The organism is Hydrogenophaga sp. H7, from assembly GCF_002025745.1.
Taxonomy (GTDB): domain Bacteria; phylum Pseudomonadota; class Gammaproteobacteria; order Burkholderiales; family Burkholderiaceae_C; genus Hydrogenophaga; species Hydrogenophaga pseudoflava.
Window position 1 is genome coordinate 392,514 of record NZ_MCIC01000014.1, and the last position, 91,296, is coordinate 483,809.

The 91,296-nt window shown below is 65.7% G+C and carries 86 protein-coding genes and 1 pseudogene (1 of these 87 cut by a window edge); 52 read left to right on the plus strand and 35 right to left on the minus strand.

The features are described 5' to 3' along the window. The 5 genes from BC358_RS10945 to ligA all read left to right on the plus strand — a co-directional run. A protein-coding gene (locus BC358_RS10945) for an aconitase X catalytic domain-containing protein (protein WP_066160354.1) crosses the window boundary here: on the plus strand, positions 1-271 show its 3' end. The gene continues 1,022 nt to the left of window position 1, outside the view; only the last 271 of its 1,293 coding nucleotides appear in the window; its start codon lies beyond the left edge, outside the window; its stop codon occupies positions 269-271. Continuing rightward, a complete protein-coding gene (locus tag BC358_RS10950) occupies positions 268-723 on the plus strand; it encodes an aconitase X swivel domain-containing protein (RefSeq protein ID WP_066160351.1) in 456 nt (151 codons plus the stop codon). The genes BC358_RS10945 and BC358_RS10950 overlap by 4 nt, the downstream gene beginning before the upstream one ends. 85 nt (positions 724-808) lie before the next feature. Then, positions 809-4,330, plus strand: a complete 3,522-nt coding sequence (gene smc / locus BC358_RS10955) for a chromosome segregation protein SMC (RefSeq protein ID WP_079365823.1) — start codon at positions 809-811, stop codon at positions 4,328-4,330. Between the two features lie 31 nt (positions 4,331-4,361). Next, positions 4,362-5,510: a cell division protein ZipA C-terminal FtsZ-binding domain-containing protein gene (locus tag BC358_RS10960; protein ID WP_079365824.1), complete on the plus strand. Its 1,149-nt coding sequence runs from the start codon at positions 4,362-4,364 to the stop codon at positions 5,508-5,510. Next, positions 5,510-7,636: an NAD-dependent DNA ligase LigA gene (gene ligA, locus BC358_RS10965; RefSeq protein WP_079365825.1), complete on the plus strand. Its 2,127-nt coding sequence runs from the start codon at positions 5,510-5,512 to the stop codon at positions 7,634-7,636. Before BC358_RS10960 ends, ligA begins: the two co-directional genes overlap by 1 nt. On the opposite strand, the gene BC358_RS10970 is transcribed toward ligA, so the two are convergent. Further along, positions 7,629-7,952: a hypothetical protein gene (locus BC358_RS10970; RefSeq protein ID WP_066160341.1), complete on the minus strand. Its 324-nt coding sequence runs from the start codon at positions 7,950-7,952 to the stop codon at positions 7,629-7,631. The genes ligA and BC358_RS10970 overlap by 8 nt on opposite strands. A gap of 113 nt (positions 7,953-8,065) precedes the next feature. On the opposite strand from BC358_RS10970, the gene def reads away from it, so the two are divergent. The 4 genes from def to BC358_RS10990 all read left to right on the plus strand — a co-directional run bounded on the left by def (position 8,066) and on the right by BC358_RS10990 (position 14,454). Beyond that, positions 8,066-8,605: a peptide deformylase gene (def, locus tag BC358_RS10975; RefSeq protein WP_079365826.1), complete on the plus strand. Its 540-nt coding sequence runs from the start codon at positions 8,066-8,068 to the stop codon at positions 8,603-8,605. Between the two features lie 86 nt (positions 8,606-8,691). Next, complete coding sequence (locus BC358_RS10980) at positions 8,692-10,122, plus strand: efflux transporter outer membrane subunit (RefSeq protein WP_179130053.1); 1,431 nt, start codon at positions 8,692-8,694, stop codon at positions 10,120-10,122. After that, positions 10,119-11,270, plus strand: coding sequence for an efflux RND transporter periplasmic adaptor subunit (locus BC358_RS10985; RefSeq protein WP_243721562.1), 1,152 nt, complete (start codon positions 10,119-10,121; stop codon positions 11,268-11,270). Before BC358_RS10980 ends, BC358_RS10985 begins: the two co-directional genes overlap by 4 nt. A gap of 10 nt (positions 11,271-11,280) precedes the next feature. Next, on the plus strand, positions 11,281-14,454 hold the full coding sequence (locus BC358_RS10990; RefSeq protein WP_079365828.1) for an efflux RND transporter permease subunit: 3,174 nt from the start codon (positions 11,281-11,283) through the stop codon (positions 14,452-14,454). 19 nt (positions 14,455-14,473) lie between these two features. Here BC358_RS10990 and BC358_RS10995 read toward each other — a convergent pair whose 3' ends face one another. Continuing rightward, positions 14,474-17,149, minus strand: a complete 2,676-nt coding sequence (locus BC358_RS10995; protein ID WP_079365829.1) for a [protein-PII] uridylyltransferase — start codon at positions 17,147-17,149, stop codon at positions 14,474-14,476. Between the two features lie 15 nt (positions 17,150-17,164). Then, the gene (gene map, locus BC358_RS11000; protein WP_066160326.1) at positions 17,165-17,986 is read right to left on the minus strand and encodes a type I methionyl aminopeptidase; all 822 of its coding nucleotides are present in this window, start codon (positions 17,984-17,986) and stop codon (positions 17,165-17,167) included. A 119-nt stretch (positions 17,987-18,105) separates the two neighbouring features. On the opposite strand from map, the gene BC358_RS11005 reads away from it, so the two are divergent. The 6 genes from BC358_RS11005 to BC358_RS11030 all read left to right on the plus strand — a co-directional run bounded on the left by BC358_RS11005 (position 18,106) and on the right by BC358_RS11030 (position 25,823). After that, on the plus strand, positions 18,106-18,756 hold the full coding sequence (locus BC358_RS11005; RefSeq protein WP_143434271.1) for a hypothetical protein: 651 nt from the start codon (positions 18,106-18,108) through the stop codon (positions 18,754-18,756). 169 nt (positions 18,757-18,925) lie between these two features. Next, a complete protein-coding gene (gene purL, locus BC358_RS11010; RefSeq protein ID WP_079365831.1) occupies positions 18,926-22,933 on the plus strand; it encodes a phosphoribosylformylglycinamidine synthase in 4,008 nt (1,335 codons plus the stop codon). Positions 22,934-22,940: 7 nt separating this feature from the next. Continuing rightward, positions 22,941-23,753: a phytanoyl-CoA dioxygenase family protein gene (locus BC358_RS11015; RefSeq protein ID WP_079365832.1), complete on the plus strand. Its 813-nt coding sequence runs from the start codon at positions 22,941-22,943 to the stop codon at positions 23,751-23,753. A gap of 16 nt (positions 23,754-23,769) precedes the next feature. Then, the gene (locus BC358_RS11020) at positions 23,770-24,735 is read left to right on the plus strand and encodes a DUF808 domain-containing protein (protein WP_079365833.1); all 966 of its coding nucleotides are present in this window, start codon (positions 23,770-23,772) and stop codon (positions 24,733-24,735) included. A 123-nt stretch (positions 24,736-24,858) separates the two neighbouring features. Continuing rightward, positions 24,859-25,392 carry a hemerythrin domain-containing protein gene (locus tag BC358_RS11025; RefSeq protein ID WP_066160315.1) on the plus strand — a complete coding sequence of 178 codons (534 nt, stop codon included), beginning with the start codon at positions 24,859-24,861 and terminating at the stop codon, positions 25,390-25,392. 59 nt (positions 25,393-25,451) lie between these two features. Continuing rightward, entirely contained in the window at positions 25,452-25,823 is a 372-nt protein-coding gene (locus BC358_RS11030) for a hypothetical protein (protein ID WP_079365904.1), read from the plus strand. Positions 25,824-25,827: 4 nt separating this feature from the next. Here BC358_RS11030 and BC358_RS11035 read toward each other — a convergent pair whose 3' ends face one another. Further along, the gene (locus BC358_RS11035) at positions 25,828-27,807 is read right to left on the minus strand and encodes a U32 family peptidase (protein WP_079365834.1); all 1,980 of its coding nucleotides are present in this window, start codon (positions 27,805-27,807) and stop codon (positions 25,828-25,830) included. Between the two features lie 88 nt (positions 27,808-27,895). Here BC358_RS11035 and BC358_RS21845 point away from each other — a divergent pair, with 88 nt between their 5' ends. Both BC358_RS21845 and BC358_RS11040 read left to right on the plus strand, forming a co-directional pair. After that, the gene (locus tag BC358_RS21845; protein ID WP_133156732.1) at positions 27,896-28,651 is read left to right on the plus strand and encodes an alpha/beta fold hydrolase; all 756 of its coding nucleotides are present in this window, start codon (positions 27,896-27,898) and stop codon (positions 28,649-28,651) included. 47 nt (positions 28,652-28,698) lie between these two features. Then, a complete protein-coding gene (locus BC358_RS11040; protein WP_143434282.1) occupies positions 28,699-29,397 on the plus strand; it encodes a heparan-alpha-glucosaminide N-acetyltransferase in 699 nt (232 codons plus the stop codon). A gap of 6 nt (positions 29,398-29,403) precedes the next feature. On the opposite strand, the gene BC358_RS11045 is transcribed toward BC358_RS11040, so the two are convergent. The 6 genes from BC358_RS11045 to BC358_RS11070 form a co-directional block, all read right to left on the minus strand. Continuing rightward, on the minus strand, positions 29,404-30,048 hold the full coding sequence (locus BC358_RS11045; RefSeq protein ID WP_079365835.1) for a GntR family transcriptional regulator: 645 nt from the start codon (positions 30,046-30,048) through the stop codon (positions 29,404-29,406). Then, positions 30,045-31,427: an aspartate aminotransferase family protein gene (locus tag BC358_RS11050; protein WP_079365836.1), complete on the minus strand. Its 1,383-nt coding sequence runs from the start codon at positions 31,425-31,427 to the stop codon at positions 30,045-30,047. Before BC358_RS11050 ends, BC358_RS11045 begins: the two co-directional genes overlap by 4 nt. A 13-nt stretch (positions 31,428-31,440) precedes the next feature. After that, positions 31,441-32,787, minus strand: coding sequence for a glutamine synthetase family protein (locus BC358_RS11055; RefSeq protein WP_066160300.1), 1,347 nt, complete (start codon positions 32,785-32,787; stop codon positions 31,441-31,443). A 158-nt stretch (positions 32,788-32,945) separates the two neighbouring features. Next, positions 32,946-33,725 (minus strand): peptidylprolyl isomerase, encoded by a 780-nt coding sequence (locus BC358_RS11060; protein WP_079365837.1) that lies wholly within the window; start codon positions 33,723-33,725, stop codon positions 32,946-32,948. A gap of 8 nt (positions 33,726-33,733) precedes the next feature. Further along, positions 33,734-34,015: a BolA family transcriptional regulator gene (locus BC358_RS11065; protein ID WP_066160293.1), complete on the minus strand. Its 282-nt coding sequence runs from the start codon at positions 34,013-34,015 to the stop codon at positions 33,734-33,736. After that, positions 34,012-34,560: a septation protein A gene (locus BC358_RS11070; protein WP_079365838.1), complete on the minus strand. Its 549-nt coding sequence runs from the start codon at positions 34,558-34,560 to the stop codon at positions 34,012-34,014. Before BC358_RS11070 ends, BC358_RS11065 begins: the two co-directional genes overlap by 4 nt. Positions 34,561-34,647: 87 nt before the next feature. Here BC358_RS11070 and BC358_RS11075 point away from each other — a divergent pair, with 87 nt between their 5' ends. From BC358_RS11075 to BC358_RS11090, 4 genes are all read left to right on the plus strand, one after another. After that, positions 34,648-35,625: a YcjF family protein gene (locus BC358_RS11075; RefSeq protein WP_079365839.1), complete on the plus strand. Its 978-nt coding sequence runs from the start codon at positions 34,648-34,650 to the stop codon at positions 35,623-35,625. After that, complete coding sequence (locus BC358_RS11080) at positions 35,612-35,992, plus strand: hypothetical protein (protein WP_079365840.1); 381 nt, start codon at positions 35,612-35,614, stop codon at positions 35,990-35,992. Before BC358_RS11075 ends, BC358_RS11080 begins: the two co-directional genes overlap by 14 nt. Beyond that, complete coding sequence (locus BC358_RS11085) at positions 35,989-36,567, plus strand: DedA family protein (protein WP_079365841.1); 579 nt, start codon at positions 35,989-35,991, stop codon at positions 36,565-36,567. Before BC358_RS11080 ends, BC358_RS11085 begins: the two co-directional genes overlap by 4 nt. An 83-nt stretch (positions 36,568-36,650) precedes the next feature. Beyond that, positions 36,651-37,160 carry a hypothetical protein gene (locus tag BC358_RS11090; RefSeq protein WP_079365842.1) on the plus strand — a complete coding sequence of 170 codons (510 nt, stop codon included), beginning with the start codon at positions 36,651-36,653 and terminating at the stop codon, positions 37,158-37,160. 15 nt (positions 37,161-37,175) lie between these two features. On the opposite strand, the gene BC358_RS11095 is transcribed toward BC358_RS11090, so the two are convergent. Continuing rightward, the gene (locus tag BC358_RS11095) at positions 37,176-38,333 is read right to left on the minus strand and encodes an iron-containing alcohol dehydrogenase (RefSeq protein ID WP_079365843.1); all 1,158 of its coding nucleotides are present in this window, start codon (positions 38,331-38,333) and stop codon (positions 37,176-37,178) included. A 113-nt stretch (positions 38,334-38,446) separates the two neighbouring features. On the opposite strand from BC358_RS11095, the gene BC358_RS11100 reads away from it, so the two are divergent. Both BC358_RS11100 and BC358_RS11105 read left to right on the plus strand, forming a co-directional pair. After that, positions 38,447-39,433, plus strand: coding sequence for an alpha/beta hydrolase (locus BC358_RS11100; protein WP_079365844.1), 987 nt, complete (start codon positions 38,447-38,449; stop codon positions 39,431-39,433). Between the two features lies 1 nt (position 39,434). Continuing rightward, positions 39,435-40,304, plus strand: coding sequence for a YbgC/FadM family acyl-CoA thioesterase (locus BC358_RS11105; RefSeq protein ID WP_079365845.1), 870 nt, complete (start codon positions 39,435-39,437; stop codon positions 40,302-40,304). 13 nt (positions 40,305-40,317) lie between these two features. On the opposite strand, the gene BC358_RS11110 is transcribed toward BC358_RS11105, so the two are convergent. Both BC358_RS11110 and BC358_RS11115 read right to left on the minus strand, forming a co-directional pair. Beyond that, positions 40,318-41,145 (minus strand): NRDE family protein, encoded by an 828-nt coding sequence (locus tag BC358_RS11110; protein ID WP_143434272.1) that lies wholly within the window; start codon positions 41,143-41,145, stop codon positions 40,318-40,320. Positions 41,146-41,270: 125 nt separating this feature from the next. Next, a complete protein-coding gene (locus BC358_RS11115) occupies positions 41,271-42,206 on the minus strand; it encodes a folate-binding protein YgfZ (RefSeq protein WP_079365846.1) in 936 nt (311 codons plus the stop codon). A gap of 70 nt (positions 42,207-42,276) precedes the next feature. On the opposite strand from BC358_RS11115, the gene mltG reads away from it, so the two are divergent. The 8 genes from mltG (at position 42,277) to BC358_RS11155 (ending at position 49,100) form a co-directional block, all read left to right on the plus strand. Next, positions 42,277-43,284: an endolytic transglycosylase MltG gene (mltG, locus tag BC358_RS11120; RefSeq protein WP_306292797.1), complete on the plus strand. Its 1,008-nt coding sequence runs from the start codon at positions 42,277-42,279 to the stop codon at positions 43,282-43,284. 6 nt (positions 43,285-43,290) lie between these two features. Continuing rightward, positions 43,291-43,980, plus strand: coding sequence for a dTMP kinase (gene tmk / locus BC358_RS11125; RefSeq protein ID WP_079365848.1), 690 nt, complete (start codon positions 43,291-43,293; stop codon positions 43,978-43,980). Beyond that, positions 43,977-45,008: a DNA polymerase III subunit delta' gene (locus BC358_RS11130; RefSeq protein WP_066160253.1), complete on the plus strand. Its 1,032-nt coding sequence runs from the start codon at positions 43,977-43,979 to the stop codon at positions 45,006-45,008. The genes tmk and BC358_RS11130 overlap by 4 nt, the downstream gene beginning before the upstream one ends. Positions 45,009-45,051: 43 nt before the next feature. Next, a complete protein-coding gene (locus BC358_RS11135; protein ID WP_066160247.1) occupies positions 45,052-45,420 on the plus strand; it encodes a PilZ domain-containing protein in 369 nt (122 codons plus the stop codon). 67 nt (positions 45,421-45,487) lie between these two features. After that, positions 45,488-46,288: a TatD family hydrolase gene (locus tag BC358_RS11140; RefSeq protein ID WP_066160244.1), complete on the plus strand. Its 801-nt coding sequence runs from the start codon at positions 45,488-45,490 to the stop codon at positions 46,286-46,288. Next, a complete protein-coding gene (locus tag BC358_RS11145; RefSeq protein WP_306292794.1) occupies positions 46,289-46,969 on the plus strand; it encodes an ankyrin repeat domain-containing protein in 681 nt (226 codons plus the stop codon). 111 nt (positions 46,970-47,080) lie between these two features. Next, positions 47,081-47,569: a tripartite tricarboxylate transporter TctB family protein gene (locus tag BC358_RS11150; protein ID WP_066160241.1), complete on the plus strand. Its 489-nt coding sequence runs from the start codon at positions 47,081-47,083 to the stop codon at positions 47,567-47,569. Between the two features lie 19 nt (positions 47,570-47,588). Beyond that, positions 47,589-49,100, plus strand: coding sequence for a tripartite tricarboxylate transporter permease (locus BC358_RS11155; protein ID WP_066160238.1), 1,512 nt, complete (start codon positions 47,589-47,591; stop codon positions 49,098-49,100). A 69-nt stretch (positions 49,101-49,169) separates the two neighbouring features. On the opposite strand, the gene BC358_RS22290 is transcribed toward BC358_RS11155, so the two are convergent. Next, entirely contained in the window at positions 49,170-49,298 is a 129-nt protein-coding gene (locus BC358_RS22290; protein ID WP_255284264.1) for a hypothetical protein, read from the minus strand. Between the two features lie 379 nt (positions 49,299-49,677). Between BC358_RS22290 and BC358_RS11160 the strand changes: the two genes are divergently transcribed. The 6 genes from BC358_RS11160 (at position 49,678) to BC358_RS11185 (ending at position 54,812) form a co-directional block, all read left to right on the plus strand. Beyond that, positions 49,678-50,538: a transporter substrate-binding domain-containing protein gene (locus tag BC358_RS11160; protein ID WP_066160235.1), complete on the plus strand. Its 861-nt coding sequence runs from the start codon at positions 49,678-49,680 to the stop codon at positions 50,536-50,538. Between the two features lie 26 nt (positions 50,539-50,564). Then, positions 50,565-51,266 carry an ABC transporter permease gene (locus tag BC358_RS11165; protein ID WP_066260857.1) on the plus strand — a complete coding sequence of 234 codons (702 nt, stop codon included), beginning with the start codon at positions 50,565-50,567 and terminating at the stop codon, positions 51,264-51,266. Further along, entirely contained in the window at positions 51,266-51,982 is a 717-nt protein-coding gene (locus tag BC358_RS11170; protein WP_127806713.1) for an ABC transporter permease, read from the plus strand. The genes BC358_RS11165 and BC358_RS11170 overlap by 1 nt, the downstream gene beginning before the upstream one ends. A gap of 21 nt (positions 51,983-52,003) precedes the next feature. Beyond that, positions 52,004-53,125 (plus strand): M14 family metallopeptidase, encoded by a 1,122-nt coding sequence (locus BC358_RS11175; RefSeq protein WP_079365849.1) that lies wholly within the window; start codon positions 52,004-52,006, stop codon positions 53,123-53,125. A 14-nt stretch (positions 53,126-53,139) separates the two neighbouring features. Beyond that, positions 53,140-53,907, plus strand: a complete 768-nt coding sequence (locus tag BC358_RS11180) for an ABC transporter ATP-binding protein (protein ID WP_079365850.1) — start codon at positions 53,140-53,142, stop codon at positions 53,905-53,907. A gap of 128 nt (positions 53,908-54,035) precedes the next feature. Next, complete coding sequence (locus BC358_RS11185) at positions 54,036-54,812, plus strand: EF-hand domain-containing protein (RefSeq protein ID WP_079365851.1); 777 nt, start codon at positions 54,036-54,038, stop codon at positions 54,810-54,812. A 13-nt stretch (positions 54,813-54,825) separates the two neighbouring features. Here BC358_RS11185 and BC358_RS11190 read toward each other — a convergent pair whose 3' ends face one another. Continuing rightward, positions 54,826-57,309: a penicillin acylase family protein gene (locus BC358_RS11190; RefSeq protein ID WP_079365906.1), complete on the minus strand. Its 2,484-nt coding sequence runs from the start codon at positions 57,307-57,309 to the stop codon at positions 54,826-54,828. A gap of 67 nt (positions 57,310-57,376) precedes the next feature. After that, the gene (locus BC358_RS11195) at positions 57,377-58,321 is read right to left on the minus strand and encodes an adenylate/guanylate cyclase domain-containing protein (protein WP_066160217.1); all 945 of its coding nucleotides are present in this window, start codon (positions 58,319-58,321) and stop codon (positions 57,377-57,379) included. Between the two features lie 382 nt (positions 58,322-58,703). Here BC358_RS11195 and BC358_RS11200 point away from each other — a divergent pair, with 382 nt between their 5' ends. Further along, a complete protein-coding gene (locus BC358_RS11200) occupies positions 58,704-59,036 on the plus strand; it encodes a hypothetical protein (RefSeq protein WP_079365852.1) in 333 nt (110 codons plus the stop codon). Positions 59,037-59,056: 20 nt separating this feature from the next. On the opposite strand, the gene BC358_RS11205 is transcribed toward BC358_RS11200, so the two are convergent. From BC358_RS11205 to BC358_RS22295, 7 genes are all read right to left on the minus strand, one after another. Next, the gene (locus BC358_RS11205; protein WP_079365853.1) at positions 59,057-59,986 is read right to left on the minus strand and encodes an LD-carboxypeptidase; all 930 of its coding nucleotides are present in this window, start codon (positions 59,984-59,986) and stop codon (positions 59,057-59,059) included. After that, positions 59,983-61,380 (minus strand): tRNA adenosine(34) deaminase TadA, encoded by a 1,398-nt coding sequence (tadA, locus tag BC358_RS11210; protein ID WP_079365854.1) that lies wholly within the window; start codon positions 61,378-61,380, stop codon positions 59,983-59,985. Before tadA ends, BC358_RS11205 begins: the two co-directional genes overlap by 4 nt. A gap of 34 nt (positions 61,381-61,414) precedes the next feature. Then, positions 61,415-61,990, minus strand: a complete 576-nt coding sequence (locus tag BC358_RS11215) for a 2'-5' RNA ligase family protein (RefSeq protein ID WP_079365855.1) — start codon at positions 61,988-61,990, stop codon at positions 61,415-61,417. A 422-nt stretch (positions 61,991-62,412) separates the two neighbouring features. Beyond that, the gene (locus tag BC358_RS11220) at positions 62,413-62,934 is read right to left on the minus strand and encodes a hypothetical protein (protein ID WP_079365856.1); all 522 of its coding nucleotides are present in this window, start codon (positions 62,932-62,934) and stop codon (positions 62,413-62,415) included. Beyond that, on the minus strand, positions 62,931-64,502 hold the full coding sequence (locus BC358_RS11225; protein ID WP_079365857.1) for an IS66 family transposase: 1,572 nt from the start codon (positions 64,500-64,502) through the stop codon (positions 62,931-62,933). Before BC358_RS11225 ends, BC358_RS11220 begins: the two co-directional genes overlap by 4 nt. 60 nt (positions 64,503-64,562) lie before the next feature. Next, entirely contained in the window at positions 64,563-64,910 is a 348-nt protein-coding gene (tnpB, locus tag BC358_RS11230) for an IS66 family insertion sequence element accessory protein TnpB (protein WP_079365858.1), read from the minus strand. Then, the gene (locus tag BC358_RS22295) at positions 64,907-65,302 is read right to left on the minus strand and encodes a transposase (RefSeq protein WP_256861472.1); all 396 of its coding nucleotides are present in this window, start codon (positions 65,300-65,302) and stop codon (positions 64,907-64,909) included. Before BC358_RS22295 ends, tnpB begins: the two co-directional genes overlap by 4 nt. A 230-nt stretch (positions 65,303-65,532) precedes the next feature. Here BC358_RS22295 and BC358_RS11240 point away from each other — a divergent pair, with 230 nt between their 5' ends. Next, complete coding sequence (locus tag BC358_RS11240) at positions 65,533-65,697, plus strand: AlpA family phage regulatory protein (protein ID WP_079365859.1); 165 nt, start codon at positions 65,533-65,535, stop codon at positions 65,695-65,697. A gap of 276 nt (positions 65,698-65,973) precedes the next feature. Here BC358_RS11240 and BC358_RS11245 read toward each other — a convergent pair whose 3' ends face one another. Beyond that, entirely contained in the window at positions 65,974-66,204 is a 231-nt protein-coding gene (locus BC358_RS11245) for a hypothetical protein (protein WP_256861473.1), read from the minus strand. 315 nt (positions 66,205-66,519) lie between these two features. Between BC358_RS11245 and BC358_RS11250 the strand changes: the two genes are divergently transcribed. Next, a complete protein-coding gene (locus tag BC358_RS11250) occupies positions 66,520-67,530 on the plus strand; it encodes an HTH-type transcriptional regulator ArgP (protein ID WP_079365861.1) in 1,011 nt (336 codons plus the stop codon). Here BC358_RS11250 and BC358_RS11255 read toward each other — a convergent pair. Together BC358_RS11255 and BC358_RS11260 are read right to left on the minus strand one after the other, a co-directional pair. Then, complete coding sequence (locus BC358_RS11255) at positions 67,456-68,721, minus strand: hypothetical protein (protein ID WP_143434273.1); 1,266 nt, start codon at positions 68,719-68,721, stop codon at positions 67,456-67,458. The two genes, BC358_RS11250 and BC358_RS11255, sit on opposite strands and share 75 nt — an antisense overlap. Continuing rightward, positions 68,718-69,662, minus strand: coding sequence for a fatty acid desaturase family protein (locus tag BC358_RS11260; protein WP_079365862.1), 945 nt, complete (start codon positions 69,660-69,662; stop codon positions 68,718-68,720). The genes BC358_RS11255 and BC358_RS11260 overlap by 4 nt, the downstream gene beginning before the upstream one ends. A gap of 264 nt (positions 69,663-69,926) precedes the next feature. On the opposite strand from BC358_RS11260, the gene BC358_RS11265 reads away from it, so the two are divergent. The 5 genes from BC358_RS11265 (at position 69,927) to BC358_RS11285 (ending at position 73,687) form a co-directional block, all read left to right on the plus strand. After that, entirely contained in the window at positions 69,927-70,340 is a 414-nt protein-coding gene (locus BC358_RS11265) for an ACT domain-containing protein (RefSeq protein WP_079365863.1), read from the plus strand. A gap of 200 nt (positions 70,341-70,540) precedes the next feature. Then, positions 70,541-70,978 carry a hypothetical protein gene (locus BC358_RS11270; protein WP_079365864.1) on the plus strand — a complete coding sequence of 146 codons (438 nt, stop codon included), beginning with the start codon at positions 70,541-70,543 and terminating at the stop codon, positions 70,976-70,978. A 34-nt stretch (positions 70,979-71,012) separates the two neighbouring features. Beyond that, entirely contained in the window at positions 71,013-71,735 is a 723-nt protein-coding gene (locus tag BC358_RS11275) for an autoinducer binding domain-containing protein (protein WP_079365865.1), read from the plus strand. A gap of 500 nt (positions 71,736-72,235) precedes the next feature. Beyond that, positions 72,236-73,222 carry an isopenicillin N synthase family oxygenase gene (locus tag BC358_RS11280; protein ID WP_079365866.1) on the plus strand — a complete coding sequence of 329 codons (987 nt, stop codon included), beginning with the start codon at positions 72,236-72,238 and terminating at the stop codon, positions 73,220-73,222. An 18-nt stretch (positions 73,223-73,240) separates the two neighbouring features. After that, a complete protein-coding gene (locus tag BC358_RS11285; protein ID WP_079365867.1) occupies positions 73,241-73,687 on the plus strand; it encodes a VOC family protein in 447 nt (148 codons plus the stop codon). 72 nt (positions 73,688-73,759) lie between these two features. Here BC358_RS11285 and fghA read toward each other — a convergent pair. The 9 genes and pseudogenes from fghA to BC358_RS11330 all read right to left on the minus strand — a co-directional run bounded on the left by fghA (position 73,760) and on the right by BC358_RS11330 (position 82,211). After that, a pseudogene (gene fghA, locus BC358_RS11290) lies at positions 73,760-74,637 on the minus strand (S-formylglutathione hydrolase). A gap of 16 nt (positions 74,638-74,653) precedes the next feature. Continuing rightward, complete coding sequence (locus BC358_RS11295) at positions 74,654-75,760, minus strand: S-(hydroxymethyl)glutathione dehydrogenase/class III alcohol dehydrogenase (RefSeq protein ID WP_079365868.1); 1,107 nt, start codon at positions 75,758-75,760, stop codon at positions 74,654-74,656. A gap of 50 nt (positions 75,761-75,810) precedes the next feature. Next, positions 75,811-76,833, minus strand: coding sequence for a xylose isomerase (locus BC358_RS11300; protein WP_079365908.1), 1,023 nt, complete (start codon positions 76,831-76,833; stop codon positions 75,811-75,813). 39 nt (positions 76,834-76,872) lie between these two features. Then, entirely contained in the window at positions 76,873-77,922 is a 1,050-nt protein-coding gene (locus BC358_RS11305) for an aromatic ring-hydroxylating dioxygenase subunit alpha (protein WP_079365869.1), read from the minus strand. A gap of 43 nt (positions 77,923-77,965) precedes the next feature. Beyond that, positions 77,966-78,601 (minus strand): glutathione S-transferase family protein, encoded by a 636-nt coding sequence (locus BC358_RS11310; protein WP_079365870.1) that lies wholly within the window; start codon positions 78,599-78,601, stop codon positions 77,966-77,968. Positions 78,602-78,614: 13 nt separating this feature from the next. After that, on the minus strand, positions 78,615-79,586 hold the full coding sequence (locus BC358_RS11315) for a PDR/VanB family oxidoreductase (RefSeq protein WP_079365871.1): 972 nt from the start codon (positions 79,584-79,586) through the stop codon (positions 78,615-78,617). Then, on the minus strand, positions 79,583-80,452 hold the full coding sequence (locus BC358_RS11320) for a (2Fe-2S)-binding protein (RefSeq protein WP_079365872.1): 870 nt from the start codon (positions 80,450-80,452) through the stop codon (positions 79,583-79,585). Before BC358_RS11320 ends, BC358_RS11315 begins: the two co-directional genes overlap by 4 nt. Positions 80,453-80,455: 3 nt before the next feature. Continuing rightward, a complete protein-coding gene (locus BC358_RS11325) occupies positions 80,456-81,127 on the minus strand; it encodes a Rieske (2Fe-2S) protein (RefSeq protein WP_143434275.1) in 672 nt (223 codons plus the stop codon). Positions 81,128-81,140: 13 nt separating this feature from the next. After that, on the minus strand, positions 81,141-82,211 hold the full coding sequence (locus BC358_RS11330) for a BMP family ABC transporter substrate-binding protein (RefSeq protein WP_179130054.1): 1,071 nt from the start codon (positions 82,209-82,211) through the stop codon (positions 81,141-81,143). A 291-nt stretch (positions 82,212-82,502) separates the two neighbouring features. Here BC358_RS11330 and BC358_RS11335 point away from each other — a divergent pair, with 291 nt between their 5' ends. The 7 genes from BC358_RS11335 (at position 82,503) to BC358_RS11365 (ending at position 91,136) form a co-directional block, all read left to right on the plus strand. Further along, positions 82,503-83,450, plus strand: coding sequence for a LysR family transcriptional regulator (locus tag BC358_RS11335; RefSeq protein WP_079365875.1), 948 nt, complete (start codon positions 82,503-82,505; stop codon positions 83,448-83,450). Positions 83,451-83,827: 377 nt separating this feature from the next. Beyond that, complete coding sequence (locus BC358_RS11340; protein ID WP_179130055.1) at positions 83,828-84,634, plus strand: outer membrane protein OmpK; 807 nt, start codon at positions 83,828-83,830, stop codon at positions 84,632-84,634. A 15-nt stretch (positions 84,635-84,649) separates the two neighbouring features. After that, complete coding sequence (locus BC358_RS11345; protein ID WP_079365877.1) at positions 84,650-85,729, plus strand: BMP family ABC transporter substrate-binding protein; 1,080 nt, start codon at positions 84,650-84,652, stop codon at positions 85,727-85,729. Positions 85,730-85,743: 14 nt separating this feature from the next. Then, positions 85,744-87,273, plus strand: a complete 1,530-nt coding sequence (locus BC358_RS11350; protein ID WP_179130056.1) for an ABC transporter ATP-binding protein — start codon at positions 85,744-85,746, stop codon at positions 87,271-87,273. A gap of 76 nt (positions 87,274-87,349) precedes the next feature. Next, positions 87,350-88,414 carry an ABC transporter permease gene (locus BC358_RS11355; protein WP_218669486.1) on the plus strand — a complete coding sequence of 355 codons (1,065 nt, stop codon included), beginning with the start codon at positions 87,350-87,352 and terminating at the stop codon, positions 88,412-88,414. Positions 88,415-88,416: 2 nt separating this feature from the next. Next, entirely contained in the window at positions 88,417-89,355 is a 939-nt protein-coding gene (locus BC358_RS11360) for an ABC transporter permease (protein ID WP_079365880.1), read from the plus strand. A 332-nt stretch (positions 89,356-89,687) separates the two neighbouring features. Continuing rightward, entirely contained in the window at positions 89,688-91,136 is a 1,449-nt protein-coding gene (locus BC358_RS11365) for an IS1182 family transposase (RefSeq protein WP_079364878.1), read from the plus strand. The last annotated feature ends 160 nt before the right edge of the window (positions 91,137-91,296 follow it).

A 91,296-nucleotide genomic window follows, 5' to 3' on the forward strand; every position in this document is an offset into this window, starting at 1 on the left:
GCTTTGGATCTTCACGCCGCGCGCCATCAAGGCGCTGGCCGACCGCAACGGTTACACCAAGATCATCGAAGACGCCGGCGGCATCCTCATGTCCGACAGCTGTTCTGCCATGAGCCGCGCTGTGCCCAAGGGCACCCGGACGGTGGCACTGGACTCGGCCAAGCAGGCGCACTACCTGCCCGCCATCCTCGGCGTGCAGGCCTGGTTCGGCACCACGGCGCAATGCATCGACGCGGCATGCACCGGCCGCTGGCAAGGAGGACTGCAATGAGCACCGAAACACCGTCCCTGGCCCCGCCCAGCGAACCAAAGGTGATCGTCATCCACGGACGCAAAGTGGTGGGTGGCATCAGCGAAGGCGAGGCGCTGGTCACGCGCGACCACATTTCAGGCTGGGGCGGCATCGACCCGCGCACCGGCAGCGTGATCGAAACCCGCCACGAACTGCGGGGACAGAGTTTTGCCGGCAAGGTGCTGGTGTTCCCGGGAGCCAAAGGCTCCTCGGGCTGGTCGGCCATGTTCCACATGACCCGGTTGCTCAAGACCGCGCCGGCGGCGTTCCTGTTCAATGAAATGACCACCAAGATGGCACTGGGCGCCGTGGTGACCCATGCACCGGCCATGACCGGGTTCGATCGAGATCCGCTCGATTGCATCGAGACCGGAGACTGGGTGCGGGTGGACGCCGAAGCCGGCGTGGTGGAAATCACCAAGCGCGGTTGAGGCGGGGCGGGGCGCCGCGCCCTTGGGCGCCAGGGCGGCTGGGGTAACATTTCGGGCCTGTATCCGATCACCGACTGGGGCCCCTTTGCGTCTGAATTCCATCAAGCTGTCCGGCTTCAAATCGTTCGCCGAGCCGACCAATTTCATGCTGCCGGGGCAGCTGGTGGGCGTGGTGGGCCCGAACGGCTGCGGCAAGTCCAACATCATGGACGCGGTGCGCTGGGTGCTGGGCGAGAGCAAAGCGTCGGAATTGCGTGGCGAGTCCATGCAGGACGTGATCTTCAACGGCACCAACAACCGCAAGCCGGCCAGTCGCTCCAGCGTGGAGCTGGTGTTCGACAACAGCGACCACCGCGCCGGCGGCCAGTGGGGCCAGTTCACCGAAATCGCGGTCAAGCGCGTGCTCACGCGCGACGGCACCAGCAGCTACTACATCAACAACCAGCCGGTGCGCCGCCGCGACGTGCAGGATGTGTTCCTGGGCACCGGCCTGGGGCCGCGCGCCTACGCCATCATCGGCCAGGGCACGATCAGCCGCATCATCGAATCCAAGCCCGAGGAACTGCGCCTGTTCCTCGAAGAAGCCGCGGGCGTCTCCAAATACAAGGAGCGCCGGCGCGAAACCGCCAACCGACTGGCCGACACGCGCGAGAACCTGACCCGGGTCGAGGACATCCTGCGCGAGCTCAACGCCAACCTCGACAAGCTGGAAAAGCAGGCCGAGGTGGCGGCGCGCTACCACGAGCTGCAGTCCGGCGCCACGCTCAAGCAGCACCAGCTCTGGTTCCTCAAGCGCGCCGAAGCCGAAGCCGACCAGGTCAAGGTCAAGAACGATGCGGCCCAGGCGGTGAACGATCTGGAGTCGCGCACCGCCGACCTGCGCCGTGTGGAAAGCGAGCTGGAAACCATCCGCCAGGCGCATTACGCCGCGGGCGACCAGGTCAACCAGGCCCAGGGCAAGCTCTACGAGGCCAGCGCCGAGGTGGGCAAGCTCGAAGCCGAGATCCGTTTCGTGGTCGAGGGCCGCCAGCGCGCCGAGCAGCGCCTGACACAGCTCAAGGAGCAGATTGCTTCCTGGTCGACCCGCAGCCAGGACGCCGCCGTCGAGCTGGAGCAGCTGGCGGAAAACATCGTCGCGGCCGAGGAGCGCTCGGTCGAGCTTGCAGCGCAAGGCGAGGAGCAGTCCGGCAGCCTGCCGTCACTGGAAGACGCGCTGCGCGCCGCGCAGAACGCCGCCAACGAGCAGCGCGGCAGCGTCACCCAGGTGCAGCAGCAGATCCAGGTGCTGGCCGCCGAGCAGCGCAACATCGAGGAACAGAGCCGCCAGCTCAACCAGCGGCGCGAGCGGCTGGTGGCCGACCGCAACGCCCTGGCCGCGCCCGATGAGGCCCGACTGGCGCAGTCCCAGGCGGCGTTCCAGCAGGCCGAGCAGGCCGCCGAGCTGGCCGAGGCGGTGCTGCACGAACTGCAGGAGAGCGTGCCCGAGCTGGACGAACAGCGTCGCGCGGCGCAGCTCGCGGTCAACCAGGAGTCGGCTAGGCAGTCCGACCTGTCCGCCCGGCAGGAAGCGCTCAAGGCCTTGCAGGAGAAGGTGCGCACCGACGGCAAGCTCAAGCCCTGGCTGGCCAAGCACGGGCTGGACGGCCTGCAGGGCCTGTGGAGCCGCATTCATATTGAGCCCGGCTGGGAAAACGCCCTCGAATCCGCCCTGCGAGAACGGCTGAGCGCGCTGGAGGTCTCTCGCCTGGAGATGGTGCGCGCCTTCGGCAACGACGCGCCGCCGGCCAAACTGGCGTTTTACAGTCCGCCTGCTGCGGACGTGCCCGCGCCGGCCCGCGCCGGTCTCAAGCCATTGGCCGACTGGCTGCGCCTGAACGACGCCGGGCAGAAGGCCTTGCTGGCCGACTGGCTGCAGGGCTGCTGGACCGCCGCGAGCCTGGACGAGGCCATGGCGCTGCGCAGCCAGCTGCAGGCCGGCGAAGCCCTCTATGTGCCGGCCGGCCATGTGGTCACGGCGCACAGCGTCAGCTTCTACGCGCCCGACAGCGAACAGGCCGGCCTGCTGGCCCGCGCCCAGGAAATCGAGAACCTCGACAAACAGCTCAAGGCCCAGGTGCTGATCGCCGAACAGGCGCGCGCCGCGCTGGCGCGCGCCGAAGCGGCCTACACCGACGCCTCGCAGCGCCTGGTGGCCGCGCGCCGCGAGGGTGCCGAGACCCGCACCCGCGCGCACGAGCTGCAGGTCGAGATGCTGCGCCTGACCCAGCTGGCCGAGCAGACCCGCGCCCGCAGCGAGCAGATCGCCGCCGACCTCGCCGAGGTCGATGGCCAGCTCGACGAGTTGCAGGAGCGCCGCGTCACCGCCGAAGCGCGCTTCGAGGAACTGGACATGCAGCTGGCCGACAGCCAGGAGCGCCACGCCCAGCTGGACGACAAGGTGATCGCTGCCGAACGGGCGCTGAACGATGCGCGCGAACAGCAGCGCGGGCTGGAGCGCCAGGCGCAGGAGGCCACCTTCACGCTGCGCAGTCTTCAGGCGCGCCAGGGCGAGCTGCAGCGCTCGCTGGAGACTGCCGGGACGCAGGAAAAGGCCTTGGCTGACGAGGCCGCGCGCGCCGCCGATGAATTCGCCCGCCTGGACGACGCTGCCGCCCAGGCCGGCCTGCAGTCGGCGCTGGCCATGAAGCTGGAGCGTGAGCAGGCGCTGGGCGCACTGCGCAGCCAGTACGACGACCTCACCGCCAAGCTGCGCGCCAGCGACGAACACCGCCTGAAGCTGGAGCGCGAGCTCGACCCGCTGCGCCAGCGCATCACCGATTTCCAGCTCAAGGAGCAGGCCGCGCGCCTGGGCGTCGAGCAATACAGTCAGTTGCTGGCCGAGGCCCAGGCCGACCTGGCCGCGGTGGCGCAGAGCATCACCGAAGGCAATGTGCGCCTGGCCGGCCTGCAGTCCGAAATCGACCGTTTCCACCGAGAGATCCAGGCCCTGGGCGCGGTCAACCTGGCCGCGCTGGACGAGCTGACCGCCGCGCGCGAGCGCAAGACCTTCCTCGACGCCCAGTCCAAGGACCTGATCGAGGCGATGAACACGCTGGAAGACGCGATCAAGAAGATCGACGCCGAGACCCGCGACCTGCTGGGCAACACCTTCAACACCGTCAACGAGCACTTCGGCCGCATGTTCCCCGAGCTGTTCGGCGGCGGCAACGCCAAGCTGGTGATGACCGGCGAAGAGATCCTGGACGCCGGCGTGCAGGTGCTGGCACAGCCACCGGGCAAGAAGAACCAGACCATCCACCTGCTCTCGGGCGGCGAGAAGGCGCTGACCGCCATCGCCCTGGTGTTCGCCATCTTCCAGCTCAACCCGGCGCCGTTCTGCCTCCTGGACGAGGTGGACGCGCCACTGGACGATGCCAACACCGAACGCTACGCCCGCCTGGTGACCAGCATGAGCAAGCAGGGTACGCAGTTCCTGTTCATTAGCCACAACAAGATCGCCATGGAAATGGCCGAGCAGCTGATCGGCGTGACCATGCAGGAACAGGGGGTCTCGCGCATCGTGGCGGTGGACATGGAATCCGCCGCCGGTATGCTCGAATCCGCCTGAGGCCATCCCCCACCACCGCCGATTTCCACCCATGAGCACCCTGCAAATCAGCCTGGCCATCGTCGGCGGTCTTGTTCTCGCGGGCGTGGTCGCCTACAACGCCTGGGTCACGCGCCGCAGTGCCCCCCGCACCGCCCGGGGCCTGCCCGAGGCCGACCTGTCGCACGATGATGCGGGCGCGGACACCGTGCCGGTGGGCGAGTCCGAACCCGTGGCGGATCGCGCGGTGGGCGACGGCGAGCGCATCGAACCCGTGCTGCGCGACGAGCCGGTGGAAGCGGTGTCGGTGCGCGAAGAAGTGCGGCCCGTGCCCTCGGTGGCGGTCACGCTCAACCACGTCGTCACCACGCCGGACAAGCGGCCCGGGCTGGATGCGCTGATCGACGTCATCGCCCCCCTGCAGCTCGATGGCGAGGTCTCGGGCGATGCCGTGATCGCCGCCCTGCCGGGCACGCGCCGCGTGGGCAGCAAGCCGTTCGCGGTCGAAGGACTGGTCGAAGAGGGCGGCGAGTGGGAGGCGCCCCGGTTGGGGCAGCGCTACAAGGCCCTGCAGGTGGGTGTGCAGCTCGCGAACCGCGCTGGCGCCCTGAACGACATCGAGTTCTCCGAGTTCGTGATGAAGGCCCAGGCCTTTGCCGACGCCATCGGCGCCATGCCGGACTTCCCCGACATGCGGGCCGAGGTGGCGCGGGCCCGCGAGCTGGACGCCTTCGCCAGCGGCCACGACGCGCAGCTGGGTTTCACGCTGCGCGCGCGCCGCGCGGCCTGGAGCCCAGGCTATGTGTCGCAGAACGCCGCGCGCTTCGGTTTTGTGGCGGGCGTGCTGCCCGGCCGCATGGTGCTGCCCGGCAGCGCCGCGGGCCAGGCCCCCATCCTCAGTCTGTCGTTCGATCCGCAGGCGGCCATGGCCGAGGACCCGGAGCAGAGTGCGCTGCGCGAGATCAACCTGTCGCTGGAGGTCACGCACGTGCCCCGCAGCGAGCAGCCTTTTGTGCGCCTGCGCCAGGCCGCCTCGGCATTGGCCGAGGCCATGGACGGTGTGGTCACCGACGACGCCGGCCAGCCACTGGGCGCCGACACCATGGACCAGATTGGCGCCGACCTCGAGTCCCTCTACGACGCGCTCGACAGCCACGACCTCTCCGCCGGCTCACCGCAGGCGCGACGCCTGTTCTCCTGATGACACCTGACCTGTTTGCCGCCGAGCCCACGCCGGCGGAGCGCGCCGCGGACTTGCGCGCGCAACTGCACCACCACGCCCACCGCTACTACGTGCTCGACGCGCCTGAGATCCCCGACGCCGAATACGACCGACTGTTTCAGGAGCTTCAGGCGATCGAGGCCGCGCACCCCGAACTGCTGACCGCTGACTCGCCGACCCAGCGCGTGGGTGGCAAGATTCTGGACGGACTGGTGCCGGTGCGCCATGCGGTGCCCATGCTGTCGATCCAGACCGAGACCGACACCACCGCCGCGGGCGCCGAGGCCTTCGATGCGCGCGTGCGCCGCGAACTGGGTCTGCCCGTGGACGCGTCCGCGGTCGAGTACGCCGCCGAGCTCAAGTTCGACGGCCTGGCGATCAACCTGCGCTACGAGCACGGCGTGCTGGTGCAGGCGGCCACACGTGGCGACGGCGAAACCGGCGAGGACGTGACACAGAACATCCGCACCATCGGGCAGATTCCGTTGATGTTGGCCCCCTCGCTCCCCGCTTCGCGTGGTTCGCTGCCCCCCGAGGGGGCGCGTTTCGCCTTGGGGCGGCCCGGCGGCGAAACCCACGGCGCTATTCCAGAAGTGCTGGAGGTCCGCGGCGAGGTCTACATGCGCCGCGACGATTTCGAGCGGCTGAACGAGCGCCAGCGCGAGAAGGGCGAGAAGACCTACATCAACCCGCGCAACACCGCCGCCGGCGCGGTGCGCCAGCTCGACCCGGCGATCACGGCGCAGCGCCCGCTGTCCTTCTTCGCCTATGGCCTGGGCGAGGTGCGCGGCTGGACCCTGCCGGACACCCACAGCGGCCTGCTCGAAGCCCTGGCCGCCTTCGGTCTGCCGGTGTGCGCCGACCGCTGCGTGGCGCAGGGCGCGGCCGGGCTGGTGGCGTTCCACGCGCAGATCGCCGCGAAGCGCGACGCGCTGCCGTTCGACATCGACGGCGTGGTCTACAAGGTCAATTCGCTCGCGCTGCAGCGCGAGCTGGGCTTCAAGACCCGCGAGCCGCGCTGGGCGGTGGCGCACAAGTACCCGGCGCAGGAGCAGCTGACCACGGTGCTGGCCATCGACGTGCAGGTCGGCCGCACCGGCAAGCTCACCCCCGTGGCCAAGCTGGCCCCCGTGTTCGTCGGCGGCGTGACGGTGACCAACGCCACGCTGCACAACGAGGACGAGGCGCGCCGCAAGGACGTGCGCATCGGCGACACGGTGATCGTGCGCCGCGCGGGCGACGTGATCCCCGAGGTGGTGGCCGTGCTGCCCGAGAAGCGCCCCGAGGGCGCGCTGGTGTTCACCATGCCGCAGGTCTGCCCGGTCTGCGGCAGCGCCGCCGTGCGCGAAGAGGGCGAGGTCGACCACCGCTGTACCGGCGGTCTGTTCTGCGGCGCACAGCGCAAGCAGGCCATCCTGCACTACGCCCAACGCCGTGCGGTGGACATCGAAGGCCTGGGCGACAAGCTGGTGGAGCAGCTGGTGGACGCCGACGTGGTCAAGACCCTGCCGGACCTCTACCGCATGGGCCTGATGGCCCTGGCCAACCTGGACCGAATGGCCGAAAAATCGGCACAGAACGTGCTGGACGCGTTGGAAAAGTCCAAGCACACCACGCTGCCGCGCTTCCTGTTCGGCCTGGGCATCCGCCACGTGGGCGAGGCCACCGCCAAGGACCTGGCGCGCCACTTCGGCAACCTCGACGCGATCATGGACGCCAGCGAGGAACAGCTGCTGGAGGTCAACGATGTCGGCCCGACGGTGGCGCAGAGCCTGCGGACCTTCTTCGACCAGCCGCACAACCGCGAGGTGGTCGAGCAGCTGCGGGCCTGCGGCGTGCACTGGGAAGAAGGGGCACCCGCCGAGCGCGCAGCCCAGCCGCTGGCGGGCAAGACCTTCGTGCTGACCGGCACCTTCCCCACGCTCAGGCGCGAACAGGCCAAAGAGATGCTAGAAGCCGCGGGCGCCAAGGTGGCCGGCTCGGTGAGCAAGAAGACCGACTACGTGGTGGCCGGCGAAGAGGCGGGTAGCAAGTTGGACAAGGCGCGTGAGCTGGGCGTGGCGGTCATCGACGAAGCCGGGATGCTGGCCTTGCTGGCTACTTGAACTTGTAGTGGTCGCGGTTGAGCACCGCGGCCACTGCCGTCACTTCTTCGGGAAACAGGCCCAGGTTCATCTGGGTGTTGCACATCTCGACCATGCCGCGCAGCAGGCCAGCGTTGTTGAACTTGCCTTGCGGCTTGTAGATCGCGCTGCCGTCGCCGCCCACCTTGCTGGCGTGGCACTGCGCGCACTTGTGTTCGGCGATGAGCTTCTCGCCCAGCGCCAGGTCGGCGCCCTTGAATATCTCGGCGCCCTGGGCGAAGACGGCGCCTGAGAACGCCAGGGTGGCCAAAGCGGTGCCAATCGGCGCGAAGTTCATGGGTCCTCCTGACAACGTGGTGGCAGCAATTACAGGGGTGGGTATCTCTGCCCACTCTAGCTGCGCCACAATCGCGCGCCACCCGGGCAAAACCCCAATACCGCCGCTTTCTCATGGCCATTCACACGATCCTCAAGATGGGCGACCCCAGGCTGCTGCGGATCGCCCAGCCCGTGCAGACTTTCGACACCCCCGAGCTGCACCAGCTGGTGGCCGACATGGAAGAGACCATGGCTGCCGCGAACGGTGCCGGCCTGGCGGCACCGCAGATCGGCGTGGACCTGCAGGTGGTGATCTTTGGAACCGGCGCGCCCAACCCGCGCTATCCGGATGCGCCCGTCGTGGCGCGCACGGTGCTGATCAACCCTGTCATCACCCCGCTGGGCGGTGAAGAGGAGGAGGGCTGGGAGGGTTGCCTCTCGGTGCCCGGGCTGCGGGCCGTGGTGCCACGCTGGCGGCGCATCCGCTACCAGGGCTTCGCTGCCGACGGCAGCCGGCTGGAGCGGGAGGTGGAGGGTTTCCATGCCCGGGTGGTGCAGCACGAGTGCGACCACCTGATGGGCACGCTGTATCCGATGCGCGTGCGCGACTTCACCCGCTTCGGTTTCACCGAGGTGGTGGCGCCGGGCGTGGCAGAAAACGAAAAAAACTGAAACAAAAAGTCCTCGGAAGCGGGCTGCGGCTTCGCTATGCTCGATTCTTTTGTTGCGCTGCAACGCGGCGTTTCGTCTGAATGCAAATGAAACCACTTCTTGTTCTGTTGAGTGCGCTGGGTCTGAGCGCCTGTGCCGGCATGGGGCCACCGCCCGAGCGCAGTGTGCAGATGGTGGAGTCCAGCCTGCCCAAGGCCTGGTTCGCACCCGCCGTGCCCCACCAGGGCCAGACCGCCTCGCTGGTCGACTGGTGGTCGCGCCTGGGAGACCCCCGGCTGCCGGAGCTGATCGGCCAGGCCCAGCAGGGCAGCGCCAGCATCATGGCGGCACGGGCCCAGTTGTTTGCGGCGCGTGCGGCACTGGCCGGCGCCGACAGCGCCACGCTGCCCCAGGTGGGATTGACGGCGGGCGCCTACCGCGGCGTAGACGCCAGCGCCCCGCTGGGCACGGGCATGAACGTGGGCCTGCAGGCCTCGTGGGCGATCGACCTCTGGGGCCAGAACGCCTCGTCGGTGCGCCAGGCCTCGGCCCAGGCGAACGCCGCACAGGCCGGCTGGCACGAGGCCCGGGTGCTGATGGCGGCCGAGACGGCGCGGCTGTACCTGGGCTGGCGCTCCTGCCTGGCGCAGAAGGCCGTGATCGACAGCGACCGCGCCTCACGCAGCATCACCGCGCAAAGCGCCGCAGACACCGAGCGCGCCGGTCTGCTCGCGCCGGCCACCGCGGCGCTGGCGCGGGCGGGCCAGGCCGACGCTGAGGCGCGGCTGGCGCAACAGCACCGCCAGTGCGAGCAGCAGTTCAAGGCCATCGTGGCGCTGGTGGGTGCCGACGAGCCGGCTCTGCGCGAGCGCCTGGGGGCCAGCGGCGCCTTGCCCGATCCGACTGCGGCCAGATCGGCACTGGCGGTATCGGCCGTGCCGCTGGAAGTGATCCGCCAGCGGCCCGACGTGGCCCGCGCGCAGCAAGAGCTGGTGGCCGCTGCCGAGGGCGTGGGTGTGGCCCGCGCCGCGCTCTGGCCCAGCCTGAGCCTGAGCAGCAATGTGCTGCGCAACCGCTTCACCACCGGCGGAGAGAGCACCACGTTCAACTCCTGGTCGGTCGGTCCGCTGGCGCTGAACTTGCCGCTGATCGGCCGCGGTGGCCTGAACGCGTCAGCCGACGCCGCCGCTGCGCGCTACGAATCGGCAGCAATCGGCTACGCCAATGTGCTGCGCCGCGCCATCGCCGAGGTCGAGCAGTCGCTGGTGGCGCTGGACACGCTGCGCACCCAGCTGGTGGCCAGCCAGCAGGCCGTGGCGGGCTACACCCGTTCGTTCGAGGCCACCGAGGCGCGCTACCGCGTCGGCCTGGCCAACCTCAACGAGCTGGAGGAGGCCCGCCGGCTCAAGCTCAACGCCGACAGCGGCGCCGTGGCGCTGCAGCTGGACCACCTGAACACCTGGATCGCCCTGTACGTCGCCCTGGGCGGCGGTTTTGACCCCCAGATCGCGCCGGAAGCGGTGCGCCAAGCCTCATGAAGAAGACCATGCGCCACTCGTCTGCCCTGTCCCCGGTCCGCCTCCCGGCCATCCTGCTGCTGTCCTCCGTGCTCGCCGTGGCCTGCGGCGGCAGCGACAAGCCCGCTGAGGGGGCGGCTGCCGCCAGCCAGGCGGCGGCCGCGGCCGATGGCGCCGCACCCGCCGCACCCAAGCCCGCGATGACGGTGAGCACCGCCAAGCCGGAAACCGCCAGCCTGGCCCTGCAGCTGCAGGCCAACGGCAACATCGCCGCCTGGCAGGAGGCCAGCGTCGGCGCCGAGGTGCCGGGCCTGCGCCTGGCGACGGTGAATGTGAACATCGGCGATGTGGTGAAGAAGGGCCAGGTGCTGGCCACCTTCGCCCGCGAGACCACCGAAGCCGAGAGCCTGCAGGGCAAGGCTGCGCTGATGCAGGCCGAGGCCGCGGCCGAGAGCGCCAAGGCCGACGCCGACCGGGCGCGCTCGATCGAGAACACCGGGGCGCTGTCCAAGTCGCAGATCGCCCAGTACCTGACGCAGGAAAAGGTGACGCGGGCGCAGTTCGAAGCCGCCAAGGCCGCCTACGCCGCCAGCCAGGTGCGCCTGGGCAACACCCAGGTGCGCGCGCCGGACGACGGCGTGATCTCGGCCCGCACGGCCACGGTGGGTGCGGTGGCCGGCGCCGGGCAGGAGCTGTTCCGCCTGGTGCGGCAGAGCCGCATGGAGTGGCGCGCCGAGGTGACGCCGGCCGAGGTCGGCCAGGTCAAGGTGGGCCAGAAGGTGGAGGTCACGGCGGCCAGCGGCCTGACCGTGGCGGGCACGGTGCGCGCTATCGCGCCCACGGCCGATCCGCAGACCCGCAACGTGCTGGTGTTCGCCGATCTGCCCAAACACGCCGAGCTCAAGGCTGGCACCTTCGCGCGCGGCCAGTTCCAGATCGGCAGCAGCCAGGCGCTGACCGTGCCGGCGCAGGCCATCGTGGTGCGCGACGGCCACAACTACGTGTTCGTGATCGGTGCCGACAGCAAGGCCGGGCAGCGCAAGGTGGACACCGGGCGCCGCGCGGGTGACCGCGTGGAGGTGCTGCAAGGCCTGAAGGCCGACGAGACGGTGGCGGTGCAGGGTGCCGGCTTCCTCAACGAGGGCGACCTCGTGAAGATCGCGCAGTGAAGGACCGGCCATGAACGTTTCCGCGTGGTCCATCCGCAACCCGATTCCGGCGGCGATGCTGTTCGTCATGCTCACGCTCGCCGGTCTGTTCTCGTTCCAGGCGATGAAGGTGCAGAACTTCCCCGACCTGGACGTGCCCAACATCACCATCGTCGCCAGCCTGCCGGGCGCCGCGCCCAACCAGCTGGAAAACGACGTCGCCCGCAAGATCGAGAACAGCCTGGCGTCGCTGCAGGGCCTCAAGCACATCTACACCAAGGTGCAGGACGGCACGGTCTCGATCACGGCCGAGTTCCGGATCGAGAAACCCACCCAGGAAGCGCTGGACGACGTGCGCTCGGCCGTGGCCAAGGTGCGCGGCGATCTGCCGACCGATCTGCGCGAGCCCATCGTCAACAAGCTGGAGCTGGCCGGTGGTGCCGTGCTGGCTTACACGGTGCGCTCGGACAAGATGGACGACGAGGCCATTTCCTGGTTCGTCGACAACGACGTGGCCAAGCTGCTGCTGTCGGTGCGTGGCGTGGGTGCGATCAACCGCGTGGGCGGCGTCAACCGCGAGGTGCAGATCCTGCTGGACCCGCTGAAGCTGCAGTCGCTGGGTGCCACGGCGGCCGACATCTCGCGCCAGCTGGCCCGGGTGCAGATCGAGAGCGCGGGCGGCCGCGCCGACATCGGCGGCAGCCAGCAACCGCTGCGCACGCTCTCGGCCATGAAGTCGGCCGAGGAACTGGCCGCCCTGGAGCTCTCGCTGTCCGATGGCCGCCGCATCCGGCTGGACCAGATCGCGACCGTGAAGGACACCATCGCCGAGCCGACCGCGGCGGCCTTCCTGGACGGCAAGCCGGTGGTCGGCTTCGAGGTGGCGCGCAGCAAGGGTGCCAGCGAGGTGGAGGTCGGGCAGGGCGTGCGCGCCAGGCTCAAGGAGTTGCAGGCCGCACGTCCGGACCTGCAGATCACCGAGTCGTTCGACTTCGTGACGCCGGTGGAGGAGGAGTTCAACGCCTCCATGACCCTGTTGTACGAGGGCGCCATCCTCGCGGTGCTGGTGGTCTGGCTGTTCCTGCGCGACTTCCGCGCCACCGTGGTCTCGGCCGTGGCCCTGCCGCTGTCGGCCATCCCGGCCTTCATCGGCATGCACTACATGGGCTTCACCATCAACGTGGTCACGCTGCTGGCCATGTCGCTGGTCATCGGCATCCTGGTGGACGACGCCATCGTGGAGGTGGAGAACATCGTGCGCCACATGCGCATGGGCAAGACGCCGTACCAGGCGGCCATGGAAGCGGCGGACGAGATCGGCATGGCCGTGATCGCCACCACCTTCACCCTGATCGCGGTGTTCCTGCCCACAGCCTTCATGGCCGGCATCCCGGGCAAGTTCTTCAAGCAGTTCGGCTGGACGGCCGCGCTGGCGGTGTTCGCCTCGCTGGTGGTGGCGCGTGCGCTCACGCCCATGATGGCGGCCTACATCCTCAAGCCGGTGGTGACCGCCAAGGAACAGCCGGCCTGGGCGCGCAGCAACCGCTTCCTCGGCGGCCTCTGGGCCTGGATGACCAACCAGAACGAACCCGGCTGGCTCGACACCTACCAGCGCTGGGCCGCGGCCTGCATCCGCCACCGCTGGCTGACGCTGGTCGGCTCCATCCTCTTCTTCTTCGGCTCGCTGGCGCTGATCCCGCTGCTACCCCAGGGCTTCATCCCGCCGGACGACAACTCGCAGACCCAGGTCTACCTGGAGCTGCCGCCGGGTGCCACGCTGGCGCAGACCGTGGCCACCGCCGAACGGGCGCGGGTGCTCGTGAACGGGGTGCAGCACGTCAAGTCGGTGTACACCACCATCGGCTCCGGCTCGGCCGGCACCGACCCCTTCGCGCCGCAGGGCGCGCAGGAGTCGCGCAAGGCGGCGCTGACCATCCAGCTCGACCCGCGCGGCCAGCGCCCGCGCAAGCAGGTGATCGAGAACCAGGTCCGCGAAGTGATGTCCGGTCTGCCGGGCGTGCGCTACAAGGTGGGCCTGGGCGGCTCGGGCGAGAAATACATCCTGACGCTCACCGGCAACGACGCCAGCGCGCTGTCGACCGCGGCCCGCGCCATCGAGCGCGACCTGCGCACCATCAACGGCGTGGGCAGCATCCAGTCGTCGGCCGCGCTGGTGCGCACCGAGATCATCGTCACGCCCGACCTGCAGCGCGCCGCCGATCTGGGCGTGACCAGCTCGGCCATCGCCGAGACGCTGCGCATCGCCACCGTGGGCGACTACGACAGTGCGCTGCCCAAGCTGAACCTGCCGCAGCGCCAGGTGCCGATCGTGGTCAAGCTCGACAGCGCCGCGCGCGAGAACCTGGAGGTGCTGGGCCGCCTGTCCGTGCCCGGCGCCAAGGGCCCGGTCATGCTCAGCCAGGTCGCCACGCTGACTTTCGGCGGCGGCCCGGCCGTGATCGACCGCTACGACCGCTCGCGCAACATCAACTTCGAGGTCGAGCTCGCTGGCATCCCGCTGGGCGACATGAAGACCGCGGTGGACGCGCTGCCCAGCATCCAGAACCTGCCGCCGGGCGTGCAGGTGCTGGAGATCGGCGACGCCGAGGTGCAGGGCGAACTGTTCGCCAGCTTCGGCCTGGCCATGCTGACCGGCGTGCTGTGCATCTACATCGTGCTGGTGCTGCTGTTCAAGGCCTTCCTGATGCCGCTGACCATCCTGCCCGCGCTGCTGATGTCCTTCGGGGGCGCCTTCGTGGCCCTGCTGCTGACCAACAAGAGCTTCTCCATGCCCTCGCTGATCGGTCTGGTGATGCTGATGGGGGTGGCGTCGAAGAACTCCATCCTGCTGGTGGAGTACGCCATCGAGGCGCGTCGCCAGCGCGGCCTGCCGAGGCTGGAAGCCATCCTGGATGCCTGCCACAAGCGGGCGCGGCCGATTGTCATGACCACCATTGCCATGGTGGCCGGCATGCTGCCGGTGGCGGTGGGTTCGGGGGCAGCGGACAGCAGCTTCCGCTCGCCGATGGCGGTGGCGGTGATCGGCGGTCTGGTGACCTCGACCCTGCTGAGCCTGCTGGTGGTGCCGGCGGTGTTCACCATCGTCGACGACCTGAGCATCTTCTTCGCCCGCCTGTTCGGCCGCCAGGTGCGCGATGAGCGCGCCCACGAGCGGGACCCGAACGCACTGAGCCACCCCGCCTGAGCGGACAGCTGGAGGGCGCTCAGCCCTCCAGCGTTTCCAGCAACTCGGTCTCGATTTCGATCTGGCGCTTGTTGACCTGCAGCTCGGGTCCGCTGATCAGGAACGTGTCCTCGACCCGCTCGCCCAGGGTGCTGACCTTGGCCAGCTGCACGCTGATGTGGTGCTGGGCCAGCACGCGCGAGATGCAGTAGAGCAGGCCGGCGCGGTCGCTGGCGGAGATGCTCAGCAGCCAGCGCTGGGCTTTTTCGTCCGGCCGCAGGTCCACCCGTGGCGTGATCGGGAAGCTCTTGACCCGGCGCGAGAGCCGCCCCTTGCTGGGCGGCGGCAGCGGGCCGCGCTCGTCGATGGTGCTGGCGAGCTTGTTTTCGACCATCGCGATCAGCTCGCGGTAGTGCTCCGACAGCGTGGGCGCCACCACCTGGAAGGTGTCCAGCGCGTGTCCGGTCATGGTGGTGTGGATGCGGGCGTCGAGGATCGAGAACCCGGCGTTGTCGAAGTAGCCGCAGATGCGGGCGAAGAGGTCGTTCTGGTCCGGCGAGTAGACCAGCACCTGCAGGCCCTCGCCCTCGGGCGAGAGGCGGGCGCGCACGATGGCGGCGTCGGGGGGCACCCCGGTGCTGCTGCGTGCGTTGATGGCCAGCTGGCGCGTGAGCACCCGTGTGTGCCAGGCGATCTCGTCGGCCTGGTGGCGCATGAAATAGCCCACGTCCAGCGTGTCCCACAGGGCCTTGTGCGCCTGGTGGGGCAGGGCGTGCAGCGCCAGCATGGACAGGGCCTCGCGCTTGCGCGCCTCGACCACGGCGTCCGGGTCGGGAGCGCGGCCGCCCAGGGCGCGCAGGGTGTAGCGGTACAGGTCTTCCAGCAGCTTGCCCTTCCAGGCGTTCCACACCTTGGGGCTGGTGCCGCGGATGTCGGCCACCGTGAGCAGGTAGAGCGCCGTGAGGTAGCGCTCGTTGCCCACGCGCTGGGCGAAGGCGGTGATCACGTCCGGGTCGCTCAGGTCTTCCTTTTGCGCGATGCGGCTCATGGTCAGGTGTTCGGACACCAGGAACTCGATCAGCTTGGCGTCTTCGCGCGCGATGCCGTGCTGGCGGCAGAAGCTGCGCACGTCGCGCGCACCCAGCTCGGAGTGGTCGCCGCCGCGGCCCTTGGCGATGTCGTGGAACAGCGCCGCCACGTAGAAGATCCAGGGCTTGTCCCAGCCCGCGGCCAGCTGCGAACAGAACGGGTATTCGTGCGAGTGCTCGGCGATGAAGAAGCGGCGCACGTTGCGCAGGACCATCAGGATGTGCTGGTCCACGGTGTAGACGTGGAACAGGTCGTGCTGCATCTGGCCGACGATGTGGCGAAACACCCAGAGGTAGCGGCCCAGCACCGAGGTCTGGTTCATCAGCCGCATGGCGTGCGTGATGCCCTCGGGCTGCTGCAGGATCTGCAGGAAGGTGGCGTGGTTGACCGGGTCGGCGCGGAAGGCGCCGTTCATGATCGGGCGCGCGTTGTACAGCGCGCGCAGCGTGCGCGCCGACAGGCCCTTGATGCCCACCGTGGTCTGGTAGAGCAGGAAGGTTTCGAGAATGGCGTGCGGCTGCCGGAGGTAGAGGTGGTCGCTGGCCACTTCCAGCATGCCGGCCTTGTCGTAGAAGCGCTCGTTGATCGGGCGCATCTGGTCGGCGCCGCTCTCGTCGCTGTTCAGCCGCTCCTCGATGTTGAGCAGCAGGATCTGGTTGAGCTGGGTCACGGCCTTGGCGGCCCAGTAGTAGCGCCGCATCAGCTCCTCGCTGGCGCGGCGGGCCAGGCGGGCGGTGGGCGCCGGTGGCTGCTCGTGCGGGCCGGCGGAGGCCGGTGCCTGCGCCTTGTAGCCGAAGGACTCGGCCACTGCGGTCTGCAGGTCGAACACCAGCCGGTCTTCGCGCCGGTGGGCCAGCAGGTGCAGCCGCGCGCGGATCAGGCTCAGCAGGGCCTCGTTGGCCTTGATCTGGCGCACCTCCAGCGGCGTGGCCAGGCCCCGGCGTGCCAGCTCGTCCCAGCTGCGCCCCAGGCCGGCGGCCTTGGCCACCCAGAGGATGACCTGCAGGTCGCGCAGGCCGCCCGGCGACTCCTTGCAGTTGGGTTCGAGCGAGTAGGGCGTGTTCTCGTACTTGGTGTGGCGCTGGCGCATTTCCAGCGTCTTGGCCACAAAGAAGGCCTTGGGGTCCATGACCTCGCCCAGGCGCCGCACCAGGCCTGTGAACTGCGCCCGCGAGCCCACAATCAGGCGGCATTCGAGCAGCGAGGTCTGCACCGTCACGTCGCGCACGGCCTCTTCGACGCATTCGGCGGCGGTGCGCACGCTGGAGCCGATTTCCAGCCCCACGTCCCAGCAGGCGCCGATGAAGGACTCCAGACGCGCCTTCAGCGCCTCGTCGCCGTCGGGCGTCGCGCCATCGGGCAACAACACGAGCACATCGACGTCCGAGTTCGGGAACAGCTCGCCCCGGCCATAGCCGCCGACGGCGAGGAGCGAGAACCCGGCACCAAACCCCGCGTTGGTCCAGAGCTGCCGCAGGGTGTCGTCGGTCAGACGCGCCAGTTGCTGCAGGGTGCGGCGCACGCCGCGGGTCGATGAGCCCTGTTCGCCCAGCTGGGTGAACAGGGTGGTCTTGTCCTGGCGGTAGCGCTGGCGCAGCGCGCCGAGGTCGCCTGCGGCTTCAACCATGGGAACGCTCCGGAATCAGCAGGCGGTGGTGGTCACGAACGAGGGCAGGGGCGGGCTGCCGGCCGAGAGCGTGAGCACCTCGTAGCCCGTGGGCGTGACCAGCACGGTGTGTTCCCACTGCGCGGACAGCGAGCGGTCGCGCGTGACGATGGTCCAGCCGTCGCCCATTTCCTTGATGTCGCGCTTGCCGGCGTTGATCATGGGCTCAATGGTGAAGGTCATGCCAGGCTTGAGCTCTTCGAGCGTGCCGGGGCGGCCGTAGTGCAGCACCTGCGGCTCTTCGTGGAAACGCTGACCGATGCCGTGGCCGCAGAACTCGCGCACCACGGAGTAGCCGTTGCCTTCGGCGTAGGTCTGGATCGCATGGCCGATGTCACCCAGGCGCACGCCGGGCTTGACCATCACGATGCCCTTCCACATGGCCTCGAAGGTGACCTGGGTCAGCCGCCGGGCCTGCACGCTGCAGGCGGCCTCGCCACCGATGAGGAACATGCGGCTGTTGTCACCGTACCAGCCCTCCGGCGTGATCACGGTGACGTCGACATTGAGGATGTCACCCTTCTTCAGCGGCTTGTCGTTGGGAATCCCGTGGCAGACGACGTGGTTGATCGAGGTGCAGAGGTGGCCCGGGTAGGGCGGGTAGCCCGGGGGCTGGTAGCCCACGGTGGCCGAGCGCGTGCCCTGCTGCTTCATGTACTCGGCCGAGAGGCGGTCGATCTCCAGGGTGGTCACGCCAGGCTGGATGTGCGGGGTCAGGAAGTCCAGCACTTCGGACGCCAGCCGACAGGCTGTGCGCATGCCGGCGATGCCAGCCTCGTCTTTGTAGGTGATGCTCATGGGACGCAATTATCCCGTGGCGGGCAACGGTTTGAAACGAAGGGTGAAATAGCCACCCGGGCGCTGTCGCCACTCCTATACTCGCCCGCTCCCCAACACCCCCACAGAGAGGCGCTCGAATGAAGAAGCTATTGATCACCGGTTTGTCCCTGATGGCCCTGACGGGCTCTGCGCTGGCGCAGGGCGTGGGCGTATACGGCGTTGTCGGTACAGGTGGTGCAGGGGTGGGGCTGAACCTGCCAGTCGGCCCTGCGCTGGGCATTCGCGGCGAGCTGGCCAGCCTCACCGAATCGGACACCTACACCGAAGACCAGATCACCTACAAGGGCGACCTCAAGCTCAAGGGCAACGGCGTGTTCGTCGACTTCCGCCCCTTCCTGGGCACGTTCCGCCTGGTGGGCGGCGCCACCTTCGGCGGCACCTCGGCCGCGCTGAACGCGCAGGCCACGAACGGCTCGGTCACCATCGACGGCCAGCGCTTCGACGCCACCGGCAACTCGCTGCGCGCCGACATCAAGTACCCGAGCACCATGCCCTACATCGGCGTGGGCTGGGGCCACGGCCGCCACAACGAGCCGGGCTGGACCTTCGGTCTGGACCTGGGCGTGTCCATCGGCAAGCCCAAGGTCCGGCTGACCGGTTCGGGCGGTCTGCTGGCCCAGCCGGGCGCGCAGGCGGCCATCGCCGCGGAAGAACGCAAGGTGCAGGACGACCTGAACAGCGCCAAGGTGCTGCCGGTTGTCAAGGTGAGCGTCGGCTACCAGTTTTAGCCCCCCCGCGCCGCTTCGCGTCCCCCCAGGTGGCGCCAGCTGCGCCCCGGCGGAGCCGGTTCCCCGCTGGCCTGGATGCCGCCTGCGGGGTGATTCGGGTTGAGGGGCAAAGGTAAAATCTCGGGTTTTCACCGACCCCTGCGGTCATCCAGCCCCAAGGCCACCCACCGTGACCCTGCACCTGCGCTTTTTTGACGGCGGCAACGCCATCAGCGACTTCAAAGTCCAGCAACTCCTGCCCCGTCTGCAGGGCATTTCCGACAAGATCACCGGCCTCTCGGCCCGCTTCGTGCACCTGGCGTCCTTCGACGCCGAGCCCGACGCCGCCACGGTGGAGCGCCTGGGCCAGCTGATGACCTACGGCGAGCCGGCCACCGAGGCTTTTGTGGCCGCCGAGAGGGCCGGCGCCCCGGCGTTGTACGTACTGCCCCGCCTGGGCACTGTCTCGCCCTGGGCCTCCAAGGCCACCGACATCGCGCACAACTGCGACCTGGCGCTGCACCGCGTCGAGCGCCTGGTCGAGTTCCGCATCGGCCTCAAGAGCGGCCTGCTGGGCAAGGCCAGCCTGAGCGACGAGCAGCTGCGCGCCGTGGCCGATGCGCTGCACGACCGCATGACCGAGGCCGTGACCACCGAACGCAGCCAGGCCGAGGCGCTGTTCACCGAACTGCACCCGGCGCCCATGGAGCACGTGGATGTGCTGGGTGGCGGGCGCGCCGCGCTGGAAAAGGCCAACACCGACTGGGGCCTGGCCCTGGCCGACGACGAGATCGACTATCTGGTCAACGCCTTTAACGGTCTGAAACGCAACCCGACCGACGTCGAGCTGATGATGTTCGCGCAGGCCAACAGCGAACACTGCCGCCACAAGATCTTCAACGCGCAGTTCACCATCGACGGCGTGGCGCAGGACAAGAGCCTGTTCGGCATGATCCGCCACACGCACCGGACCAGCCCGCAGCACACCATCGTCGCGTACTCGGACAACGCCTCCATCATGGAGGGCCACCAGCTGGAGCGCTTCGTCGCCAAGGCCGGCGGCCACGCCTCGCCCGCCTACCAGGCGGAAGCCGCCACCCACCACATCCTGATGAAGGTGGAAACGCACAACCACCCGACCGCGATTTCCCCCTTCCCCGGCGCCTCCACCGGCGCGGGCGGCGAGATCCGCGACGAGGGCGCGACCGGCCGCGGCTCCAAGCCCAAGGCCGGCCTGACCGGCTTCACCGTGTCCAAGCTCTGGGGCGGCCTGAGCGACCAGCCGGGTGGCAAGCCCGAGCACATCGCCAGCCCGCTGCAGATCATGACCGAGGGCCCGCTCGGCGGCGCAGCCTTCAACAACGAGTTCGGCCGTCCGAACCTGCTGGGCTACTTCCGCGAGTACGAGCAGGACGTGGGCGGCGTGACCCGCGGTTACCACAAGCCCATCATGATCGCGGGCGGCCTGGGCCAGATCGACGCCGGCCAGACGAAGAAGATCGATTTCCCGGCCGGTACGCTGCTGATCCAGCTCGGCGGCCCGGGCATGAAGATCGGCATGGGCGGCGGTGCCGCCAGCTCCATGGCCACCGGCACCAATGCCGCCTCGCTGGACTTTGACAGCGTGCAGCGTGGCAACCCCGAGATCGAGCGCCGGGCGCAGGAGGTCATCAACCACTGCTGGGCGCAGGGTGACAAGAACCCGGTGCTGTTCATCCACGACGTGGGCGCGGGTGGCCTGTCCAACGCCTTCCCCGAGCTGGTGAACGACGCCGGCCGCGGCGCGCGCTTTGATCTGCGCGCCGTGCCGCTGGAAGAGAGCGGTCTGGCGCCCAAGGAAATCTGGTGCAACGAGAGCCAGGAGCGCTACGTGCTGGCCATCGCGCCCGAGTCGCTGGAACAGTTCAAGGCTTTCTGCGAGCGCGAGCGCTGCCCGTTCTCGGTCGTCGGCGTGGCCACCGAAGAGCGCCACCTGTCGCTGCTGGACGAGGGCAAGGAAAGCCCGGTCGACATGCCCATGGACGTGCTGCTGGGCAAGCCGCCCAAGATGCACCGCGACGTGAGAACGGTGCAACGCAGCTTCCAGCCGATGGACCTCACCGGCGTGTCGCTGGAAAAGGCCGTGATCGACGTGCTGAGCCACCCGACCGTGGCGTCCAAGCGCTTCCTGGTCACCATCGGCGACCGCACCGTGGGCGGCCTGTCGCACCGCGACCAGATGGTCGGCCCCTGGCAGGTGCCGGTGGCCGACTGCGCCGTGACCCTGGCCGACTACGCCGGGTTCGCGGGCGAAGCCATGAGCATGGGCGAGCGCACGCCGCTGGCGTCCATCAACGCCGCCGCGTCCGGCCGCATGGCGGTGGCCGAAGCCATCACCAACCTGCTGGCCGCGCCGATTGAGCTGCCCCGAGTCAAGCTGTCGGCCAACTGGATGGCCGCCTGCGGCGAACCCGGTGAAGACGCCGACCTGTACGCCACCGTCAAGGCCATCGGCATGGAGCTGTGCCCGGCGCTGGACGTGTCGGTGCCGGTGGGCAAGGACAGCCTGTCCATGCGCACGCAGTGGACGGCCGATGGCGAAAAGAAGAAGGTCACCTCGCCGGTGAGCCTGATCGTCAGCGCCTTCGCGACGCTGGCCGACGTGCGCGGCACGCTCACGCCGCAGCTCAACCGCGATATCGACGACACCACCCTGGTACTGGTCGACCTGGGCAAAGGCCGCAACCGCCTCGGCGGCAGCGTGCTGGGCCTGACGCTGGGTCAGCCTGGTGACGAGGTGCCCGACCTGGACAGCCCGCAGGACCTGATCAATCTGGTCAACGCCGTCAACGCGCTGCGCGCCAAGGGCCAGATCCTGGCCTACCACGACCGTTCAGACGGCGGCCTGCTGGCCGCGGCGGCCGAGATGGCCTTCGCCGGCCATGTGGGCGTGTCGCTGAACGTGGACATGCTGGTCACCGAGGGCGACGGCATTTCCGACAGCCGCATGGACACTGGCGATGCCAAGAACTGGGCGCAGCAGGTCAGCGTCCGCCGCGAGGAACTCACGCTCAAGGCCCTGTTCAGCGAAGAGCTGGGCGTCGTGCTGCAGGTGAAGACCGAAGACCGCAACGCCGTGATGCAGACCCTGCGCGAGCACGGCCTGTCCAAGCACAGCCACTTCGTCGGCAAGACCCGCCCGGCGTCCTCGTCCATCGACGTGGGCAAGGGCCAGCTGCAGGTCTGGCGCGACACCAAGGCCGTGTTCAGCGCCAGTCTGTACGACCTGCAGCAGGTCTGGGACAGCGTCAGCTGGAAGATCAACCAGCAGCGCGACAACCCGGCCTGCGCCGACAGCGAACACGCCGCCGCCGGTCTTCCGGAAGACCCGGGCATGCACGTGGCCCTGACGTTCGACCCGCTGGACAACGTGGCCGCGCCGTTCCTGAACCTGAGCCGCCCCAAGGTCGCGATCCTGCGCGAGCAGGGCGTGAACTCGCACGTGGAAATGGCGTATGCCTTCACGCAGGCGGGCTTCGAAGCCTACGACGTGCACATGACCGACCTGCAGTCGGGCCGCGCCAAGTTGGCCGACTTCAAGGGCGTGGTCGCCTGCGGTGGTTTCAGCTACGGCGACACCCTGGGCGCCGGCATCGGCTGGGCGCGCAGCATCACCTTCAACCCGGTGCTGTCCGAACAGTTCCGGGGCTTCTTCGGCCGCGCCGACACCTTCGGCTTGGGCGTGTGCAACGGCTGCCAGATGTTCGCCGAGCTGGCCGACATCATCCCCGGTGCCGAGGCCTGGCCGCGCTTCACCACCAACCAGAGCGAGCGTTTCGAGGCGCGTCTGTCGATGGTCGAGGTGCTGGCATCGCCCAGCCTGTTCCTGCAGGGCATGGCCGGCAGCCGCCTGCCGATCGCGGTGGCGCACGGCGAAGGCTTTGCCAACTTCAAGCACCGCGGCAACCCGGCGCAGGCCATCGCCGCCATGCGTTTCGTCGACAACAGCGGCGCCGCCACCGAGCAGTACCCGTTCAACCCGAACGGCAGCCCGGGCGGCCTGACGGCGGTCACCACGGCCGACGGCCGCTTCACGGCCATGATGCCGCACCCCGAGCGCGTGTTCCGCAACATCCAGATGAGCTGGACCAGCGGCAGCGCCAGCGACCTGAGCCCGTGGATGCGCATCTGGCGCAACGCGCGCAGGTGGGTGGGCTGATCGCACGATGAGCCGCTCGCGCCCCCTGCCCGACGACACCATCCAGGCCTACGCCCGCGACGGGGCGGTGGTGCTGCGGGGCGTGCTCAACGCCGACGATCTGCGCACGCTGGAGGCTGGCATCGAGCACAACCTGACGCACCTGAGCCCGCTGGCGCTGGTGGCGAGCGAGCCCGACGACCCCGGCCGCTTCGTCGAGGACTTCTGCACCTGGCAGACCAACCCGGACTACCAGCGCATCCTCAAGGAGTCGGCCCTGCCGCATCTGGCCGCCCAGCTGATGCAGAGCCGCACGGCGCGCCTGTACCACGACCACCTGCTGGTCAAGGAAGCCGGTACCCGCCAGCCGACACCGTGGCACCAGGACCAGCCGTACTACAACGTCGGCGGCAGGCAGAACGTCAGCTTCTGGATACCGGTCGACCCGGTGCCGCTGGCCAGCACGCTGCGCTTCGTCGCCGGCTCGCACGACGGCACCTGGTACATGCCGCGCACCTTCCGCGACCAGCAGGCCAAGTGGTTCCCGGAGGGCACGCTGGCCGAGCTGCCGCCCATCGACGCCGAGCCCGGCACCTACCGGCAACTGGGCTGGGCGCTGGAGCCGGGCGACTGCGTGGCCTTCCACATGCTCAGCCTGCACGCCAGCAGCGGCACCGGTCCGGGCGCGCGGCGGCGCGTTTTTTCGGCCCGCTACCTGGGCGATGATGCGGTCCACGCGCCTCGCCGCTGGCGCACCTCCCCGCCATTCCCTGACCTCGACCAGCGCCTGCCCGACGGCGCACCGATGGACGACCCGCTGTTTCCCCTTGTCTGGTCCTGAAAGTTGAACCACCGCCATGGCCTCCAGCCTCCTCGCACTGCTTGACGACATCGCCACCCTGCTCGACGACGTGGCCACCATGACCAAGGTCGCGGCGCGCCAGAGCGTGTCGGCGGCTGATGACGTGGCGGCCATGACGCAGATGGCCGCGAAAAAAACGGCTGGCGTGCTGGGCGACGACCTTGCGCTCAACGCGCAGCAGGTGACGGGCGTGAACGCCGACCGCGAACTGCCGGTGGTCTGGGCGGTGGCCAAGGGCTCGCTGCTGAACAAGGCCATCCTGGTGCCGGCAGCCCTGGCCATCAGCGCGGTGGCGCCCTGGGCGATCACGCCGCTGCTGATGCTGGGCGGCCTGTTCCTGTGCTTCGAAGGTGCCGAGAAGCTGATGCACAAGTTCTTCCACGCCAAAGACGAGGACGACGCCCACCACGCCGAGCTCGTGAAGGCCGTGAGCGACGAGAAAGTGGACCTGGTCGCGTTCGAGAAGGAGAAGATCAAGGGCGCCGTGCGCACCGACTTCATTCTCTCGGCCGAGATCATCGTCATCACCCTGGGCGCGGTCGCCACGGCACCCTTTGCCCAGCAGGTCGCGGTGCTGGTCGGCATCTCGCTGATCATGACCCTGGGCGTGTACGGCCTGGTCGGCGGCATCGTCAAGCTCGACGACGCGGGCCTGCACCTGAGCCGCAGCGGCTCATCCGCCACGCAAGCCTTCGGCCGAGGTCTGCTGGCCTTTGCGCCCTGGCTGATGAAGGCCCTGTCGGTGCTGGGTACGGCGGCGATGTTCCTGGTGGGCGGCGGCATCCTGCTGCACGGTGTACCGGCGCTGGGCCATGCGGTCGAGCACTGGGCCGGGGGCCTGGGCGCCATCGGTGGCGTGGTCAACAGCCTGGCGGGCGGGGTTTCCGGCCTCATTGCCGGCATCGTCTGCGTGCTGCTGTTCAACGCCTTCAACAAGCTGCGCGGCCAGTCCGCACACTGAATGAACAAGGGCGGGCCTTGACTTGCGTCAAGGCCTCAACAACACGGCGGGCCCAGACTGGCATCCAGATCGTAAGTGTGCTGAAGACCAGCTTCGGTGCACACCAACCCGAGAGGAGCCGCCATGAACACCGCCGTTGACACCGACGCCCCGCTGAACAACTTCTCCAACTGCCACAGCGGCATCCTCAAGCGCCTGAATGCGCTGGACGAGCTGCCCGCGCTGCTGGAACCCGCTGCCCGCGCCCGTCAGATCGCCGAGCAGTCGCTGGAGTTCTTCCGGGAAGCCATCTTCGAACACCATCTGGAAGAAGAGCGCGAGCTGTTCCCAGCAGTGATTGCCAGCGCGAAGCCCGGCGAGGAACTGGAGCGCGTGAAAGCCATGACCAAGCGCCTGACCGAGGAGCACCGCATGGTCGAGGCGCTGTGGAAGCGGCTGGAAAAGGGCCTCAAGCAGGTCGCCAAAGGCCAGAGCACCGATCTGGACATCGGCGAGGTGCAGCGCCTGGTCACCGAGTACACCGCCCATGCCGCCTACGAAGAGGCCGAGTTCCTGCCGCTGTCGGAGGTGATCCTGGGCCGCAACAGCAACCACATGGCTGCGCTGGGTCTGAGCCTGCACATGCGCCACGTCAAGCCGGTGGCGGCCTACATCTGATCCACCTGCAGCGCGCCATGGCCGCGGTCTGAGCGGGCATGCTCTACAGTTCGGGCGACATGAAAAATCGCCCTCGCAACCCTCATGATTCCCGCCCCGAACACTGGCGCGTCCAGAGCGCAGACGGGGTTGCGGTGCTCAACATCCCTGGCCTCAACGGCCGGGCCCGGGTGTTCGACGTGGACGCCGCTCTGCTGGTCGATGTGCCTGCCGACACCGGCGGCGCCTGGCTGGAGCTGACGGTGGAGTTCGATGGCCGGCGCCAGTGGTCGCGCCGCATTCCCGCCCACAACCCCGGCCAGACCGACAGCCTGGACTACCACCAGCGGACGCGGCTCGAGGCCGAGCAGGGCCTGCGCATCCGGGCCATCGCCGCCGTCAAGGGCGTGCGGGTGCGGGAGCTGGTGATCGAGGCGCGCGAGGACGCCTGATGACTCAGGCCGGGGTCGCCGGTCGCGTTCGGTAGAACGTCACCGGGCTTGCCGGCGCGGCGTTCATCACGCTGCGCTTGATCTTGCCGACCACGTGCATCTCGCAGGGCTTGCAGTCGAAGCGCAGGGTCAGCTTCTCCTTGCCGTTGATCAGCTGCATCGGCTCGGCGCGCACCGTGCCCTGCACGCCGGTCACGCCCTTGGCCTGCTTGGGGCAGAGGCTGAGCGAGAAGCGCACGCAGTGCTTGGTGATCATCAGGCTGACTTCGCCTTCTTCCTCGTGGCTCTCGTAGGCAGCGGCGATCACCTTCACACCGTGCTTCGCGTAGAAATCGCGCGCCTTGTGGTTGAACACGTTGGCCAGGTACGTGAGTGTGTCTTCCGGGTAGTTGACGGGCGGCTCGACCGGCTTGGCGCGCGGCAGGCGGTGCCAGGCCGCGGCACGGCCGGCTTCCAGCTGTTCCACCGCATCCCGGCGCAGGGCGTTGAGCTGTGAGGCGGGCACGAAGCGCGGACCGTTCAGGTTCAGCGCCACGTCCAGCGGCTGGAACAGGGTGTCGCCCAGGCGTGAGAGGTTCTCGCGCAGCTTGTCTTCGGCCTGGCTGGGGTCCTTGGCGTCCTGCAGCGGGCCGGGCAGGGTGGCGGTGCCGCTGTGGCCGTCTTCGTCGGTGATGGTCAGCGTCAGGCCGTCGGCGGTTTCGTCCAGGGCCAGCCAGGCACCGATGCGGCGTTCGGCCGACTTCTTCTCCAGCCCGCGCACCCAGTCCATGTCCCGGTTGCGGTTGATCTGCACGCCCTTGCGCAGGTCCTTGAAACCCTCCATCGGGTCTTTGGGGAACACCCGCCACAGGCCCTTCTTGTTGACCGCTTCGGCCCGGTTGATCTGCAGGCCCACCAGTTCCTTCTGCAGGTCTAGGTAACACAGGCCGTCGCCGTTGTGGATGACCGTGTCCTGTTCGTCGGTCTGCAGCTCGACGAAGTTGGGGCCGGTGGCAGTGACGAAACCGATCGGGCGGCCCGGGTTCTTGGGCGTGTCGAAGGCGCCGATGTCTTCCTTGCGGCCCTGCACGAAGTAGTCGGTGAACTCGCGGTTGAAGTTCTGGTTCGGATCGGGCTGGAAGTGGAAAGTGCATTCCCCGCTGCTGGCGCGGGCCAGCTCGGGGCGTTCTTCAAGGATCTCGTCCAGCAGCACCCGGTAGTGCGCGGTGATGTTCTTGACGTAGGCCATGTCCTTGTAGCGGCCTTCGATCTTGAAGCTGCGCACGCCCGCGTCGATGATCTCGCGCAGGTTGTCGCTCTGGTTGTTGTCCTTCATCGAGAGCACGTGCTTGTCGTGCGCCACGATGCGGCCCTGGCTGTCTTTCACCTCATAGGGCAGGCGGCAGGCCTGCGAGCAGTCGCCGCGGTTGGCGCTGCGGCCGGTGTGGGCGTGGCTGATGTAGCACTGGCCGCTGTAGGCCACACAGAGTGCGCCGTGCACGAAGAACTCTAGGATGGCGCGGCCGGGCGCGTCTTTCGGGCCGAGCGCGGCGTCGATGGCGGCGATCTGCTGCAGCGTGAGTTCGCGCGCCAGCACGATCTGGGACAGGCCGGCGTCCTGCAGGAAGCGGGCTTTTTCTGGCGTGCGGATGTCGGTCTGGGTGCTGGCGTGCAGCTGGATCGGCGGCAGGTCGATCTCCAGCAGGCCCATGTCCTGGATGATCAGCGCGTCCACCCCGGCGTCGTAGAGCTGCCAGGCCAGTTTGCGCGCCGGCTCCAGCTCGTCGTCGCGCAGGATGGTGTTCATCGTCACGAAGATGCGGCTGTTGTAGCGGTGCGCGTGCCGCGCGAGGCGGGCGATGTCCTGCACGCTGTTGTCTGCGCTGGTGCGGGCGCCAAAACCGGGACCGCCGATGTAGACCGCGTCGGCCCCGTGGTTCACGGCCTCGATGCCGATGTCGGCGTCGCGGGCGGGGGCAAGCAGTTCGAGCTGGTGGGGCAACATGGTGACGCGAAAAAAGTGGGCAGTGCAGGCAGAATCGGGGCCACTGACGGCCCCGCAAATCAACCCGATATTGTCCCGGAGATCGCCCATGCCTGCATCCCACGACCCTTCCGGCACTGCCATCGTCCTCGTCCACGGCTCCTGGCACGGCGCCTGGTGCTGGAAGCGGGTGCTGCCGCTGCTGCGCGGCGCCGGTGTGGACACCCATGCCGTCACCCTCACCGGCGTGGGCGAACGGGCCCACCTGCTGAGCCCGACGGTCGGCATCAACACCCACATCCAGGACGTGATCGGGCTGATCGAAGCCGAGGAACTGGAGCGCGTGGTGCTGGTCGGCCACAGCTACGCGGGCAACCTGATCACCTGCGTGGCCGACCGCCTGCAGCGCGCGCACCCCGGCCTGCTGCAGCACCTGGTCTATCTGGATGCGGGCGTTCCAGACCCCGGCAACAGCTGGAGCACGCCCCACTCGGCGGAGACCGTGGCCAAGCGGGCCGCCGAGGCGCAGCGCAGCAGCGGCGGGCTGAGCTTTCCGCCGCCGGACGCCAGTGTGTTCGGGCTGGATGGCGCCGACCGCGACTGGGTCAACCGCCGCCAGACGCCGCAGCCCTACCGCCTCTACCACGAGACCCTGCTGTTCGACCCGGCCCTGGTCTGGTCCATACCGCACAGCTTCATCGACTGCACGAACCCGCCGCTGGCCACCATCGACGCCGCCCGCAAGCGGGTGCGCAGCGAACCGGGCTGGACGGTGTACGAACTGGCGACCGGCCACGACCCGATGGTCAGCGCACCGCGCGAGCTGGCGCAGCTGCTGCTGAAGGTGCATTCGAGTTGCCGGTGAAAGCCACCACCCGCCTGGATCGCATCGACATCCTGCGCGCCGCGGCGATGCTCTGGATGACGGCCTTCCATTTCTGCTTCGACCTCAACCACTTCGGCTTCATTCAGCAGGACTTCTACGACGACCCGTTCTGGACCTGGCAGCGCACGTTCATCGTGAGCCTGTTCCTGTTCACCGCCGGGCTGTCGCAGGCGGTGGCGCTGCAGCAGGGGCAGGGCTGGCCGCGGTTCTGGAAGCGCTGGGCGCAGGTGGCGGGTGGGGCGTTGCTGGTGAGCATTGGCTCCTGGCTGATGTTCCCGGACACCTTCATCTACTTTGGCATCCTGCACGGCATTGCGGCCATGCTGGTCCTGGTGCGACTGACAGCGGGCTGGGGCACCTGGCTCTGGCCGCTGGGCGCGCTGGCGATCTCAATGAAATGGATAGCGCCGCTGGTGATCGGTGCGCTGCCGTCGCTGGCGTTCCTGAACCAGCCGGGCTGGAACGCGCTGGGCTTCATCAGCGAGCTGCCGGTGACCGAGGACTACGCTCCGGTGCTGCCCTGGCTGGGCGTGATGTGGTGGGGCGTCGCGGCCGGGCGCTGGACGCTGGCACACCGGCCGCAATGGCTGGGCGCGGGCGACGCGGCGGCCACCGGGCTGCGCCGCTCTCTGGTGATGCTGGGTCGTTGGAGCCTGTCGTATTACCTGCTGCACCAGCCGGTGATGATCGGCCTGCTGGCCGCCTTCGTCTGGTGGCGCGGCTGAGCCGGTTCAGGCGCAGAACGGCCGCAGAAACTGCGCGGCCACGAACAGATCCTTCTCGATCGCGCGCCGCACGCCGGCGCTGTCGCGCAGGCGCAGCGCCATCACCGCGTCGCCGTGGGCGTCGTTGATCACGCGCTGCGAGGCCTCCACCTCGAACAGCCTGTTCGACAGCGGCCCGACCTTGAGCCAGACGGTCTCGATCAGCGAGAGCAGGGTGGGGGAGGCGGCGGCCTGGTACAGGCGCAGGTGGAACAGCTCGTTGGCGTCGAGATAGCCCTTGGCATCACCGGCCTTGAGTGCCTCGCGCATGCGCTGCTCCAGCGCCAGCAGCTCGGCCACACCGGCGGCGTCGAGCCGGTGGGCACCACGCTCGGCCGCTTCGCCTTCCAGCAGCAGCCGGGTCTGCAGCACATCGTCGAACTCGGCCAGCGAGAGTTTGGGCACCTGCATGCCGGCGTGGGGCACGTTGACCAGCGCACCCTCGGCCGCCAGCCGCTGCAGCGCGGCGCGCACCGGCATCACGCCCACGCCCAGCTTCTCGGCGATGGCGTGGATTTTCAGCCGCTCCCCCGGCAGGAACTGGCCCACGGTGACCCACTGGCGCAACCGCGCATAGGTCTCGTCCTGCTGGGTCGGGGCGGGGGTCTTCATGCCTTCTGCGTGATGTGGGTCAGCGCCTCGTCGAGCGCGCCGATCAGCTGCGCGACGTGCTCGTCGGTGGTCTGCGGGCAGACCAGCATCATGTTGTGGAAGGGCGTGATCATGACGCCGCGGTTGAGCAGGCCAAGGTGGATCAGGTGCTCCAGCTCGCCGTCGAGGATGCGGTCGGCCTCGCTGCCGTTCCTGGGCGGGGTCGGGCAGAACTGGAACTCGGTGCGCGCGCCGACCTGGGTCACGCACCAGGGCAGGCCATGCCGCGCGATCACCTCCCGCAGCCCGGCAGCCAGCCGCTGCGCCAGTGCCAGCATGTGCCCGTAGGCGGCCGGGGTCATGACCTCGGTGAGAGCCGCGCGCATCGCGGCCATGGCCAGCATGTTGCCGGTCAGCGTGGTGCCGATGCCGCTGTGGCCCGGTGGGGCCTCGCGCTTGGCCCGTTCGGCGCGGGCCGCCAGTTCGGCGCTCATGCCGTAGACCGCGCAGGGTACGCCGCCGCCCACCGGTTTGCCCAGCACCAGGGCATCGGCTGCGATGCCGTGGGCGTGGGCGTAGCCGCCAGGGCCGGTGCTGATGGTGTGGGTCTCGTCCATCACCAGCAGCGTGCCGTGGCGGCGGATGATCTTCTGGGCTTCGGCCCAGAAGCCGGGCTCGGGCAGCACCATACCGATGTTGGTCATCACCGGCTCGGCCAGCACGCAGGCCACGTCGCCCGCGGCCAGTGCGGCGTCGAGCGCGGCCAGGTCGTTGAACTCGACCACCACCGTGGTGTCCAGCAGGTTGTGCACCTGGCCCAGCAGGCTGTCGCGCTGCACCGGCCGACCATCCACCAGGTCGACGAACACGTCCTCGATGGTGCCGTGGTAGCAGCCGTTGAAGACCAGGATCTTCTGGCGCCCCGTGGCGGCGCGGAGCCAGCGCACGATGTAGCGGTTGGCGTCGGTGGCGCTCATCGCGAACTGCCAGACCGGCAGGCCGAAGCGCTGTGCCAGCTGCTCGCCGACCACGGCAGCGTCCTCGGTGGCCAGCATGGTGGTGAAGCCGCGGGTGGCCTGGCGGGCGACGGCGGCCGCCACCGGGGCGGGCGAATGGCCGAACATGGCGCCCGTGTCGCCCAGGCAGAAGTCGACCAGGGTGTGGCCGTCCACATCGGTGACCTGGGCGCCGCTGGCGTGGTCGACGTGCAGCGCGAACGGCGTGCCCCAGTCGTTCATCCAGTGCAGCGGCACGCCGAACAGCAGGTGTTCGCGGGCGCGCTCGGCCAGCGCGGCCGAGCGCGGGTGGGCTTCGGTGAACCGGGCGCGCTCCTGTGCGAGGAAGGCCTGCGCGCGCGGCCAGTCCAGGCCGGCGCGGGTGGGTCGTTGTTCTTGCGTCATGTGGTGTGTCTCCTCAGACCAGCAGCAGCAGGTGCTCGCGCTCCCAGGAGCTGATCACGCGGTTGTAGGTGGCGTACTCCAGTTCCTTGACCGCGAGGAAGGCGTCGATGAAGGCCCCGCCGAAGACATCGCGCAGCGCTTCGCACTCGCGCATGCGGCGGATCGAGTCCTCCATGTGGCTGGGCAGGTCCTGGTCGCTGTCCCAGGCACTGGTTTTCATCGGCTCGCTGGGCTGGCGCTTCTCCATCAGCCCCAGGTAACCGGCACCCAGCGTCGCAGCCATGGCCAGGTACGGGTTCACGTCCACGCCCGGCACGCGGTTCTCCACCCGGCGGTTGGCGGCGTCGGACTCCGGCACGCGGATGCCGCAGGTGCGGTTGTCGTAGCCCCACTGCACATTGATCGGCGCCGACATGTAGCGCGAGAGGCGCCGGTAGGAGTTGACGTAGGGCGCCAGCATCGGCATCACCTGCGGCACGTAGCGCTGCAGGCCGGCGATGAAGTGGCGGAAATGCGGCGTCACCGCGCCGTCCTCTTCGCTGAAGATGTTGCGGCCGGTGGCGCGGTCCAGGATGCTCTGGTGGATGTGCATCGCGCTGCCCGGCTCGGCCTCCATCGGCTTGGCCATGAAGGTGGCGAAGATGCCGTGGCGCAGCGCCGTTTCCCGCACGGTGCGCTTGAACAGGAACACCCGGTCGGCCAGGTCCATGGCGTCGCCGTGGGTGAAGTTGATCTCCATCTGGCCGGCGCCGGCCTCGTGGATCAGGGTCTCGACGCCCAGGCGGTGCACCTCGCAGAAGCGCGAGAGCTCCAGGAAGAAGGGGTCGAAGTCGTTGACCGCGTCGATGGAATACGACTGCCGGCCGGCCTCGGGCTTGCCGGTGCGGCCCAGCGGCGGCTGCAGCGGTTCGTGCGGATTCTGCTGGCGGGCCACCAGGTAGAACTCCATCTCGGGCGCCACCACCGGCTGCCAGCCCTGTGCGTCGTACAGCGCCAGCACGCGGCGCAGCACGCTGCGGGGCGAGAGGGCTACCGGCGAGCCGTCGAACTCCTCACAGTCGTGGATGATGACCGCGACCTGTTCGGCTGCCCAGGGCACCATGCGCGCGGTCGACAGATCGGGCACGCAGACCATGTCGGGGTCGGTGTCGCCGACGAACTCGGCGTTGTCGGGCTGCTGGCCGTTGACGGTATTGAGCAGCACGCTCTTGGGCAGGCGCATGTGCCCGGAGCTGAGGAACAGATCCTTGGGGAGGATCTTGCCGCGGGCGATCCCGGTCATGTCGGGAATCACGCACTCGACCTCGTGGATGCGGTGCTCGCTCAGGAAGCTGTGGATGTCGGTGGGAGGCGCGTTCATGGTTGGATTTGATCAAATGGATGCCGAATTGTGGCATCCAAACCACCTGGTTCAAATATTTGATCAAATCCAATCCGATCGGCGTGGCCAGATCCACTTCCTCGTGGCCACAAAAAAAGCGCGGACCACGCCGCGCTTTTTTAGGAGAACGCCGATCCTTACTGGATCTTGGCCTTCTCGCGCAGCGAGCGCTGGAAGTCGCCCAGCTTCTGCTGCTGCATCTGCTGCGCGATCTGCGGCTTGAGTTCTTCAAAGGTCGGCAGCTTGGCCTGGCGCACGTCGTCGACACGGATGATGTGGTAACCGAACTGGCTCTTGACCGGCTCCTGGGTCATCTGACCCTTTTCGAGCTTGATCATGGCCTCGGAGAACTCGGTCACGTAGCTGGCGGCATTGGCCCAGTCCAGGTCACCACCGTTGGCACCGGAGCCCGGGTCCTTGGACTTGGCCTTGGCCTGGTCTTCGAACTTGGCGCCACCCTTGATGGCCGCGATGATGGCCTTGGCCTCGTCTTCCTTCTCGACGAGGATGTGGCGCGCGCGGTATTCCTTGCCGCCGTTGGCCGCGGCGAACTTGTCGTACTCGGCCTGCAGGTCGGCGTCGGACACCGGGTTCTTCTTCTGGTAGTCGGCGAACAGGGCGCGGATCATGATGGTCTGGCGGGCCAGTTCCATCTGCTCCTTGTATTCCGGCGTGGCGGCAATACCGCGCTTCTGGGCTTCCTGCATGAAGACTTCGCGCAGGATGACTTCTTCCTTGATCTGGGCGCGGGTGGCCTCGTCGATCGGACGACCTGAGGCTGCAATCTGCTGCTCCAGCGCGGTGACGCGGCTGCTGGGCACGGCCTTGCCGTTGACGATGGCGACGTTCTGGGCCATGGCCAGGGGAGCGGCAACGATCAGGGCCGCGGCGGTCAGGGCCGACAGGGAGAATTTCATGGTGTGGATCAGGTGAGGATTTCGATGGCCAGCGCATGCAGGCCGGCGTCGGTGAAATTGCGCAGCGCATCATACACAAGGCGGTGTTGCGCCACGCGGCTCTTGCCGGTGAAGGCGGGGGCGGCGATGCGCACCCGGAAATGGGTGCCATAGCCCAGGCCGTTGGCGCCGGCGTGCCCGGCGTGGGCCGCGCTTTCGTCGATGACTTCCAGCCGGGTCGGGCTGAGGGCAGCGTCCAGGGCGGCCTGCAGCGCGGCCGCGGTGGGCACGAACAGCTGGTCCGGGATCATGAGCCGGTCCCCGCTTCGGTGTCGCTCTTGAGGTAGCGGGCGATGTACAGACCCTGGCCGACGATGAACACCACCGGGAACACGTAGCCCCAGAGCTTGAAGTTCACCCAGTCCTCGGTGGAGTAGTAGGCCGCGACGTAGGCGTTGATGGCGGCCATGAACAGGAAATAGCCGATCCAGATCACGGTCAGGCGCGACCACACCGGCGCCGGCAGGCTGAGCTGGCTGCCCAGGAGGATCTGCAGGAAGTTCTTCTTCCAGACCCACAGCGCCGCGGCCAGCACAATGGCCATGCTCGCGTAGAGGACAGTGGGCTTCCACTTGATGAAGCGCTCGTCGTGCAGCAGCAGGGTGAGGGCGCCGAACACCAGCACCAGCAGCAGCGTCACTTTCTGCAGCGTCTGCAGCCGCTTGTCGACGGCGTAGATGATGCCGGTCTGCACCACGGTGGCGGCCATGAGCACGCCAGTGGCGGTGTAGATGTCGCCGAACTTGTACGCGGCCACAAACAGTGCGATGGGGAAAAAGTCGATCAGGAAACGCATGCGGGGATTATCGGGGCTGGCACCGGGAACCCGGGCGGCAGGGGTTGCTCTACAGTGCTCCGAGTCATCTACAAAGGAATACGTTCCATGGATCTGAAAGAACAGCAAGCCATCCTCACCATCGCCCTGCTCGCCGCCTTTGCCGACGGCGACAAGGCCGACAGCGAGCGCGAGGCCGTGCGGCGCCTGGCGGAGTCGCTGGGCCGCGAGGCCGGGGGCGCGGCGCTGGCCGGTTTGTATCAGGATGTTCTGCTCAAGCGGGTGACGCTGGCCGACGCCATCGCGGCCCTGGGCGACCCGGCCCATCGCCAGCTGGCCTACGAAATGGCGGTCTGCGTCTGCGATGCCGACGGGCGGCGGAACGAAGCCGAAACGGCCTTCCTCTCGGACCTGAAGTCGCGCCTGGCCCTGGACCCAGGCCGCGCCCAGGCCTTCGAGCAGGAGGCTGATGCGGTGCTCACGGCCGCGGCCGCCGCGGCGCCGGTGAGCGCGCCGGTTCCGGTGCCCACCCAGGCGCTGCAGGGCGCACCCGCCAGCGACCCCGCCCGTGAAGCGGCCCTGGAGAAGACCATCCTGAACGCGGCCCTGCTCAACGGCGCGCTGGAACTGCTGCCGCAGTCCTGGGCCTCGATGGCCATCATCCCGCTGCAGGTGCGCATGGTCTACAACATCGGCCGCGCCCACGGCATCGAACTCGACCAAGGCCACATCAAGGAGTTCATCACCACTGTCGGCGTGGGCCTGACCTCCCAGTACGTGGAGCAGTTCGGCCGCAAGCTCCTGGGCGGCTTGCTGGGCAAGGTGGCCGGTCGCACCATCGGCGGGATCGGCGGCGTGGCCACCGGCATGGCGATGTCGTTTGCCACCACCTATGCGCTCGGCCAGGTGGCCCGGCGTTATTACGCCGGCGGTCGCGTCATGAGCACCGCCCTGCTGCAGCAGACCTTCCAGCAGCTGCTGACCCCGGCCCAGCAGATGCAGACCCAGTACCTGCCCCAGATGAAGGACCTTTCGCGCACGCTGGACATGGGCAAGGTGCTGGGGATGGTGCGTGGCCAAGCCTGACGGCTCACCACGCCTGGTGCGCTGGCCGCGCCGGCTCGCCGTGGCGGCGCTGGTGGTGGGCGTGCTGCTGATGAGCGTGTTTGCCTGGCGCGCCTGGCGCCAACACGACTACCAGACCCGCCTGGCCGCAGGCGAGATCCAGGTCGAGACTCTGCGCGGCTGGATGACCCTTTCTTATATAGAGCGCGTGCACGGCGTGCCCGAGGCGCAGGTGCGCGAGGCGCTGGGCCTGCCGGCTTCGGGCGGCGACGACCTCAGCCTGCACGACTGGTTCGGCGCGCAAGGCATCGACCCGTTGGAGGGGCGCAAGAAGGTCGAGGCGCTGATTCTGGCGCGCCGGTCGGCGCTGCAGGAGCCTGATCGGTGAGCGACCTCAGCGGTGCGCTGCTGACGGCCTTGATCAACCAGGGCCAGTGGCTGCTGGCGGCCGTGCTGTTCCTGGCCGCGTTGGGCGTGCCGCTGCCGGCCACTATGCTGCTGCTGGCCGCCGGCGCCTTTGCCCGTCAGGGTGTGCTCGAACCCGTGACGTCGGCCGCGACCGGTGTGGCCGCCGCGGTGGCGGGGGACATGGGCTGCTATCTCGCAGGCCGGCTGATGGGCCAGCGCCTGCCGCTGTCGTGGCGCACCGGTCCGGTCTGGCTGCGGGCGGCCGACACGTTTACCCGCCAGGGCGCCTGGGCGGTGCTGCTGACCCGCTTCCTGCTGACCCCGCTGGCGCTGCCGGTCAACCTGCTGGCCGGCAGCACCCGTTTTCCCTGGCACAGGTTCTTGCTGCCGGTGATGGTGGGGGAGGTCATCTGGGTGGCGCTGTTCGGAGGACTTGGTTACGTGTTCGCCGATCGCTGGGAATGGGTGAGCGCCTGGGCCGAGGACTCGGTGGGCCTTCTGCTGGGTGGGCTGCTGGCCGCCGCGGGTTTGTGGGGGCTCTGGCGCTGGCGCTGATGTTCCACGCCGCTTGATCGGGCAGAATCTCGTCGCCCGAAGATGCTTCTGGCGCCCCATCACCCAAGAGAAGGATTCCTCCGATGACCAAGCCCCTGCGTTTCCCGCTGATCGCTGCGACCCTGGCCACCTCCGCACTGCTTGCCGCCTGTGGCGGTGGTGACGACGATCCATCGGTGGAGGGAGACAGCTCCGGCGACGTGGTGGCCAAGTACATCGGCACCTGGGAGTCGGACTGCTACGCCGACAGCGGCGCGTCCGCCAAGGTCCGCGCCGACTTCACCAAGGCCTCGGCCACCAGCTTCACCGGCAATGTGGTCGCCTACGGCTACATCGGCAGCTCTTGCTCCGGTCCCAGCGTCAAGGACGAGAAGGTGCTGACCAACCTGTCGATGAACCACGCCGGCACCAAGGCCATCTCCGGTGTGACCGCCGACAAGTTCAATGGCGCCGCCGACCAGGGCAACGGCAAGCTGGTCATGTACACCGACGGCAGCACGCTCCAGTTGGGCGACGTGGACGCCAACAAGGACGCCGAGGGCTACCCCAACAGCTTCTACGAAAGCCGCTACACCCTCAAGCGCCGCAACTGACGCGGCGGGCGGGCCTCACATCGAGGCCCGCAGCATGTCCCGGTAGTCTTCCGCGCTGGCCAGCCGCGGATTGGTCTTGTGGCAGTGGTCCGCCAGCGCACCCTGGATCACCCGGTCGAACAGGTCCTCGGTCAAGCCCAGCGCCGCCAGCCCCGCGGGCAACCTCAGCCGGGCATTCATCGACCGGATCGCCTCGCCCAGCCGCTGCGCCGACGCCGCTGCATCGCCGTCGTCCGGCAGGCCCATGGCGTGGGCCATGCGCTGCAGGCGCCGCTCCTTCTGCACACTCTCGGCGCCAGCGTTGAAGGCGATCACGGCGGGCAGGAAGAGGGCGTTCAGGGTGCCGTGGTGCAGCCGCGGGTTCACGCCACCCAGGCTGTGGCTCAGGCTGTGCACGCAGCCCAGCCCTTTCTGGAAAGCCATCGCGCCCTGCATGGACGCGCTCATCATGTTCAGCCGCGCCTCCCGGTCTTGCCCATCGTTGGTCGCGCGTTCGATGTGTGACCAGCCACGCTGCAGGCCATCGAGCGCAATGCCGTCGGCCGGCGGGTTGAAGGCCGGCGCCATGAAGGTTTCCATGCAGTGTGCGATCGCGTCCATGCCGGTGGCGGCGGTCAGCAGGGGCGGCAGGCCGAGCGTGAGCGACGGGTCGAGAATGGCGGTCTTGGGCACCAGGTGCCAGCTGTGAAAACCCAGCTTGCGGCCATCGTCGACGATGACAATGGCGCCGCGCGCCACCTCGCTGCCGGTGCCGGCCGTGGTCGGCACCGCGATCAGCGGCAGCACGGCCGGGGTGATCTTGGGTGAGCCACCTTCGATGGTGGCGTAGGTCTTGAGCGGGCCTTCGTGGGTGGCGGCGATGGCCACGCCCTTGGCGCAGTCGATCGAGCTGCCACCGCCCAGGGCGATCAGGCCGTCGCAGCCGCCGGCCTTGCAGGCTTCGACGGCGGCGCGCACCGCCGCCTCGTTGGGATTGCCCGGCGTCTGGTCGAACACCGCCACCGGCCAGCCGGGCAGGGCGGCCAGCGCCCGGTCCAGCAGGCCTGCGGCCTTGACGCCCGCGTCCGTCACGATCAGCGGCCGGGTGATGCCCGCCCGGGTGCATTCGGCGGCCAGCTGCGCCAGCGCACCGTCTTCGATCAGGATGTTCGTCACATACAGAATTTGCGCCATGGCCTGTCTCGCTCGTTGTGTGGAATGGCGAAAACTATACGGGTGCAGGACAGTCCAACCAAGGTCGCGCAGTGGGCAGCGGGTCACGCAAAAGACAGCCACAATGCCGGCCCATGTCGCACCACCATCCGAATCCCCGGTCGCTGCTGACCCCCGCCATGCGCGGGCTGATCGACCGCATCGCCCGCGCCGGGCACCCGCCGCTGCATGCCCTGACCCCGGACCAGGCCAAGGCCGCCTACGCCGCCGGTGCCGGCGTGGTGGACATCCCGCCGCACAAGCTGGCGCGGGTCGAGGACCTCGTGATCCCTGCGCGCGATGACTTTGAGCTGCCGGCGCGCCTGTACGCGCCCGCCAGCGAACAGCCCCTGCCGGTGCTGCTGTACCTGCACGGTGGCGGTTTCACCGTCGGCAGCATCGCCACCCACGAGCCACTGTGCCGCCACCTCGCGCATCTGGCGCACTGCGCCGTGGTGTCGCTGGACTACCGGCTGGCGCCCGAATGGAAGTTCCCCACCGCGGTGCACGACGCCTGGGACGCGCTGGCCTGGCTGCGCGAAAGGGCTGCGTCCCTTGGGCTGGACGGCACGCGCATCGCCGTCGGCGGGGACAGCGCAGGCGGCACCCTGGCCGCGGTCACCGCCATCGCCGCGCGCGATGCCGGCTGGCCGCTGGCGCTGCAGCTGCTGTTTTACCCCGGCACCGCCGGCCACCAGAACACGCCCAGCCACAAGACCTTCGCCCACGGCTTCATCCTCGAAGAGCCGCACATCAGCTATTTCTTCGGCCACTACCTGCGCGATCCGCAGGACCGCGACGACTGGCGTTTCGCACCGCTGGACGGGGTCGACGAGACCGGCCAGGTGCGCGATCTCGACGACTTGGCGCCCGCCTGGATCGGCCTGGCCGAATGCGACAGCCTGACCGACGAGGGCGTGTTGTACGCCGACCGGCTGCGCATGGCGGGTGTGCCGGTGGACCTGGAGATCTACGCCGGCGTGGTGCACGGCTTCATCCAGTTCGGCCGCGCGATTCCCACGGCCCTGACCGCCCACAACGACGCCGCCCGAGCGCTGCGCCACGCTTTCGGAGACCACTGAGATGCCACAGCTGACCCGTGCCGACTTCCGCTTCTTCCACCGCCTGCGCGTGCGCTGGGCCGAGGTGGACATGCAGAAGATCGTCTTCAACGCCCACTACCTGATGTACTTCGACACCGCCATCACCGACTACTGGCGGGCGGTGGCGCTGCCCTACGAAGAGGCCATGCACCGGCTCGGCGGTGACCTGTACGTCGTCAAGGCCACGGTGGAGTTCCACGCCTCGGCGCGCATGGACGACCAGATCGATGTGGCCATGAAATGCAGCCGCATCGGCACCTCGTCGCTCACCTTCACCGGCGCGATCTTCCGCGGCGACCAGCACCTGATCTCGGGCGAACTGGTCTATGTGTTCGCAGACCCTGCCACCCAGACATCACGCCCGGTGCCGCAGGCGCTGCGCGACACTCTGATGGGCTACGAGGCCGGCGAGGCGGTGGCGGCGGTCCGCGTGGGCGACTGGGCCACGCTGGGTGCCGACGCACGGGCGGTCCGCACCGAGGTGTTCGTCGACGAACAGCAGATCCCCAAGGACCTGGAGCAGGACGCCGCCGACGCGACCGCGGTGCACGCCGTGGTCCACAACCGCCTGGGCCAGGCGGTCGCCACCGGGCGCCTGATTCCCACCGGCACGCCGGGCGTCTCGCAGGTGGGGCGGCTGGCGGTCAAGCGCGTGTTGCGCGGGGGCTCGCTGGGCCGGCAGGTGCTGCAGGCGCTGACCGAGGCGGCCCGTGCGCGCGGCGACCGCGAGGTGCTGCTGCATGCGCAAAGCAGCGCCATCGGCTTCTACGACCGGCTGGGCTGGCAGCGGCGCGGGCCGGCGTTCGAGGAAGCGGGCATCCCGCACCAGGAGATGTTCCTGCCGCTGTGAGCGGCGCGGCCGCTCAGGCCAGGCGCAGCCGACGCGGCTGGGCGTCGGTCCAGCGGTGCGGGCCGGCCGGCGGCGGCGTGTGGGTCCACTCGGTGAAGTCGGCGCTGAAACCCTGGCCATGGCGCGCCACGTTCAGCAGCAGGCTGCTGCGGGTGCCATAGCCACGGTCGGCCATGTCGACGAAAGGGCTGGACAGCGCGCGCTCCAGCTCGGCGGGAACACCGGTGGCCGGCAGTTCGGACATAGGACGGATGTCGCGGTCGGCCAGCGCGGCCACCAGCGGTGACGTTGCGTCCGGTCCGGTCGTGAGGGCTTCGGCCAGCGCCTGTTTCAGCCGCAGCGTCTTGGGCCAGGGTGTGTCGAGCGCCGCGTTGGACAGGCCGTAGACGCCCGGCGCCAGCCGCCGGTGGTGCAGGCGGTCGGTGTGTTCTTCATGGGGTTGAGCCGGGTCGCGGTTGCTCACCCAGGCCCAGAAACCGCAGGTCAGATCACCCACCACCAGGTTGAAGCCGCCGTAGTCGACTGCGGACACATCGGACAGCAGTGTGTCCCAGGAGCTGCCGGACTGCAGCCAGCGCGTGGTCAGCTCGCCTCGGCTGCGGCGGCCCGGGCCGGGGTTCGCACTGCGCACATTGGTCAGCATGGCGACGCGGCCGACCTCGCTCATGCCCAGCCAGGTGCCGCCGTCCCGCAGGTCGCGACCCGCGACCACGCCGGTGCCGTCGGGCAGGGTCCAGCGGTGCAGCGGCTCAGTGGGCCGCTCAAAGAACTCGTCGCGGTTGGCCGCCAGCAGCAAGGGCCGGGCCGGGTCAGTGCCGATGGCGAAGGCGATCAGGCACATGGCGTCCCGCACAGCGGCGGAGCGTGGGGGAGGGGAATCCGGCGCCGGGCCGCCCCAAGCCGGATTCGCACCCCCTCGGGGGGCAGCGACCCGCGCAGCGGTGGAGCGTGGGGGCCCATGTTCCTTCAAACATCTGCCAGCAGCGGGTAGGGCAGGGGCTGCAGCGTGAGCAACGGACCATCGGCGGCGCCCAGGTGCAGCGCGCCGCCTTCAGCCGCACTGGTCTGCATCGACACCATGGCGCTCCAGCCGCCCGCGGGCGAGGCCGCCGCAGCGACCACGGTGCCACAGGGCTGGGACGGGTCGCTGTCGTGGAACACCTCCTGGCCAGCTGCCATGGGCGCATCCCCGAACACCGGGTAGGCCCGGCGCTTGAGCGTGCCACGGAACTGGCTGCGCGCCACCACCTCCTGGCCGGGGTAGCAACCCTTCTTGAAGTTCACGCCGCCGACCGATTCCATGTTCACCATCTGCGGCACGAAGGCCTCGACCACCGGCTGGCTCAGCAGCGGCACACCGGCCACCACGTCCAGCCAGTCCCAGGCAGCGCCGTCGAGCGCCGGGCCGGCGGGCGGTTCCACCCCGGCCGGCGCAACCCAGAGGGCACGGGCGATGCTGTCGGCGGGATACAGGCGCACCAGCTGCGCACCGTCGGCGTCCAGCTTGCTCCAGGGCGCTGCGGGCAGGGCGGCGGGCACCGCGTCACCGACCAGACCGCGCAACTGGAACTCGGCACTTGCGTCGGTGAGCTTGACCTTGGCGCGCAGCACAAACATGGACAGGCGCTTGAGCGTCGCCGGGAGCAGGTCGGCATGACACACGAGCAGGATCTCGTCGTGCGTGCGCTTGAAGCCGATGAAGCTGGCCAGCAGACGGCCTTTGGCGGTGCAGAACCCGGCCAGCCGGGCTTCGGACAACCCCAGCAGGGAGAAGTCGTTGGTCAGTTGGCCGTGCAGGAACTTGGCGGCCTCTTCGCCCTGGGCGCGGATGACGCCGAGCCGGGGCAGCAAGGCCACGCCGCGCAGGGCGTTGGCGGGGGGGGATTCGGGGGCTTGGGACATGATCGGTCGATTATCATGCGCCGTCCTGCGACCCGCCCCGGCGTCCGCCAAGCCCCCATTTCCTGCTGTGATACGACTGCTCTCCCGGCTCCTGCTGTTGACACTTCTGCTGGCCGGGCTGCTCGCGGGCGCTGCCTGGTGGTGGCTCGGTCAGCCGCTGGTGCTGCCCGCCACCACCACCGCCGAACAACCGCTGGCCGTGGAGATCCCGCCCGGCGCCTCGGCACGGGGCGTGGCCAGCGCGCTGACCGGCGCGGGCGTTCAGGCACCACCGCTGCTGCTGCAAGCCTGGTTCCGCCTGTCGGGCCAGTCGCGCGCCATCAAGGCCGGCATCTATGAAATCCAGCCCGGCGCCACGCCGCGCAGCCTGCTGAGGCAACTGGTGCGGGGTGAGCAGGCGCTGCGCAGCCTGACGCTGCTCGAAGGCTGGAACTTCCGCGAACTGATGGCCGCAGTGCGCGCTTCACCCGACCTGACCCAGGACCTGGAAGGGCTGGATGGCGCGGGCATCATGGCCAAGATCGGCTATCCGGGGCGCCACCCCGAAGGCCGCTTCTTTCCGGATACCTACCGCATGGTCCGCCAGGCCCCTGCGTCCAGCGTGCTGAAACAGGCGGCCCAGGCCATGGAGCAGCGGCTGGCCCAAGCCTGGGAGCAGCGCGACCCGGCGACCCTGCTGCATTCGCCCGACGAGGCGCTGATCCTGGCCAGCATCATCGAGAAAGAGACCGGTGCCGAAGCCGACCGCGCCATGGTCGGTGGCGTGTTCAACAACCGCTTGCGCATCGGCATGCGCCTGCAGACCGACCCGACCGTGATCTATGGCCTGGGCGAACGCTTCGACGGCAACCTGCGCAAGATCGACCTGCAGACCGACACCCCCTACAACAGCTACACCCGTGCCGGCCTGCCGCCGACGCCGATCTCCATGCCCGGCTGGGCCTCGCTGCTGGCGGCGGTCAAACCGGCCGACACCCGGGCCCTGTATTTCGTGGCACGTGGCGACGGCAGCAGCCAGTTCAGCACCAACCTTGACGAACACAACGCGGCCGTGCGCAAGTTCCAGCTGCAGAAGTGAACCACCATGAGTCCTGAAGCAACCGTCTCGCGCGGCCTGTTCATCAGCTTCGAAGGCATCGACGGTGCCGGCAAGTCGACCCACATCGAAGGGCTGGCCAAGGCCTTCCGGGACCAGGGCCGCACCGTCACGCTCACGCGCGAGCCGGGCGGCACGCCGCTGGCCGAAAAGCTGCGGGCCATGGTGCTGGGCGATCCGATGGACCCGCTGACCGAATCGCTGCTGGTGTTCGCGGCGCGGCGCGACCACCTGGTCACGGTGATCGAACCGGCCCTGGCGCGCGGCGAGGTGGTGTTGTGCGACCGCTTCACCGACGCCACCTTCGCCTACCAGGGCGGCGGACGGGGCTTTGACCTGGAGGTGTTGGGCACTCTGGAGCGCTGGGTGCAGACCACATCCGCCTCAGTGAGCGGTCTGCGCCAGCCCGACCTGACGGTCTGGTTCGACCTGCCACCCGAAATCGCCGCCGCCCGCCTGGCCGACGCCCGCATGCCCGACCGCTTCGAAGCCCAGCCGCTCGAGTTCTTCCGGCGCGTGGCGGCCGGATACGCCGCCCGCGCCGAGGCAGAGCCGGCGCGTTTCGCCCGCATCCAGGCCGACCAGACCCGCCACCAGGTCTGGCAGCAACTGACCGCGACCTTCGTGCGCCGCGGCTGGCTGTCCATCATGGTGGCCACCAACAGCGGACCGGCATGACCAACGCCTTGGACGCCCCCTGGCTGCTGAAACAGCGCGAACGCCTGCTGGCGCAGCGCGGCCACGCCTGGCTGCTGCAGGGCCCCAGCGGTCTGGGCCAGTACGCGCTTGGCCTGTCGCTGGCCCAGGCCTGGCTGTGTGAACAACCCACCGCCCACGGCGCTTGTGGGATCTGCGAGAGCTGCCACCTGGTCGGCAGCCGCTCGCATCCCGACTTGGTGGTGCTGATGCCCGAGACCGAGATGCTGGCGCGGGGCTGGCCGCTGTCCGAATCGGCACAGAAAGAAGTCGACGACAAGAAGCGCAAGCCCAGCAAGGAAATCCGCGTCGAGGCCATGCGCGACATGGTGGCCTTCGCGCAGCGCACCAGCGCGCGCGGCCGCGGCACGGCGGTGCTGGTGTACCCGGCCGAGCGCATGAACACGGTCACAGCCAACGCCTTGCTCAAGACCCTGGAAGAGCCGGCCGGCGACACCCGGTTCGTGCTGGCCAGCGAGTCGGCCCATCAGCTGCTGCCTACCATCCGCAGCCGCTGCCAGGCCCACGCCTTGGTCTGGCCCTCGGACGGCGAGGCCATCGCCTGGCTCCAGGCGGGGGCCCAAAAGGCTGGGTTGAAAGAGGTCGGTGAGGCCGAGGCCCGGGCCTGGCTGCAGGCCGCCGGAGGGCGGCCGGAAGATGCCCTGGCCTGGGCGCAGTCCGGACTGACCGCCGCCCGCTGGTCGCAGTTGCCCCAGGCGCTGGCGCGAGGCGACTGGGCGCTGGTGTCGGACTGGTCCGCCCCGCAGCAGCTGGCCATGCTGCAGAAGCTCTGCCACGACCTGATGTCGGTGGCGGCCGGTGCGGCGCCGCGCTTCTTTCCCGCCGACTGCCTGCCGCCGGCGCCTCGGTGGGCTGTGCTGGCACGCTGGTCCAAAGCGCTGACCGAAGCTGCACGCACGGTCGAACACCCCTACAACGCAGGCCTGATGCAGGAAGCCTGGGTGGCGGCCACGCGACAGGTGCTCACGCCCCGCGCTGCGCGCGCCTGACGAGCCGATTGACCCACGCCATTTGCCGCTAAACTTGTCCGCCATGAGCACCAGCCCGAGCCAGCCTGCCTCTTCACGCCCCAGCGTGATCCAGCTCTCCATCAAGGAGAAAGCGGCTCTCTACGCAGCGTACATCCCGCTGTTCACCGACGGGGGCATTTTCATTCCCTCGTCCCGTGACTACCGGATCGGTGACGACGTCTACGTGCTCCTGAGCCTGCCCGACGATCCGCAGCGTTACCCCGTCGCCGGCAAGGTGGCCTGGGTAACGCCGGCCAAGGCGCAAGGTGGCCGCACCCAGGGCGTGGGCATCCGTTTTCCGGCGGACGAAAAATCCCGTCACCTGAAGATCAAGATCGAGGAAATCCTCGGTTCGGCGCTGGCCTCCGAGAAGCCGACACAGACGATGTGACCGTCGCAGGCGCCGGTCCCCCCTTCTGTTTTCCGCCTTGTCCCGGGCACCGCCTGCGGCCACCGCCATGTTCACCGACTCCCACTGCCACCTCAGCTTTCCCGAACTGACCGAGCAACTGCCAGCCATCCTGCAGGCGATGCAGGAGGCACAGGTGGACCGTGCGCTGTGCATCTGCACCACGCTGGAAGAATTCGACTCGGTGCATGCCCTGGCCCGCGACCACCACCAGCTGTGGGCCACGGTCGGCGTGCATCCCGACAACGAGGGCGTGCAGGAGCCCACACTGGACGACCTGCTGGCGGGCGCGGCACGCAAGAAGGTGGTGGGCATTGGCGAGACGGGGCTGGACTACTACCGGCTCAACGGCCGCAGCGTGGCCGAAATGGAATGGCAGCGCGAGCGGTTCCGGGTCCACATCCGCGCCGCGCGGCAGACCGGGTTGCCGCTGGTGATCCACACCCGCAGCGCGTCGGACGACACCCTGGCCATCCTGCGCGAGGAGGGCGGCTTCGCAGGCAGCGCATCCAGTCCGGTGTCGCGGGGAGTGTTCCACTGCTTCACCGAGACGGCGGAAGTGGCGCGGGCCGCCCTGGATCTGGGTTTCTACATTTCCTTCTCCGGCATCCTGACCTTCCGCAACGCGGCCGACCTGCGGGAGGTCGCGCGCTTTGTCCCGATCGACCGTATTCTCATCGAGACCGACAGCCCCTACCTGGCACCGGTGCCGCACCGCGGCAAGACCAACAACCCGTCGTATGTGCCGCATGTGGCCCGCCAGATCGCCGAGATCAAGGGGCTGGAGGTCGAGGCTGTGGCCGAAACGACGAGCCGGAACTTCGAGCAGTTGTTTGACCGGGCGGTCTGAATGCTGATGCTGAACATGAGGAAATTTAAAAAGTACATTGTTTTCAATGTATTTTTCATGTTTTTCAGTTTAGGATTTGCAGGCTCATTCGAAGACTTCTTCAAAGCAGCCGAGCTGGACAACGAGTCGGCGGTGGTGGCGCTGGCGTTGCGCGGCTTCGATCTCAACAGCCAGAACGAAAAAGGCGATTCAGGCCTTCATGTCGGAGCGCGCGAAGGCTCGCTGAAGGTGGTGAGCTTCCTGCTGACCCAGCGTGCTGTCCGTGTGGAGCTGCACAACCGCCAGGGAGAAAGCCCCCTGATGATTGCCGCCATCAAGGGGCATCTGGACATCGCCCGCCAGCTGATCCGGCGCGGTGCCGAAGTCAACAAGCCCGGATGGACGCCGCTGCACTACGCGGCGTCGCGGGCCGAGCCCGACAGCGCCGACATGGTTCGGTTACTGCTGGAACACCACGCCTACATCGACGCGGAGTCGCCCAACCGTTCCACTCCGCTCATGCTGGCTGCGATGTACGGCAACCGCGATCTGGTGCCCTTGCTGCTGGAGGAGGGGGCCGACCCGTCGTTGCGCAACGACCAGGGACTCACCGCCGTCGACTTCGCCCGCCGCGCCGAGCGCGATGACCTGGCCGAGCTGATCGCCCAGAGACTGCGGCAGCGCCGCGCTCCGGGCCGGTGAAATACCGCCAGTCGCATCAGCGACTGCCGCCTCATCCGTAGGTGTAACCCACATGGGGATCGGGACGAATGCCCCCCAGAATCGCCATGTTCTTATTCCGAGGAGACAGCCGTGGCGATAGCCAGTCAAAAAGACTTTGTTTCGGGACTCATGTTCATGACCGTGGGCGGTTCATTCGCCTGGGGTGCGGTGGACTACGAAATCGGAGAAGCCGCACGCATGGGACCGGGGTACTTCCCCTTCATGCTCGGCCTCCTCCTGGTGTTGCTGGGTGCACTGGTCACCTTCAACTCGTTCAAGTCCGGCCCTCCGGGAGGCGACAAGATCGGCGCCATCGCCTGGAGACCTCTGGCCTTCATTCTGGGTGCCAACCTGCTGTTCGGCGCTTTGCTGGTGGGGCTGCCCTCGCTCGGCATTCCGGCATTCGGCCTGATCGTGGCCATCTATGGTCTGGTCATCATGGCCGGCTATGCCCGCGAAGGCGCCAAGCTCAAGGAGTCGGTGATTCTCGCCACCATCCTCGCCATCGGTAGCTACCTGGCCTTCGTGAAGATGCTGAACCTGCAGTTCCCCGTGCTGCCCTGGTTCCTGGCCAACTGAACCCGAGGAGAACAACAACATGGATCTGATCAACAACCTCGCTCTGGGCTTTGGCGTTGCCTTCACCTTCCAGAACCTGATCTACGCTTTCATCGGCTGCCTGCTGGGCACGCTGATCGGCGTGCTGCCCGGCATCGGCCCGTTGGCCACCATCGCCATGCTGCTGCCGGCCACCTATGGTCTGCCGCCGGTGGCCGCACTCATCATGCTGGCCGGCATCTACTACGGTGCGCAGTACGGTGGCTCGACCACGGCCATCCTGGTGAACCTGCCAGGTGAGTCGTCGTCCGTGGTGACTGTGATCGACGGCTACCAGATGGCCCGCAAGGGCAGGGCAGGCCCTGCACTGGCCGCGGCCGGTCTGGGTTCCTTCTTTGCCGGCTGCGTGGGCACGCTGATCCTGGCGGGTTTTGCTGCGCCGCTGACCGAGCTCGCTCTGGAGTTTGGTCCTGCCGAGTACTTCGCGCTCATGATCGTGGGCCTGATCGGCGCGGTCGTGCTGGCGTCGGGCTCTCTGGTCAAGGCTCTGGCGATGATCGTGCTGGGGCTGCTGCTCGGCCTGGTCGGCACCGACGTGAACTCTGGCGTGGCCCGTTACAGCTTCGACATTCCGGAGCTGACCGACGGCATCAGCTTCCTGGCGATCGCCATGGGCGTGTTCGGCTACGGCGAAATCATCCAGAACCTGTCGCACCCGGACGAAAAGCGCGAGGTGTTCACCGGCAAGGTGCAGGGCATCATGCCCACGGCCGAAGACTTCAAGAACATGTTCCCCGCCGTGCTGCGCGGAACCGCGCTCGGGTCGGCCCTGGGCATCCTGCCCGGCGGTGGTGCGCTGCTCTCGGCCTTCACCGCCTATACCATCGAAAAGAAGACCAAGCTCAAGCCCGGAGAAGTGCCGTTCGGCCAGGGCAACATCCGCGGCGTGGCCGCGCCGGAGTCGGCCAACAACGCCGGTTCGCAGACCTCCTTCATTCCGCTGCTGACGCTGGGCATCCCCCCCAACGCCGTGATGGCGCTGATGGTGGGCGCCATGACCATCCACAACATCCAGCCCGGCCCGCAGGTGATGACCAGCAACCCCGAGCTGTTCTGGGGCCTGATCGCCTCGATGTGGATCGGCAACGCCATGCTGGTGATCCTGAACCTCCCGCTGATCGGTATCTGGATCAAGCTGCTGACCGTGCCTTACAAGTGGCTGTTTCCCGCCATCGTGCTGTTCTGCGCGATCGGTGTGTACTCGACCAACAACAACAGCTTCGACATCTGGATGGTGGCGCTGTTCGGTCTGATCGGCTACGGCTTCATCAAGCTCGGCTGCGAGCCGGCGCCGCTGCTGCTGGGTCTGATCCTGGGCCCGATGATGGAGGAATACCTGCGGCGCGCGCTGCTGATCTCGCGCGGCGACTGGTCGGTGTTCGTGACCCGCCCGCTGTCGGCCAGCCTGCTGGTGGTGGCGGCCATCCTGCTGATCGTGGTGCTGATGCCGTCGGTGAAGAAGAAGCGCGAAGAAGCGTTTGTTGAAGACTGATACAGCTCCACTCGTTGGAGCAGGAACCCCGGTCAGAAGCCTGGCCGGGGTTTTTTTCTTGGGACCGGATCAGCCTGGTAGCTGGCGCCCAGCCCAGGCCAGCACCTGCCAGAACGCCACGACCGGCGAAAGGACGCAGGCCCAGAACACCAGGAACTCGAGGGCCATGGCAACGTAGTGCTCAAACGTGGACAGCATGATGTTTCCTTGCGGGCGTTGAATTCAGGTGGACCAGGGTTCCTGCCGAGATGTGAGATCCGTCACAAATCTGCTGATGACTCCAGTGCGGTTGCCCAACGGCAGACTTGAGGCCGTTCGCGTGGCGCAACGTAACAAGTGTTTCTAGATGCAATGATCTTCCAGTGTTCTACGATGTATATTATGTTAAGTTATTGAACCATCAAATCCCTGATTCAAGGTTCGGCCCAAATGTTGCTCCTGCCCTCGTGAGCAGCCCCATGCATCCGGGGAAACACCAGCTTGGTGCGCCGGCTAATTGGACTGCCCACACCTACAATGTCGCCCACCGGCAGGAGTCCAATCCGGCCAGTTCCATTCAACCCTCTCAAGGACGTTCATGAAGCATCTGTTTCTGACCCTCAGCATGATCGGCGCCGCCACCCTGGTGGGCTGTGGCAAGACCGAAGCCCCCGCGCCGGCCGCTCCGGCGCCAGCGCCCACCGCCGAAGCACCGGCACCCGCTCCCGCCAGCCAGTGGCCAGAACTGCGCGTGGCCATCGACCCCACCTACAAGCCCTTCACCTACAAGACCGACGCGGGCGAGCCCGCTGGTTTCGACGTGGACGTGGCCAAGGCCCTTTGCGACGAACTCAAGAGCAAGTGCGTGTTCGTCGAGCAGGCCTGGGACGGCATGATTCCCGGTCTGCTGGCCAAGAAGTACGACGCCATCATTTCCTCGATGTCGATCACCGAAGAGCGCAAGCAGTCGGTTGATTTCACGGGCAAGTACTACAACACGCCGTCCTGCGTGGTCGTCAAGACCGCACTGAACCTGGGCGCCGAAGCCGCGGGTTTCAAGGGCAAGAAGCTGGGCGTGCTGAAGGCTTCCACCCAGGAAAAGTACGCCATGGGTGAGCTCAAGCCCGCAGGGGCGACCGTCGTGCCTTACGACGCCCAGGATCAGGTCTATCTGGACATCAAGTCCGGCCGTCTGGACGGTACCGTGGCCGACGTGGTCGAAGTCCAGGGTGGCTTCCTGTCCACACCGGACGGCAAGGACTACAGCTGCGCCGGTGGCCGCATTCCGGTCGAGTTCGACGCCAAGTACTTCGGCGCTGGCGCGGGCGTGGCCATCCGCAAGGAAGACACCGCCCTGCGCGACGCGCTGGACGCGGGCATCAAGGCCATTCGCGACAACGGCAAGTGGAAGGAACTGTCCGAGAAGCACGTCCCTGGCGTGGACATCTGGGGTTCCTGATCCACTGAGCTGAACCGCGAGCGCCGATGACGACCTATTTCATCCAGATCCTCCAGGGCCTGCTGGTCACACTCGGCGTCTCGCTGGGCGCGCTGGTTGTCGCCGCCGTGCTCGGCCTGGCCGGCGCGGCGGCCAAACTCTCGCCTTACCGCTGGCTCAACTGGGTCGGCGACATCTATTCCACCGTGATCCGGGGTGTCCCGGATCTGGTGTGGATGCTGCTGCTGTACTTCGGCGGGCAGATCCTGATCAACGACATATTTGAAGCCATGGGCTACCGCAGTGGCCCGCAGATCAACCCCTTTGTGGCAGGGGTGCTGACCATCGGTTTCGTCTACGGCGCCTACATGACGGAAACCTTCCGGGGCGCCATCATGAGCGTGCCCAAGGGACAGTCGGAGGCAGGCTGGGCCTACGGCATGAGCCGGTTCTACACCTTCCGCCGCATGGTGCTGCCGCAGATGGTGCGGTTCGCACTGCCCAGTTTCACGAACAACTGGCTGGTGCTGCTCAAGGCCACCGCCCTCGTCTCGGTGATCGGACTGGCCGACATCACCAACCTCGCCAAGCAGGCCGGCGCGGCCGCTCGCGGCGACATCCCCGGTGCCGCCATCATCTTCATGGCCTTCGCCGGTTTTCTCTACCTCCTGATCTCCACCATCAGCCTGATCCTGCTGCGCAAGGCCGAGGCCCGCTACTCCGTGGGCGTGAAGCGGGGTGAGTTCTGATGGACAAGTTTGCGATCATCTTCCAGCCGCAGAACCTGGCCCTCTACTGGACGGGGTTCCTGGCGACCATGGAGTTGCTGGCCATCAGTCTGCTGGCCGGTGGGCTGCTGACGTTGCCACTGACGCTGATGCGGGTCTCGCGCAACCGCTGGGTCTCCACGCCGGTCTGGCTGTTCACCTATGTGGTGCGCGGCACACCGCTGCTGATCCAGGTCTATTTCATCTATTACGGCATCGCCCAGCTGGAGTGGGTGCAGGCGATGTGGGACACGGTCTGGCCCTGGACGATGTTCAAGGACCCGTTTTTCTGCGCTGTGGCGGCGTTTTCGCTCAACACCTGCGCCTACACGGTCGAGATGCTGGCGGGCGCCATCAAGGAAACGCCCGCTGGTGAAATCGAGGCCGCACAGGCCGCCGGCTACAGCAAATGGAACATGATGTTCCGTCTGGTGCTGCCCAGTGCGCTGCGCCGCACCCTTCCCGGCTACTCGAACGAAGTCGTGATGATGCTGCACGCCACCTCGCTGGCCAGCGTGGTACCGGCGCTGTACGACCTGACCAACGCCGCCTACGCGATCTACAAGACCTACTACTTGGCCTTCCAGCCGTTCATCGTGGTCGCGGTGCTGTATTTCATACTGACCTTCGCCCTGGTCTACGTGTTCCGGCTGCTGGAAAAGCGCTTCCTGGCCTATCTGCGCCCACGCACTCACTGATCCCGTTTTCTCTTCCTCCGGATGCGACAGCTCCAACACCCCCTGCTCTCTCCGTCGCTTGGCACCCAACGCCAGGTCACCAGCCTGCACTTTGGTCAGGCCACCAATGGCCGTAAGGCCTACATCCAGTCCAGCCTGCACGCCGACGAGCTGCCCGGCATGCTCACCGCGCACAAGCTGCGGGGCCTTCTGGCCGCGGCCGAGGCGGCCGGCGAGATCCCCGGCGAGGTCGTGCTGGTGCCGGTGTGCAACCCGATCGGGCTGGACCAGAGCCTGATGCACCACCAGGTCGGCCGCTTCGAGCTGCTGACCATGGAGAACTTCAACCGGAACTACCCGGACTTCTTCAACCTGGTGAAAGACCGGATCGCGCCGAAGCTCACGCAGGATGCGGAGACAAACAAAGGCATCGTGCGGGCCGCCATGCACGAGGTGCTGCAGGAACAGCCGGTGACCACCGAGCTGGAGAGCCTTCGCCGGGTGCTGATGGGCCTTGCCTGCGACGCCGACGTGGTGCTGGACCTGCACTGCGACTTCGAGGCCATTCTTCATATGTACGTCGAGCAGCCCATGCTCGACCAGATGGCGCCGCTGGCGCGACTGCTTGGCGCCAAGGCGCTGCTGTGGGCGCGGGGCTCGGGTCCTTCGATCTCGTTCGACGAGGCGCTGTCCGGCCCATGGTGGCGTTTGCGCGATCACTTCGCCGACCAGGCGCCGATCCCCCTGGGCTGCGCCAGCACCACCGTCGAGCTGCGCAGCCAGACGGATGTGTCGGACGCCCTGGCCAGCCAGGATGCCCAGGCCATCGTCGGTTACCTGCGCCATGTCGGCGTGATGGCTGGCCCCACCCCTGCCCTGCCCGATCCGCAGTGCGAGCCGACACCGCTGGCCGGCACGGAAGCCTCCCACGCGCCGCATCCGGGCGTGATCGACTTCGTGGCCCAGGTGGGTGAGCGTGTGGCCGCCGGGCAGTTGCTCGCGCGGGTGATCGATCCGCTGACACCGCGCGAAACCGACATCCGCAGCAGCATCGATGGCATCGTCTACGCCCGCCACAGCCTGCGCTGGGCCACGGCGGGCATGGAGCTTTGCCGTGTCGCCGGCCGAACACCGATCCGCTCCGGCAACCTGCTGAGCCCCTGACAGACCCACGCACCATGACCACCAAACTCGAAGCGATCGACATCCGTAAGAGCTACGGCTCGCACGAGGTGCTCAAGGGCATTTCCCTGACGGCCAAGGCCGGCGACGTGATCAGCATCATCGGCTCGTCCGGTTCCGGCAAATCCACCTTCCTGCGCTGCATGAACCTGCTGGAACGGCCGCAGCAGGGCCGCATCGTCGTGGCCGGCGAAGAGCTCAAGCTGGTCACCGCCAAGGACGGCATGCTCAAGGCGGCCGACGAAAAACAGCTGCAGCGCCTGCGTGCCAAGCTGGCCATGGTGTTCCAGCACTTCAATCTCTGGTCGCACCTGACGGTGCTGGAAAACGTGATCGAGGCGCCCATGCACGTGCTCGGCAAGGGCAAGGACGAAGCCATTGCCACCGCCCGCAAGTACCTTGAGAAGGTCGGCCTGCGCGACGTCGAGGGCAAATACCCGGCCCACATGTCGGGCGGTCAGCAGCAGCGCGTGGCGATCGCCCGTGCGCTGGCGATGGAGCCCGAGGTGATGCTGTTCGACGAGCCGACCAGCGCGCTCGACCCCGAACTCGTCACCGAGGTGCTGCGCGTGATGCGCACCTTGGCCGAAGAAGGCCGCACCATGGTGGTGGTGACCCACGAGATGGGTTTTGCGCGCGAGGTCAGCAACCATGTGCTGTTCCTGCACCAGGGCCGCATCGAGGAACAGGGCAATCCGCGCGAAGTGCTGGTCAACCCCAAGTCCGAGCGGCTGTCCCAGTTCCTCTCGGGCAAGCTCAAGTAAGTCGGCGGCGAGGTTCGCCAATCGGCCGAACAGCGGGGTTTCCGTCCCGCTGTTGGCGGGTTTCTGTGGGGTCCGGATGGGAGAGCATTGCTCCATCCCGGAACCACCCGCCAGAAAGGAACCTCTCCATGAGCACCGTCGACACCAGCAACTCCAGCGCCTGGTCCCAGACCCTGTCGTCCCTGAGTGGCGCCATGTCCAGCTACCTGCAGGACAAGATGCACAAGAAGATGGACGCCGACGGCGATGGTGGCGTCAGCCAGAGCGAGTTCCAGGCGGCGCTTGAAAAGGTCGCTGGCAAGCTGGGCGTCGAAGTCGGCCAGGGCGCCTCGGAGCTGTATGCCTCGCTCGATGCCAACAAGGATGGCGCGCTGAATGGCGCCGAGGTGGGCACCCTGCTGCAGAACCTGTTTTCGTCCGCCTCAAACACCCAGGCGTTTGTCCAGCAGCGCGGCGATGAGGCCCGGTTCGCCGAGCTCGATGCCGACAACGATGGCCAGATCTCGATGGCCGAGTTCGGCATCACACCCGCCATCGAAACCACGGTGGTGCAGACCACGACCGTGATCACGACCACACAGGAAGTGATGTCCGGGGGGGCCGGCTCGCTCGTTGGCGCCACCAACCCCACGGCACCGGCGACCAAGGCTCCCGTGCATGCGGTCACCACGCCGGAAGAAGGCCCGGAGTTCGCCAAAACCGAAGAGGCGACTGCCGAGACCGAGGACGCTTCCTTGCAGGCCCTCATGCAGACCGTCGACACCGATGGCAGCGGCGACATTTCGGGCGCCGAGCTGAATGCCTACGTGGCCAAGCTGAGCGCCCAGGCCGAAGCCGCCAGCAAGCGCTACAACGACACCACCCTCGCCTCGCTGAGCGGCGGCAGCCTCCACGAATCCGCCTGACGCCTGGCGGCGATCAGGGCTTGAGCTCCAGGCGGCTGCGCCACTGCGTGGGCGCCATTTGCAGCGGCCGGTATTCCACGGCAGCCCAGGCGTCGCTCATGTCGCGGTAACGGCTGGAAAGCGCGTTGCCGCTCTGCCCCGTCTGGTAGATGAACAGCGAGTTCTCCGGCTCCGCCAGGTCGTAGATGGCGCGCAGGCTGGCGGCATGCCGGTTGGCAAACGGCGCATCGGCCTTGTCCAGGTGGTACTGGCCGACGTTCACGGTGAATGGGTCACCGCCCGTTTCCTTTCGCACCTCGAACATGGGTGCCAGCGCACCGACGTTGCTGAACGGACGGTGCACGGAAATCGCCGGGTGGGCCGTGCCCCAGCGCCAGCGCGACACATCCCTTCCCTGCTGCGCACTGATGCGGTCCAGTGCCCGGTCCAGCGCCGCCGTGCTGGCCGCAGCGCAGCCCTGCGGGCCGCACCAGTCGTGGTCGTCGCGCTCCAGAATCCCCTCGACCGCGTTGCGGAACAGGCGCTTGCCATAGAGCTTTTCGAACCGCTCCACGCCCAGGCGCTGGCCCACCACACCGCGCGTGAACTCGTCGATCCAGACGCTGTAGACCAGCGGCGCAGCCGCATCGGCAGACATGCCGCCGGTGAAGTCCTTGAGCGAAGCCAGTGCCGCAGCGGCGAGCGGGTGGCTGGACGCGGTCTTGCTCAGGTGGGGCAGCAGGCGCAGCGTCGCCTCCGAATGCAGATCGCCGTGCATGGCGCGGAAGCTGGCCGCGTCGTGCTTCTCCGTCTGAGCCAGCAGGACCTCGATGCGTTCCTGGCGGTACGGCGCCGCCCAGTCCTGGGTCAGGAAATGCGGGTAGTCGGCCGCATGGATGCGCTGATTGGCGGTGGCAATCCAGCCCTTGGCGCCGTCGTCCTGCGGGGTGTCTTCGTAAGGCAGGTAGCCCGTCCAGTCGTAGCGGGCGTCCCAGCCCGGCGAGGGAGCCACACCGCGGATGCGGTTGTCCGGCGACCGCAGGGGCACCTTGCCCACCGCCTTGAACAGGATGCGGCCACTGCGGTCGGCCATCACCGCGTTCTGCATCGGTGCGTGAAAGTGGCGGTACGCCTCCAGCAAATCGTCAACCGAGCGCGCGCGGTTGGAGGCCAGGGTGGCCTCCACATTGCGGTTGTCCGCCTCCAGCGCGGTCCAGCGCAGCGACAGCGCGAAGCGCCCGGTGTCGATGAGGTCACGCGCACGACCCGGTGCATCGCTGAGCACGGGGCCGTGTCGGCTGCTGCGCACCGTGTGCACCACGTCGGGCTCGCCCTTGACGCGGATGGTTTCGACGCGCTCGTCAAAGCGCGCCCAGGCTTCCTGCCCCGCGGGTGCCGGGAGGCGATAGCGGGTCGGGTCGCTGGGGTCCAGCTGCTCCAGGTACAGGTCTTGCACATCGGGGCCGGTGTTGGTGAAGCCCCAGGCCACGTCGGGTGTGCGCCCGAGCACCACGAACGGTGTGCCCGGCAGGGTCGCCCCGATCACATCCATGCCCTTGAGTCCGGGCACGTCGGGCGACTGCAGGCGGGCGAAGTACCAGATTGCCGGCGCGCTCAGGCCCAGGTGCGGGTCGTTGGCCAGCAGCGGCTTGCCGCTGGCGCTGCGCGCGCCCGACACCACCCAGTTGTTCGAGCCCTTGCCCTCCACTTCTCCAAGGGAGCGGGTCCACTCGATCACCCCCTGTGCCAGGGCATCCACACCAGGACTGCTCTCGGTGGCGCGCGACTGTCTGCCTTCAGCAGACGGAAACACGCGCATGGCACGGTACAGCTCTGCCAGATCGGCCGAGGCCGCGGGCGCCTCGCCCGGATACGGCGGAAACAGCTGCCACAGGGACGGGGTGTCCAGCACCTGCAGCGCGGACAGCCGGGCCAGCTCGTTGCCCCAGTTGCCGCCCAGGTCCAGCGCCATCATCAGGGCCCAGCCAGCGCTGTCCTCGGGCTCCCAGTAGCGGCCGGCGGCCGCTTCGTCCCGTGGGTCGATGCGCAGGATCTGGAACTCGGGCGACAGCGCTTGCTGGCGGCCAGCAAAGAATGCGTTCACGCCGTCGCTGTAGGCCTTCAGCGCTGCACGCCCCTCTTCGCTCATGCCGGCAAGTTGCGCCTGGGCCGCCTGCCGGATGCCCAGCGTGCGCATGAGCAGGTCGGTCTCCAGCGTGGAGCGGCCAAACACCTCGGACAGCTGTCCTCGCATCAGGCGGCGGTTGAACTCCAGCTGCCATCCGCGTTCCTGCGCGTGCACAAAACCCATCGCCATCCAGGCGTCCCGCGGGTCGGTGGCCAGAATGTGCGCCACATCGCTGCCGTCGCGTTGCACCTGCACGGCACCGCGCAACCCAGGCAGGCTCAGATCCCCATCCGTCTGGGGCTGGCTGCGCCAGGCATAGATCGACAACGCCACTGCTCCGAGCAGGATCAGCAGCAGCAACAGAAAGAAAAAACGGGTCAACCAGCGCATCAGCACCTCCAAGGCTGGAGCGATGGTAGCGGCGTCGTGCCGCTCGTGCATCGGACGTGCGACTGGCTCAGACGCGCGTGCGACCGTGCCCGAGCACCATCTGGCCATCCACCAGGCGGAAACTCACCGTGGGTGCACTGATGTCCGTGAAGGGTGCACCCATCGAGAACTCGCCATCGCTGTGCAGCAGGCACTCCTGCCGCCTCAATGCAATGGCATTGTCCGTGCCGGCAAAACGAACCCAGGTGCCGTAGCTGCTGGTGTCTTCAAGAAGGTAGTTGCCCGAGCGGATGTCGATGGAAGCATGCATCCGGGAGACCCGCGGATCGTTCACCACAAAATCGGCCTCGGGCACCCGGCCGATCTTCAACGGTAAGTCCGTGAGATTGAAAGACTGGCTGGTGTCCAGCCAGCCCAGCTCGATGCCCCCGAACACCGATTCGGTGCTTTTTCTCAGGGCGTGCAGGTCGGCCGGAAGCGTCAGGAACTCCGACAGCATCTCGGTCTGCCACTCGATGCGGAAGACCTCTGTTGGCTCCACGCGCCCCTTGATCCGGATTGGCCCGAGGCTGCGGCTGCGCACGTTATGCCCCTTGCCCAGCTTGCGAATCACCAGGTCGTTGACCAGGATCTGCTCCGGCCCTGCCAGATCGCTCAGACGCGACGCCACGTTGACCGCATCGCCGAAGCAATCGCCGTCGACCTGCACCACCTGCCCGCGCGCCATGCCGATCTGCATCATCAGCTTGAGCCGGTTGGGCCACTGGGCCACCCGTTGAGAGTGCTCCTGCTGAATGGTGCTCATGCACTCGACAGCAAGCCGGTTGTTGGTGAACGAGAGCAGAACGCCGTCGCCCAGCATCTTGACGACCTTGCCGTTGTGTTCCAGACCCATGGCCCCGATCCACTGGGTCAGCTTGGTCACCGCCTTGGCGGCGCGGTCGTTGCCCAGTGTTTCAAACACGGAGACGCTGCCGGTCAGGTCCACGAAGGCAATCGTCAGTTCGGCCATGAAAAATAGTAGAAATCGGCCTGGGCGAGGCCGGGTGCTGGTGGTGTCAACCGAAGCAATGACAAGCTGGTGGATGGTAACAAGGTGTGTGGTTTATCACACATCTAGTCATTTGAGCACCAGAAATGACGTGACCCAGGACCGCTGTTGGACGTTTCCACATGGCTGAGCCCAAAGGACCTAAACGAACCGGCCGTCATTGAACACTTTCCGGGGCAATTACTGGCATCGTCACCAGACCTGTACACGCAATATCTTAAACAGTCTTTCTAACCGCTTGATTTGGCTGTTGTTTTCTTGACTTTCCTCAAGCTCAAGGCCTTGCCCGAGGGGCTCCCCGGACGTATCCTGCCCCCATAACTTCATATCGTTGGGATCGCAAATGCGCTGGATCAAACCCACCATTCGCCACAGCATCTCCGCTTTGCTGGGCACCGAGGTGCGCAAGCATGCACCGGAGTCGCTGGAGCCGGTCCGTCAGGCCATGCTGTCCGTTCTGGGAGAGGAAGGTGCTCAGGCCAATCCCAGGCTCAAACATCGCCTCATGTATGTGCACGATGTACAAGCGCTCTGGTATGCCCGGGCCGAGATGGTGGCCGTACTCAGCCGTCTTCATGGAGAGGCGCGGGCTGTCGATCTGGTCCGCAGCGTGACCCCGGTGTTCAATGGCCTCCTGCCCAAAGGCCTCCTGGAATCAACCCGCTCGGCACGCTGAGACGTTTGCGAGCACCAAGCTCATCCCCAGAACATCAAGGCCTCACGCCCCTGCACCATCACCTCCACGTCCCGGCCCACCGGCAACAACACCTTGGTGGGAAGGTGCCCGAACGGCAGGCCCGTCAGCACAGGCGTCCGGGTCTGACTCCGAAGCCAGTCGACCACCGTCTGCAGCTTGAACCCGCGGTCGTGTGGAACCGTCTTGAAGCGGTTGAAACTGCCCAGCACGATCAGCTTCTGACGTCCCAGGATGCCCGCATGCAACAGTTGCGTCAGCTGTCGTTCGATGCGGTAGGGGTGCTCGTTGACATCCTCCAGAAACAGCACGCCGCCCTTCACATCGGGCAACCAGGGCGTGCCGACCAATGAACACAGCACCGACAGGTTGCCGCCCCACAGCTGGGCCTTGTGCAGATGCAACGACGGGGCTTCTTGCCTGGCGGTCGTGGGCAGACAAGGCAGGTCCTTTTTGGGCAGCACCCAGCCCGCGCCCTCGCCGTGCCCGTCGAGCAGGTCGTCAAAGCAGGCTTCCATGATGTCGTCAGGCTCTTCGGCGCCAAAGTCCTCCCCCAGTGCCGGGCCCGCCCAGGTCATGGCGCCCGTCTTGGCCAGCAGCGCGCATTGCAAGGCGGTGAAGTCGCTCAGGCCCACGAACTGCGTGCCCTTGCCGATGGCCTTCGCAAGCTGTTTGTAGGGCAGTTCGGGCAGAAGGCGCGTGAGGCCATACCCACCACGTGAAATCAGCGCCACGTCGGCGCCGCTGGCCGCTGCACGGCCGATGGCCGCGATGCGGGTGGCGTCGTCGCCCGCAAACCGCATGTGACTGCTGAGCGCAGCCTCGTCGATCTCGACCTCGTGGCCTAGTTGCTGCAGCCGTTTCACCCCGCGCCGGAAGGCGGCCTTGTCGCGCACGGCGCTGGAAGGGGAGTAGATGTAGATGTGGCTCATGGCTCGTTGAAAAAAACGGGATCGGTGGAAAAGTGTTGACAGGCCGCGCGTGCAATCTGCTCGCCCTGCTCGGGAACGAAGTGCCCAGCGTCGGAAATCAGCCAAGGTGGCGGGCAGCCCCGGATGTTACGTGCCAGGGCTTGCATGACAGGTTCTCCCAGCACCGGGTCGCGTGCTCCGACCACCATCAGCGTCCGGCCCTGCCAGCGCTCGCGCCAGAACAGCAGGGCCTCGCGGGATGTGGCTGCGCCTTCGTCTTCGGCGTGCTCCGGCACCAGATTCGGAAAGGCGCGCAGTGCGGCGCGATGGCCCGCGTCGGGAAACGGCGCGTTGTACGCCTCGCATTCGGCGGCATCCAGGTGCGGGTTGCCCCGCGCGAGCAGGCGACCGACGTCGTACAGCGGCTTCTCTGCGCACATCTTGCGCCACGCCAAGAACCCCGGAGACAGTGTCTCGCCGCCAGTGGCCAGCAGGGTGTTCATGACGAGCAGGCCGGCGTAGCGCCCCGGTGAGGCCATCGGCAAGGTCAACCCGAGCAGCCCACCCCAGTCCTGCACCACCAGCACCACGTTGCCCAGGTCCAGCCGATCAACGAACTCGAGCAGCACGTTGCGGTGCCAGTTGAAACGGTGGAACGCGTCCTTCTTGGGTTTATCGCTCTTGCCAAAGCCGATCAGGTCGGGCGCCACCACACGATCTCCCGCCTCGGTGAAGACGGGAATCATTTTGCGATAGAGATAGCTCCACGCCGGGTTGCCGTGCAGGCACAGCCAGGTGCGCGGCGCGTCCGACGGCCCTTCGTCCAGGTAGTGCAGGCGAAGGCCGCCCAGCGACGGGAGATCGCTCAGGTAGTGCGGCGACCAGGGGTATCCCGGCAAACCGTCGAAACGGCGTTCGGGCGTGCGCAGCGCGTCGTCTCGCAGAGGCTGGCCCTCGCGACGCTGCTGGTCACGGCGGGACCTGAAGAAATCGCTGAGCATGCTGCCGCACTCGTCGGCCCGCACACCGCCCAAGACCTGGGTGTGGTGGTTCAGCTGAGCCTGACCGAACAGGTCCACCACCGAGCCGGCTGCACCGGTCTTCGGATCATGTGCACCGAAGACCACCCGCCGCAGGCGCGAATGCAGCAGCGCGCCGCTGCACATGGCGCATGGCTCCAGCGTCACGAACAACTCGCAGTCGTCGAGCCGGTAGTTGCCCAGGGTCTGCGCTGCCGCGCGAAGGGCGACGATTTCTGCATGGGCTGTCGGGTCGTGCGCAGCGATGGGCGCGTTGCGCCCGACGCCCACCACCCTGCCCTGGTGCACGATCACCGCACCGACCGGCACCTCGCCCGCGGCGCGAGCGGCCTGGGCTTCTTTCAGGGCCAGGCCCATGTACTCGGCGTCGTTCATGCCGTCATTGTCCCGCACCCTTTGGGTGCCATCGTCAATCGAACAGCGACTGCTGCCGGTCCTGCAGGGGCCAGCTTGCCAGCACCTCATGGAGCCCCTGCCCATAGAGACTGTCGACAAGCCGCACTTCGGTCACGTCCCAGGCCAGAGGGGTGATTCGCCGGGAACCGACCGGCGCCCGCCCGTAGTCCAGCGTGATGTGTGGATAAAAGCTGGGCCGTATCCAAGCCTCGGGCCATCCGAGCGAGCGCAAGGCCGTGACCAGTTGCCGTCGCAGAAGGAACAAGGGCCGAACGCCGACACCGTGACCTGCCAGCTCGACAGTGCCGACCTCACGCTGAGGGCCGCGCGACTGCACGGTGTCAAAACAGACGCGGAATGGCGCCGCGTCCAGCTGCGGGCCCACACGCAAGACAAGCGCCAGGATTTCGGGAGGAATGCGGTCTTCGTACGACCCCAGAGGCACCAGTGTGGTGTGCAGCCGCTCAGCGGCCATGGGCTTGGAAGGTCCGTGGTACGAGCGGTTCAACAACTGGTACAACCGGTCAATGTCCTGTGCGACGGCCCAAGGCAGGTGCAGCATGTAGTAAATATCATGGCGGATACCCATGCAACACCTCCTTGGGCTGCGATTGCGGGGGTACCATTCTGCACAACTACTGTTCATTTGTACAGTAGTTGTATCGACATCACTCCCACTCTATTGTCAATAGTCGGTCGCGGCTCAGAGGAAAATCGCGCTGTTTGCAGGGCGAGAACGGCCTCGATACCGACAGATCTACCGTCGCGTTCGAGAGCCCTTCACAGGGGGCCTTGCTCCCGATCTCACTCATTGATGGTTCGTGACAGCGTTTGGAAAGCGAAAGTGTCATGTTCTGTAACGTAATGACGGTATCGGGTGCTCGCTCCAGGGGGCGAAGACGGTATTCAAGGGTGGCTTGACGGTATCACAAGCTTCCTTGGTACTAACCCGGTCGGCTCACGCTGATCGTAAGCGTCGCCTCAACACCCTCTTGACGAGGAGGGAGGCATTCAAACGTCCAGGACGTGGCGCAGCAGGGCGAAGCCGACGCGCCAATGGGTGCCGTCGCCAGGGTCGATGGTGGCGGTGCGGCTGTTGATGCGCACGATGGTGCCCACCACGGTCTGCAGGTACTTGTCCTCGAAGGCCACCTTCTCGCCACATCGGAAGTCGTTGCGCGTCGGTCGCTGCGCAGCTGGCGGTTCAGGCGCCACCGCTTGAACATGTGCCGCAGGGTCGGGCTGCGGCGGTTCGATCGCGGCGTAGGGCAGCTTCCACTCCTTGCGCTCTCGCACGTCCTGCAACGTCACCTGTGCCTCGCGCATGGCCACGACCTTGCCCTCGCGCAGGCTGCCATCGCGCCAGTCCACAAAGCGCACTGTCTGGCCCAGGTGCATGTCCTTGCGCACGGCAATGATGCGCCGCGGATCGGCCAGCAGTCGATCGATCAGCGTGCTCAGCTGGAACAGCTCCAGGCTGCTGGCGTTCTGCAGGGCATCCAGCACCCGCGGGTCGAGACCAGGTGCACTCATGCTGCCCGGCGCTGTTGTGCCGGGTTGGCCTCTGACTGCGTCAGGTTCCAGGGCAGCAGCTCCTCGATGCGGTTGATGGGGTGATCGGCAATACGGCTGAGCACCTCACGCAGGTAGGCCTCGGGGTCCAGCACATTGAGCTTGGCGGTCTGCACCAGGCTGTAGATTGCAGCAGCGCGCTCGCCGCCAGCGTCCGAGCCCATGAACAGGTAGTTGCCCCGTCCCAAGGCCACCCCACGCAGAGCACGTTCGGCGGCGTTGTTGTCCATCTCGATGCGGCCGTCATCGCAATAACGCGTCAGGGCCTGCCAGCGCGCAAGGCTGTAGCCGATGGCCTGTGCCAATTCCGATTTGGCCGACACCCGCCCCAGCAGTTGGCTCAGCCAGGCGTGCATCTCCTGCAGCAGCGGGCCAGCCCGCGCCTGGCGTTGGGCCCGCCGAACATCGGGAGGTTGTCCCCGAATGTCGCGCTCGATGGCATACAACTCTGCGATGCGTCCGAGCGCTTGCGCTGCAATGGACGCGCCGTCACGACCGCTGCTGAGGTACAGATCCCACCACGGCCGGCGCGCATGTGCCCAGCAAGCGGCCTCGGTGATCTGGCCTGAGCCGTAGAGCTTGCCCCAACCGCCATAGGCGTCTGCCTGCAGGATGCCCTTGTATTGCCGCAGGTGCCGCTGTGGGTGTTCGCCCTTGCGATCCGGTGTGTACTGGTACCAGGCCGCAGGCGGCTCGCTGGAGCCGATCGGGCGGTCGTCTCTGACGTATACCCACAAGCGTCCGGTCTTGGTCTTGCCCCGTCCGGGCTGCAGCACCGGTACCGGCGTGTCGTCGGCGTGGATCTTGGCGGCATCCAACGTGTAGCGCCCCAGCGCCGCCACCAGCGGGTCCAGCAACTGATCGGCCTGATCGACCCAGCCGGCCAGCGTGGAGCGGTCCAGCTCAACGCCGCTGCGAGCGTAGATGCCGCTTTGGCGGTACAAGGGCAAGTGGTCGCAGTACTTGGAGACCAGCACATGGGCCAGCAGGCCGGCGCCGGCCACACCACGCGCAATCGGACGGCCCGGTGCGCTGGCCTGGAAGATCGTCTGGCAAGCCACACAGACCAGCTTGGGCCGTACATGCCGGATCACCTTGAAGTGCGCCGGCACGTACTCCAACTGCTCGGAGACGTCTTGCCCGATTCTGCGCAGCCGGGCTCCGCAGGCCGTGCAGCCGCAGGGCTGGCCAGCACTGTCGTGGTGGTTGTGGCTGGCCTGGGGCAGGTGTTCCTGGACGTCGCGCGGCAGATGTGCCGGCAGACGGCGGTCGATCTGCGCGTCATTGGCGGGGGCCGGCACCGGGACACCCTTGGCACGCATGCTCAATGCGGCTTGGTCGCCATCGATCAAAGGTATCTGTGCCGCCCACTGTTCACTGCAGGTGCCGAACTCGGCGCGCACGCGACGCAGCAGTTGCAACTTGAGCTTGTCGACCATCAGCTTGAGCAGTGCCACCTCGCTATCGCGCGCCTTGATGATGCGCAGCAATTCTTCGTAGCTCGCAGGTGATGGGGTGGGCGTCGACACGGCCTGGAGTGTGCCTCACCCCCAGCCCGGCTCCATCGGGAATGACCCGCAACGCCAGCTTTACGCGGCCAGCTCCGGACGATGCGTGCGCGCTGGCATGCGCCAATCGATGCCTTCAAGCAGCATCGACAGCTGTGCCGGTGTCAGCGATACGCCAGCGCCCGAGGCTTGGGGCCAGACGAAGTGCCCGCGTTCGAGTCGCTTGCTGAGCAACAGCAAGCCCTGACCATCGAACCACAGCACCTTGAGGATGTCGCCGCGCCGGCCGCGGAAGACGAAGACGTGGCCACTGAACGGGTTCTCGCTCAGCGCGGTCTGCACCATCGCGGCCAGGCCGTCGAAGCCCTTGCGCATGTCGGTGTGTCCGGCCACGATCCACACCCTCGTGTTCGCTGGCAGGCCGATCATGCGCGCAGCGCGGCCAGTACCGTCGTCAGTTGCGCGGCATCGACCTGACCACTCAGGCGGATGACGGCGCCACACAGTTCGATCTCCACCGTCCCCGTGGACGGTTGGGCAAGGGTGGTCGCCACCACATCGGCACAGGGCTGCTGTGCGAGAACAGTCACGGGTAACAGCGTCGGGGTGCCCGATTGCCAATGACCCAGCTTCATCCAGTGACGCAGCAGATTGGCATTGACGCCGTTGCGCAGCGCCAGACCCGCGACCGATGCGCCCGGTCTGCTGGCCTGTTCGACCAGCCAAGCCTTGAAGGTTGAGAAATAGATGTGCTTGCCGTTGCGAAGGGTGCGCTCAACCTTCGGGCCGCACCACTCAGGGGTATGTCCACTGTCTTGCATATGGACGCATGCTGACGTGCCCCTGCCACCCTCGCAACAAGGGCCTTGAGGCCACGATTACCGCTGATCGTGGGCCCGATGCACGATTTGAACGTGAATCCAGCAGTGTGACTGATGCTCTTTGGTCTCACAGTGAGGGTGTTGCTATTAACGAGAGACGCGTCGTGCAGCACCCCCGCATCAATCCCCCCCAAGACAATAGTGTCCGACCAGCGGACGCCCTCCTACGCATGCGCACTGTTATGAAGATAACCGGCCTTGGTCGATCAACGATCTATCGCTTGATGGCGAGCCATGAGTTCCCGAACCCAGTGCGGCTCGCTCCGCGCGCCGTGGCATGGCGGAGCGCTGACATTGAGTCTTGGAGCAAGACTCGGCCCATTGTGACTCACTGAGTACAGCGCTTAGTGGGGTGTGCCATGGGCCTGATTCACGATCCGAACACCACACAGTGGCAGCCTGGCGACCTGGTCATCCACGACTCGGACGCCAAACGCACGGACATGCTCATGATTGTGCTGGGGCAAGATGCCGCAGGAGTATTTCGAACCCGCTACGCGTTTCCCTGGGCCCAGCCCAGACCGTGGCGCCGCAAGATATGGCGCAACACGGTCGAGTGGCTTCACGACCCTGCTCGTTTCGGGATCACAGTGCCGCGACTGTCGAACCCCTCAAGTAAAGATCTTGAGAGTAGCCCCAAGCAGCATCAGACCGAGAACCATCCCGCCCCATCGCCATGTGGTGAAGCGGTAGCGGTGGTTCAGACAGATGGCTCGGCGAAGCCGGGCAACTGACAGGGCTAAAGCAGCTACCGCCAACAACGGGCCGACAACACCAAGCGGCACGCGCGACTGGAAAACCATCAGAACGGCAAGCAACGGCCAAGCGACCGCGTCCAACATGGCAAGACTCTTCCTTCCGACCCATTGGGGGGCATCCCGCCCTGGTTCCCGAGCGACCAACAGCCACATTGTGGGTCTCCTTGTTCAGCTCTTAGCAGGGTGCCACTTTCCCTCCGTTGATTCATACCGCACGGCAACCGTATGTAATTTTTGTTGACGCGCACGACCCGTCTTCCCCTTGGAGAAGCCAAAACAAAACACCACTCGTTACCACTCAGAAGCGATTGACACCTGAAAACCATCGACACATTTTTCGTCCGCCCCCCTAAATGGCGAAGGTTGGCAACAGCGACAGACAGACATTGGGAGGTACCCATGCTGGATCGTGAACAGTTGGAGACTTTTGCGGTGGTGATCGAGCAGCAAAGCTTTGAAAAAGCGGCGACTGCTTTGAGCATCACCAGGGGCGCTGTGTCACAGCGCATCAAGGCCCTGGAGGAATCGTTGTCCACGGTTCTGGTGCTCCGGGACCGCCCCATTTCACCGACGTCAGCAGGAGAGGTTCTGCTGCGGTACGTGAAGGCACTGAGGGTCATGGAGGGATCGGCTTTGCAGGAGCTGACGCCCCAACCCAAGCTGCATGCCCCCATTCCGCTGTCCATTGCGGTGAATGCGGACTCATTGGCCACCTGGTTCCCGGCTGTGCTGAAGGAGCTCCTGCTGAGCCACCTGGTCGCGCTGGAGGTGGTTGCAGACGATCAGGACCACACCTCGCAGTTGCTGTGTCGCGGTGAAGTCATCGGGTGCATCTCAACCGCTCCCAAAGCGGCCGATGGGTTTATCGCCGAACGTTTGGGCGCTATGGAGTACCGCTGTTATGCCACGCCCGAATTTGCCTCTCGCGCTTTCCCGGACGGTTTGACGGTCCCAGCGGTTCTGGCCGCACCAGCCGTTCTCTTCAACCGCAAAGACTCCCTGCACGACGATTTCCTGAAAAGCCGGTTCGGGTTTTCGATTGACCGGTACACCAAGCACTTTTTGCCATCGCCGGTCGCCTTGCTGGAAGGCGTGGCCATGGGCGCTGGCTATGGCCTGGTCCCGAGCAGTCAGGCCAGGCCGCTGGTGGAAAGCGGACAACTGGTTGATCTGTGTCCCCAGCATACGGTCATGGTGGATCTCTATTGGCACCACTGGGAACTGGAACCGCCCTTGGCCCACGACGTGACGGCCTTGATCGTGAAGGTGGCTCATCGTGAGTTGGTCTCGCCAGTGGCTGACGAATCGGTATTGGTGCTTGCCGAACCGAGCGAATCAATGGCAGGACTTCGTCACACCAGCACCGCGATGGCTGGCAACACAGCGAAAGCCGACTGCAACACCGAATGACGTAGCGAGTCCCGCCAGTAAAGAGGTGCTATCGGCCTGCTGCGGCACCAGTCCCCACCAACCGGCGACATAAACACCACCTGACACGACGAATCCAGCGACCAAGGTTGCTCTGGCCTGTCGAGCGGGCAGTCGGATGTTCGCCAACAGCGCGACGAAGCAAACACCGATGCTGGCCAGATAGATGATGTTGACCGACACCATGGTTTGTACGATGCCCTGATCTCGCGAGGTAAGCATTGCCCCCAACATCAGCCCTGCAGCCGAAGCGAAACCTGGCCGCCTTGTGCTGGGCAGAATCGTGCGGATGGCAGAAGCCATCGCTCGCAAAATCGCGGCGCCCGAGCCCAGAGCGGCCAGGGACAGCGCCACCAACATTCCCGGCCCCAAAACGCCCATGAGGTCGCCCGCTTTGCGGGACAGCACCCAAGGAATGACTTGCTTTCCGTCGGGCATGTTCGTCAGCGCTCCGGATGACTGCATCGCCACCACAACCGCTGCGGGCAAAAAGCCGATGAGGATGAGCGCCAATCCCGCCAAGACACATCCGATCACCGCGCTTCGAGCGGTTCGACCTGAGAGCACGAACTGGTGGTAATCCGCCCCGGTGACCACCAAGAGACCGACGGCAACTGACATGGTGCTCACCTGGGAGGCTGTGTAGGTGTCCAAGTCCTCCACAAATCTTGGCACCGCCTGCCAATAAAGGGGCACACCGTCAGCGGCGACGAGTGTGTACACCAAGACCACCGCGCTCAACAGCAGACATCCGGCAAACACGCGCGAGGCCATGTGGAGGCTCATGTGCGCTGCGGCGTAGACCAGCCCGAGCACCATGAGCAGACCATACGGATCAGGGATGCCCAGCAAGCGAGCGACGGCCACGCCCCCATGAATTTGCGCCGCGAGCACACCCGCCATCCACACGAGCGAGAGCACGGCCACCAAGCCACGCAGGCTCGATCCGTAAGCGCGACCGAACAAGTCCCATACCGACAAGCCGGACTGCCACAGCGGTTTGGCGGCCACCGCCAACGCCAGCATGCCCACGCCAGTCGCCATACCGTAGATGCTGCCGGCCATTCCGTGTGTCAGCGCCAGTTCGCCAGAGCCGAACAGAAATCCAATGCCGTAGCTGGCCGACACCAACAAGGCCGCGATCTGGACACTGCTCAAAACGCGTTCCATCATGCCACCGCCCTGCTCTGCCACTCGGTAGTCACCGCATTTCCTCGACGGAAATAGGCGCTGCAGACATGTGATCGCTCCTCAAACATCGGGAGTTGACGAAGCAATGCATGAGCCTTGGGAAGCCGGTAGTACGGCACGGCTGGCAGCAGATGGTGGGTGAGGTGGTAGCCGTTGTTGCGGGGATGAATGATCCAACGCCAAGGTCCGTGACAGACCATGTCGCGGGTGAAACCAAACACCCCACCAGGAAGAAGCCCGAAGTGATCGCACATCTCACGGAAAGTGGTGATGCAATGAAACAGCGTCGCACGCGCGATCAGCCAGAGGGACACAAAGGCCAATGTGAATTCACCGCCGATCAACCAGATCAACAAGCCGCAAAAGCACACCCACCAGCCAAGTATGAAGGCCTTGCTCCGCCCGCCGACCTCTCGGTCAAACAGGTGGCCTCCCAGTGAGCCCAGCCAGACTGCTCGGGAAAGCAGGCATCGCGAATAGCTGAAGATCCAGGACGAGGGCAGATGGTCCTGCCCCGGAATCAAGTCAGGGTCGCCTTGTGCACGGCCCAGTTCCAGGTGGTGTTGAAAGTGCGTCTCCCGGTATCGGGAGAGGCTGGCGAACAGCAGTGGCGCCACCAGCACCCTTGCGATCAAATCGTTCTTGGCTTTCTCCCGCCAGATGTTCCGGTGACCTGCGTCGTGAAGGATGTTCCCCAGTGCCCTTTGCCGGTTGGCCAACACCAGCACTGCCAAAGGTGCGAGAAACGCATCCAGCCACACCACGGCTGCAACGGCGCCGAAGATGAGCGCCCAGTCGAACGCAATATCGATCAACACGCGTGCCGGGTGAAGCTTGAACAACTCGCTGTAGGGGCTGCCCTGCTGTCTCAGTTGCTGGCGAAGATCGGCCATGTCCGCGAGAACTTCGGAAGTCGGTGCCATGTGGACACTCCTTCTCACTGTGCTCTGCCGTGGGTGCCCGGCGGCAAAGCAGTGGATGGCGGGGTCTGTTCCGGGCTGCGCCAGACGGTAGCAGGACATCCCACGGGAACGCCGCGGTTTAGGAACTTTGGCTCCGTGTCAATTCAGCTAAACCGGCCCTGCCAGGGGCTCGGATGCGCACTTCTGCACGCGCCGGACCTGCGCCCGCCACCCATAATCAAGGACGAAAGACCCACCTCGTTGCCCTATGCAGGAGAAGATCTGATGAGTGGAGAAACAGACCACGTTCGGCTGCAGCAGATGATGGCACCTGACCTTCGGCCGGAGACCTACGTCTACTGCACCTTTCAGGACTATCGACTTCCCGATGACCTCTCTCCGATCTGCACCTTCCGTGAGTCGGAAGGCCTGACCGCCATCGTGGAGCGCGCCCAAGCCGTGCGTGCCAAGGTACCCTTCATCTTCGAGGCCAAGCTCATCACGTTGACAGTGCATTCGTCGCTGGAGGCCATCGGGTTTCTGGCCACGATCTCCACAGCGCTGGCCAGGGCAGGCATCCCGTGCAATGCGGTCGCCGCCTTCCACCACGACCATCTGTTCATACCGGTTGACCGGGCCGACGATGCATTTGCCCTGTTGGAGGCCCTGAGCAAAAACCGCGCAGCGGCCACAGCTTGACACGGCTCGCGCACCGGGCTTTCGCCGTTTAGCTGCGCTGAACCGGCTGCAGAAATGCTCGCCCTGGCCCGATTTCCTTTGACACCGCGCAATGCGCTTGACTACCCTTCCCTCCATCCAGTCCGTTTAGGCTTGATGCGAGGGTCGCCCGGTATCAGCACTGCGCGACCTGTTGGTCAACCAGACCTGCAGGAGTGAGGATGAACAACCGTCCACTTCCCGTGATGTCGCCGCCAGCACCTTCGGGGTTGACCGGCCGCTCCGTGAAACGCCGCATCGACCCGATTGACGCGCCCGCCCGCCCCCTGGGTGCCAAGCGTTCGGCACTGTTCGCCAAACGCGCGGACGTGGCCTCGTGGGCGATCAATCGTCCCCATGCACCGGTCGCGGCTGGGGATACGCTGCTTTCCAGCTGTGATGGCTCCGCCTCCTTCCTGCTTCGCGCCACCACCTATGGCCTGCTGATGGAGCGCACACAAGGGCAAATGAAGGGTATACGGCTTGTGCAGACCATGGTGTTCTTTGACCAGAAGAGCTTCGACCATTGGTGCGACGTGGAGCCCATGCGGTTTGAAGATGGTCTGCTGTTCGGCAAGCTGGTGCGCTCTGGTCATGCGGCATTCACAGACGAACGCTGACGCCGGTTTTTTGGCCGGGCCACTGAGCGCTGCCGTGGCCGACGTGCGCCTCCTGGAGCTGCTTCCTCGGATCTCCGAGGTGACTTCCACCGGTGAGGTGATGTCTTTGTTCAGAGAATCCGTGGCAGGCCTTGGCGCAGATGCTGGCTACTTCGTCAGCTGCCTCCGGGACGATGCGACCCGATCCTCACTTCGGTCCCTGTGGTCCTGCGATCCGTCGTGGGCGGCGGACTACGCATCACACCGCTGGTTCGAGCACGATTCCTGGTTGCGGTACGCATCGACCGATGCAGAGCCCACCCGATCCTGCGCGCTGGTTTGCGCCTCCAACGAAGAAGAAGCATTCGTTCAAGCGGCGGCTGCGAATGGCTTCGCGTCCGCCCTGATCGCGCCGGCACCCAGCCCGGTCGGTCTTTCACGGGTCGGCGTCCTGTGCCTGGGGTCAGCAGATCCTGGGAGATTTGATGGTTCCCGCTATCCCAGGATACGGGTACTGGCACGGGCGCTCGCCATGGAACTCCATCACTGGATCGCCAAATCGATGCGAGAGGAACTTCTTCAAGGCGTGCGCCTGACGGACGCCGATCTGGACCTTCTGCGCCACGAGGCCGCTGGCCACAGCAGCAAGTTCATCGGCACGGCCATGGGTCTGGAAGCCAAAACTATCGACTGCCGGTTTCAGCGGGTCAACGCCAAGCTCGGCGCACCGGATCGAAGAACTGCCGTCCGCATTGCGCGTCTTTACGGCTTGTTGTAGACACCGATGGATGCCTAATCAACTCGCCCTCTTCCTGCCCCGCCTGGGATCTGGGGTTGAAATTAGCATTTGTGACGGGTGCCGGTGCGCTGTCCGAGTACCACTGAGCGAACTAGCCACGACTTACCATGTGTCGATGCACCGACGAGCACCCAGTAGCTGCCAGATAGCAGTTCAAGTCACTGTGACTTCACGAATGAGTGATTCGCAATTGAGGGCAGGTGCTAGAACTTGTAGGCGATGGGCGCGGAACTAGGGATTGTTGTTGTTCACGTCGGACGGGGACCCCTGCCCTTAACAGCCAATTCTTTGGCTTCAACCTCCGAGAAGGCTGGTGGGATTCAGATCTCTCGAAGAGGCTTCGTCTCAGAACGCGAACGGATTGTTCCAGCCAGATACCTTCCATTTCCATCGGTGATGGATAGATTGATGTACGTGTCGAGCCAGATTTGTTTTCAACAGCACAGTGCTTGGCTTCATCAACTTCCAGAGCTTGAAAAATGGTTATTTACACCCCAGCCTCTGCTGCCAAGGCAATCCCGGTCATTGACCTGACTGGCAGCTTTTCCCGCGACACCGATGCCAAGAAGGTCGTCGCGTGGGAGGTGCACAAGGCCTGCCGAGAGACCGGCTTTTTCTATGTCTCCAACCATGGGGTGCCACAGGACCTTTTGGACAAGCAGTTGGAGTGCGCCAGAAGGTTCTTTGACCTGCCCCAGGCCGAGAAACTCAAGCTGGACGTTGCCCATTCGCCCTCGATGCGTGGTTATGAGCCGATGTCGAGTCAGACACTGGACGACGGTTCTCAGCCCGATCTCAAAGAAGGCTTCATGGCCGGCGTCGACGGAAAGCAGGCGTACACGACGAACGGTGAGTTCAACAGTCTCAATCAGTGGCCAGCCTCGTACGGTGAGATGCGCGCGCAAACCGAGGACTACATTCAGGCGATGACTGCGCTGGGTAAGCATCTTCTGGGGGTACTGGCCCTGTCGCTGGAGCTCCCAGAAGACCACTTCGCTGAGGGGCTGGAGCACCCAATGCTCACCACCCGTCTTCTGCATTACCCGCCGCAAAATGGTGTCGGTCAAGGCAACCAGATTGGAGCCGGTGCGCACACGGACTGGGGCATGTTGACGATGCTGCTTCAGGACGATGTGGGCGGCCTGGAGGTGCGTAACGCGAGCGGTGATTGGGTTCGCGCGCCGCATATTCCCGGGACGTTTGTCATCAACCTGGGCGATATGGTGCCGGTCCTGACCAAAGGGCTCTACAACTCGAACATGCATCGTGTGCTGAACACAGCACCAAATCGGCACCGGTACTCCGTGGCCACGTTCTTTGACCCGAGCTACCACTACAAGATCAAGCCTTTGGCTCATTTCGAGGGCGATATCACGCTTCCTCACAGTGAGCGCACGGTCGGTGAGCACATCGCTGACATGTATGCCAAGACTTACGGCACCGTGACCACCCAAGCTGCAGTTTGAGGCAGAAGGAAATACACCATGTTGCGGCATTCCGCTCAGCCCATGTTCAATGTTCTCTGCCGCGATGTGGACCGGCAGTTCAGCTTCTATCAGTCCATCCTGGGCTGGGACGAGGTCAAGGAAGCGTCCTCCCCGATATACCGTGTGCTGGCAGGTGCGGGAATCCAGCTGGCCTTCAATGGCTGGAAGGCGTACGACCTGCTCTCGCTGGCAGATCGCAAGCAGTCCGAGCAGGCGGACTTCCCCATCTCGACGATGTTCACCTTGGTCGTCAATCGCCCCGAGTTCGTCAACGACGTCTTCCGCCTGGTTCCGGAGCTAGGGGGGCGCATCGTGAAGGGGCCTTTCGCGACCTACTACGGCCATTGGCAGCTCGTTTTCTGCGATCCCGAGAACAACATCGCCAGGGTCACGTCAACCACATTGCCAGAAGGGGTGCAGCCGTCCGTTGTGAATTTCGATTGAGCATCGAGAGCGCCTGAAAGGCCAACGGCGAGGGTGTGGCCCCTCGCCGTCGCTCCTTCTGCCTTTGGCGCGCTAGAAGCTCAAGGGAGGGTGTCTTCGCCCTTTCCCCAAGCGGTCGGCGTGGAACTCCAGATGGTCGGCGATGAACGACTGGATGAAGTAGTAGCCGTGGTCGTAGCCATGGTGCCGGCGCACGGTGATAGGCTGGTTGACGGCGTGGCATGCAGATTCGAACAGGGCAAGCCTCAGTTGTTCTTCAAGAAACTTGTCTGCCAGACCCTGGTCGAGCAGGATACCGTTCGGGTAAGGCGCCTTGACTTGCTCGCCCATCAACGCCGTCGCGTCATGGCGCAGCCACTCCGCGCGGTCGGGGCCCAAGTACTTGCCAAAGGCCTTCTCGCCCCAGGGGGACCGGCTCGGCGCACAGATCGGGGCGAAGGCCGAGACGGAGCGAAACCGTCCAGGATGGCGCAGAGCCAGGGTCAGTGCCCCATGGCCGCCCATGGAGTGGCCTAGGATGCCGATGCGGCGACCGTCTATCGGCAGCATTGCCTCCACGAGTGGAAGCAGTTCCTTGAGCAGGTAGCTCTCCATGCGCCAGTGGCTCGACCAGGGGCATCCAGATAGAAGCCGGCCCCGACGCCGAAGTCCCAGGCCTCGCGCTCGCTAGGCAAGTTGGCGCCGCGCGGGCTGGTGTCCGGCGCGATGAGCGCAAGGCCCAGCGAGGCTGCAAGACGTTGTGCGCCGGCCTTGACCATGAAGGTCTCTTCGGTGCAGGTGAGCCCGGCCAGATAGAACAGGGCAGGAACGGGCTCCAGCACTGCCTTCGGTGGCAGGAACACCGAGAAGTTCATCGGTAGACCGATTTCTGCCGAGTCGTGACGATAAAAGCGCTGAACGCCACCGTAGCAGGTGTGTTCTGCCGTTACGTGAAGGGTGGCCAGGGTCATCCGATCCATCCGCCACTTAGTAGACGACAACGCCGCGGATGGACTCGCCGCGCTTCATCAGGTCAAAGCCCTTGTTGATGTCCTCAAGTGGCATGGTGTGGGTGATGAGGCTGTCGATGTCGATCTTGCCGTCCATGTACCAGTCGACAATCTTGGGCACATCGGTGCGACCACGCGCGCCGCCGAAGGCGGACCCTTCCCACTTGCGGCCCGTGACCAGCTGGAAGGGGCGGGTGCTGATCTCGGCGCCGGCTTCTGCCACGCCGATGATGATGCTGCGGCCCCAGCCCTTGTGAGTGCATTCCAGCGCCTGGCGCATCACCTTGGTGTTGCCAATGCACTCGAAGCTGTAGTCGGCGCCGCCGTCCGTCAGTTGCACGATGGTGTCCACGATGTTCTCGTGGTCGTTCGGGTTCAGGAAGTGCGTCATGCCGAACTGGCGAGCCATGGCCTGTCGTGCAGGGTTGACGTCGACGCCGATGATCTTGTCGGCCCCGACCATCTTCGCGCCCTGGATCACGTTCAGGCCAATGCCGCCCAGGCCGAACACGACGACGTTGGCACCGGCCTCGACCTTAGCCGTGAACAGCACGGCGCCAATGCCCGTGGTGACGCCGCAGCCGATGTAGCAGACCTTGTCGAACGGTGCGTCCTTCCGGATCTTGGCCAGCGAAATTTCGGGCGCGACGATGTGGTTGGCGAAGGTGCTCGTGCCCATGTAATGGAAGATGGGCTTGCCATCTAGGCTGAAGCGGCTGGTGCCGTCAGGCATCAGGCCCTTGCCCTGGGTACTGCGGATCTGCTGGCAGAGGTTGGTCTTCTGGGACAGGCAGAACTTGCAGTGGCGGCATTCGGGCGTGTAAAGAGGGATGACGTGATCGCCCTTCTTCAGCGAGGTCACGCCCGGGCCCACGTCCACCACGATGCCGGCACCTTCATGCCCGAGGATGGCCGGGAAGATGCCTTCGGGATCGGCGCCGGACAGGGTGTAGTAGTCGGTGTGGCAGATGCCCGTGGCCTTGACCTCGACCAGGACCTCGCCGAACCTGGGGCCGTCCAGGTCGACCGTCTCGATGGTGAGGGGGGCATTGGCGGACCACGCCACAGCGGCTTTTGTTTTCATATCAAGCTTCTTTCGAATTTCAAAGGGGCGTCAAAGGGACATCAGAGGCGTCACGGCCCGGTCTTCAACGTGGCTTCGGCCACCATGTCGTCCCACGTCGACCTCAGCCAGCTTGCGATGGCGACGTTCTGCTCGAAGAGCGAGTACCTGGCGTTCTCGCCGTAGTCCGCCATGTCGATCATGTCGGTGGTGATGTAGCGCAGGGGGCTGTCGGGCGTGGTGATGTGGTGGCGAAACGCCTTGCGGACCACCTCTTTGCAGGGCTCGACCCGATAGGCATGCCACTGCGAATGCCACTCACCCGCCTTGGGCTTGACGAAGGGGTACTGGCAAGGGCGGCCGTACGCGCCACCGTCATAGCTGTTGTTGTTCTTAATGGCCCAGCGGTTCTTGGGGCCGTTCGGCGACACTGGCCGCACTTGGAGCCAGTGCACCATGTTCATGCCGATCCATTCGTCCAGCACGTTGCCGGACTCATAGGGGTCGATCAGCAGGCTGCCGTTCTCGACGTCCGCGCGGATGCCGATGATGTCCTGTTCCTCCACGTTGTCCACCTTGATCAGCACGTGGCTGTGGTCGAGCACGTACTTGAACGGCAGGCCCCGCGCTTGGACCTTGCGGGCGATCGGCGTGATACGCCGGGGGTCTTCCGACCACATGTAGATGTGGTTCTCCAGGCCCACCTCGATGCCGATGCGCTCGCCAAGCTCGTGTGCCAGTTCATAGAAGGCGACGATGTCATCGTCGGTGAGAACGGTGCCCCGCGCATGCCGGATGTGCAGCATGATGTCGTGGAACTCGGCGCCACCTTCCTTGCTGATGCGCAGGTTCTTCTCCAGCAGCGCTTCGTCCTGGCCGGCCGTGTACCACCACAGGCCGGTGCGGATGGGGATGCCATGCCGGTTGGCGGCATCCAGGTACTCACGCTCTTCGCCAGGCTGCGGCATGCGGTCGAAGTGGTCGTAGACGCCAGCGGACTTGAGCAGCCGGAACTGCTCGTCCACCGAGATAGGGGTCCCTTCGATGTGGACCACGCCCCGACCGTTGCAGCCGAGAGAGAACGGGAACTTCATGAACAAGAGGCCTCAAGCAAGGATGATGGGATGCGGGCGTCATCGACGCTCGTCAATGACCTGGGTGCGCAAGACAGCCGCGAAGGCGTCCTTACCCTCGAGCGCGGCCATGGAGAGCTCGCGAAGCCATTTGCGGTACTGGTTCGAGACCTTGTCGGTCACGATGGACACCTCGTCCATCGAGATCTCGGCGGGCCACTGCGATTCGATGATGGGTTGGTCTTCCTGCAGCACCAGCTTCTGGAACGCGGCGTGTGCGTGGTCGGGGTCGTCGTCCTTCTGCGCCCGGCTGATGATGAGGAAGTTGCGGCAGTGCGTGTCGTCAATGGGACAGCTCGTCGTCCACAGCGTGAACGCCGTCGCGTCGCGGTAGAGCTGGATCTTCAGGTTGATCGAGAAAGGCATCGAGCACCGGTAGGTGAAGGAGCCCATCGGGCAGTTCTCAGGCAGGTTCTCCAGCATCTCGGGCGGGGGCTCGATGGCGAACCGCATCTCGCCCTCCACGCGGTCGACTGCAGGGATGGGCGGACGGTCATAGGCTGGGTCGTACAGCGTGCCAGGATGCACGAAGGCAAAGTGGGACAGGTCTGTGAAATTCTCCCAGCGGCGCTCCGCGGCCGTGTTCCAGGTGTACGAGGGCACGACGAGGTTGCGCATGCCCGGTGCATCCCACTCGCTGAAATAGGGGATGTCGGTACAGTCCCATGAGCTGTCCAGCCGCACCCAGACCAGGTCGTACTTGACCTCGCAGTCGTACGATGTCGCGCAGGCCTTCTTAGGGATGGGCTGCTCTGGGCACGCGGGGATGTTCACCACCTTGCCCTCGGTGTCGTACTTCCAGCCGTGGTAGTTGCAGCGCAGGGTGTCGCCCACCACCGTGCCTTTGGACAGCGCGGCAAAACGGTGCGCACAGCGGTCGTCCATCGCGACGATGCGGCCACCCAGGTTCGCCACCACCAGCTTGCGTCCAAGCAAGGTCACGGCATGAGGGCCTCGACCGGATGGATGGGCCTCTTCAAGTTCTGCGCGCGTGCAGACGGGGTGCCAGAAGTGCTTCAGAAAGCTCCGGTCTTCAATCAACGGTTTCATGTCTACGTCCAGTGGGGCGGGAAAGTGGAAAGGCGGGTGGGCGTCAGCAGGGGATCTCGATGGGCATGATTCCGGCCATGCCGATGAAGCCCTTCTGAGAGCGGAAGGCCCAAAGCCACTGGCGGATGGCCGGGAACTCGTCCAGCGGGATGCCGCCCTCGGTGGACAGGGCCACGTAGGGGAAACAAGCGATGTCGGCGATGGTGGCGTGAGAGCCCACCAGCCACTGGCTACCCAGCATCTGACGGGAGGCGAGGTGGTCATCGAGCATGCGGAACACGCCACGGGCTTCGGCGCGGCACACGTCGACATCGAAGGGGTAGCCCAAGGCATCGTGCAGGCGCGCCGCCGAGGCCGTGCGCGTGATGTCCCCGGCCACACCCAGCCAGATCTGGACCTCGCCGCGCAGCCTGGCGTCATCGGGATACCATTTCTGCTCGATGTCGAAGCGCGAGGCGATGTAGGTGAGGATGGCCTGCGCATCCCGCAGCAGGAACCCGTTGTCTTCAAGCACGGGGATCTGGCCCAGCGGGTTGACCTCTTCAAGGAAGCGCGTGGACTTGTGCTCCTTGCCGGGATAGAAATCCACGGAGACGCGCTCGCAAGGGATGTTGAGGAAGTTCAGTAGCAGCCTGGCCTTGTAGCAGTTGCCAGACAGCTCGTAGTCGTAGAGCTTCATGGGGGCGTGTTTCTTAGAGGTCGAGTACAAGCAACGGGGAGCAGGACCGGGAGACGCACGGAAGCATTTGGTCTCCACGCGCCTTCTCGGTCTTGCTGAGATAGGCATCCCGGTGCTCCGGGGTTCCGTCGATGACCTTGGTCAGGCAGGTGCCGCAGACGCCTTGCTCGCAAGAGACATCGATGCCATGCCCGGCCGCGGCCAGGGCCTCCGTGATGGATTGGCCCGCTTCGACGGTGCACGAAGCGCCTGTGCGGTGGAGCCGGACAACGAAGGTGTCATGCCCTGCAGCAGTCGGTGGCGGCAAAGCCTGGAAGCGCTCGGCGTGCACCCGCTCTGCAGGCCATGCCCCGGCGGCCACCTTCTCGACCGCATCCATGAAGGGCCCGGGACCACAGTGGTACAGGTGGGTGCCGGCATCTCGATGGGTCAACAGGGTGGCAATGGCTTGTCCCACAGCGGAGGCATCCAGTCCGATGTGGAGATGGACGCACCCCGTGCTTTCGAGCAAGCGAAGCCTGTCGCGTAATGCAATGTGCTCGTTCGCCCTGGCGAAGTAGTGCAGTTCGAATTCAGCTTCTGTGCCGTGCAAGGACTGAGCCATGGCGAGCAATGGCGTGATGCCAATGCCTGCGCCAAGGAGCAGGTGTTTGGTTGCCGCTGGCGCCAGCGGAAACAGGTTGCGGATCGCGCCGAGATTGACGAGGCTGCCGACCTCAAGTTCATGGATCCATTTCGAACCGCCCCGAGATTGCCCCTCCAGCTTCACGGCTATGACGTAGCCGTTCGTTTCGTTCGGACCATTGCACAGGGAGTATTGGCGCACGAGCAGGGGTTGACCTGGCCGCTCGATGAAGACCTCGATGTGCGAACCTGGCTCCACCCGGGGAACCGGGCAGCCATCTTCCGGGACGAGCAGCAGACCGGCGACATCGGTCGCCGTCATCCACTTGCGCTCGACGAAGAATGCGCGGGAGTCCTTCATGGGGCATTCGCCGCGATGGCGCCATAGCTCGTGCCACGCTCGGTCAGCCAGCGGCGGTAGGCCACCGACATCGCATCGCAGCGTGTCGGGATCTCCACACCGCGCTCTAGCGGCATCCGAGCGGGCACCTGGTTCTCGAGGATGGGCTTGTCCTGCCCGAAGATGGTGTGCTGGAACGAGATGAGGTCCGTGTCGGTCGACACGTCGTCGTAGTAGGCCAGCAGGCAGAACGCCGTGATGTGTTCTTCGTCATGGGGCTGGACGAACAGGCCGATGGCATCCTGCTCCTGCGGGCGTGAGAACGCCGTCTTGTAGAGCATCGCGCTCATGGGCTGCATGACGCGGTAGCGGTAGCCCACCTCGATGCCTGTGGTGGCCGACTTGGACGTCCTGGGCTGAAAGAACCTGCAATTCTTCGCCCAGATTTCGTCGTTCACCTCGTCGATCTCAACGTCGTACTCAGGCACCTCGGTCATGGGAACCTGGCCCAGGTAGTTCGCATGCACGTAGGGAAAGTGGCCCATGTCGAGGAAGTTCTCGACCATGCGCAGTCCGGAGGTGGCCACGCCGATGCCATCGCAGTCGATGATGCGGCGTCCCTCTTCGTGGAACTCCGGGAAGGCGAACAGGGTGCGCCGGGGCTTGCCCGAAGGGCAGACCCAGAGGTAGCTGTACGCCTCCAGCACCATCACGTCCTGGCCATCGACGCGCGCCACCGGACGCCCGCCGCTACGCAACAGGCTCACCTCCGCGCCGAGAAGCCTGGTCTGGAAGGGGCGCGCTTCGGTGGCCGACGCCAGGCGAGAGGCGGGGCCGACGGTCAGCCAATCGTCCAGCATGGACTGGTCGTTGCATTGGAAAGTCATCTTTCAGCTCCTTGACGATGCTCGAGACTCGATGTCGTCGCGCAAGCGGCTCACCGCCGCCAGGCCTTGCGCCAGGGCTGCAGCGTCCGAGCCCTTGTCCAGCCAGGCATGCACGAAGGCCAGGCCATCACCCGCATCGGTCACAAACACAGTGGCCGGGTGACCGGCGAGCGCTCCTTGCCACTTGAACGGTGCGGAAGGGGTAAAGCCATGAACGGTCAAGCCGCTGACCACGTCATCGAGCCCGGTGCGAAGCCCGACGCTGCGGATGTACGACCGTTTAGTCGCCGTCGATTCCGGGCAGACATCGTCTGCTTCACTCGACGGTTGGCCGTGGCTCACCCAGACCATGCCCTCGGCTTCCATCGCCGCATAGGTCTTGATGCACAACTGCTTGGGCGCCGGGGTGTTCGGGTGTGCGGGGATGCTGGCGCACTTGCCGTCGTTCGCATTGAACTCCCAGCCGTGATAGGCGCATGAGAGGCGGTCATCGATGATGCGGCCGAGGGTCAGCCGGGTTCCGCGGTGCGGACAACGGTTTTCCCAGATTTGAACAAGCCCGTCCTTGCTGCGCCAGAGCGCGAGCTCCTGACCTTTGGTGAACCCGGCGACGATGTTGTCGCTGGGCCTTAAGTGGTGAGACGGGACGACGGGGTACCAGGTGATGTTGCGCATTGCGGCGTCCTTCTCACAGCCTGCCAACGACGATGCCCTCGGCATACCAGGTCATCTTGCCCAGTTCGGCATCTGGATACGAGGCGCCAGCGGGCACTTTCAGGTTGCCTTGGTTGTCCTTCATGGGCCCAGAAAACACCTTCAGGCGGCCTTCGGCGATGTCTTTGCTCTTGGCCGCGACCAGCGCCACCACGTCCTGGGGAACCCAGCTGCTGAAGGGCGCCATCTTGATGTTCCCTTCCTTGATGCCGCCAAAGTACAGGCCGCCCTTGCAGTGCCCTGCGAGCGCCTCCGAGGTCATCCTCGTGTAGTAGCTGCCCCACTCGTGAGTCACCCCGGTCAGGTAACGCTTGGGCGCGAACTTGCGCATGTCAGAGTGAAACGAGATGGAGGCGACGTTGCGCGTATCGGCAGCGCTGACCACGGCCGGTGTGTTCGTGTAGTGGGTCATCACGTCGACGCCCTGGTTCATCAGCGCGTTGGCTGCATCTACTTCCTTGGGCGGGTCAGACCAGGAGCCGACAAAGACCGCCTTCACGGAAGCCTTGGGGTTGACCGACCGAGCCCCCTGTACGAAGCCGTTGAGGTACAACATGACGTCCGGCACCGGGTTGGCGCCAACGAATCCGATGAGGTTAGCTTTGGTCATCTTGCCGGCAACCAGACCTGCCAGGTAACCGCCCTCTTGCCACTTGGCGTTGTAGCCACTGGCGTTTGGGCCGGTCATGTATGCACTGGCTGTGGCGTAGCACTTGTCGGGGTTCTCTCTCGCCACGCGCAGAACCTCTCGCATGTACCCGAACCCGACAGCGAAGATAACCTTGGCACCATCGGCCGACAGCTCGCGCGCGACGCGTTCACCATCGGGGCCTTCCGATGTGTTTGGCACCGTTTGGACAGACACCCTATTGCCCAAGGCCTTCTGCATTTCCTGCCGGCCAAGGTCATGCTGGTAGGTCCAGCCAGCGCCGTTAACAGGTCCGAAGTAGATAAATCCGACTTTTGTCGGTTCCTGGGACAGGGCAAGCGATGGTGCTAGTGCAACCACCAAGCTTGCTGGCCATACAGACATTGACCGTTTCATCATCGCTCCTTTAAACACTGCAACACGGAGCAGCTAAATGCTGCGGGAATGGTTGAGAATTTATAGGGCTACGCGGTCCGTTTAAAGAGTGCCCCGGGGACGATGCATTCCATTTTTGGAACAGTCCGGCTTCAGCGCACCAGCGCACCAGCGCACCAGCGCACTAGGAACACTACGCAGACTTTAAACCAAGGCGACATGCCGACCCCCTTTCACTGGAGCGGGGTTCTGGGAACAATTGATCGACAAACAGTTCCATTTTTGGAACGATAGAGGCGTCACACTTTGAACATGGAACTGAAACTTGTCGAAGCATTCGCGTCCATCATGAGGGCGGGGAGTCTCACAAAGGCGGAGGCGCAGACAGGTGTCGCCAAAGCAACGCTGAGCAGGTCGCTGCAGCGATTGGAAGAAGAGCTTGGAGTCCAACTCCTCATTAGGTCTGCCAGAACAATCACTCCCACCGAGGCAGGACAGATGCTGTACGCGCACTGCGAGGCGCTGCTGGCCGACCTGAGCGGCCGTTGGGAGACGGCCCAGCACGAGGTGCAAGAGCTGACGCAGGGTGGCAAAGGGCGGCTCAAGGTTCTATCGGACAACCACTTCACCACGACGTTCGTCTGCCATGTCATCAAGTTGTTCATGGAGAGTCATCCGAACACGCTCTGCGAACTGGATGCGGCCGAGCGGTCAGATGCGCCCCGGCTTGATGACGTGGACTGCTACATCTGCGCGGTCGCGCCTGACGTGCCTGACGTTGTAGCCAAGCTAGTTGGCAAGCTCTCGTTTGGTCTTTACGCGAGCCCACAATATGTGGCGCGTCACGGTATGCCGATGGAACCAAAGGAGTTGACTGCACACAACTCCGTGGTCTTGAAACGCTCCGAATTCTCGGAACGAGTGATGCTGCACTCCAGCGATACCTCGCACAAATACCAGTCACGCGTGGCAGTAAGGACCAACGATTACTGGCTGATGAAGACCTTCTGTGTGGACGGTCTCGGGCTTGCCTTGCTGCCAGACTTCTTCGCGCAACCGGAAGTGAAGAGCGGTGGTCTGTTGCCCGTGCTGCCTGCGTGGAAGCCGGAACAGAAGCGAATCTACTGCGCCTATCAGCGAAGCCGCTACGCCTCCAAGAAGTTGCGTTCGTTTGTCGACATGCTCACCCAGAGCATGGAAGACATCGGCAAGCTTAACAACTACGTGGCGTCCGTGCTCACTCCGAGCACCAGGCGATAGTTCGCGATCGCTTGAGAAAGCCCAGGGCCTGACGAGCACCATCTGCTCGTCAGGCGCTTGCCTATTGGGGCGCCAGCTCGGTGCGTTCCATATTTGAGGCTCAAGCGTTGCAGCTTTGTTGCTATCCAAGGTCACGGTGCCCCCATACAGTGGCCTCCAGGTCGCGCCTTGAGCCATATCAAACAGGCCGCTCGCAGACCCACCCGACAGACGCACAGCGCTGATTGATTCATGCATCAGCGGTCGGATTCGTGCGCCCTGACGGTGGGCGATGTAGGTGCCCTTGCCCAAGGTCGCAGACCCGCTTCACGAATAACAACGACATGGCCTGAGAAATGTCACTCCCCTTCGACTTCCCCACTTATAGGAGTTCTGCAATGAATCTTGGTTTCCTGGGCAAGATGGCCGCCGTGACCCTCGCATCGGCCACGACCGTCGCCGCAACTGCTGCCGACTGGAGCACAACGAGTTTCGAGTACCGGCGTGGCAATACCTTCAACGATAACGGCTCGACCGGTGGGCCGAAGTTCGCCAAGGACCTCTTCGAGGTCGAGAACGTGACGGGGTCAAGCTGGGGCCGGACTTACTTTTTCCTGACGCTGGAGAAGACGGCCGAAGAAGATGGTCGCGCTGCCGGCATGTACAGCGAAGGGGATGTCTATCTGAGTCTGTCGAAGCTCTCCGGCAAGAGCATCTCCTTCGGTCCGGTGAAGGATGTCAACGTGCAGGTGGGCTACAACTATGGCGCCAAGAACAGCGCCTTCCGGCCCAACGCGTCCGCTATCACCTATGGCATGGGCTTCGAACTCGATGTCCCGAAGTTCACGTACTTCAACTTCGACGTGGTGGCCTACCGCGACCTGGGCACCTACGGCGGCTTCGGTGGCGGCACCCTGTGCGGCCGGCGCACAACGACCTACCAGCTGACCCCGTACTGGAGCGCCCCATTCAAGGTGGGCAACCTGAATTTTGTCTTCGACGGGTACATGGACATCATCGGCGGCCACGGCACCTGCAAGCAACAAATTCTCACGGCACCTCAACTCAAGCTAGATGTGGGTGATTTCTGGGGTAAGCCCGGCAATGTCTACATGGGCGTGGAGTATCAGTACTGGAAAAACAAGTTCGGTGCCAAGGGCAGCACCGAACGCGTTCCCCAACTGGTCCTGCACTGGAAGCTGTGAACAGGAGCCACCCACATGAACCGTCGCGATTTTCTGTCCGGCCTGACGCTGCTCTCAGGCACGGTGCCGCTCTTTGCCGCGCAGGCGGGCAAGCCTTTGAAGGTCGGCATCGTCTACCAGTCGTCGATTGGCGATGCCGGCTGGAACTACCAGCACAACCTGTCCATCCGCGCGCTGGAGAAGCAGTACGGCTCCGATGTCGTTGTCACCAGGGTGGAGAACGTGCCGGACACGGCCGACTCCGAGCGTGTGTTCCGCCAGTTGGCCATGCAGGGCCATCAGCTCGTCATCGGCACCACCTTCGGGTACATGAACTCGATGCTCAAGGTCGCGAAGGAATTTCCCAAGGCGACCTTCCTGAACGCATCCGGCTACAAGACCGCACCCAACATGAGCTGCTACACGGCCAACATGTACGACGGCACCTACCTGGCCGGTGGCATCGCGGCCTCGGTGACGAAGTCCAAAGTGCTGGGCTTTGTTGCGCCGGTCCCACTGCCGGAGATCTTCCGCAACCTCAATGCCTTCACGCTGGGTGCCCGCAAGGTGGACCCGGCCATCCAGGTCAAGGTGGTGTGGATCAATGCGTGGCATGACCCGGGCAAGGAGCGCTTGGCTGCCCTCACGCTGATCAACGGGGGAGCGGATGTCATCCTTCAGGACGCCAATTCGACCGCGCCGGTAGCCGTCGCGCAAGAGCGTGGTGTTTACTCGTTCGGGTGGACCAGTGACATGGCCGCCTTCGGACCGAAGACCTGCCTGGGGTCGGTGGTTGCCGATTGGTCCGATTACTACCTTCGTCAGGCGGCACAGGTGCTTGGTGGCACCTGGAAGAGCTCGGCCGAGGCCGGCTCCCTCCGCGAGAAGTTCGTCGATATCCGAGGCTTGAACGAGAAGCTCATTCCTGCAGCGGCCTTGGCCCGGTTCCAGGCCGACCGCGAGCTGACGATTCAGGGCAAGTTGGACGCCTTTGCCGGCCCGTTCAAGGACGGCAAAGGGGTACAGCGCGTCGCCGCGGGGGCTTCCCTGCCTTCTCAGGATCGTGACCGCATGGACTGGACAGTCGAGGGCGTCGTCGGCACGCCTGGTGGCTGAAAGGTGGCGCGGTGGTGAAGCCATTGTTGGAGCTGATCGAGGTCAGCAAGCGATACCCCGGGGTCATCGCAAACGAACGCGTATCGCTCAAAGTCCGTCCGGGTGAGATACGCGCCATCGTGGGCGAGAACGGCGCCGGCAAGAGCACGCTGATGAAGGTCATCCACGGCTCAGTGCAGCCCGACGAGGGGCAGATCATCTGGGCGGGCCGCGAGATCGACTTTCTCGGCCCGCAGCAGATGCGCGAGCTGGGCGTGGGCATGGTCTTCCAGCACTTCTCTTTGTTCGAATCCCTGACGACGCTGGAGAACATCCTGCTCTCCGTGCCGCCAGGCCGCACGGAACAGGAGACCCGGCTGCGCGCGACCTCGGTCGCCCAGAAGTACGGGCTCCAGCTCGCCTTGGACAGCAAGGTAGAGGCCCTGTCTGTAGGTGAGCGCCAGCAGGTGGAGATCGTGCGTTGCCTGCTCTCGCAGCCGCGGTTGGTGATCTTCGACGAACCCACGGCGGTCCTCCCCGCGCCAGCCATCGCGTCGCTCTTCGACAGCATCCGCAAGCTGGCAGACGATGGTTGCGCCATCCTGTACATCAGCCACAAGCTGGCAGAAATCAAGTCACTGTGCCACCACGCCTCGGTTCTGCGCGGGGGTAGGCTCGTCGGAGAGGTCACGGTGGCCGACACGCCGGAGGGCGAACTGGCGGTGCTCATGACCGGCCGTGAATTGTCCGTGTACGAGCGGCCAAGCAAGGCTCCTGGCGATGTGGTGCTCAAGGTGGTCCACCTTTCATCTACCCCAAGCACCTCCGACGAAGTCAGGCTCGTAGACCTGAATTTCGAGGTAAGAAGTGGCGAGGTTCTTGGCATCGCCGGTGTTTCAGGCAGCGGCCAGAGGGAGCTGTTCGAGTTCCTTTGTGGCGAGCGGTTGTCGGCCGAAGGGGCGGTCCAGGTTGGGGGGAAGTCGGCCGGCACCGTCGGCGTGAAGAAGCGACGGGCACTTGGCATCGCCTACATACCGGAAGAGCGTGTAGGCCAGGGCGCCTTGCCTGATCTGTCCTTGACGCAGAACTTCTTGTTGTCGCAAGCTGGCGCATCGACGGATGAGTTCTCTCATCTTGGCTTTCTGCGTTCAGCCAGGCTGGCAGAGATGGCCCAGGCGACCATTGCCAAGTTTGGCGTGAAGTGCGCAGGGGCCGACTCGGCCGCGTCCACGCTGTCCGGGGGCAACCTGCAGAAGTTCATCGTCGGCCGGGAGCTGGGCAAACGCCCGAAGGTCCTGCTGGTCGCGCAGCCGACATGGGGCGTGGACATCGCCTCGTCCTTGTTCATCCGCCAGCAGATCACAGAGTTGGCCCAGGCCGGTTCCGCCATCCTGGTGGGCTCCGAGGACATTGATGAGCTCATGCAAATGTGCGACCGCATCATGGTCATCGCCAAGGGCAAGCTCTCCCCCGCGGTCTCGCGCCACCAGATGAACACAGAGCGGCTCGGCTTGTGGATGGCGGGCCTCTTCGATGAGCCGGCTACAAGCGAAGCTGCAGCTTGATGGGCAACCAATGAATACATCCGTACTTGCTTTCAAACTCGCGCCCAGGCTGCGCCCGTCAGTGTGGGCCTTGCGCATGACGCCGTTCGCGGCGCTCGCGATGACAGTCCTCTTGTCCGCCTTGCTCTTTTCGATGCAAGGTGCGCCACCGATCAAAGGCATCGTGACGTTGGTCGTCACGCCTGTGTCGTCCCTGGGCGGCTTAGCGGAGGTGCTGCTCAAAGCGTGCCCTCTTAGCATCACAGCCCTCGGACTGGCTGTGGCCTTTCGAACCGGCGTCAACAACATTGGCGCTGAAGGACAGGTCATCCTGGGGGGCATTGGCGCGACCGCTGTGGCACTGCACATGCCGCCTGATGTGCCGACATGGCTGGCCACTTTCACTGTTCTGGTTGGCGGGGCGTTTGGCGGCGGCGCCTGGGCTGCGCTGCCAGCAATGCTGCGCACCAGGTTCTCTGTGAACGAAACGCTATCGAGCCTGCTGCTGGTGTACGTCGCAGGGCAACTGCTCAGTTGGCTCACGGGCGGACCTTGGAGAGACCCACAAGGGCTCAACTTTCCGGAGACGGCGCTTTTTAACAGCAATGTGACGCTGCCAGGCGTGGCAGCCATGGGTTGGTCGCTTTGGGATGGGACGCGGCTTAACCTCGGCTTGGCCGTCGCGGTCGTGGCCGTCATCTCCACGATCCTGTTCATTGACAAGAGTCGAATCGGGTATGAACTCATCGTTGCAGGCCAATCCGCGCGAGCTGCGTCCTATGCAGGCATTTCAAAGCCTATGGCCATCTGGGTGGCGTTCCTGTTCAGTGGTGGTGCAGCGGGACTTGCGGGCGCAGTTGAGGTGTCGGGGTCTCTTGGGCAGTTGCAGGCAGGTTGGGTGCCCGGCTATGGGTTCACCGCGATCGTGGCCGCCTACCTGGGCCGATTGAAGCCGGCATCGATCGCCGTCTCAGCAGTGCTTCTTGCTCTGGTTGACATCGGCAGCCTTAACCTGCAAATGGAGCTTGGGCTACCCAGTGCGCTGAGCTATTTGATTCAAGGGGTACTTCTGCTGAGCATCTTGGGTATGGACCTGCTCGTGCGCTATGAGCTTCAGCGCAAGGCTCAAGTCAACCGCCCTATCGGGGCACAAGGAGTGTGAACATGGCAGGACATGATGTCGTGGGGGCGCTGCTTCAAAGTGCCGTGATTGCTGCGCTGCCGCTGATGATGGCTGGACTTGGCGAGCTCGTCAGCGAGCGAGCTGGTGTGGTCAACCTGGGGGCGGAAGGCACCATGCTGGCGGGTGCCGCGACAGGTTTCGTTGCGGTGACAGCGACGAACAACCTGTGGGCAGGGATGCTCGCGGGCTTGGTGGTGGGGTTGTTCTTGGGGGCCATTTTTGGGTTCTGTACCCTGACGCTTTACACAAGCCAGATACCCACGGGTATGGCCATCACGGCATTCGGCACTGGTCTGTCGGCCTTCATTGGGAAACTGACGCCGTCTCAACCCATCCAGCCCACGCCCAACGTCCACATCCCTTTGCTGTCCGAACTCCCTATCGTCGGGCCCGCGGTGTTTGGGCTGCCGCTCTTTGCCTATCTCGCATTGACATTGTGCGCAGCTGCGTGGTGGTTCGTGTACCGGTCGCGGGCAGGTTTGCGTCTCAGAGCGGTTGGTGACTCTCCCGTCGTGGCCCACCAGATTGGATTTCCTGTCACGAGGCTGCGATATGCCGCAGTGCTCTTTGGCGGAGCAATGTCAGGGTTGGCCGGTGCGTACTACTGCGCTGGATATGTCCTGCTTTGGCAAGAGAACATGGTGGCAGGGCGAGGGTGGATGGCCATCGCCTTGGTCCTGTTTGCAGGGTGGCGACCGATCCGGCTGGTATTCGGCGCTGTCTTCTTCGGAGCCATCACAGCCGTTCAGTTCCAGGCGCAAACCTTGGGAATAGAGTTTCCGTCACAGTTGCTGGCGGCTATTCCGTACCTTGCTACCATCGGGGTGCTTACCTACATCTCCAGCCAGAAAAAGGCCACGCAAGATATGCCGCGGTCTTTGGGGCGAACGTTCCACCCCATTGTTTCGAAGCTCGTTTGAGGTCGTATGACGAATACGAATTGCCTCGGCTGCACCATCGAAGGCTTCTCCCCATCTTTCCCTTAATGTCGGTGGTGTCTGGTCGCCGAAGGAGCGAACGGACACGCGGCCATCCTACGCGGGCTCGGGCGCTTGTGACGTCGACTGAACAAGTCATGATGGGCTTTTGACCTTGTTCGAACGGCGCCGAGCAAATGACTGCAAAGCGGCGTGTGAGTTACATCAAGGCACTGCAGCAATGTCTGCAACCGCTGGAGGCCGTGTGAAAACCCTCTCGCAGCTTTGTTATCCAGCCGGTAGAGTCCGCAGACATATTGAACAGCGAGGTCAATATGTCCAGATTCATCGAAGGTCAGGACAGGCAGCAAGTCACATTGCTGCCGGAATGCTTGGATGACTTCATCGCAGAGGACAACACGGTTCGAATTGTGGATGCCTTCATCAACGAGTTGGACCTTGCGTCTCTGGAGTTCCAGGGCTTGCAGCCGGCGTCAACCGGGCGGCCTTCGTACCACCCCTCAGTGCTGCTGAAGCTGTACCTCTACGGCTATCTCAACCGCATCCAGTCCAGCCGCAGACTGGAGCGCGAATGCCAGCGCAACGTGGAACTGATGTGGCTGACCGGCCGGCTCGCCCCTGACTTCAAGACCATTGCAGACTTCCGCCGCGACAACGGCAAAGGCATTCGCAACGTCTGCCGTCGCTTCGTGATGTTGTGCCGCGAGTTGAAGCTGTTCACCGACGCCGTTGTGGCCATCGACGGCAGCAAGTTCAAGGCTGTCAACAACCGCGAGCGCAACTTCACGCCAGGCAAGATCGAGCGACGTGAACGGGAGCTGGAGGAGAGCATCCAGCGCTACCTTGATGCCCTTGAGACTGCGGATCGAACCCAGCCCATTGAGATGCAGGCAAAGACCGAGCGTCTGCAAGGCAAGATCCAAAAGATGCGCCAGCGCTTGCAAGACCTTCAAGTCGTCAAGGCGCAACTGGAGACGCTGCCTGATCGGCAGCTCTCCCAGACGGACCCTGACGCACGTGCAATGACCACCCACAGCGCCAAGGGGACGGCCATGGTGGGCTACAACGTGCAGACAGCGGTCGACACGAAGAATCATCTGATCGTCGCCCATGAGGTCACCAACAATGGCAGCGACCGGTCACAGCTCAGTGCAATCGCAATGGCCGCGCGTGATGTGATGGGAAAGCGCCGATTGAAGGCCATTGCCGACCGCGGTTACTACAACGGTATGGAGCTCAAGACTTGTGACGACGCCGGGATTGCAGCGCTTGTACCCAAGCCCATGACATCCAATGCGAGAGCAGAGGGCCGGTTTGACAAGACAGACTTCATCTACATCGCTGATGCCGACGAATACCAGTGCCCAGCAGGCGAACGAGCCATCCACCGCTTCAGCCGAGAAGAGGCTGGACTGCAGATCAGCATCTATTGGTCCAGTGCTTGCCCTGGCTGTGCAATGAAGGCGCAATGCACAACGAGCAATTACCGACGCATCAGGAGATGGGAGCATGAGGAAGTCATGGACAGGGCCCAGCAACGGCTAGACCAGATGTCCAACGCCATGACCGTGCGCAAGAGCACCGTTGAACACGTCTTCGGAACCCTCAAGCACTGGATGGGCTGGACGCACTTCCTGACCCGAGGCATGCAGAACGTCGCAACCGAGATGAGCCTGAACGTGTTGGCGTACAACTTCAAACGCGTCCTTGCCATCTTGGGCTTTGAGGAGACCAAGAAGGCGATGCGGTTGTTGGGCGGATAGGCGCCCTTTGCAGCCGCTGAAGGCCCGATGTAAAGCCTCGAATACGCTCCAGCGTCGCCTTGCCGACGCTCAGACGACGTCAATTCGCTAAAGCCGAAAAATCTGCGGTTTGAGCGTGACTCGCCCGAACTGCCAGGGAGTTGTCACACGGCCTCGCTGC

Coding starts and splice junctions, on each gene's coding strand:
- BC358_RS10950 (WP_066160351.1), top strand. CDS start 268: ATGAGCACCGAAACACCGTCCCTGGCCCCGCCCAGCGAACCAAAGGTG.
- BC358_RS10960 (WP_079365824.1), top strand. CDS start 4,362: ATGAGCACCCTGCAAATCAGCCTGGCCATCGTCGGCGGTCTTGTTCTC.
- ligA (WP_079365825.1), top strand. CDS start 5,510: ATGACACCTGACCTGTTTGCCGCCGAGCCCACGCCGGCGGAGCGCGCC.
- BC358_RS10970 (WP_066160341.1), bottom strand. CDS start 7,952: ATGAACTTCGCGCCGATTGGCACCGCTTTGGCCACCCTGGCGTTCTCA.
- def (WP_079365826.1), top strand. CDS start 8,066: ATGGCCATTCACACGATCCTCAAGATGGGCGACCCCAGGCTGCTGCGG.
- BC358_RS10980 (WP_179130053.1), top strand. CDS start 8,692: ATGAAACCACTTCTTGTTCTGTTGAGTGCGCTGGGTCTGAGCGCCTGT.
- BC358_RS10985 (WP_243721562.1), top strand. CDS start 10,119: ATGAAGAAGACCATGCGCCACTCGTCTGCCCTGTCCCCGGTCCGCCTC.
- BC358_RS10990 (WP_079365828.1), top strand. CDS start 11,281: ATGAACGTTTCCGCGTGGTCCATCCGCAACCCGATTCCGGCGGCGATG.
- BC358_RS10995 (WP_079365829.1), bottom strand. CDS start 17,149: ATGGTTGAAGCCGCAGGCGACCTCGGCGCGCTGCGCCAGCGCTACCGC.
- map (WP_066160326.1), bottom strand. CDS start 17,986: ATGAGCATCACCTACAAAGACGAGGCTGGCATCGCCGGCATGCGCACA.
- BC358_RS11005 (WP_143434271.1), top strand. CDS start 18,106: ATGAAGAAGCTATTGATCACCGGTTTGTCCCTGATGGCCCTGACGGGC.
- BC358_RS11015 (WP_079365832.1), top strand. CDS start 22,941: ATGAGCCGCTCGCGCCCCCTGCCCGACGACACCATCCAGGCCTACGCC.
- BC358_RS11020 (WP_079365833.1), top strand. CDS start 23,770: ATGGCCTCCAGCCTCCTCGCACTGCTTGACGACATCGCCACCCTGCTC.
- BC358_RS11025 (WP_066160315.1), top strand. CDS start 24,859: ATGAACACCGCCGTTGACACCGACGCCCCGCTGAACAACTTCTCCAAC.
- BC358_RS11030 (WP_079365904.1), top strand. CDS start 25,452: ATGAAAAATCGCCCTCGCAACCCTCATGATTCCCGCCCCGAACACTGG.
- BC358_RS11035 (WP_079365834.1), bottom strand. CDS start 27,807: ATGTTGCCCCACCAGCTCGAACTGCTTGCCCCCGCCCGCGACGCCGAC.
- BC358_RS21845 (WP_133156732.1), top strand. CDS start 27,896: ATGCCTGCATCCCACGACCCTTCCGGCACTGCCATCGTCCTCGTCCAC.
- BC358_RS11040 (WP_143434282.1), top strand. CDS start 28,699: ATGCTCTGGATGACGGCCTTCCATTTCTGCTTCGACCTCAACCACTTC.
- BC358_RS11045 (WP_079365835.1), bottom strand. CDS start 30,048: ATGAAGACCCCCGCCCCGACCCAGCAGGACGAGACCTATGCGCGGTTG.
- BC358_RS11050 (WP_079365836.1), bottom strand. CDS start 31,427: ATGACGCAAGAACAACGACCCACCCGCGCCGGCCTGGACTGGCCGCGC.
- BC358_RS11055 (WP_066160300.1), bottom strand. CDS start 32,787: ATGAACGCGCCTCCCACCGACATCCACAGCTTCCTGAGCGAGCACCGC.
- BC358_RS11060 (WP_079365837.1), bottom strand. CDS start 33,725: ATGAAATTCTCCCTGTCGGCCCTGACCGCCGCGGCCCTGATCGTTGCC.
- BC358_RS11065 (WP_066160293.1), bottom strand. CDS start 34,015: ATGATCCCGGACCAGCTGTTCGTGCCCACCGCGGCCGCGCTGCAGGCC.
- BC358_RS11070 (WP_079365838.1), bottom strand. CDS start 34,560: ATGCGTTTCCTGATCGACTTTTTCCCCATCGCACTGTTTGTGGCCGCG.
- BC358_RS11075 (WP_079365839.1), top strand. CDS start 34,648: ATGGATCTGAAAGAACAGCAAGCCATCCTCACCATCGCCCTGCTCGCC.
- BC358_RS11090 (WP_079365842.1), top strand. CDS start 36,651: ATGACCAAGCCCCTGCGTTTCCCGCTGATCGCTGCGACCCTGGCCACC.
- BC358_RS11095 (WP_079365843.1), bottom strand. CDS start 38,333: ATGGCGCAAATTCTGTATGTGACGAACATCCTGATCGAAGACGGTGCG.
- BC358_RS11100 (WP_079365844.1), top strand. CDS start 38,447: ATGTCGCACCACCATCCGAATCCCCGGTCGCTGCTGACCCCCGCCATG.
- BC358_RS11105 (WP_079365845.1), top strand. CDS start 39,435: ATGCCACAGCTGACCCGTGCCGACTTCCGCTTCTTCCACCGCCTGCGC.
- BC358_RS11110 (WP_143434272.1), bottom strand. CDS start 41,145: ATGTGCCTGATCGCCTTCGCCATCGGCACTGACCCGGCCCGGCCCTTG.
- BC358_RS11115 (WP_079365846.1), bottom strand. CDS start 42,206: ATGTCCCAAGCCCCCGAATCCCCCCCCGCCAACGCCCTGCGCGGCGTG.
- tmk (WP_079365848.1), top strand. CDS start 43,291: ATGAGTCCTGAAGCAACCGTCTCGCGCGGCCTGTTCATCAGCTTCGAA.
- BC358_RS11130 (WP_066160253.1), top strand. CDS start 43,977: ATGACCAACGCCTTGGACGCCCCCTGGCTGCTGAAACAGCGCGAACGC.
- BC358_RS11135 (WP_066160247.1), top strand. CDS start 45,052: ATGAGCACCAGCCCGAGCCAGCCTGCCTCTTCACGCCCCAGCGTGATC.
- BC358_RS11140 (WP_066160244.1), top strand. CDS start 45,488: ATGTTCACCGACTCCCACTGCCACCTCAGCTTTCCCGAACTGACCGAG.
- BC358_RS11145 (WP_306292794.1), top strand. CDS start 46,289: ATGCTGATGCTGAACATGAGGAAATTTAAAAAGTACATTGTTTTCAAT.
- BC358_RS11155 (WP_066160238.1), top strand. CDS start 47,589: ATGGATCTGATCAACAACCTCGCTCTGGGCTTTGGCGTTGCCTTCACC.
- BC358_RS22290 (WP_255284264.1), bottom strand. CDS start 49,298: ATGCTGTCCACGTTTGAGCACTACGTTGCCATGGCCCTCGAGTTCCTG.
- BC358_RS11160 (WP_066160235.1), top strand. CDS start 49,678: ATGAAGCATCTGTTTCTGACCCTCAGCATGATCGGCGCCGCCACCCTG.
- BC358_RS11165 (WP_066260857.1), top strand. CDS start 50,565: ATGACGACCTATTTCATCCAGATCCTCCAGGGCCTGCTGGTCACACTC.
- BC358_RS11170 (WP_127806713.1), top strand. CDS start 51,266: ATGGACAAGTTTGCGATCATCTTCCAGCCGCAGAACCTGGCCCTCTAC.
- BC358_RS11175 (WP_079365849.1), top strand. CDS start 52,004: ATGCGACAGCTCCAACACCCCCTGCTCTCTCCGTCGCTTGGCACCCAA.
- BC358_RS11180 (WP_079365850.1), top strand. CDS start 53,140: ATGACCACCAAACTCGAAGCGATCGACATCCGTAAGAGCTACGGCTCG.
- BC358_RS11185 (WP_079365851.1), top strand. CDS start 54,036: ATGAGCACCGTCGACACCAGCAACTCCAGCGCCTGGTCCCAGACCCTG.
- BC358_RS11190 (WP_079365906.1), bottom strand. CDS start 57,309: ATGCGCTGGTTGACCCGTTTTTTCTTTCTGTTGCTGCTGCTGATCCTG.
- BC358_RS11195 (WP_066160217.1), bottom strand. CDS start 58,321: ATGGCCGAACTGACGATTGCCTTCGTGGACCTGACCGGCAGCGTCTCC.
- BC358_RS11200 (WP_079365852.1), top strand. CDS start 58,704: ATGCGCTGGATCAAACCCACCATTCGCCACAGCATCTCCGCTTTGCTG.
- BC358_RS11205 (WP_079365853.1), bottom strand. CDS start 59,986: ATGAGCCACATCTACATCTACTCCCCTTCCAGCGCCGTGCGCGACAAG.
- tadA (WP_079365854.1), bottom strand. CDS start 61,380: ATGAACGACGCCGAGTACATGGGCCTGGCCCTGAAAGAAGCCCAGGCC.
- BC358_RS11215 (WP_079365855.1), bottom strand. CDS start 61,990: ATGGGTATCCGCCATGATATTTACTACATGCTGCACCTGCCTTGGGCC.
- BC358_RS11220 (WP_079365856.1), bottom strand. CDS start 62,934: ATGAGTGCACCTGGTCTCGACCCGCGGGTGCTGGATGCCCTGCAGAAC.
- tnpB (WP_079365858.1), bottom strand. CDS start 64,910: ATGATCGGCCTGCCAGCGAACACGAGGGTGTGGATCGTGGCCGGACAC.
- BC358_RS22295 (WP_256861472.1), bottom strand. CDS start 65,302: ATGCAAGACAGTGGACATACCCCTGAGTGGTGCGGCCCGAAGGTTGAG.
- BC358_RS11240 (WP_079365859.1), top strand. CDS start 65,533: ATGCGCACTGTTATGAAGATAACCGGCCTTGGTCGATCAACGATCTAT.
- BC358_RS11245 (WP_256861473.1), bottom strand. CDS start 66,204: ATGTTGGACGCGGTCGCTTGGCCGTTGCTTGCCGTTCTGATGGTTTTC.
- BC358_RS11250 (WP_079365861.1), top strand. CDS start 66,520: ATGCTGGATCGTGAACAGTTGGAGACTTTTGCGGTGGTGATCGAGCAG.
- BC358_RS11255 (WP_143434273.1), bottom strand. CDS start 68,721: ATGATGGAACGCGTTTTGAGCAGTGTCCAGATCGCGGCCTTGTTGGTG.
- BC358_RS11260 (WP_079365862.1), bottom strand. CDS start 69,662: ATGGCACCGACTTCCGAAGTTCTCGCGGACATGGCCGATCTTCGCCAG.
- BC358_RS11265 (WP_079365863.1), top strand. CDS start 69,927: ATGAGTGGAGAAACAGACCACGTTCGGCTGCAGCAGATGATGGCACCT.
- BC358_RS11270 (WP_079365864.1), top strand. CDS start 70,541: ATGAACAACCGTCCACTTCCCGTGATGTCGCCGCCAGCACCTTCGGGG.
- BC358_RS11280 (WP_079365866.1), top strand. CDS start 72,236: ATGGTTATTTACACCCCAGCCTCTGCTGCCAAGGCAATCCCGGTCATT.
- BC358_RS11285 (WP_079365867.1), top strand. CDS start 73,241: ATGTTGCGGCATTCCGCTCAGCCCATGTTCAATGTTCTCTGCCGCGAT.
- BC358_RS11295 (WP_079365868.1), bottom strand. CDS start 75,760: ATGAAAACAAAAGCCGCTGTGGCGTGGTCCGCCAATGCCCCCCTCACC.
- BC358_RS11300 (WP_079365908.1), bottom strand. CDS start 76,833: ATGAAGTTCCCGTTCTCTCTCGGCTGCAACGGTCGGGGCGTGGTCCAC.
- BC358_RS11305 (WP_079365869.1), bottom strand. CDS start 77,922: ATGAAACCGTTGATTGAAGACCGGAGCTTTCTGAAGCACTTCTGGCAC.
- BC358_RS11310 (WP_079365870.1), bottom strand. CDS start 78,601: ATGAAGCTCTACGACTACGAGCTGTCTGGCAACTGCTACAAGGCCAGG.
- BC358_RS11315 (WP_079365871.1), bottom strand. CDS start 79,586: ATGAAGGACTCCCGCGCATTCTTCGTCGAGCGCAAGTGGATGACGGCG.
- BC358_RS11320 (WP_079365872.1), bottom strand. CDS start 80,452: ATGACTTTCCAATGCAACGACCAGTCCATGCTGGACGATTGGCTGACC.
- BC358_RS11325 (WP_143434275.1), bottom strand. CDS start 81,127: ATGCGCAACATCACCTGGTACCCCGTCGTCCCGTCTCACCACTTAAGG.
- BC358_RS11330 (WP_179130054.1), bottom strand. CDS start 82,211: ATGAAACGGTCAATGTCTGTATGGCCAGCAAGCTTGGTGGTTGCACTA.
- BC358_RS11335 (WP_079365875.1), top strand. CDS start 82,503: ATGGAACTGAAACTTGTCGAAGCATTCGCGTCCATCATGAGGGCGGGG.
- BC358_RS11340 (WP_179130055.1), top strand. CDS start 83,828: ATGAATCTTGGTTTCCTGGGCAAGATGGCCGCCGTGACCCTCGCATCG.
- BC358_RS11345 (WP_079365877.1), top strand. CDS start 84,650: ATGAACCGTCGCGATTTTCTGTCCGGCCTGACGCTGCTCTCAGGCACG.
- BC358_RS11355 (WP_218669486.1), top strand. CDS start 87,350: ATGACGCCGTTCGCGGCGCTCGCGATGACAGTCCTCTTGTCCGCCTTG.
- BC358_RS11360 (WP_079365880.1), top strand. CDS start 88,417: ATGGCAGGACATGATGTCGTGGGGGCGCTGCTTCAAAGTGCCGTGATT.
- BC358_RS11365 (WP_079364878.1), top strand. CDS start 89,688: ATGTCCAGATTCATCGAAGGTCAGGACAGGCAGCAAGTCACATTGCTG.